Source organism: Micrococcus porci, from assembly GCF_020097155.1.
GTDB classification, from domain to species: Bacteria; Actinomycetota; Actinomycetes; order Actinomycetales; family Micrococcaceae; genus Micrococcus; species Micrococcus porci.
On record NZ_CP083691.1, the window covers coordinates 562,500 to 673,684 of the forward strand.

Annotated in this window: 106 protein-coding genes and 2 pseudogenes (2 of these 108 cut by a window edge); 59 read left to right on the forward strand and 49 right to left on the reverse strand. The window is 72.3% G+C overall.

From position 1 onward, the window contains the following. The 3 genes from KW076_RS02665 to KW076_RS02675 all read left to right on the forward strand — a co-directional run. On the forward strand, positions 1–379 hold the 3' portion of the coding sequence (locus KW076_RS02665) for a hypothetical protein (protein ID WP_224356121.1). 212 nt of this gene lie to the left of the window's left edge; only the last 379 of its 591 coding nucleotides appear in the window; the start codon falls outside the window, past its left edge; the stop codon is at positions 377–379. 107 nt (positions 380–486) lie between these two features. Continuing rightward, positions 487–894 (forward strand): hypothetical protein, encoded by a 408-nt coding sequence (locus KW076_RS02670; protein ID WP_224356122.1) that lies wholly within the window; start codon positions 487–489, stop codon positions 892–894. Between the two features lie 45 nt (positions 895–939). Beyond that, positions 940–2,595, forward strand: a complete 1,656-nt coding sequence (locus KW076_RS02675; protein WP_224356123.1) for a hypothetical protein — start codon at positions 940–942, stop codon at positions 2,593–2,595. A 12-nt stretch (positions 2,596–2,607) separates the two neighbouring features. Here KW076_RS02675 and KW076_RS02680 read toward each other — a convergent pair whose 3' ends face one another. The 3 genes from KW076_RS02680 to KW076_RS02690 all read right to left on the reverse strand — a co-directional run bounded on the left by KW076_RS02680 (position 2,608) and on the right by KW076_RS02690 (position 8,216). Next, positions 2,608–5,985 carry a beta-phosphoglucomutase family hydrolase gene (locus tag KW076_RS02680; RefSeq protein ID WP_224356124.1) on the reverse strand — a complete coding sequence of 1,126 codons (3,378 nt, stop codon included), beginning with the start codon at positions 5,983–5,985 and terminating at the stop codon, positions 2,608–2,610. Between the two features lie 399 nt (positions 5,986–6,384). Then, the gene (locus KW076_RS02685; protein WP_224356125.1) at positions 6,385–7,593 is read right to left on the reverse strand and encodes a methyltransferase domain-containing protein; all 1,209 of its coding nucleotides are present in this window, start codon (positions 7,591–7,593) and stop codon (positions 6,385–6,387) included. Between the two features lie 17 nt (positions 7,594–7,610). After that, positions 7,611–8,216 carry a HEAT repeat domain-containing protein gene (locus KW076_RS02690; RefSeq protein ID WP_224356126.1) on the reverse strand — a complete coding sequence of 202 codons (606 nt, stop codon included), beginning with the start codon at positions 8,214–8,216 and terminating at the stop codon, positions 7,611–7,613. A gap of 109 nt (positions 8,217–8,325) precedes the next feature. Here KW076_RS02690 and KW076_RS02695 point away from each other — a divergent pair, with 109 nt between their 5' ends. The 7 genes from KW076_RS02695 (at position 8,326) to KW076_RS02725 (ending at position 14,410) form a co-directional block, all read left to right on the forward strand. Beyond that, entirely contained in the window at positions 8,326–9,282 is a 957-nt protein-coding gene (locus tag KW076_RS02695) for an acyl-CoA thioesterase (protein WP_224356127.1), read from the forward strand. A gap of 68 nt (positions 9,283–9,350) precedes the next feature. Then, positions 9,351–10,625 carry a phospholipase D-like domain-containing protein gene (locus KW076_RS02700; RefSeq protein ID WP_224356128.1) on the forward strand — a complete coding sequence of 425 codons (1,275 nt, stop codon included), beginning with the start codon at positions 9,351–9,353 and terminating at the stop codon, positions 10,623–10,625. Between the two features lie 348 nt (positions 10,626–10,973). Next, positions 10,974–12,425, forward strand: coding sequence for an MBL fold metallo-hydrolase (locus tag KW076_RS02705; RefSeq protein WP_224356129.1), 1,452 nt, complete (start codon positions 10,974–10,976; stop codon positions 12,423–12,425). A gap of 37 nt (positions 12,426–12,462) precedes the next feature. Continuing rightward, positions 12,463–13,062: a rhodanese-like domain-containing protein gene (locus tag KW076_RS02710; protein WP_224356130.1), complete on the forward strand. Its 600-nt coding sequence runs from the start codon at positions 12,463–12,465 to the stop codon at positions 13,060–13,062. Further along, positions 13,062–13,826 carry a sulfite exporter TauE/SafE family protein gene (locus KW076_RS02715; RefSeq protein WP_224356131.1) on the forward strand — a complete coding sequence of 255 codons (765 nt, stop codon included), beginning with the start codon at positions 13,062–13,064 and terminating at the stop codon, positions 13,824–13,826. Before KW076_RS02710 ends, KW076_RS02715 begins: the two co-directional genes overlap by 1 nt. A gap of 58 nt (positions 13,827–13,884) precedes the next feature. After that, positions 13,885–14,160, forward strand: a complete 276-nt coding sequence (locus KW076_RS02720) for a metal-sensitive transcriptional regulator (RefSeq protein ID WP_224356132.1) — start codon at positions 13,885–13,887, stop codon at positions 14,158–14,160. Between the two features lie 55 nt (positions 14,161–14,215). Beyond that, positions 14,216–14,410 carry a DUF8730 family Cys-rich protein gene (locus KW076_RS02725; protein WP_224356133.1) on the forward strand — a complete coding sequence of 65 codons (195 nt, stop codon included), beginning with the start codon at positions 14,216–14,218 and terminating at the stop codon, positions 14,408–14,410. A gap of 93 nt (positions 14,411–14,503) precedes the next feature. On the opposite strand, the gene KW076_RS02730 is transcribed toward KW076_RS02725, so the two are convergent. Then, positions 14,504–15,598, reverse strand: a complete 1,095-nt coding sequence (locus tag KW076_RS02730) for an acyl-CoA thioesterase (protein WP_224356134.1) — start codon at positions 15,596–15,598, stop codon at positions 14,504–14,506. Positions 15,599–15,629: 31 nt separating this feature from the next. Further along, a complete protein-coding gene (locus KW076_RS02735; RefSeq protein ID WP_224356135.1) occupies positions 15,630–16,589 on the reverse strand; it encodes a cation diffusion facilitator family transporter in 960 nt (319 codons plus the stop codon). A 74-nt stretch (positions 16,590–16,663) separates the two neighbouring features. On the opposite strand from KW076_RS02735, the gene KW076_RS02740 reads away from it, so the two are divergent. From KW076_RS02740 to KW076_RS02785, 10 genes are all read left to right on the forward strand, one after another. Then, a complete protein-coding gene (locus tag KW076_RS02740) occupies positions 16,664–17,518 on the forward strand; it encodes a TrmH family RNA methyltransferase (protein ID WP_224356136.1) in 855 nt (284 codons plus the stop codon). 128 nt (positions 17,519–17,646) lie between these two features. Beyond that, the gene (locus tag KW076_RS02745) at positions 17,647–19,404 is read left to right on the forward strand and encodes an ABC transporter ATP-binding protein (RefSeq protein WP_224356137.1); all 1,758 of its coding nucleotides are present in this window, start codon (positions 17,647–17,649) and stop codon (positions 19,402–19,404) included. Continuing rightward, positions 19,401–21,410 carry an ABC transporter ATP-binding protein gene (locus KW076_RS02750; protein WP_224356138.1) on the forward strand — a complete coding sequence of 670 codons (2,010 nt, stop codon included), beginning with the start codon at positions 19,401–19,403 and terminating at the stop codon, positions 21,408–21,410. The genes KW076_RS02745 and KW076_RS02750 overlap by 4 nt, the downstream gene beginning before the upstream one ends. Positions 21,411–21,418: 8 nt before the next feature. Continuing rightward, on the forward strand, positions 21,419–22,030 hold the full coding sequence (locus tag KW076_RS02755) for a hypothetical protein (protein WP_224356139.1): 612 nt from the start codon (positions 21,419–21,421) through the stop codon (positions 22,028–22,030). A gap of 149 nt (positions 22,031–22,179) precedes the next feature. After that, positions 22,180–22,506 (forward strand): hypothetical protein, encoded by a 327-nt coding sequence (locus tag KW076_RS02760; protein ID WP_224356140.1) that lies wholly within the window; start codon positions 22,180–22,182, stop codon positions 22,504–22,506. Positions 22,507–22,519: 13 nt separating this feature from the next. Continuing rightward, on the forward strand, positions 22,520–23,266 hold the full coding sequence (locus KW076_RS02765) for a hypothetical protein (RefSeq protein ID WP_224356141.1): 747 nt from the start codon (positions 22,520–22,522) through the stop codon (positions 23,264–23,266). Next, the gene (locus tag KW076_RS02770) at positions 23,263–24,318 is read left to right on the forward strand and encodes a hypothetical protein (RefSeq protein WP_224356142.1); all 1,056 of its coding nucleotides are present in this window, start codon (positions 23,263–23,265) and stop codon (positions 24,316–24,318) included. Before KW076_RS02765 ends, KW076_RS02770 begins: the two co-directional genes overlap by 4 nt. Next, on the forward strand, positions 24,315–25,001 hold the full coding sequence (locus KW076_RS02775) for an ABC transporter ATP-binding protein (RefSeq protein WP_224356143.1): 687 nt from the start codon (positions 24,315–24,317) through the stop codon (positions 24,999–25,001). The genes KW076_RS02770 and KW076_RS02775 overlap by 4 nt, the downstream gene beginning before the upstream one ends. A gap of 16 nt (positions 25,002–25,017) precedes the next feature. Further along, positions 25,018–26,112: a permease gene (locus KW076_RS02780; RefSeq protein ID WP_224356866.1), complete on the forward strand. Its 1,095-nt coding sequence runs from the start codon at positions 25,018–25,020 to the stop codon at positions 26,110–26,112. Between the two features lie 63 nt (positions 26,113–26,175). Beyond that, entirely contained in the window at positions 26,176–27,690 is a 1,515-nt protein-coding gene (locus KW076_RS02785; protein ID WP_224356144.1) for a SulP family inorganic anion transporter, read from the forward strand. A 12-nt stretch (positions 27,691–27,702) separates the two neighbouring features. On the opposite strand, the gene KW076_RS02790 is transcribed toward KW076_RS02785, so the two are convergent. Both KW076_RS02790 and KW076_RS02795 read right to left on the reverse strand, forming a co-directional pair. Then, on the reverse strand, positions 27,703–28,257 hold the full coding sequence (locus KW076_RS02790; RefSeq protein WP_224356145.1) for a hypothetical protein: 555 nt from the start codon (positions 28,255–28,257) through the stop codon (positions 27,703–27,705). A gap of 131 nt (positions 28,258–28,388) precedes the next feature. Beyond that, entirely contained in the window at positions 28,389–28,802 is a 414-nt protein-coding gene (locus tag KW076_RS02795) for a VOC family protein (RefSeq protein WP_224356146.1), read from the reverse strand. Positions 28,803–28,890: 88 nt separating this feature from the next. Here KW076_RS02795 and KW076_RS02800 point away from each other — a divergent pair, with 88 nt between their 5' ends. The 4 genes from KW076_RS02800 to KW076_RS02815 all read left to right on the forward strand — a co-directional run bounded on the left by KW076_RS02800 (position 28,891) and on the right by KW076_RS02815 (position 32,330). Then, the gene (locus KW076_RS02800) at positions 28,891–29,865 is read left to right on the forward strand and encodes a CPBP family intramembrane glutamic endopeptidase (protein WP_224356147.1); all 975 of its coding nucleotides are present in this window, start codon (positions 28,891–28,893) and stop codon (positions 29,863–29,865) included. 1 nt (position 29,866) lies between these two features. Further along, complete coding sequence (locus KW076_RS02805; protein WP_224356148.1) at positions 29,867–31,234, forward strand: MATE family efflux transporter; 1,368 nt, start codon at positions 29,867–29,869, stop codon at positions 31,232–31,234. A gap of 32 nt (positions 31,235–31,266) precedes the next feature. Continuing rightward, positions 31,267–31,848: a hypothetical protein gene (locus tag KW076_RS02810; protein ID WP_224356149.1), complete on the forward strand. Its 582-nt coding sequence runs from the start codon at positions 31,267–31,269 to the stop codon at positions 31,846–31,848. An 86-nt stretch (positions 31,849–31,934) separates the two neighbouring features. Continuing rightward, a complete protein-coding gene (locus KW076_RS02815; RefSeq protein ID WP_224356150.1) occupies positions 31,935–32,330 on the forward strand; it encodes a hypothetical protein in 396 nt (131 codons plus the stop codon). Between the two features lie 189 nt (positions 32,331–32,519). On the opposite strand, the pseudogene KW076_RS12620 reads toward KW076_RS02815, so the two are convergent. The 3 genes and pseudogenes from KW076_RS12620 to KW076_RS02830 all read right to left on the reverse strand — a co-directional run. Further along, positions 32,520–32,837 (reverse strand): annotated as a pseudogene (locus KW076_RS12620) (L-lactate dehydrogenase); the annotation flags it as partial. A gap of 63 nt (positions 32,838–32,900) precedes the next feature. Then, positions 32,901–33,773: a CGNR zinc finger domain-containing protein gene (locus KW076_RS02825; RefSeq protein ID WP_224356151.1), complete on the reverse strand. Its 873-nt coding sequence runs from the start codon at positions 33,771–33,773 to the stop codon at positions 32,901–32,903. A gap of 359 nt (positions 33,774–34,132) precedes the next feature. Next, complete coding sequence (locus KW076_RS02830; RefSeq protein WP_224356867.1) at positions 34,133–34,330, reverse strand: hypothetical protein; 198 nt, start codon at positions 34,328–34,330, stop codon at positions 34,133–34,135. A gap of 152 nt (positions 34,331–34,482) precedes the next feature. Between KW076_RS02830 and KW076_RS02840 the strand changes: the two genes are divergently transcribed. Both KW076_RS02840 and KW076_RS02845 read left to right on the forward strand, forming a co-directional pair. After that, positions 34,483–35,388, forward strand: a complete 906-nt coding sequence (locus KW076_RS02840; protein WP_224356868.1) for a hypothetical protein — start codon at positions 34,483–34,485, stop codon at positions 35,386–35,388. 163 nt (positions 35,389–35,551) lie between these two features. Then, positions 35,552–37,210 carry a thiamine pyrophosphate-dependent enzyme gene (locus KW076_RS02845; RefSeq protein ID WP_224356152.1) on the forward strand — a complete coding sequence of 553 codons (1,659 nt, stop codon included), beginning with the start codon at positions 35,552–35,554 and terminating at the stop codon, positions 37,208–37,210. 37 nt (positions 37,211–37,247) lie between these two features. Here the strand turns inward: KW076_RS02845 and KW076_RS02850 are convergent, their stop codons facing one another. Continuing rightward, positions 37,248–37,808, reverse strand: coding sequence for a GNAT family N-acetyltransferase (locus tag KW076_RS02850; RefSeq protein WP_224356153.1), 561 nt, complete (start codon positions 37,806–37,808; stop codon positions 37,248–37,250). Between the two features lie 295 nt (positions 37,809–38,103). On the opposite strand from KW076_RS02850, the gene KW076_RS02855 reads away from it, so the two are divergent. The 4 genes from KW076_RS02855 to adhP all read left to right on the forward strand — a co-directional run bounded on the left by KW076_RS02855 (position 38,104) and on the right by adhP (position 42,737). Beyond that, positions 38,104–38,541 carry a DUF779 domain-containing protein gene (locus KW076_RS02855; RefSeq protein WP_224356154.1) on the forward strand — a complete coding sequence of 146 codons (438 nt, stop codon included), beginning with the start codon at positions 38,104–38,106 and terminating at the stop codon, positions 38,539–38,541. Beyond that, positions 38,538–40,007: a helix-turn-helix domain-containing protein gene (locus tag KW076_RS02860; RefSeq protein WP_224356155.1), complete on the forward strand. Its 1,470-nt coding sequence runs from the start codon at positions 38,538–38,540 to the stop codon at positions 40,005–40,007. The genes KW076_RS02855 and KW076_RS02860 overlap by 4 nt, the downstream gene beginning before the upstream one ends. A gap of 122 nt (positions 40,008–40,129) precedes the next feature. Further along, complete coding sequence (gene exaC / locus KW076_RS02865) at positions 40,130–41,653, forward strand: acetaldehyde dehydrogenase ExaC (RefSeq protein WP_224356156.1); 1,524 nt, start codon at positions 40,130–40,132, stop codon at positions 41,651–41,653. 52 nt (positions 41,654–41,705) lie between these two features. Further along, positions 41,706–42,737, forward strand: coding sequence for an alcohol dehydrogenase AdhP (adhP, locus tag KW076_RS02870; protein ID WP_224356157.1), 1,032 nt, complete (start codon positions 41,706–41,708; stop codon positions 42,735–42,737). A gap of 154 nt (positions 42,738–42,891) precedes the next feature. On the opposite strand, the gene KW076_RS02875 is transcribed toward adhP, so the two are convergent. Continuing rightward, the gene (locus KW076_RS02875; RefSeq protein ID WP_224356158.1) at positions 42,892–43,794 is read right to left on the reverse strand and encodes an alpha/beta hydrolase family protein; all 903 of its coding nucleotides are present in this window, start codon (positions 43,792–43,794) and stop codon (positions 42,892–42,894) included. A gap of 48 nt (positions 43,795–43,842) precedes the next feature. Between KW076_RS02875 and KW076_RS02880 the strand changes: the two genes are divergently transcribed. After that, positions 43,843–44,283, forward strand: coding sequence for a PaaI family thioesterase (locus KW076_RS02880; RefSeq protein WP_224356159.1), 441 nt, complete (start codon positions 43,843–43,845; stop codon positions 44,281–44,283). Between the two features lie 154 nt (positions 44,284–44,437). Next, positions 44,438–44,596, forward strand: a complete 159-nt coding sequence (locus KW076_RS02885) for a hypothetical protein (RefSeq protein ID WP_224356160.1) — start codon at positions 44,438–44,440, stop codon at positions 44,594–44,596. A gap of 145 nt (positions 44,597–44,741) precedes the next feature. Here the strand turns inward: KW076_RS02885 and KW076_RS02890 are convergent, their stop codons facing one another. After that, complete coding sequence (locus KW076_RS02890; protein ID WP_224356161.1) at positions 44,742–45,296, reverse strand: SRPBCC family protein; 555 nt, start codon at positions 45,294–45,296, stop codon at positions 44,742–44,744. A gap of 111 nt (positions 45,297–45,407) precedes the next feature. On the opposite strand from KW076_RS02890, the gene KW076_RS02895 reads away from it, so the two are divergent. Continuing rightward, positions 45,408–45,821, forward strand: coding sequence for a DUF4259 domain-containing protein (locus tag KW076_RS02895; protein WP_113914230.1), 414 nt, complete (start codon positions 45,408–45,410; stop codon positions 45,819–45,821). 51 nt (positions 45,822–45,872) lie between these two features. On the opposite strand, the gene KW076_RS02900 is transcribed toward KW076_RS02895, so the two are convergent. The 4 genes from KW076_RS02900 to KW076_RS02915 all read right to left on the reverse strand — a co-directional run bounded on the left by KW076_RS02900 (position 45,873) and on the right by KW076_RS02915 (position 49,787). Beyond that, positions 45,873–48,368 carry a heavy metal translocating P-type ATPase gene (locus KW076_RS02900; protein ID WP_224356162.1) on the reverse strand — a complete coding sequence of 832 codons (2,496 nt, stop codon included), beginning with the start codon at positions 48,366–48,368 and terminating at the stop codon, positions 45,873–45,875. A 5-nt stretch (positions 48,369–48,373) separates the two neighbouring features. Further along, positions 48,374–48,592, reverse strand: coding sequence for a heavy-metal-associated domain-containing protein (locus KW076_RS02905; protein ID WP_224356163.1), 219 nt, complete (start codon positions 48,590–48,592; stop codon positions 48,374–48,376). A 41-nt stretch (positions 48,593–48,633) separates the two neighbouring features. Next, positions 48,634–48,948, reverse strand: a complete 315-nt coding sequence (locus tag KW076_RS02910; RefSeq protein ID WP_224356164.1) for a metal-sensitive transcriptional regulator — start codon at positions 48,946–48,948, stop codon at positions 48,634–48,636. Positions 48,949–49,028: 80 nt separating this feature from the next. Beyond that, a complete protein-coding gene (locus tag KW076_RS02915; RefSeq protein ID WP_224356165.1) occupies positions 49,029–49,787 on the reverse strand; it encodes an arsenate-mycothiol transferase ArsC in 759 nt (252 codons plus the stop codon). Between the two features lie 124 nt (positions 49,788–49,911). Between KW076_RS02915 and KW076_RS02920 the strand changes: the two genes are divergently transcribed. Next, a complete protein-coding gene (locus KW076_RS02920) occupies positions 49,912–51,165 on the forward strand; it encodes an isochorismate synthase (protein WP_224356166.1) in 1,254 nt (417 codons plus the stop codon). A gap of 111 nt (positions 51,166–51,276) precedes the next feature. On the opposite strand, the gene KW076_RS02925 is transcribed toward KW076_RS02920, so the two are convergent. Next, a complete protein-coding gene (locus tag KW076_RS02925; RefSeq protein ID WP_224356167.1) occupies positions 51,277–51,567 on the reverse strand; it encodes a three-helix bundle dimerization domain-containing protein in 291 nt (96 codons plus the stop codon). A 651-nt stretch (positions 51,568–52,218) separates the two neighbouring features. Between KW076_RS02925 and rlmN the strand changes: the two genes are divergently transcribed. Next, the gene (rlmN, locus tag KW076_RS02930; protein WP_491562379.1) at positions 52,219–53,406 is read left to right on the forward strand and encodes a dual-specificity RNA methyltransferase RlmN; all 1,188 of its coding nucleotides are present in this window, start codon (positions 52,219–52,221) and stop codon (positions 53,404–53,406) included. A 177-nt stretch (positions 53,407–53,583) separates the two neighbouring features. On the opposite strand, the gene KW076_RS02935 is transcribed toward rlmN, so the two are convergent. Both KW076_RS02935 and aroQ read right to left on the reverse strand, forming a co-directional pair. Further along, on the reverse strand, positions 53,584–54,066 hold the full coding sequence (locus tag KW076_RS02935; protein ID WP_224356169.1) for a pyridoxamine 5'-phosphate oxidase family protein: 483 nt from the start codon (positions 54,064–54,066) through the stop codon (positions 53,584–53,586). A gap of 134 nt (positions 54,067–54,200) precedes the next feature. Next, positions 54,201–54,671 carry a type II 3-dehydroquinate dehydratase gene (gene aroQ / locus KW076_RS02940; RefSeq protein WP_224356170.1) on the reverse strand — a complete coding sequence of 157 codons (471 nt, stop codon included), beginning with the start codon at positions 54,669–54,671 and terminating at the stop codon, positions 54,201–54,203. A gap of 91 nt (positions 54,672–54,762) precedes the next feature. On the opposite strand from aroQ, the gene KW076_RS02945 reads away from it, so the two are divergent. Both KW076_RS02945 and trxA read left to right on the forward strand, forming a co-directional pair. Then, entirely contained in the window at positions 54,763–55,662 is a 900-nt protein-coding gene (locus tag KW076_RS02945) for an aldo/keto reductase (RefSeq protein ID WP_224356171.1), read from the forward strand. Between the two features lie 78 nt (positions 55,663–55,740). Beyond that, entirely contained in the window at positions 55,741–56,175 is a 435-nt protein-coding gene (gene trxA / locus KW076_RS02950) for a thioredoxin (RefSeq protein ID WP_224356172.1), read from the forward strand. 12 nt (positions 56,176–56,187) lie between these two features. On the opposite strand, the gene idi is transcribed toward trxA, so the two are convergent. Further along, positions 56,188–56,760, reverse strand: a complete 573-nt coding sequence (idi, locus tag KW076_RS02955) for an isopentenyl-diphosphate Delta-isomerase (protein ID WP_224356173.1) — start codon at positions 56,758–56,760, stop codon at positions 56,188–56,190. Between the two features lie 105 nt (positions 56,761–56,865). Here idi and KW076_RS02960 point away from each other — a divergent pair, with 105 nt between their 5' ends. The 7 genes from KW076_RS02960 to KW076_RS02990 are packed head-to-tail and all read left to right on the forward strand — an operon-like array spanning position 56,866 to position 62,933. Continuing rightward, positions 56,866–57,444 (forward strand): MarR family winged helix-turn-helix transcriptional regulator, encoded by a 579-nt coding sequence (locus tag KW076_RS02960; RefSeq protein ID WP_224356174.1) that lies wholly within the window; start codon positions 56,866–56,868, stop codon positions 57,442–57,444. Continuing rightward, complete coding sequence (locus KW076_RS02965) at positions 57,441–58,634, forward strand: polyprenyl synthetase family protein (protein ID WP_224356175.1); 1,194 nt, start codon at positions 57,441–57,443, stop codon at positions 58,632–58,634. The genes KW076_RS02960 and KW076_RS02965 overlap by 4 nt, the downstream gene beginning before the upstream one ends. 1 nt (position 58,635) lies before the next feature. After that, on the forward strand, positions 58,636–59,655 hold the full coding sequence (locus tag KW076_RS02970) for a phytoene/squalene synthase family protein (protein WP_224356176.1): 1,020 nt from the start codon (positions 58,636–58,638) through the stop codon (positions 59,653–59,655). After that, positions 59,652–61,412, forward strand: a complete 1,761-nt coding sequence (crtI, locus tag KW076_RS02975) for a phytoene desaturase family protein (protein ID WP_224356177.1) — start codon at positions 59,652–59,654, stop codon at positions 61,410–61,412. Before KW076_RS02970 ends, crtI begins: the two co-directional genes overlap by 4 nt. Continuing rightward, positions 61,412–61,762 (forward strand): lycopene cyclase domain-containing protein, encoded by a 351-nt coding sequence (locus KW076_RS02980; protein ID WP_224356178.1) that lies wholly within the window; start codon positions 61,412–61,414, stop codon positions 61,760–61,762. The genes crtI and KW076_RS02980 overlap by 1 nt, the downstream gene beginning before the upstream one ends. Then, positions 61,759–62,064, forward strand: a complete 306-nt coding sequence (locus KW076_RS02985) for a lycopene cyclase domain-containing protein (RefSeq protein ID WP_224356179.1) — start codon at positions 61,759–61,761, stop codon at positions 62,062–62,064. The genes KW076_RS02980 and KW076_RS02985 overlap by 4 nt, the downstream gene beginning before the upstream one ends. Then, a complete protein-coding gene (locus tag KW076_RS02990) occupies positions 62,061–62,933 on the forward strand; it encodes a prenyltransferase (protein WP_224356180.1) in 873 nt (290 codons plus the stop codon). The genes KW076_RS02985 and KW076_RS02990 overlap by 4 nt, the downstream gene beginning before the upstream one ends. A gap of 1 nt (position 62,934) precedes the next feature. Here KW076_RS02990 and KW076_RS02995 read toward each other — a convergent pair whose 3' ends face one another. Further along, positions 62,935–64,632: an SDR family oxidoreductase gene (locus KW076_RS02995; RefSeq protein ID WP_224356181.1), complete on the reverse strand. Its 1,698-nt coding sequence runs from the start codon at positions 64,630–64,632 to the stop codon at positions 62,935–62,937. Between the two features lie 68 nt (positions 64,633–64,700). Between KW076_RS02995 and KW076_RS12570 the strand changes: the two genes are divergently transcribed. Continuing rightward, on the forward strand, positions 64,701–68,141 hold the full coding sequence (locus tag KW076_RS12570) for a DEAD/DEAH box helicase (protein ID WP_286670229.1): 3,441 nt from the start codon (positions 64,701–64,703) through the stop codon (positions 68,139–68,141). Between the two features lie 277 nt (positions 68,142–68,418). Here the strand turns inward: KW076_RS12570 and KW076_RS03005 are convergent, their stop codons facing one another. Both KW076_RS03005 and KW076_RS12575 read right to left on the reverse strand, forming a co-directional pair. Next, positions 68,419–69,714, reverse strand: coding sequence for an acyl-CoA dehydrogenase family protein (locus KW076_RS03005; RefSeq protein ID WP_224356182.1), 1,296 nt, complete (start codon positions 69,712–69,714; stop codon positions 68,419–68,421). A gap of 1 nt (position 69,715) precedes the next feature. Next, positions 69,716–71,083 carry an acyl-CoA dehydrogenase family protein gene (locus KW076_RS12575; protein WP_286670230.1) on the reverse strand — a complete coding sequence of 456 codons (1,368 nt, stop codon included), beginning with the start codon at positions 71,081–71,083 and terminating at the stop codon, positions 69,716–69,718. 173 nt (positions 71,084–71,256) lie between these two features. On the opposite strand from KW076_RS12575, the gene KW076_RS03015 reads away from it, so the two are divergent. Further along, a complete protein-coding gene (locus KW076_RS03015; protein WP_434084367.1) occupies positions 71,257–72,621 on the forward strand; it encodes a hypothetical protein in 1,365 nt (454 codons plus the stop codon). On the opposite strand, the gene KW076_RS03020 is transcribed toward KW076_RS03015, so the two are convergent. The 6 genes from KW076_RS03020 to KW076_RS03050 form a co-directional block, all read right to left on the reverse strand. Next, positions 72,615–72,932: a DUF805 domain-containing protein gene (locus KW076_RS03020; protein WP_224356184.1), complete on the reverse strand. Its 318-nt coding sequence runs from the start codon at positions 72,930–72,932 to the stop codon at positions 72,615–72,617. The two genes, KW076_RS03015 and KW076_RS03020, sit on opposite strands and share 7 nt — an antisense overlap. A 136-nt stretch (positions 72,933–73,068) precedes the next feature. Continuing rightward, a complete protein-coding gene (locus tag KW076_RS03030; protein WP_224356186.1) occupies positions 73,069–73,230 on the reverse strand; it encodes a hypothetical protein in 162 nt (53 codons plus the stop codon). Positions 73,231–73,286: 56 nt separating this feature from the next. Next, positions 73,287–74,048 carry a class I SAM-dependent methyltransferase gene (locus KW076_RS03035; RefSeq protein ID WP_224356187.1) on the reverse strand — a complete coding sequence of 254 codons (762 nt, stop codon included), beginning with the start codon at positions 74,046–74,048 and terminating at the stop codon, positions 73,287–73,289. 211 nt (positions 74,049–74,259) lie between these two features. Then, a complete protein-coding gene (locus KW076_RS03040) occupies positions 74,260–74,772 on the reverse strand; it encodes a GNAT family N-acetyltransferase (RefSeq protein WP_224356188.1) in 513 nt (170 codons plus the stop codon). 82 nt (positions 74,773–74,854) lie between these two features. After that, positions 74,855–75,268, reverse strand: a complete 414-nt coding sequence (locus KW076_RS03045) for a VOC family protein (protein WP_224356189.1) — start codon at positions 75,266–75,268, stop codon at positions 74,855–74,857. Positions 75,269–75,313: 45 nt separating this feature from the next. Then, positions 75,314–75,703 carry an MFS transporter gene (locus KW076_RS03050; RefSeq protein ID WP_224356190.1) on the reverse strand — a complete coding sequence of 130 codons (390 nt, stop codon included), beginning with the start codon at positions 75,701–75,703 and terminating at the stop codon, positions 75,314–75,316. 410 nt (positions 75,704–76,113) lie between these two features. On the opposite strand from KW076_RS03050, the gene KW076_RS03055 reads away from it, so the two are divergent. The 7 genes from KW076_RS03055 (at position 76,114) to KW076_RS03085 (ending at position 82,557) form a co-directional block, all read left to right on the forward strand. Continuing rightward, the gene (locus KW076_RS03055) at positions 76,114–77,463 is read left to right on the forward strand and encodes an O-acetylhomoserine aminocarboxypropyltransferase/cysteine synthase family protein (protein WP_224356191.1); all 1,350 of its coding nucleotides are present in this window, start codon (positions 76,114–76,116) and stop codon (positions 77,461–77,463) included. 1 nt (position 77,464) lies between these two features. Continuing rightward, positions 77,465–78,775 (forward strand): cystathionine gamma-synthase, encoded by a 1,311-nt coding sequence (locus KW076_RS03060; protein WP_224356192.1) that lies wholly within the window; start codon positions 77,465–77,467, stop codon positions 78,773–78,775. Continuing rightward, the gene (locus tag KW076_RS03065) at positions 78,772–79,818 is read left to right on the forward strand and encodes a putative oxygenase MesX (protein ID WP_224356193.1); all 1,047 of its coding nucleotides are present in this window, start codon (positions 78,772–78,774) and stop codon (positions 79,816–79,818) included. Before KW076_RS03060 ends, KW076_RS03065 begins: the two co-directional genes overlap by 4 nt. Continuing rightward, a complete protein-coding gene (locus KW076_RS03070; protein ID WP_224356194.1) occupies positions 79,815–80,846 on the forward strand; it encodes a methionine synthase in 1,032 nt (343 codons plus the stop codon). The genes KW076_RS03065 and KW076_RS03070 overlap by 4 nt, the downstream gene beginning before the upstream one ends. A gap of 194 nt (positions 80,847–81,040) precedes the next feature. Further along, complete coding sequence (locus tag KW076_RS03075) at positions 81,041–81,382, forward strand: luciferase domain-containing protein (RefSeq protein ID WP_350354983.1); 342 nt, start codon at positions 81,041–81,043, stop codon at positions 81,380–81,382. 75 nt (positions 81,383–81,457) lie between these two features. Beyond that, entirely contained in the window at positions 81,458–81,970 is a 513-nt protein-coding gene (locus tag KW076_RS03080; protein WP_224356196.1) for a helix-turn-helix domain-containing protein, read from the forward strand. Next, positions 81,970–82,557, forward strand: a complete 588-nt coding sequence (locus KW076_RS03085; protein WP_224356197.1) for a PIN domain-containing protein — start codon at positions 81,970–81,972, stop codon at positions 82,555–82,557. Before KW076_RS03080 ends, KW076_RS03085 begins: the two co-directional genes overlap by 1 nt. A gap of 33 nt (positions 82,558–82,590) precedes the next feature. Here KW076_RS03085 and lysE read toward each other — a convergent pair whose 3' ends face one another. Next, a complete protein-coding gene (gene lysE, locus KW076_RS03090; protein WP_224356198.1) occupies positions 82,591–83,205 on the reverse strand; it encodes an L-lysine exporter in 615 nt (204 codons plus the stop codon). Positions 83,206–83,276: 71 nt separating this feature from the next. Here lysE and KW076_RS03095 point away from each other — a divergent pair, with 71 nt between their 5' ends. Then, positions 83,277–84,152, forward strand: a complete 876-nt coding sequence (locus tag KW076_RS03095; RefSeq protein WP_224356199.1) for an ArgP/LysG family DNA-binding transcriptional regulator — start codon at positions 83,277–83,279, stop codon at positions 84,150–84,152. Between the two features lie 23 nt (positions 84,153–84,175). Here KW076_RS03095 and KW076_RS03100 read toward each other — a convergent pair whose 3' ends face one another. The 7 genes and pseudogenes from KW076_RS03100 to KW076_RS03130 form a co-directional block, all read right to left on the reverse strand. Continuing rightward, positions 84,176–85,246, reverse strand: a complete 1,071-nt coding sequence (locus KW076_RS03100; protein ID WP_224356200.1) for a GNAT family N-acetyltransferase — start codon at positions 85,244–85,246, stop codon at positions 84,176–84,178. 174 nt (positions 85,247–85,420) lie between these two features. Further along, positions 85,421–86,257 carry a GNAT family N-acetyltransferase gene (locus tag KW076_RS03105; RefSeq protein WP_224356201.1) on the reverse strand — a complete coding sequence of 279 codons (837 nt, stop codon included), beginning with the start codon at positions 86,255–86,257 and terminating at the stop codon, positions 85,421–85,423. Between the two features lie 51 nt (positions 86,258–86,308). Next, positions 86,309–86,671: a histone-like nucleoid-structuring protein Lsr2 gene (locus KW076_RS03110; RefSeq protein WP_224356202.1), complete on the reverse strand. Its 363-nt coding sequence runs from the start codon at positions 86,669–86,671 to the stop codon at positions 86,309–86,311. Between the two features lie 179 nt (positions 86,672–86,850). Then, positions 86,851–87,915, reverse strand: coding sequence for an endonuclease/exonuclease/phosphatase family protein (locus tag KW076_RS03115; protein ID WP_224356203.1), 1,065 nt, complete (start codon positions 87,913–87,915; stop codon positions 86,851–86,853). Next, on the reverse strand, positions 87,912–88,988 hold the full coding sequence (locus KW076_RS03120) for a GNAT family N-acetyltransferase (RefSeq protein ID WP_224356204.1): 1,077 nt from the start codon (positions 88,986–88,988) through the stop codon (positions 87,912–87,914). Before KW076_RS03120 ends, KW076_RS03115 begins: the two co-directional genes overlap by 4 nt. Before the next feature lie 346 nt (positions 88,989–89,334). After that, positions 89,335–90,229, reverse strand: a pseudogene (locus tag KW076_RS03125) (IS5 family transposase). A 46-nt stretch (positions 90,230–90,275) separates the two neighbouring features. Next, positions 90,276–90,956, reverse strand: coding sequence for a hypothetical protein (locus KW076_RS03130; protein ID WP_224356205.1), 681 nt, complete (start codon positions 90,954–90,956; stop codon positions 90,276–90,278). Positions 90,957–91,118: 162 nt separating this feature from the next. Here KW076_RS03130 and KW076_RS03135 point away from each other — a divergent pair, with 162 nt between their 5' ends. Together KW076_RS03135 and KW076_RS03140 are read left to right on the forward strand one after the other, a co-directional pair. Then, positions 91,119–91,637, forward strand: a complete 519-nt coding sequence (locus KW076_RS03135; RefSeq protein WP_224356206.1) for an SLATT domain-containing protein — start codon at positions 91,119–91,121, stop codon at positions 91,635–91,637. After that, positions 91,634–92,479 (forward strand): nucleotidyltransferase domain-containing protein, encoded by an 846-nt coding sequence (locus tag KW076_RS03140; protein WP_224356207.1) that lies wholly within the window; start codon positions 91,634–91,636, stop codon positions 92,477–92,479. The genes KW076_RS03135 and KW076_RS03140 overlap by 4 nt, the downstream gene beginning before the upstream one ends. A 47-nt stretch (positions 92,480–92,526) precedes the next feature. Here KW076_RS03140 and KW076_RS03145 read toward each other — a convergent pair. Together KW076_RS03145 and KW076_RS03150 are read right to left on the reverse strand one after the other, a co-directional pair. Beyond that, positions 92,527–93,421, reverse strand: a protein-coding gene (locus KW076_RS03145) for an IS5 family transposase (RefSeq protein WP_224356208.1) whose coding sequence is annotated in 2 segments (ribosomal slippage) — positions 92,527–93,069 and positions 93,071–93,421 — 894 coding nt in all. Because the reading frame shifts where the segments join, the coding sequence is not laid out codon by codon here. 46 nt (positions 93,422–93,467) lie between these two features. Next, positions 93,468–94,463, reverse strand: coding sequence for an IS481 family transposase (locus KW076_RS03150; protein WP_224356209.1), 996 nt, complete (start codon positions 94,461–94,463; stop codon positions 93,468–93,470). 237 nt (positions 94,464–94,700) lie between these two features. On the opposite strand from KW076_RS03150, the gene KW076_RS03155 reads away from it, so the two are divergent. Further along, positions 94,701–95,570, forward strand: a complete 870-nt coding sequence (locus tag KW076_RS03155) for an abortive infection family protein (protein ID WP_224356210.1) — start codon at positions 94,701–94,703, stop codon at positions 95,568–95,570. Positions 95,571–95,893: 323 nt separating this feature from the next. On the opposite strand, the gene KW076_RS03160 is transcribed toward KW076_RS03155, so the two are convergent. The 3 genes from KW076_RS03160 to KW076_RS03170 all read right to left on the reverse strand — a co-directional run bounded on the left by KW076_RS03160 (position 95,894) and on the right by KW076_RS03170 (position 100,099). Next, the gene (locus tag KW076_RS03160) at positions 95,894–97,987 is read right to left on the reverse strand and encodes a zinc-ribbon domain-containing protein (protein WP_224356211.1); all 2,094 of its coding nucleotides are present in this window, start codon (positions 97,985–97,987) and stop codon (positions 95,894–95,896) included. Positions 97,988–98,164: 177 nt separating this feature from the next. Further along, the gene (locus KW076_RS03165; protein WP_224356212.1) at positions 98,165–98,638 is read right to left on the reverse strand and encodes a TIR domain-containing protein; all 474 of its coding nucleotides are present in this window, start codon (positions 98,636–98,638) and stop codon (positions 98,165–98,167) included. A 111-nt stretch (positions 98,639–98,749) separates the two neighbouring features. Further along, the gene (locus KW076_RS03170; protein WP_224356213.1) at positions 98,750–100,099 is read right to left on the reverse strand and encodes an ISL3 family transposase; all 1,350 of its coding nucleotides are present in this window, start codon (positions 100,097–100,099) and stop codon (positions 98,750–98,752) included. A gap of 533 nt (positions 100,100–100,632) precedes the next feature. Between KW076_RS03170 and KW076_RS03175 the strand changes: the two genes are divergently transcribed. Further along, positions 100,633–101,628 carry an IS481 family transposase gene (locus tag KW076_RS03175; protein WP_224355348.1) on the forward strand — a complete coding sequence of 332 codons (996 nt, stop codon included), beginning with the start codon at positions 100,633–100,635 and terminating at the stop codon, positions 101,626–101,628. 469 nt (positions 101,629–102,097) lie between these two features. Here KW076_RS03175 and KW076_RS03180 read toward each other — a convergent pair whose 3' ends face one another. The 6 genes from KW076_RS03180 to KW076_RS03205 form a co-directional block, all read right to left on the reverse strand. Then, entirely contained in the window at positions 102,098–102,658 is a 561-nt protein-coding gene (locus KW076_RS03180) for a hypothetical protein (RefSeq protein ID WP_158491804.1), read from the reverse strand. A 92-nt stretch (positions 102,659–102,750) separates the two neighbouring features. After that, positions 102,751–103,623 (reverse strand): TniQ family protein, encoded by an 873-nt coding sequence (locus KW076_RS03185; RefSeq protein ID WP_217565343.1) that lies wholly within the window; start codon positions 103,621–103,623, stop codon positions 102,751–102,753. Beyond that, positions 103,623–105,107, reverse strand: a complete 1,485-nt coding sequence (locus tag KW076_RS03190) for a TniQ family protein (protein WP_224356214.1) — start codon at positions 105,105–105,107, stop codon at positions 103,623–103,625. Before KW076_RS03190 ends, KW076_RS03185 begins: the two co-directional genes overlap by 1 nt. Further along, positions 105,104–106,177 (reverse strand): TniB family NTP-binding protein, encoded by a 1,074-nt coding sequence (locus KW076_RS03195; RefSeq protein WP_158491807.1) that lies wholly within the window; start codon positions 106,175–106,177, stop codon positions 105,104–105,106. Before KW076_RS03195 ends, KW076_RS03190 begins: the two co-directional genes overlap by 4 nt. Beyond that, entirely contained in the window at positions 106,177–108,366 is a 2,190-nt protein-coding gene (locus KW076_RS03200; protein WP_224356215.1) for a Mu transposase C-terminal domain-containing protein, read from the reverse strand. The genes KW076_RS03195 and KW076_RS03200 overlap by 1 nt, the downstream gene beginning before the upstream one ends. Then, entirely contained in the window at positions 108,363–109,097 is a 735-nt protein-coding gene (locus tag KW076_RS03205) for a TnsA-like heteromeric transposase endonuclease subunit (protein ID WP_224356766.1), read from the reverse strand. The genes KW076_RS03200 and KW076_RS03205 overlap by 4 nt, the downstream gene beginning before the upstream one ends. A 1,721-nt stretch (positions 109,098–110,818) precedes the next feature. Between KW076_RS03205 and KW076_RS03210 the strand changes: the two genes are divergently transcribed. After that, on the forward strand, positions 110,819–111,185 hold the 5' end (the start) of the coding sequence (locus KW076_RS03210; RefSeq protein WP_224356213.1) for an ISL3 family transposase. 983 nt of this gene lie beyond the right edge of the window; only the first 367 of its 1,350 coding nucleotides appear in the window; it begins with the start codon at positions 110,819–110,821; its stop codon lies off the right edge, out of view.

Here is a 111,185-nt window from a genome sequence, read left to right on the forward strand (position 1 = left end):
CGGGGCCGACGCCGGCGGCGGCTTCGTGGACCTGGCGCTCGGCGTCACCGGCGTGCTCGCGGTGGTGGCGTTCGTCATCGTGTTCGCCCTGTACGTGTCCACGGCCCGCCTCCTCGAGCGCCACACCCTGGCCCCCGCGCCGGGCTCGGTGGTCGGGGCGCACACCCTGGCGCTGGGCTGCACCCTGCTGTCCGTCCACGGGGCCGCCCTCCTCACGGGGACCCTGGCGCCGGTGCCCGTGCGCCTCGGGATCGCGGTGGCGGCCTCCGCGGCCGCGGTCGCCCTGCTGCGCGGCCAGCTCCCCACCGGATCGGCGCCCCGCCGGGTCGCCGCGGCCGCCACGGTGCTGCTGCTGTCCGCCCTGAGCGTCGCCTTCTGAGGCCGGCGGCCCCGGGATGCCCGAACGGGCGTAGTGACCGGCCGCGGCGCCCCCTAGATTCACAACACCACCCCCGCCGGAGGACCCGGCCCGTCTGAGAGGACACCATGCGTCTCACCACCACCCATCTGCGCATCGCCCTGGGCGCCGTCGGCCTGCTGGGCCTCGGCGTCCTGGCCACCCTCCTCTGGGGCGGCGTGCTGCCGGCCGCCCTGAGCTCCACCCAGCGGGGGATCGTCCTGACGGCGGCCGCGGTGGCGGCCGTGGCCCCGCTCCTGGGGGCCGTGCTGCCCGTCACCCGCATCGAGCGCCCGTCCAGCGCCGTGCTCCCCTCGTTGGGCCTGTTCGGCTTCGGCGTCCTGTTCACCGACGCCCTCGACGTGTTCCCGGTGCGGATCATCGTGATCCTCGGCGGCCTTCTGGCCCTGGCCGCCGTGGTCGCGGCCCTGTTCGGTGGACCCGAGCGCGCCGAGGCCGCCGAGGTGCCCGAGCGCACCGCCCATCGCTTCCACTGACCGCACCGACCCCGGGCCGTGCGCCCCCGGACGGAGGACCCGCCCATGAGCCCCACCCTCGCCGCCCCCGTCGGGACCGGCCATCACGCCGTCCCCCGGCCCGTCCCGGCCCCGGACGCGGGGTGGTCACGGGCCGCTCCCGCCCCGACTCCGCGCCGTCGCCTCAGCCTGCTGGCGGACCTGCGCTGCGCGGAGCTCCTCACCTCCCTGGGTCTGCGCATGTCCCTGCGCTCGGCGCGGCTGCTGCTCACGGTGGCGGCGGTCGCCGGGCCGGTGCTCCTGGTGCTCGCGGCGTTCGCCGGGGCACGGTTCACGGCCCTGGTGCTGCCCCCGGGGGGGACCCTGGAGGCGCTGTCCGTGACCGTCCTGCCGCTGCTGTGCGGGCTGTCCCTGGGAGGTGTGATCCTGGCGGAGGCCGTGGGGCGGCAGCGGGAGACCGTCTCCGGCCATCCGAACATCCCGTACTTCCGCGCCCTGGACGTCCCGGCCACCCTGGTGCACGCGGTCTACGCGCTGCCCCGACTGCTCACGGCGGGCACCGTGTGGACGTGCGTGGGGGCGGGCGTTCTCGTGGCCTGCCTCAGCACGACGTCGGACGCCTCACCGTGGTGGGCGGCCGGCACGGCGCTGCTGGTCCTGCTGCCCGTGGCCCTCACGGCCGTCGCGTCGGCGGTGTCCCTGGCCGTCGCCTCCCGCCCACCCCGCGCCGGGGGGCCCGGGGTCCTGGCCGTCGGCGTCGGTGCCGCGGCGCTCGGTGCGTTCGCGGGGGCGGGGCTCGGCCGTCTGGCTGCGGGAGCGGCCAGCCGACCCGGCCGGCGCCCGGGGGAGGTCTCACCGGTCACCGCGGTGCCGGGGCAGGAGCACGGAGTCGTGCTGCTGGCGGGCGGCGTCCTGCTCCTCGTCCTCGCCCTGGTCGGGGTGGCCGCCGGGCGCCGCCGCCTGCGTGCCCGCTCCTTCCCGCTCGCCGCGGCCGACCCCGTCCGCCTGCGCCGGCGGTCCGCGCCCGGCGGCGGTGCGCTCTCCTGGGCGTGGATGCTGTGGCGTCAGCGCCGAGGCTCCACCCGGTGGGCCGCGGAGCGTCGGGTGCTGTGGGGTCTGGCGCTCGTGGCCGGGGCCGCGGCCGGGGCCCGGGCCGTGGGCGTGGGCCGACTGGACGCCTCCCTGGCGGGGCTGCCGCACTCGCCGCTGCTGGAGGGCGACCCCGTGGGCGCCGTCCACACCGTGCTCGTGCTGGGCCTGACCATGGTGGGTGTGGCCCTCGGCGAGACCGCCCACGGCGACCTCGGGCGGCACCGCTTCGGCCGGCACCTGCGCCAGGCTGTGGAGCTCGGCGCCCCGCTCGGGGTCACCGTGCGGGGCTGGATGCTGGCGTTGCTGGGTCCGGCCCTGCTGGGCGGGGTGTGTGCGGGGGTCGCTGCCGTGCTGGTGTGGCCGCCGGTCGGGGTGCTCGCCCCGGCCCTGGTGCTCGGCGGGGTGGGGGCCACGGTCCTGGCGGACCACCTCCTGCCCCCGCCGCGTACCGCGGACGGCGGAGTCGGGGAGGGGATGCTGACGGCCTTGCTGGCCCTGGTGCTGGCCTCCGGTCCTGCCGCCCTGCTGCTGGCGGGCGCCGGCCCCCTGGCGACGGCGGCCGGCGTCGCCCTCCTCCTCGTGGGCGCGGCGGCCTGCCTGGCCCGGCGTCTGTGCGTGCTGACCCCCTGAGCGCGGGCTGGTTCAGCCCAGCGCCACCGTGACCTCACCGCCGGGCTCGAGCGTGTGCTCCCGGCCCGCGATGACCATCGGCACCTCGTGCCACATGCCCTCGCCGGCCGTCACCGTGACGTCCCGCTGGGTCATGTGGATGACCACGGGCTGCTGGTGGTACCGGATGGTGAACCGGGCGCCGGGCAGCTGGCGCGGCAGGCGCGGGTCCAGGCGGACGACGTCGTCGCGCGTCTCCAGCCCGGAGTAGCAGCGGATGACGGTGTCCACGGTGCCGGCCATCAGGCCCAGGTGGATGCCCTCGCGGGTGGTGCCGCCCTGGGTGTCGGACAGGTCGGACTCCAGCGCCTCGGTGAAGAGGTCCCAGGAGCGGTCCGGGTCCGTGCGGGCCGCCACCCAGGCGTGCACCAGGCGGGACAGGGTGGAGCCGTGGGTGGAGCGCGCCTCGTAGTACTCCACGGTGCGCTCCAGCGCCTCCTGGTGCAGCTCGTAGCCCATGCGGCCAAGGATCTGCTCCAGCTCCGCACCGGAGAACAGGTAGGGGAGCATCAGGGTGTCGGCCTGCTTGGAGAGCTTGTACCGGTTGGTGGCGTCGCCCTCGGACTGCAGGATCAGGTCCATGCGGCCGATGTTCCCGTACTTGGCTCGGTAGCCCTCCCAGTCGAACTCGAGCAGGTCCTGGTAGCCCTCGAACTGCGCCAGGATGCCGGCCTCGGGGCCCTCGGTGAAGAACGGCACGGTGAGCTTGGCGGCGATCTCCTCCCAGCGGGCGATCTCCTCCTCGGTGACCTCCATGACCTCCGGCAGGCCGTCGTCGAGGGTGTCCAGCCAGCGCAGCAGGCGGGCGGTCTCGGAGAGCACCCAGGAGGTGAGCACGTTGGTGTACGCGTTGTTGCGCAGGCCGGAGCCGGGGGTCTCCGGGTAGCCGTCATGGAACTCGTCCGGGCCCATGACGCCGTGGATCTCGTACCGGCCGGTCTCCGCGTTGTGCAGGGTCATGGACGTGAAGAACCGGGAGATCTCGACGAGCATCTCGGCGGCGTAGTCCGAGATGAAGGAGGCGTCCTTGGTGATCTCGATGTACCTCAGCACGGAGTACGCGATGTCCAGGGAGACGTGGCGCTGGTTGTGGGAGTTGTCCGGCATCCACATGTGGGAGCGCGGGTTCCACAGCTCGGCGGGGGTCTCCTCGCGGCCGTCCGAGCCGGACTGCCACGGGTACATGGCGCCGGCCCAGCCCTCGGCCTGCGCGTTGGCCCGGGCCTCGTTGAGGCGGCGGTAGCGGTACATGAGGATGCCGCGGGTGATCTCCGGGCGGCGCAGCGTGAGCATGGGGTAGACGAAGATCTCGTCCCAGAAGATGTGGCCGCGGTAGCCCTCGCCGTGCAGGCCGCGCGCCCCCACGGAGGCGTCCAGGTCGCGGCGCTTGCCGAACGCGGTCTGCAGCACGTGGTACGTGTGCAGGTTCAGGGCGAGCTGCTGGCGCAGGGAGGCGCCGTCCTTGCCCATCGTGGCGGCGGAGCCGACGGACGCGGAGCGCCCGGCCTCGAACACGGGCGCCTCGAACTCCTCGCCCTCGGCGAGCACGGCGGTGGAGCGGCGCTGGTTGCGGTGCTCCTCCGCGAGGTCGATCCGCACGGAGAAGCGGTCCCAGTTCATGCCCCAGCGCTGCTCGTGCAGGGTCAGCAGGTTGCGGAAGTTCTGGGCGCGCTGGACCTTCTTGATCGCCGACGCGTCGACGGAGGCGAGCGCGTGGTCGTGGGTGTTGGCCACGGCGGCGACCTTCTCCAGCACCAGCGGCACGTCCTGCTCGACGTGCAGGTGGATGTCCTGGCCCACCATGAGGTCCGAGCCCTCCACGGGGCGGCGGATCGGCTGGTGGTGGCCCTTGGGCGCCATCTGGCGGGTGCGCGCGGCGACGGCCACGTGCACGCGGGACTGGCTGGTGACGGTCTCCAGCAGGAGGGTCTCGCCGTCCACCTCGCGCGCCGCCACGGGCTCGAGGTGCTGGTTGGCGAGCGTGCGGTCGTCGGAGACGTTGAGGTTGGCCACGCGCCCGTCGACGAGCGTGCGCACCACCAGGTCGCCGGACCAGTTCTCCGCCTCCACGGTCAGCTCGATGGCGCCGAGGTGGCGGTCCGCGAGGGACTGGAACTGGCGGGTGTGCAGGGTGGTGATGCGGCCCTGGGCGTCCTCGAAGCGCATGGAGCGGGAGAGCACGCCGCGGCGCAGATCCATCTCCTGGTGGTAGTCCAGGAGCGTCTCCTCGCCCGGGATCAGCGGCCTGCCGCCCGCGGGGATGACCTGCAGCGGGGTCCAGTCCTGCATGTTCACCATGTGCTCGGTCTCCACCTGGCGCCCCTGCACCATGGAGGTCAGCCGGTTGAAGACGCCGGCCAGGTAGGTGCCGGGGTAGTGCACGTCGGAGATCCGGGTGCCGGGGATGGAGCCGCGGGTGCCCCAGTAGCCGTTGGCGAGCGTGCAGAGGACCTCGCGGGTGCCCTCGGTGGCGGGGTCGAAGTGGTCCCAGCGCAGCACCCAGGCGGCGTCGAACGGTGCGGTGGTGCGGTCGGCCAGGCGGAGGGTGCCGTAGTCCTTCACCACGATGTGCGCGCCGGCGTCCTTGAGGCGGGGCTTGCCGCCCTCGCCGTGCTCGCGGTCCACGCCGATCACGAGGCCGAACCGGCCGTCCGCGGCGGCCTTCACGCCGGAGACGGCGTCCTCGAGGACCATCGCGTCCGCGACGTCGACGCCGAGCTCGCGGGCGGCCTCCCAGAACATGGCGGGGTCGGGCTTGCCGGGCAGGCCGCGCTCGATCGCGGTGTGCCCGTCCACGATCACGGGGAAGTAGTCCAGGACGCCGCCGGCGGTGAGGACGGCGCGGGAGTTCTTGGAGGAGGTCACCAGGGCCACGGGCACGCCCTTGTCGCGCAGCTTCTCCAGCAGGTCGGTGGCCTCGGGGAACACGCGCACGCCGTCCCGCTCCAGGACCTTCTCGAAGAAGCCCTGCTTGCGCTCGGCCAGGGCGAGCACGGTCAGGTCGACGGGGGCGTCGGCGTCGTCGACCTCCGGCACGGTGAGCCCGCGGGAGGCGAAGAAGGCGCGCACGCCGTCCTCGCGGGGGCGCCCGTCCACGTGGTGCAGGTAGTCGGCCTCCGGGTCGAAGGGGCGCAGGACCCCCGGGTCGGCGGCGACGGCGGCCCGGTTGGCGTCCAGCGCGCCGACGGCGGGCAGGGCCTGGTCGAAGAGCTCCTTCCACGCCGCGGCGTGCACGCCGGCGGTGTCCGTGATGACGCCGTCCATGTCGAAGATCACCGCGCGGTAGCGGCGGAGGCGGTGGCGGCGGGCGTTGCGGTCCTGCTGGTCCACGGGGGTGAGGGTCTGCGTCACGCGAGGAAGGCCTTTGCTCTCGGAGGCGGGGTGTGCGGGCGCGTCGGACGCGCCGGAACGGCGGTTCCGGGGCGCCGTCGCCGGCCGGGAATGCTTGAGGCCCAGCCTACGGGCGGGGCGGCGCCCGCGGGGAAGGGGTCGGGGGCCGGTGGGGGTGAGTCCGGTCACGGGACCGGTGTGCAGGAATGACGACGCCGGCGGGACCGGGCGGCCGGATCTGCGTTGCCAGGGAATTGCCAGCCTTCACCCCGGGTCCCTCCATGTCCGGGTCGTACGGTGGAACCACTTCATCGAGGTGCGAGCGATGAAGGTGCGAGTGATGACAGATCGAGGGCCCCGGACGGCGAATCCGGGGCCCTCGGTCACTCCAGGCCTCCCGTGCCGGGCGCCGGTGCACCCTCAGCGCCGGGCCAGCAGCACCAGCGTCTCGGCGTGGCCGGTCTGTGGGAACATGTCGAACACCTGCGCCCGCGCCACCCGGTAGGACGGCATCGCCGTGAGGTCCGTGGCCAGCGTGGCCGCGTTGCAGCTGGAGTACAGCACGAACGGCACCCCCGACTCCTCGAACCGGCCCGCCAGCTCGGCTCCGATGCCGCGCCGCGGCGGGTTCACGACGACGGCGTCCGGCCGCGTCCCGCCCGGCGCCGCCAGCGCCGTCGTCGCGTCGCCGGCGGTGAAGCGCACGCGCTCGGCCACGCCGAGCTCGGCGGCCGCCTCCCGTGCGGCCTCGATCGCCTCCGCGCTCACCTCGAGCCCCCAGGCCTCGGCGACGCCCGCGCCGCCCTCGGCCACCGGCCGCGCCAGGTGGAACGCGAAGCCGCCCACGCCGCAGTACAGGTCCCAGGCCCGCTCCACGGGCGTCCCCCCCTCTGCCGCGGCCTCGGCCAGCCAGGCCGCCGCCGTCGCGTAGAGCCGCTGGGTGATGTCCGTGTTCGTCTGGAAGAACCCCTGCGGGCGCAGCCGCAGCCCGATCCCGTTGAGCTCCATGCGCAGCGTCGCGTCCCCGGCCAGGTGCACCTCCTCGGGCCCCTCGGGCAGGGCCACGTGCTCGGGGTGCAGGTTCGCCGTCACGACGGCGGCCGGCGTGCCGAGCGCCGCGAGGGCCTCCCGCAGTGCGGGGACCTCGGGGCGCAGTGCCTCCAGCCGGTCCGCCGAGCGCAGCACGAAGCGGACCATGAGCTCGCGGTCGGGGGAGCGGGTGACGATCACGTTCTTCAGCTCGCCGGTGCGCGCCGCCACGTCGTACGGCTCGAGCCCGGCCGCCGTCACCGCGCCCGCGATCGCGTGGAACGCCGCCTCCATGCCGTCCTCGTAGAGCCCGCAGTCGCGCAGGTCCACGCCTGTGCCGTCGTGGTGCCGCGGGTGTTGGCGCGGGTCCAGGATGCCCAGGCGCGGGGCCGCCGCCGTGCCGGTCACCACGAGCTTGGCCTTGTTGCGGAACCCGGACTCCGCCGACGCCGCGGGCGCCTCCCAGCGCGTGCGCGCGTCCGTGGCCTCGGCCAGCCGGGCGCGGACGGCCGCGTCCTTGTCCGCCAGCTGCGCGCCGTACGGCACGCCCATGAGGGCACAGGACCGGCACTCGCCGGCGTCGAAGTGGGGGCACTGCATCGGGTCCGGGCCTCCGCTCAGGCCTGCGGGGTCGGGTCGAGCTCCGGGCGGTCCAGGCGCGCCGCCAGGTGGGCCAGCGCCAACTCGGCCGCCGTGGCCAGCTCCGGATCCACGTCCATCACCAGGGCGCTCAGCACCGGCTCCACCGCGGAGAGGTCCTCCGCCCGGGCCAGGGCGCCCAGGGCCGACGCCGCGGCCTCCCGCACCTGCGGGTCCGCGTCCGACGCGCGGGCCGTCACCGCCTCCACGAGCGCCCGGCCCGCCTGGGCGTCCGCACGCAGCCGGTCGGCGCGGGCGGCCAGCACCAGCAGGGCCGCGGCGCGGACCTCGGGCTCGGGGGCGTCGAGCGCGGCCGCCAGGGCGCCGGCCGCGCCACGGTGCCAGACCACGCCGAGGGCCAGGGCGCCGGTCGCGCCGGGGGTGAGCTCGCCGTCGTCGCCGATCAGGTCCCGGGCCGCACCCGAGGTGACGTCCTCCGGCGTGGGGGCGCCCGTCAGCAGGCGCACCGCCAGGCCGGCGACGGCGGCCTCACCGCGCGCGGAGACCGCCGCCTCCACGCGCCGGGCCAGGCGCGTGTGCGGGGTCTGCGGCTCGACGGGCAGGGGGAGGTCGCGGGAAGTCATGTCCGCCATTCTCCCGCACCGCCGGGACGGTCGCAGGCCCGTCGTCCATCGGGCTCTCCGGCAGTGACCACCGTCACAGTGGAGGAGGCGGCGGTGATACGTTCGACTCATGATGCGTTCCGGTGCCCTGTCCCTCGACTTCCGGGCGGACAGCTTCGACCACCCCTCGGGTCTGGTGGACGCGGGCACCGCCATCGGCTGGATCGACAAGGTGGGCTACGCCGTCGCCGCGTCCTGGTCCGGGACCTACGTGCGCGCCCGCTACATGGGCACCATGCAGTTCCGCCACCCCGTCCCCGTGGACATGCGCGTCACCGTGCAGGGCCGGGTGGTCCGCACCCACGGCGCCGCGGTCCACGTCCAGCTCCGCCTGCTGCTGCCCGAGGTCCTCGACGACGACGGCCGCCCCGTCGTCTCCACCTCGACGCTCTCCGTGTACTACGCGGAGGAGGACGGCCAGATGCTCCAGGTGCCCGAGTGGACGCCCTCGACCCCCGACCAGATCGAGCGCGACGAGCGGGCGCGGGTGTCCAGCGTGGAGCGCCGCGGGATCGAGCAGGTCATGGCCCGGCTGCCGTTCCCCGAGCCCGGGCAGGAGCACGAGGAGATGACCACCCTCGCGTTCATCGCGCCCATGGCCGAGGCGTCCGTGGGCGGGACCGTGGCAGCCGGCGCCGTCATGCGCTGGCTGGACGAGGCGGCCGGCGTCTGCGCCGCCCGCTGGACCGGGCACGAGAACGTGGTGGCGGTGTTCGCCGGCGGCGTCCGGTTCGTCCGCCCCGTGAAGGTGGGCGACCTGGTGCGCGTGGACGCCCTGCTGGTCCACACCTCCGAGCGCTCCATGCACGTGGCGCTGCGCGTCCACGCCGGCCCCCGCCACCAGCGGGACCATCGGCTCGTCGCGCACTCGATCGCCGTGATGGTCGACGTCACACGTGAGGGCCGCGCGGAGTCCGTGCGCCCCTACGCCCCCGGGTCGCCGGCGGCCCACCGCCTGGAGGAGTCCGCCGTGGAGCTGGTGCGGCTGCGCTCCGAGGCCGGCGCGGTGTGGTCGGACCCGTCCTGACGGCGTCCCGGCCGGATCCCGGGCCCGTCCTGCTGTCCCCGCGGGGCGCGCGTTCGTAGACTGCGGGAATGGAGACCCCTCGCCCCGCCGCGCCCGCCCGTCAGGAGTCCGTGGTGGGGTACGCCCTGCGGCGGGCCGCCGTAGCCGGGACCACCGCGTTCGTGGGCGTCCCCCTGGCCACCGCGGTGGCCGTGTCCGCGTACGACGCCTTCAAGCACCGCGGTCGCAAGCTGCGCCCGGCCGAGCGCCCCGGCACGTTCCAGGCCCAGGTCGGCCCGGACGCCCTGACCATCTACACCGCCGGCGACGACGTCTACGACGCCATGATCCAGGCCATCGACGACGCGCGGGAGACCGTGAAGTTCGAGACGTTCATCTGGAAGGACGACGCCACCGGGCAGCGCTTCGTGGACGCCCTGAACCGGGCGGCGGCGCGCGGGGTGCAGGTGTGGGCCTCCTACGACGGGTTCGGGAACCTCCTGATCCCGCCGTCGTTCTACCGGCAGTTCGACCCGCGGGTGCGGGTGTTCCGCCTGCCCGCGTTCGCCCGCCCGCTGTGGCGGGGCGTGGTCCGCTACAGCGGGTTCAACCACTCGAAGATCCTCACCGTGGACGGGCGCGTGGGATTCGTGGGCGGCTACAACGTGGGCGACCTCTACGCGGCGCACTGGCGGGACACGCACCTGCGTGTGGAGGGCCCGGCCGTCTGGGGTCTGGAGCACTCCCTCTCCGTGCTGTGGAACGAGGGCTACACGGACATGGCGGAGATGCCGTGGACGCGCCCGGAGGAGTGGGAGGAGCGCACCGTGGTGGCGGCGAACCTGCCCACGCAGCTGGTGTATCCCATCCGCAACACGTACCTGAACGCGATCGCGCGGGCGCAGGACCACATCTACATCTCGACGCCGTACTTCGTGCCCGACCGCCAGGTGCTGGACGCCCTCAAGGAGGCGGCCCGCCGCGGCGTGGACGTGCAGGTGCTGGTGCCGAAGGACTCGAACCACGTGGTCGCGGACTGGGTCTCGCGGGGCTTCTACTCGGAGATGCTGGACGCAGGGATCACGATCCTGCTCTACGCGGCGGGCATGATCCACGCGAAGACCGCGACGATCGACGGGCGGTGGGCCACCGTGGGCACCGCGAACATCGACCGCCTGTCCCTGTCCTTCAACTACGAGACGAACGTGTCCGTGGTGGACCGCGACTTCGCCGCCCGCATGGAGGACGTGTTCCGCGCCGACGCCGCGCGGTCCGAGCGGATCCAGTCGCCGCGCTGGAAGGACCGCCACGGCCTGGCCCGCGTGGTCGAGAAGCTCCTGGTGCCGCTGCGCCCGCTCATGTGAGCTGAGCCGCCCCCGACCACCCCGCTTTCGTTCGCAAAACGGACGGCGCGCCCTCCGGTTTCGTGTGTGAAACGGACGACGCGCCGCCTGCTTTCGTGCGTGACGTCGACGCCGGGTCGCACCGTGCCACCAGGGTGCGGCCCGGCGTCGTGGTGTGTGGCGTCCCTGTCACGCACGACAGTGCGCGACACGCCGTCCGTTTCGCGCACGAAAACGCTGGGCGGGGAGGGTCCGTTGCATACCCCCTTGGGTATGTACTACCGTCGCGTGCACATACCCCAGGGGGTATCTACCGAAGCCGGCTGAACGCCGTCGCCCCCGCACCATCCACGTCCCAGGAGGACCGCCATGCTGCTCGAGCGCATCTACGACGAGGACCTGTCCCAGGCCAGCTACTTCATCGGCTGCCAGGCGAAGAACGAGGCGATCGTGGTCGACCCCCGCCGCGACGTGCAGGAGTACCTGGACCTCGCCGCCCACCACGGCATGACCATCACCCACGTCACCGAGACCCACATCCACGCGGACTTCCTCTCCGGCACCCGCGAGCTCGCCGCCCGCACCGGCGCCCAGATCCACCTCTCCGGCGAGGGCGGCGAGGACTGGACCTACGGCTTCGAGGGCCACCTCCTCCACGACGGCGACACCATCCAGCTCGGCAACATCACCGTCCAGGCCATGCACACCCCGGGCCACACCCCGGAGCACCTGAGCTACCTGGTCACCGACGGCGCGTTCGCCGCGGCTCCCGGCTACTACCTCACCGGCGACTTCGTGTTCTCCGGCGACCTCGGCCGCCCCGACCTGCTGGACGAGGCTGCCGGCCTCCAGGACACTCGCTTCGCCGGCGCCACACAGCTCTTCCAGTCCCTGAAGGAGAAGTTCGTCAACCTGCCGGGCCATGTGCAGGTCTTCCCGGGCCACGGCTCCGGCTCCGCCTGCGGCAAGGCCCTCGGTGCCCTGCCCTCCACCACCGTCGGCTACGAGTCCACCTACGCCTGGTGGGCCGAGTACGTGGAGAACGACGACGAGCAGGGCTTCGTCGGCGAGCTGCTCGACGGCCAGCCCGACGCCCACGCCTACTTCGCCCGCATGAAGAGGCAGAACAAGCAGGGCCCGGCCGTCCTCGGCGAGCTGACCCCGCTGGCCGAGCTGACCGGCGAGCAGGCCGTGGCGCGCGTGTCCGCCGGCGACGTCCTCGCGGACACCCGCCCCGTGGACCAGATCCACGCGGGCACCGTGCCCGGTGCCCTGGCCCTGCCGGCCAAGGACAAGACCGCCACCCACATCGGCTGGGCCTACGACCCGGAGTCCGACGACGCCGCGATCATCCTGCTGGCCGACGCCCAGGACGACGCCGAGCAGATCCGCGCCCACCTGATCCGCGTGGGCGTGGACGCCGCGGACGCGTTCGTCACCTCCCTGGACGCCTTCGACCTGCGGCCCACCGCCGTCATCTCCCCCGAGGAGCTGGAGCGGCGCATCCAGGACGGTGGGGTCGTCCCCGCCACCGCGGACGCCGCCCCCGCCGAGGACGGCCTGGCCCTGCTCGACGTGCGCAACCGCACCGAGCACGCGGACGGCACCGTGCCGGCGTCGGACGACGCCGAGGCCGCCCAGCTCAGCGCGGGCAAGGTGCTCTTCCACCAGGACCAGCTGCCGAAGGAGGCGACGATCGTGACCTTCTGCCAGTCCGGCCTCCGCAACGTGGTGGCCGCCCAGGCCCTGCGCCGTGCCGGTTTCGACGTGGTGGAGCTCGACGGCTCCCACCTCGGCTGGCTGGGCCGGTCGCAGGCCTGATCCCCACCTTCCCGACCTCCGACTCCCAAGGAGCACCATGACCGTCAACGTCACCCCGATCACCCCCGCCGATCTCCAGCGCGAGCTGGCCCAGCACCCCGACACCGTCGTGATCGACGTGCGCACCCCCGGCGAGTTCGAGGCCCAGCACATCGCCGGCTCGTACAACGTGCCGCTCGATCTCATCCAGGAGCACGCCGCCGAGGTGGCGGCCCGCCTGGACGGCAAGGCCGTGCTCGTCTGCCAGTCCGGCAGCCGCGCCGGCACCGCCCTGGACCGCCTGGCCGAGGCCGGCTTCACCCAGGCCCGCGTGCTGCGCGGCGGCATCGGCGCCTACGCCCAGGCCGGCGGCAGGGTGTCCGGCACCGGCTCCCGCTGGTCCATGGAGCGTCAGGTCCGCATGACGGCCGGCTCCCTCGCGCTGGCCGGGGCCGTGGCCTCCCAGCTCGGGCCGAAGCGGTTCGGCCTGGTGCCCGCCGCGATCGGTGCGGGCCTGTCCTGGTCCGCCGTATCCAACACGTGCGCCATGGCCTCGGTGCTCTCGACGATGCCGTGGAACCGCCCCACGGAGCAGCGCTCCGCGGACCAGGTCCTGGGTGCGCTGCCGGGTGCCGACGCGGACGGGGCGCGCGGCTGATGGTTCCCCTTGCCCTCTTGGTGGTGCTGGCCGCCGTCGTCGGCCTGCTGCTGGGGCTGATGGGCGGCGGCGGGTCCATCCTGACCGTGCCGCTGCTGACCCTGACGGCCGGGATGGACCCCCAGGAGGCCATCGCGGGCTCGCTCGTGATGGTCGGGGCCTCCTCCCTCGTGGCGGCGCTCGTCCACGCGACGCGCGGGGCGGTGGCCTGGCGCACGGGCCTCACCTTCGGGGCGGCCTCCATGGTGGGCGCCCTGGCCGGCGGGTTCGTCGGCCGGGACCTGCCGGGGCCGGTGCTGATGGTCGGTTTCGCAGTGATCATGCTGATCAGCGCGGTCAAGATGATCCGTCCCCGCCGGAAGGGCGCCGGGCACGACGACGCCGCGCCCGTCCCGCTGGGCCGCGTCCTGCTGCAGGGCGTGGGCGTCGGCCTCATCACGGGTGTGGTGGGCGCGGGCGGCGGCTTCCTGATCGTGCCGGCGCTCGTGCTGCTGGCCCGGCTGCCGATGCCGGTGGCCGTGGGCACCTCGCTGCTCGTGATCGCCATGAACTCCGCCATGGGCCTCGTCAGCCAACTGGGCGCCACGGCCCTGGACTGGGCCGTGCTGGGGCCGATGGCGGCCGCGGCGGCGGCGGCCGGCGTCGTGGGCGTGGTGCTGGCGCACCGGGTGCCGGCGGCGGCGCTCAAGCGCGGCTTCGGCTGGTTCGTGCTGGCGATGGGCGTGCTCATCCTGGCGCAGCAGGCGCTCGAACTGCTCCCTTGACACCCCCGGGGGTATCCTTCCCCTGATCCCCGACTTCATCCCCGTGAAAGGACCCGCCGTGCGCACCGCCGACGCCGAGACCCAGCGCAAGATCCTCAACCGCCTCAAGCGGGCCCGTGGCCAGCTCGACGCCGTCATCCGTGAGGTCGAGGGCGAGGGCTCGTGCCGCGACGTGGTCACCCAGCTCTCCGCCGTCTCCACGGCACTGGACCGCGCCGGCTTCGCGATCGTCTCCTCCGCCATGAAGAACTGCGTGGCGGACCCGGAGAAGGCCCGCGAGGACGAGGGCCTCACCGTGGAGGAGCTGGAGAAGCTCTTCCTCTCCTTGGCCTGACCCCCGCTCAGACATCCCCCTGACCACTCGTCTCCGTCCGAAAGGAACCCCCACCATGTGCCGTCCTGCGACCTGCGACGTCTGCGGCAAGACCACCTGGGCCGGCTGCGGCCAGCACGTCGACTCCGTGAAGGCCTCCGTCCCCGCCGGCCAGTGGTGCGACGGCCGGCACACCCCGGCCGAGCAGGCCGCCGCCCGGAAGGACGCGCCCGCCCGGGGCGGCCTCCTGGCCACGCTGTTCGGCCGCTGAGCCGCCCGGGCGGCACGCCCGCCCGACCCCGCATCCGACCACGACGACAGCGGGCCGCCTCCCCCGGGAGGGCGGCCCGCCGTCGTCGTCGGCTCAGTGCTCGCCGCGGTCCGGGCCCTCGCCGCGCTCCCGCAGCAGGTGGTCGGGCAGGCGGTTGCCCGGCGCCTTCGCGCGGATCTCCAGCAGGGTGCGGGCGTGGGCCCAGAGGGCGCGGTCCTCGTCGGTGACGGGCTTCCAGGCGGGCACGGGGACGGCGTCGCCGTGCTCGTCGCGGGCGACCATCACGGTGAGGCAGTTCGTGGTGAGCTGCAGGTCGTCGGTCTTGGGGTCCCCGGAGCGCACGTCCACGGCCACGTGCATGCCCTTGTTGCCCGTGTAGATCAGGCGGGCCTCCACCTCCACGAGGTCGCCGATATGCAGAGGCTTGAGGAAGCGGATGCCGCCGGAGAACACGGCCACCGTATCCCGCCCGGCCCAGCGCGAGGAGCACAGGTAGGCGGCGGTGTCGATCCACTCCATCACCGTGCCGCCGTGCACCTTGCCGCCCCAGTTGACGTCCGTGGGGGCGGCCAGGAAGCGCAGCACCACGCGCTCGGCGGTGCCGGCGTCGGTATGCCGCTGCGTCTTCATGGCGGCGGAGATCTCGTTGCGCACCGCGATCCGGGAGATCGCCCAGTCCCGCGCGAGCTCCTGCTCCAGGGAGCGCGGCACGAACTCGGGCACCGGCACGGGGCGCCCGTCCTCGCCCACGGCCACGAAGACGACGAGGCAACGCGCCGCCTCGGTGAGCTCGCCGGTCTTGGGGTCGCCGGAGCGGACGGTGGTGCTGATGTGCATGGACGAGGAGCCCGTGTGGAGGACGCTCGCGGTGACCTCCACCATCTGCCCGACCTCCACGGCCTGCCTGAAGTGGATGTTGCCCACGTAGACGGTCACGCAGTAGCGGCCCGCCCAGGCGGTGGCCGCGGCGAACGCCGCCTTGTCCACCCACTCCAGGACGCGGCCCGCGTCCACGGTGCCCGAGTGCCCCAGGTCGGTCGGGGCGGCCAGGAAGCGCAGGGTCACCTCGCGGCGGCGCTCGACGACGGGCGTGGCCGGCTCCGTCGGGGAGGCGGGGGCCGGCACGGGGCCGGGGGAGGGGCGCGCGGCGTCGGTCGAGGCGGGGGTGCGGGCGGCGTCGTCGGTCATGGGGCCATGATGCCCGCTCCCCCCGGTGGCGTCAGGGATGCGCCGTGTGATGGGCGTCGTCCGCGGCGATGGCGGCCGTCTCCAGCTGGAATGTGGAGTGCGGCACCGCCAGCGGGAAGTGCTCGCGGGTGCACTCGCGGAGCTGCTCGAGGATCTGCGCGGCGTGCCCATCGGTGAAGCAGCCGTCCTCCACCACCACATGGGCCGTGAGCACCGGGAGCCCGGTGGCGACCGTGGAGGCGTGCAGGTCGTGGACCTCCAGCACGTGCTCGACCTCCAGCAGGTGGGTGCGCACCTCGTCGAGGTCGAGGCCCTCCGGGGTGAACTCCAGCAGCACCCGCAGCGTCTGCCGCAGCAGGGACACCGCCCGGGGGACGATCAGCACCACGATCAGCAGGCCGGCCACGGCGTCCGCGCGGGTCCACCCGGTGACCGCGACGACGGCGGCCGCCGCGATCACGCCCAGCGAGCCCAGGGCGTCGTTGACCACCTCCAGGAACGCCGCCCGCATGCTCAGGTTGGCCCCGCGGGAGGAGGCGAGCACGGCCGCCGCCGCCAGGTTCGCGGCGAGGCCGAGCACGCCGAACAGGAGCATCCCGGTGCCGTCCACCGCCGGGGGCTCCACCAGCCGGCGCACCGCCTCGACGGCGGAGTAGGCGCCCACGAGCAGCAGCAGCGCCGCCTGGCCCAGGGCGGCCACGACCTCCAGGCGACGCAGCCCCCAGGTGCGCCGCGGCGTCGCCGGACGCGCCATGAGGATCGCGGCGACGAGGGCGACCGCCAGCCCGGAGGCGTCGGTGACGGCGTGGGCGGTGTCCGTGAGCAGGGCCAGCGAGCCGGTCAGGGCCGCGCCCACCGCCTGCGCGAGGACCACGGTCCCCGCCAGGGCCAGGGCGATCCACAGGCGCCGCCGCAGGGCCGGGTCCGCGGCGGCCTCCTCCGGCGAGGGGCCGTGCGCGTGGTCGTGGTGGTGCTCGTGAGGGGTGGACATCGGGCTCCTCCTCGGGGTCGTTCCGACCCTACTGCGGCCCTGTGCCGTCCGGGCCCCCGCCTAGGATAGCGGACATGTCCTCCGAGTCCCCCGCACAGCCCGCCTCCGCCGACCAGCCCGCCGAGGCTCCCGCCGGTGTCATCGTCGACCCGAAGGACGCCCGCCTCCGCAAGGTCCGCGAGCTGCTCAAGGGGAAGAACAAGGCCTCGCGCGCCATCATCGTGGACGACGAGGAGAACCTCCTTGCCGCCCTCGCCGCCGGCGTCGAGCTGTTCACCGTCTTCCACGGGGAGGACGCCGAGCTGCCCGCCGCGCTCGCGGCCGTCCTGCCCGCGGACCAGGACGTGCAGGTCGTCTCCACGCACGCCGCCAAGGAGCTGTTCGGCGTCGAGCGCCGCTCGCGGGTCTTCGCCCTGGCCCGCCGTCCCAAGCCGCTGACGGTGGCGGAGGTGCTGGAGCACCCCGGGGACGTGCTCGTGCTGGACGGGGTGAAGCTGATGGGCAACATCGGCGCGATCACGCGTTCGGCGCGCGCCCTGGGCGCCGCGGGCCTGGTCCTGGTGGACGCGGACCTCGCCTCCGTCACGGACCGCCGCCTCATCCGCGCCTCCCGCGGCATGGTGTTCTCCCTGCCGGTGGCGCTGGCCTCGGCGGACGACGTCGCCGCGCAGCTGGCCGAGGCCGGCGTCCCGCTGGTCTCGCTGGACCTGGGCTCGGAGAAGGCCCTAGACTCCGTGGCGGAGATCCCCGGGCGCGTGGCGCTGTTGCTCGGCTCGGAGAAGCACGGGCCCTCCGCCCGGCTCGCCGAGACGGCCGAGCACACCGTCAGCATCACGATCCACCCCGAGGTGGAGTCCCTGAACGTCTCCGTCTCCGCCGCGCTGGCGCTCTACGAGCGCCGCGCGTCGAACCCGCTCCCGCAGGCCTGACGCCCGGGTCACGGCCCGGCGTGCCGAGCGCCCCAGGCCGCCGGAGTGCTTCAGGCGTTCTCTCTTCCCAGGTGTGTGTCGCCTGACCGCACCCCGCCCGCCCCGTCCACGCCTCGCGAGGGAGTCCCATGCTCTGGACCCTGCTGCGCCGCCACCTGAACCCCTACGCGGGCGCCGTGACGGCGGTGATCGTGCTGCAGCTGGTCAGCACGCTCGCCATGCTCTACCTGCCCAGCCTCAACGCCAGGATCATCGACGAGGGCGTGGCCCGCGGGGACACCGCCCGGATCTGGGACCTGGGCCTCGTCATGCTCGGCGTGGCCGCGGTGCAGGTGGTCGCCGCGATCAGCGCGGTCTGGTTCGGCGCGAAGGCGTCCATGGGCGTGGGCCGCGACCTGCGCCGCGCCGTGTACACCCGGGTGGACGGGTTCTCCGCGGAGGAGCTGGGCCGGTTCGGCGCGGCCACCCTCATCACCCGCGGAACCAACGACGTCAACCAGGTGCAGATGCTCACCCTGATGGCCCTGAACTTCATGGTGGCGGTGCCCATCATGGCGGTCGGCGGCATCGTCATGGCCGTCCGCGAGGACGCCGGGCTCTCCTGGCTGGTGTGGGTGTCCGTGCCGCTGCTGCTGGTCATCGTCGGGTTCATCGTGTCCCGCCTGATGCCCCTGTTCCAACGCATGCAGGACGACATCGACGCCGTCAACGGCGTCATGCGCGAGCAGGTCATGGGCATCCGCGTGGTGCGGGCCTTCGTCCGGCAGGACCACGAGGCGGCCCGCTTCACGGACGCCAACCAGGCGTTGACGGACACCTCCGTGAGGATCGGCCGGCTGTTCGTGCTGCTGGGTCCGGTGATCACCATGGTGCTGCACCTGGCCACCGCGGCCGTGCTGTGGTTCGGCGGGCACCGGGTGGACCAGGGACTCGTGCAGATCGGCTCCCTGACGGCGTTCATGCAGTACCTCCTGCAGATCCTCATGGCCGTGATGATGGGCACCTTCATGATGATGATGCTCCCGCGCGCCGTGATCTCCGCCCGCCGCATCGGCGAGGTCCTGGACACCGCCCCCACCCTCGGCGAGCCGGTGCACCCGGTGACCCCCGAGCGTCGGGAGGGCCGCGTGGAGCTGCGGGACGTGACCTTCGCGTACCCGGGCGCCGAGGCGCCCGTCCTGGACGGGGTGTCCTTCACCGCGGAGCCCGGCACCACGACGGCGATCATCGGCGCCACCGGCTCCGGCAAGTCCACGCTGGTCAACCTCATCCCGCGCCTCTACGACGCCACGTCCGGGCAGGTGCTGGTGGACGGCGTGCCCGTCACCGACCTGGCCCGCGCCGAGCTGACCGACGCCGTGGCGATCGTCCCGCAGAAGCCGTACCTGTTCTCCGGGACGGTCCGGGACAACATGCGCTTCGGCGCCCCCGAGGCCACCGACGAGCAGATCTGGGCGGCGCTCGAGACCGCGCAGGCCGCGGACTTCGTGCGCGAGCGCACCACCGGCGAGGGGGAGACCGCCGCGTCCGGCCTGGACTCGAGCCTGTCCCAGGGCGGCACGGACGTCTCCGGCGGCCAGCGCCAGCGCCTGTCCATTGCCCGCGCCCTCGTCGCGGACCCCCGGATCCTCCTCTTCGACGACTCCTTCTCCGCGCTCGACGTCACCACCGACGCGACGCTGCGGGCCGCCCTGGACGCGAGCGCCGCGCAGACGACGCGCGTCGTCGTCGCCCAGCGGGTGGCCACCATCACCGACGCCGACCAGATCGTGGTGCTGGAGGCCGGCCGCGTGGTGGGGCGCGGCACCCACGCCGAGCTGCTGGCCGGCAACGAGACCTACCGGCAGATCGTGGACTCCCAGGTCCGTGAGGAGGAGCTGGCATGAGCGAGCAGCTGACCGACCAGGAGATCGTCGAGCTGCAGGAGTCCGGGGCCACCGACGAGTGGGGCGGCGGTCCCGGCCGCAAGGCCAAGGCGTTCTGGCCCTCCGCGAAGCGCCTGCTGGGCCTGTTCCGCACCGAGAAGGCCGGGCTCGCGCTCGTGGCCGCCATGGTGCTCGTGGCCGTGGTGTTCAACGTGTGGGCGCCGCACGTGCTCGGCCGCGCCATGGACGTGCTGTTCGGTGGCGTGATCTCCAAGGGGATGCCCGCCGGCGTGAGCCGGGAGCAGGTCATCGAGGGCCTGCGCGGGCAGGGTCAGGGCCAGGCCGCGGACATGCTCTCCGGCATGGACTTCACGCCCGGCCAGGGGATCGACTTCGACGCCCTCGCCCGGCTGATCCTCACCGTGCTCGGCATGTACGTGGTGGCCCAGGGCTTCATGTGGCTGCAGGGCCGCGTCCTCAACGACGTCGTCATGCGGATCGTCTTCCGCCTGCGCGAGCAGATCGAGGCCAAGCTGAACCGGCTGCCCCTGAGCCACTTCGACACCCGCCAGCGCGGCGACCTGCTCTCCCGCGCCACCAACGACGTCGACAACGTCCAGCAGGCCATGCAGCAGGCGTTCGCCACGCTCGTGTACTCGGTGCTGACCATCTTCGGCATCGTCGGGATGATGTTCTGGCTGTCCTGGGAGCTGGCCTTGATCGCCCTGATCGCGCTGCCCGTGGCCGGCGTCGTGGTCGGCGTGGTCGGCAAGAAGTCCCAGGCCCTGTTCACGGCGCAGTGGCGCGAGACCGGCCGGCTCAACGGGCACATCGAGGAGTCCTTCACCGGGCACGAGCTGGTCACCGTGTTCGGCCGGCAGCGGGACATGGCCGAGCGCTTCGACGAGCGCAACGACGCCATGTACGAGGCCTCCTTCAAGGCCCAGTTCTACTCCGGGATGATCATGCCGATCATGCAGTGGGTGAACTGGCTGGGCTACGTGGGCATCGCCGTCGTGGGCGGCCTGCGCGTGGCCAACGGCCAGATGACCCTGGGCGCCGTGACCGCGTTCATCCAGTACTCCCGCGAGTTCAACCAGCCGCTGGGCCAGGTGGCCGGCATGTCCAACATGCTGATCTCCGGCGTGGCCTCGGCCGAGCGCATCTTCGAGCTGCTCGACGAGCCGGAGGAGGAGCCGGACGACGTCGTCGCGGCCCGGGCGGACGACGACGTCGCCCACCTCCCGCAGCCCGTGGCGGGGCGCGTGGAGTTCGAGCACGTGCGCTTCTCCTACACGGAGGCGAAGCCGCTCATCACGGACCTGAACCTGGTGGCGGAGCCGGGGCAGACGATCGCGATCGTGGGCCCCACCGGCGCGGGCAAGACCACGCTGGTGAACCTCATCATGCGGTTCTACGAGGTGGACGGCGGTCGCATCCTGCTGGATGGCGTGGACACCCGCCGGGTGCCGCGCCAGGAGCTGCGCGCGGCCACGGGCATGGTGCTGCAGGACGCGGTACTGTTCGGCGGCACCATCCGGGAGAACATCCGGTACGGCCGGCTGGAGGCCACGGACGAGGAGGTCCTCGCGGCGGCGAAGGCCACCTACGTGGACCGCTTCGTCCACACGCTCCCGGACGGCTACGACACCGTGATCGAGCAGGATGCCTCGAACATCTCCGCGGGCGAGCGGCAGCTCATCACCATCGCCCGCGCGTTCCTCGCCCAGCCGTCCCTGCTCATCCTGGACGAGGCGACCTCCTCCGTGGACACCCGCACCGAGGTGCTCGTGCAGCAGGCCATGGCGGCGCTGCGCAACGACCGCACGTCCTTCGTGATCGCCCACCGCCTGAGCACCATCCGCGACGCGGACGTGATCCTGGTGATGGAGCACGGGGACATCGTGGAGCAGGGTTCGCACGAGGAGCTCCTGGCCGCCCGGGGCGCGTACCACCGGCTCTACACGAGCCAGTTCCGGGGCGGGGAGGACGAGCACCACGACGACGGCGCGCCCGCCTCGCGCTAGGGCGTCCGGTGACCCCGGTGCGGGGCGACGCCGGCACCCAGGCGTTGGCCGCCGTCGTCGCCGCGACGCGGGACCACCGCATGACGTTCCCCATCCAGGCGCGGGTGAGCCTCACGAGCCCGCACCAACCGGAGCCGGAGGTGTACGAGGTCCGGGCGCGCGGTGACGGCGGTTTCGCGGCCTGGTCTGCGCGGCACGATCTCTTCTACGACCCGCGCACGGGACAGGAGCGGCTGGTGGTCCACGCGTCACCAGGGCGGGAGGGCTTCACCCGGGAATGGGTGTGGCCGTGGTTGTCCCCGTCGCACCGGGTGCTGGCGATGTTCGCCCCCGCCGAGCTGGGGATCTGGGGCGGGAACCATGACCAGCACCGGGTGTGCGCGGCCCGCTGGCTGGGCGAGTGCGCCGTGCGGGTGGACCTGGTCCGCCGAGAGGAGCCGGCGGGGAGCGAGGCCACGGGGTATGCGGAGGTGGATCTCGGCAACGCCGTGGTCACGCGGATGCTCCTGGACGGCGAGGCCTACGTCCTGGAGGCGGCGCGCGTCGTCGACGACGGGGACGTGACCGGGCCGGTCGTCGGTCCGCACCTGCCGGGGTGGCCGCGCTCATTCGTCCCCTGAGATTGCGCATCCGTCACGCGCAGGACCCTCTTGACTCCCTGGTGGGGCACGTCTGTGGACCGACCGAGAATTCTCTGGACACAGGGCGAGCACCTTCATAGCGTGTGACATAGCTCACGACTGAGCGTGAACCATGAAGGAGGAGCGACATGGGTATGAAGCAGCGGATTTCTAAGGTCGGTGCCGACGTGGCCGTCGCTGGACTGTTGGCCGTCTCCGGTGCGGTGCCAGGGCAGGCGCTGACGGACTCCGGTCGGCAGGACTGCAGCGCAGGAGGTGGGTACGTGGGAGCACGAGGCGAACAGCAACGCTACGGGGACCGAATGTCATTCGATGTGGGTGGACGGACCACCAAGGTGGTGAACAGGTACACCTACGGCTTCGACTCAGGACTTCGCATGTCCCAGAACTGGCGGGTCAGCTCCGAATCGCTCCTCCTGTCGGGCACCTACGGCTACTGCTACTACCCGTACTGACTCGCCGGCACCGATGACTTCATTACGCATTCCTGCGACGGCCGCCCTGGTGGCGGCCGTCGCCCTGACCCTCACCGGCTGCGTCGGTCGGGAGTCTGCGGGCCTCGGCGGTTCATCCACGGTCGCCGCTCCCCCCACCGCGACGGCCGAGAAGACCTGGGACGCCTCGCAGTGGGTTCCCACCGAGAGGATCGAACCCCTCCTGACGACGGAAGCGGAGAAAGAGGCGGCCCAGCGAGAACAAGTGGAGCGCATGGCGCGGGAAGCTGGAACCCCGGAACTGCTTCAGGTGCGGCGTATGGATTGGTCGTCGACCACCCTGGAGTCGTCTCAGAAGATCGGCGAGTGCATGGCGGCCGCCGGATTTCCCGTGGAGGTCACCCCCACGGGTGGTCTTCGCTACCCGACTCCACCAGAATCGCAGAAGCGCGCGTGGAATCTCGCTGAGAACACCTGTGCGGTCAAGCACCCAGTGGACCCTGCCTATGCCCATGACTGGACGGAACCGCAGCTGCGCCTCGTCTACGACTACTGGGACCAGTACCTCATCCCTTGCCTCGAGGCCCAGGGCTTGCACGTGGACACGAGTTCCCGTCCATCCAAAGAATCCTTTGTGACCTCCTTCTTCACGCAGGACCGCCACGACTGGTGGCCCTTCAGTACCACCATGGTCGGAGTCTCGGAGGAACGGAAGGCCCATATCGCCCAGACCTGCCCGGAGCTGCCGCCACCGGACGTCTTCTGGGGAACGGCCCCATGACCCGCCCCGCCCGCTGGGCCGCCCTCGTCCTCGCGGTGGTGCTCGTCGCCGCCCTCGCCTTCTGGGCTGGCCGGGTCACGCTCACCCCGCCGGCCCAGGCCGAGCAGCGTCCATCCGAGGACGCCGTCGTCACCGTCGCCGAGCAAGAGCTCGGCCGTGTCATCACCCTCGGCGTGTCCGTGACCCGCGAGCAGGCGCCGGCCGCCGTGAACGCGCTGTCCGGCGTCGTCACCCGGGCCGGGCAGTCCGGTGAGGTGGCCGCCGGGGATGTGCTGTACGCCGTCGCGCAGAAGCCCGTGATCGCCGTGCAGGGTGAGCTGCCTCAGTGGCGGGCCCTCGGCGAGGGCGCCACCGGCAGCGATGTCACCGCGTTCCAGCGCATGCTCACCGCCACGGGGACGAAGGTGAAGGCCACCGGGACCTGGGACGAGGCCACCGCCACGGCCTGGAACGCCTGGCTCACCACACGGGGTTACCCGGCCGCGGACACCGTGGAGCTGGGCCAGCTCGTGGTGCTGGAGTCGCTCCCCACCGCGCTGAGCGTGGACGCGAAGGCCACGGCCGTCGGCGGGACGCTCGCCGGCGGCGAGACCATCGTCGCCCGCCCCGGTGATGAGCCCACGTTCGCCATCGAGGTCAACCAGGACCAGGCCGCCATGATCCCGGCCGGCACCGCGGTGACGGTGCCCCACGGCGAACACGAATGGAAGGCCGTCGCCGGCGAGTCCATCTCCGACGAGCAGGGCCTGATCCGCATCACCCTCACCGCCCCGGACGGCGGCGTGGTCTGCGGGGAGGACTGCGACACCCTGCCCGCCGACCCCACCACTTCCCTGCTCTCCCAGGTCAGCGTGGTCCCGCCCGTCTCCGGGCCCGTGGTCCCCGTGTCCGCCCTGCGCACCCAGCCAGACGGCGCCGCGACGGTCACGGTGGTCCGGGACGGCGCCGCGGAGGACCGCACCGTCACCGTCCTCGGCTCCGCCGACGGCCTCGCCGTCGTGGACGGCGTGGACGCCGGCGAGCAGGTGCGCGTGCTGAACGGCACCCGATGACGGGGCCCGCCACCCCGGGCACGCCCGCCGCCCCGGGCACGCCCGCCGCCCTCGCCGTCGAGGACCTGCGCTTCGCCTACACCCGCGCCGCCGAGGAGCTGTTCGACGGCCTCACCCACGCGTTCACGCCGGGCGGCGTCACCGCCCTCACCGGACCCTCCGGGCGCGGCAAGTCCACCCTCCTGTACGTGCTCGGGCTCATGCTCACGCCCACCTCCGGAGTGGTGCGCCTCGGTGACGTCGACGCCTCCACCCGCCCGGACCGGGAGCGCTCCCGCCTGCGCGCCACCTCCGTGGGATTCGTGTTCCAGGACTCGGAGCTGGACCCGTCCCGCCCCATCCTGGACTCCGTGGTGGAGCCCGGCCTCTACGCCGGGCTGGAGCGCCAGACGCTCGAGGACCGGGCACGGGCGCTGCTCGAGCGCTTCGGCCTCGCCCACCGCGCCGACCACCGGCCCGGGCAGGTCTCCGGCGGGCAGGCGCAGCGGGTGGCCGTGTGCCGCGCCCTCGTGAACGCGCCCGCCGTCGTCCTCGCGGACGAGCCCACGGGCAACCTCGACCCGGACAACGCCGGCCTCGTCATGGACGCCCTCGCCGATGCCGCCGCCGAGGGGCGCACCGTGGTGGTCGCCACCCACGACCCCGCCGTCGTCGCCCGCGCCGACGAGGTGGTGCGGCTGTGAACCGGGAGGACCGCCCATGAACCTGCGCACCCTGCTGCGTGAAGCCGTCACCGCCGCACGCACCTCTCCCGTGCCCTCCGCCCTCGTGCTGCTCGTGGTGGCCGCCATGTGCTTCGCCGCCGTGGCCACCGTGGGCAGGCAGGCCGCCACCGAGGCGGCCGTCGCCGCAGAGCTCTCCGGCCCCGGCGCCCGCGTGCTCACCGTCACCGACACCGGCGGCACCGGTTTCCTCACCGGCGCCACCGCGGCCACCCTCGCCGGACTCGACACCGCCGAGGCCGCCCTCGCCCGGGACTCGCCCATGGACGCCGTGAACACCTGGATCGGCCGGGGCGGCGCCCGCGTGGCCGTGACGAACGTGGTCGGCACCCTGGACCGTGGCATCGAGCTGACCCGCGGCCGCCTGCCCGCCCCCGGCGAGGTGGTGGTCCCCGAGGCCAAGCTCGCCGAGCTCGGCCTCGCCCAGCCCTCCGGAGCGATCGAGGCCACGGACGGCCGCCAGTGGGCCGTCGTCGGGGCGTTCCAGGCCCAGGACCCCTTCCAGGACCTCGACGGCTACGCCCTCACCGTCCCCGCCGCCCCGGACGCCCTCGTGATGCAGCAGGTCCGCGTCCTCGCCGCCGACACCGCCGGCACCCGCGCCATGCAGGAGGCCGCGCTCGCCGTGATCGACCCCGACCCGCGCGCCTCCTCCATCCAGACCGCCCGTGCCCTCTCCGCCGGCAACCAGGTGATCACCGGCGAGCTCGCCGGGCTCGGACGCTCCCTGTTGCTGCTGATCCTCGGAGCCGGCGCGTTCTTCGTGTCCATCGTGGTGCTCGCCGACGTCCTCATCCGCCGCCGCGACCTCGGCCGCCGCCGCACCCTCGGCATCGGCCGCGGAGACCTGATCCTGCTCGTGGCCGTGCGCACCGCCGTGCCTGCGCTGCTGGGCGCCGTGCTGGGCTCCGGAGCCGGGTACGCCGTCGTCGCCGGCCAGGGCGGGACGCTGGGGGTGGACTTCGTGGCGGCGGTGGCCGTGCTGGCCGCCCTCACCGCGCTGCTGGCCAGCCTCGCCCCGGCGGCGTTCGCCGCGTTCCGCGACCCCGTGCGGGTGATGCGGACGGCGTGAGGGGTGGCGGGCGGGCCCGCTCACCGGCGGGCACCCCGCCCGCGCACCGCTACCCTCGGGAGCATGCCCGCCTCACCCGCCGCGCCCCCGCCTGCCCTCACGCCGCTCCAGCGGCAGTCGGTGCTGCGCACCCTGCGCACCCCGCGGTGGCTGGGCACCGAGGTGCTGGCCGCAGTCGTGGTGGCGCTCGCCCTGATCCCGGAGGCCATCGCGTTCTCGATCATCGCGGGCGTGGATCCGCGCGTCGGGCTGTTCGCGTCCTTCACCATGGCCGTCACCACCGCGGTCGTGGGCGGTCGCCCCGCCATGATCTCCGCGGCCACGGGCGCCGTCGCCCTGGTGGTGGCCCCGCTGTCCCACGCGCACGGGCTGGACCACCTCATCGCGGCGATCATCCTCGGCGGGCTGATCCAGGTGGCGCTCGGGCTGCTCGGCGTGGCCCGACTCATACGGTTCATCCCGCGCTCGGTGATGGTGGGATTCGTGAACGCGCTGGCCATCCTCGTGTTCACCTCCCAGCTCCCGGAGCTGATCGGCGTCCCGTGGCTCGTGTACCCGCTCACCGCGCTCGCGCTGGGCATCGTGCTGCTGCTGCCGCGCCTGACCACGGCGGTGCCGTCCACGCTCGTGGCGATCGTCGTCGTGACGGCCCTCGTGATGGCCGCCGGCTGGTCCGTGCCGCGCGTGGGGGACCGGGGCGAGCTGCCGGACGCCCTGCCCGGCCTGTTCGTGCCGGACGTGCCGCTGACCTGGGAGACGCTGCGGCTGATCCTGCCGTTCAGCGTGGGCATGGCCGTGGTGGGGCTGCTCGAGTCCCTGCTCACGGCCAAGCTCGTGGACGACGTCACGGACACCCGCTCGGACAAGACCCGCGAGTCCTGGGGGCAGGGCGTGGCGAACATCGTCTCCGGCTTGTTCGGCGGCATGGGTGGCTGTGCAGTGGTGGGCCAGACCATGATGAACGTGAAGGCCAACGGCGCCCGCACCCGCATCTCCACGTTCCTGGCCGGCGTGCTCCTGCTGGTGCTCGTGGTGGCGCTCGGGGACCTCGTGGGGCAGATCCCCATGGCCGCGCTCGTGGGCGTGATGGTGTTCGTGGCCGGCGCCGCCTTCGACTGGCACTCCGTGCGCCCCGCCACCCTGCGCGCCATGCCCCGCTCCGAGACGGCCGTGATGCTCCTGACCGTGCTCGCCACCGTGGTCACCCACAACCTGGCGATCGGCGTGGGCGTCGGCGTGCTCACCGCGATGGTGCTGTTCGCGCAGCGGGTCTCGCGGCTCGCGCGCGTGGAGCGCGTGGTGACGGACGACAACGGCGGCACCGCCGTCTACCGCGTGCACGGCGAGCTGTTCTTCGCCTCCTCCAACGACCTCTACTCGCAGTTCGAGTACGCGCTGGACCCGCCGCGCGTCGTGATCGACCTGAGCGCGGCCCACGTGTGGGACGCCTCCACGGTGGCGGCGCTGGACGCCGTGGTGACGAAGTACGCGCAGCACGGGATCGCCGCCGAGGTGACGGGGCTGAACGAGGCCAGCGCCGCCATGCACGCCCGGCTCACCGGGCGCACGGGGGCCTGAGGGGCGGGCGCCTCAGGCGCCGCGCCGCGCGTCGACGGCGAGGAAGGCCAGCATGGCCGCGCCCGCCAGCACCGCCGCCACCGCGCCCGCCGGGGCCCCGACCACGGCCGCCGCGATCACCCCCGCCAGTCCGATCGCCGTCAGCGACCCGCCCAGCCACGCGAACACGCGCGCCCCGAACGCGGAGGCGAACGGGATGAAGTGCAGCCCCACCGCCATCACGACGACGGCGGGCTGGGCCGCCTCGATGCCCAGCGCCCGCACCAGGTGGGGCGAGGCGATGATCAGCGCGACCATGCCGAGCACGCTGAGCCCGTAGATGGGGCCGGCGTGGCGGGAGGGGGCGCCGACGTCGCGCAGGCGCCGCGGGGCGAGGAAGACCGCCCAGGCCGCCGCGGCGAGCAGCGCGATCCAGGCGACGAGCGTGACGGTCGGCCAGGGGAAGGGCAACTCGGGGCGGCTGAGCAGCATGAACAGGCTGCCGCCGACCATGCCGACGACCGCCCCGAGGACGGCCGGGTGCATCGGATGCGCGATGCCGCGTGCGTGTGTGGAGTCCCGTTCCATGCGGCCAGTATGCCGGGAGTGCGGGTGCGCGGGTACGGGTGTGAGCGGGGGCGCCTGGAGGCTCCCGTTTCCCGCACGAAAGTGCCCGGGGAGGCTCCCGTTTCCCGCACGAAAGTGCCGGGGGCCCGGCCTCAGGCGGCCATGAACTCCCACTGGTGGCCGTCCGGGTCGACCACCTGACGGGAGTGCACGCCGGTGGCGGTCATGTCCTCCTGCAGTTCGTCCGGGAGGGGCACCTCGGAGCCCCCGGCCTCGACGGCGGCGCGCACGAGCGCGTCCACGGCGCCCCGGTCCGGGGCGGTGAGCTGGAGGAGGACGGAGTTGGTGGTGAGGCAGTCGGCGATCTCACGGTCGCCGATGAAGTCGGTGTAGAAGCCGGGGCTGAGGTACATGGCGAAGGTGGACTCGGTGAGCTGCACGCACACCGAGTTCTCGTCCGAGAAGTCCTCGTCGATGTCCGCCCCCATGGACGTCCAGAACTCGCGGATGCGCTCCGTGTCCGTGGAGGGCAGGTTGATGTACACCGGCTGGGAGAACAGGGCCATGACCAGCACGGTAGACCAGCGGGTCCGCACGGGGCCAACCGCGCCGCCCGGCCGGTGGCGTGGCCGGGGCCGTTGGTAGCGTGGCGGCATGAGCGTTCCTCCTCCCGGCCCGCACGACGCCGGCGCCCTCCCCCCGCCCGGATCCACGGCCCCCACGTCGGCCGCCGGAGAGGCTCCCGAGGGCTGGCCGCCTGCCGGGTGGCCGGGCCGTGCGTCCGCCGGAGGGGCGCCGCAGGGCTGGCCGCCCTCGGGCTGGCCGGGACGCACCGCCTCCGCGCGGACCGCGCCCAGCTGGGAGCCGGGCCGCCTGCACTGGGGGGACGCCGCCGTCGTCGTCCTCTACGTGCTGATGATGGTGGTGGGCCTCGGATACCTGCTGGCGGTGCTGCTGGGCCTGGCGCCGCGCGACCCCGCCGCGATGGACGTGATGGACGGGTTCCGGGTGAACCTGGTCAGCTACGCGGTGCTGGTGGTGGCCGTGCTGGCGGTCTCGTGGCGGCCGCTGGTGGCCTCGCTGCGCGTGTTCGCCACGCACACCTGGCTGAAGATCCTGCTGCTGCCGGCCCTGTGGCTGGTCACCGTCCTGGTCAACGCGCTGCTGCTCTCCCTCATCGGGCAGGCGCAGACCAGCGCCAACCAGGCCGCGCTGGAGGAGATGACCACCCAGGCGCCCGCGCTGGGCATGGTGCTGATGACGGTGGTCGGCGCGCCGATCGTCGAGGAGTACCTCTTCCGTCACCTGCTGGTGGGCAAGCTCTCCCGCTGGATCAACGTGTGGGTGTGCGCCGCGATCTCCGTGGCCGCGTTCACGCTGCTGCACTTCCTGGGCACGGGCGGGGACTTCCAGTGGGTGGAGACCGTTCCGTACCTGACGCTCGCGGTGACCATCACCGTGACCTACGTGCTGATCGGCAGGTCCTTCGGGTACGCGGTGCTGCTGCACATGGTGAACAACGGCATCGCGATCGCCATGCTGTACCTGGTGGCCCCGCTGCTGCCCTCCGCCCCGGCGCCCGTGGGCCCGGGCGCGCTGCTCTCCCCGCTGCTGGCCCTGCTCGGCTGACGTGCCCTCCCGCCCCCCTCACGACGACGCCGCCCCGGCCCCGGAGGACCGCCGCGCCCTGGCCCGGCAGGTCCTCGGCCTGGCGGTGCCCGCGTTCGGGGCGCTGATCGCCGAGCCGCTGTTCCTGCTGGCGGACACGGCGATCGTCGGGCACCTCGGCACGGCCCAGCTGGCCGGCGTCGGCGTGGGGACCACGGTGCTGCACACCGTGACCGGGCTGCTGGTGTTCCTGGCCTACGCCACCACGCCCGCGGTGGCGCGCATGGTGGGCGCCGGGAACCCGGCCGGCGCCCTGGACCGCGGCCGGGACGGCATGTGGCTGGGGCTGATGCTGGGCTTCGTGCTGGGCGCGGCCGGTTGGCTGGCCGCCCCGTGGCTGACCGGTGCGCTCGGCGCCGCGGGGGAGGTTCATTCCCACGCCACGGAGTACCTGCGCTGGTCCATGCCGGGGCTGCCCGCGCTGCTGGCCGTGCTCGCCGCCACCGGCGTGCTGCGCGGCCTGCAGGACACGGTGACGCCGCTGGTGGTGGCCGGTGGCGGGTTCGCGGTGAACATCGGGCTGAACTGGGCGCTCGTCTACGGGGCCGGGCTGGGGGTGGCGGGCTCAGCGATCGGCACCGCGGCCGTGCAGTGGGCCATGCTCGCCGTGTACCTGGCGGTGCTGGCGCCACGGTTCCGGGCGGCCGGCACCCGGCCGGGACCTCGGGCGGACGGGCTGCGGGCCACCGCGCAGGTCGGCTCCTGGCTGATGCTGCGCACCGCGAGCCTGCGGGCGGCCATCCTCATCACCGTGGCCGCGGCGACCGGCCTGGGGGACGTCACCCTGGCCGCGCACCAGCTGGTGTTCACGCTGTACTCCACGCTCGCGTTCGCCCTCGACGCCCTCGCCATCGCCGCGCAGGCGCTCATCGGCGCGGAGCTCGGCGCGTCCCGCCCGCGCACGGCCCGGCGCCTGACGGACCTCATGGTGCGCTGGGGGCTGGGCTTCGGTGTCGTCACAGGGGCGGGCCTGGCCGCCGCCGCGTGGGCGCTGCCCCCGCTGTTCACCCCGGACCCGGGCGTGCACGCCGCCGCGACCGCAGGGCTGCTGGTCCTCGCGCTCAGCCAGCCGGTGGCCGGGTACGTGTTCGTGCTGGACGGGGTGCTGATCGGCGCCGGCGATGCGCGGTACCTGGCGCTGGCCGGCGTCGTGAACCTGGCCGTCTACGCGCCGGTGCTGTGGGGGCTGGCACGGCTCGCGGCAGGTGGGGCCGACGCCGGGGCGCAGGTCGCGCTGCTGTGGCTCGGGTTCGCCGGGGTGTACCTGGGGATGCGCGCGGCGACCCTCGGCCTGCGCGCCCGCCGGGACGCCTGGATGCGCCTGGGCTGAGCCCCGCCGGGGCCGCTCCGTAGACTGGGGCGGTGACTTCCCCGCAGACCCCCCTCGAGATCTCGTCCGAGGTGTTCAAGCCCGTCCTCATCCGCGCCGGCGTCGCGCTGATCTTCGGCCTGACCACCGTGTTCGTGCAGAACCCGGGGCTGACCTGGATGAAGGTGGCCTTCGCGCTGTACCTCGTGTTCTCCGGGTCCGCCCTCTGGGAGTACCTGCGCCGCGATCCGGTCCCCGTGGGCATGCGCTCCCCGCTGTCCCTGGCCGCCGCCGCGTGGATGCTCGGCACGGTGGTGCTGGTGATCATGGGGTCCCCGGCCGCCGTGGGGATCGTGGTGGGCCTGGCCCTGCTGGCCGGCGGCGCCGCCGAGCTCACGGCGTGGGCGCGGTTCCGCCGCGAGTTCATCCCCGCCCGAGACCAGCTGTGGACCGGCCTGGTCGGCGCGCTCTCCGGTCTCGGCGTCCTCGTCGGCGCGGTGCAGGGCTTCGGCCCGCACGCGCTGCTGGGCATCGCCGGCGGCGGGGCGATCATCGTGGGCGTTCTCATGCTGATCTCCGGCCTCGGTTTCCACCACGAGGTCCGCCGCGACCGGGGCACTGCCAAGGGCCTCTGAGCGTCGTGCGGCGTAGACTGGGTCCGCCCGACCGGCGGTCCGACCACCGCCTGCGTCCCCCGCCGTCCATCCGTAGGAGCCCCGCCGTGAGCGCTCAGTCCCCCCGTCCGTCCGACGACCGCACCCGTCCCGGTGCCGGCCGACCGGCTCGCGGCGGCCTGCGCACCACCGTGAAGGGCCCGCTGGTGTTCTCCGCGGTGCTCGGCCTCGTCGGCGGCGTCGTGGCCGCGCTGACCGCCTCCGGCGGCACCGCCAACCCCCTGCGCATCGACATCGGCCTGATCGCGTTCGGCGTGTTCTTCATGACCTCGCTGGTGGTGGTGGCCATGCTGCAGCTGGCCTCCCGCGAGAACCCGGACCACCTTTCCCGGGGCTCCGGCGTGAACCGCTCCTCCGAGGAGACCTTCCAGCGCCGGGCCGCCGAGCGCCGGGCCAAGGCCGCCGCCGAGCGCCGCGCCGCCCAGGGCGACGCCGGCCGCTGACCCGTCCGCGCCGCCGGTCGACGGGGCGCCCCGGCCCCGGGCCGTCAGCACCCGACCTTCGCGGCCACCTGGCGCAGCGCGCGGGCGGAGGCCTGCAGGCGGGCGATCTCCGAGGAGTCCAGCCCCGGGGGGCACCACCCGTTGCACTCCGGTCGGTCCCACCACGGAGGGCATCGAGAGCGCAACGTCCTCGAGCCCTCGCGTCCCCTGCATCACCGTCGAGACGGACAGGATGGCGTGCTGGTCCCGCAGCACGACCCCGAGCAGGCGCGTCGTGGCCACGCCCACGGCGTAGTTCGTGGAGCCCTTGCCCTGGATCACCTCGTAGGCGGCGTGCATGACCTGGTGGGCGATCGCGTCGAGCTGCTCCCGGGTGAACACGGGCTGGGCCGCCTCCGGCCAGGACAGCAGGGGCACGGAGCCGATCCGGGCGGAGCTCCACGCGGAAAGCCCGGTGATGCGCCGGGCGACGGGCGTGAGCACGTCCACGGGGTTGGTCACCGGCACGAGCAGCGCCTCGGGGCGGGTGTCAGCGGGCCCGGAGCCGCGGGGCGGGGACCCGTGCCGGGCTCAGTCCTTCGCGGCCTTCTTCTTGTGCTTCTCGGACTTCTTGGACTTCTCCCTCTTGCCCTTCTTCCCCTCGGCGGCGGCCTCCGACTCCTTCTCCGCCTTCTTCTTCGCGGCCCTCCTGGCCTTCTTCTCGGACTTGGACTTCTTGTCCTTGGTGGAGTCCTTCTTCACAGGCTCCTGCACTGCGGACTCGACACCCTCCGCGGCCTCGATCGCCTCGAGGTCCGTCGCGTCCTGGGGATCTGCCTCCGGGGCGACCTCCGGCAGGGGTGCGGCGTCGGCGGCCTCGACGTCGGCCTGGGTGTCCTCCGCCTCGGCGAGGCGGGCGCGGTAGCTGCGCACGTGGGTGCGGTTGGCGCAGTTGGCGGCGTCGCAGAAGCGCTTGGAGCGGTTGCGGCTGGCGTCGACGAGCGTGTTCTCGCAGTCCTCGCCGGCGCAGACCCGCAGGCGGGTGAGCTCGCCCTCGAGGGCGGCCTCGGTCAGGGCCAGGGCCGCCATGGCGGTGAGGCGCTCCACGGCGTCGGCGGGCACCTGGGCGGGGGCGAGGTCGGCGGATCCGTCGGACACCTCGAGGCGCAGGGGGCCGGTCTCGGCGAGCAGCTCGTTCACCGCGGCGACGGCGGCGGGCACGTCCTCGGCGTCCGCGGCGGCCCACAGCTCGGTCAGGCGGGCGCGCAGCTCGTGGGCGCGGGTGCGGGCCGCGGCGGCCACGCGCAGCCGGGACTCGCCCTCCTGCAGCTCGGGGACCAGCGCCGGCAGCTGCGTGCCGGCGGTGAGCCGCTCCTCCGCCTCCTGACCGCCGCGCACACCCGGCGCGGTGTTGAGGAACGCGGAGATCGAGGCCAGGCGGGCGAGGGTGTGGGGGGAGAGCATGGCCCCAGGGTACGGGGCGGCCCTGCCTCAGACCCGGGTATGAGGTCAGATGGACAAGAGTACTGACTTCATGCGTACCCCTTCACGTGGCACGCCCCCCGCACGATCATGGCGACCGCGAGCGGACACCTCCGATCGGGTCATCACCCACCCTCGCGCCGATCGGCGCCCTTCTCCCGAGGGAGAGCCATGTCCATGTCGAAGAGGATCTTCGCCGGTGACCTCATCGCCGGTGCCCTCGGCGCGGGTGCCGCACCTGCATCCGCTGCGCTCTCCGAGTGTCCGTCCGGCAAGGTGCGCCTCGTCACGGACGCCTATGACGGCGGCTCGTGCTACGCCATGAACTCGTGCACCGACAACTACGACGTCGGCGGCTGGTTCAACGACCGGGCCTCGTCCTGGCGCACCACCGGCGGCTGCTGGTCCGGCGTCGAGCCCATCCCCGCCTCGAACTCTGACAGAAGGACCGCCGTGCCCACCCCTGCCATCGACGCCCGTGGTGTCAGCCTGCGTTTCGTCAGCGGCCCCGAGGTGGTGACGGCGTTGGAGGGGGTCACGGTCCCCTTCCGGCACGGTGAGCTCGTGGCGGTCATGGGGGTCTCCGGCTCCGGCAAGACGTCCCTGCTGAACGTCGTCGCCGGGCTGGAGGCTCCCGACCAGGTCCCGCCACGGGGTCGGGGCCACTCCCACGGGCCTGCTGCGGTCGCGGTTGATCACCTCGGCGGGAGGCACCTGGCTGGCCCTGCTGCTGTGCGGGCTGCAGGCCGTCCTCACCACGGGAACTGTCACACTGGTGACCAGCGGTGTGCAGACATTCACTGCATCCCTCGTGTCTGCGGTGCCCGCAGACCAGGCCCAGCTGGCCGTGCTCAACATCGACGACGCCGGCGTGTCCACCAGGCTCGCCCAGGAGGTCCGGCGAGAGATCGACGCTCCGGAAGACTTCGGCTACCGCCAGGTGGAGGCACCGACCTCCGCCCAGGACGGGCCCGTCGTCGTCGTGGAGACACCGCGCCAAGCGGCGGACGTCCTGGGGTTGCGGAAGCTCGACCCCCAGGCCGAGGAGGGGCTGCGGCAGGGGGGTGCACTCCGCGCGCTTCAAGCGCCCGAGGGCGAGCTCTCCGTGGTGGACCCGCACGCGGCGGATCCGACGAGGGTTTCTGCGAGGCTGGCCACATTCCCGGTCATCGTCGTCGAAGGAGCGCAGGGTTCGCTGGCACAGGGCGGCGCCGTGATCCTCGCCTCGACCGCGGCGAGGCTGCCGGCCCCGGTGTCGCGTGAGGTCGCGCATGTGTTCCCACGTCTGACTCCTGAGCAGCAGGCGCTGGCCGCGCGGCTGCCCCAGGAGCTCCACGTCAATCCGGACTGGATGGACCTGCCGAAGCCGCCGGACACGATGCCGATCCCGCCCGCCGTCACGTGTGGTGCGGCGGTGCTGTCCGCCGTCGACAGCGCGCTGGGCGTGCTGACGGTGACGGCGCTGCAAGGGGTTCCCCTGGACCTTCACGTCCCCTGGACGCTGGTGGGCATCATGGCCGGCGGCACGGTCCTCGCCTTCGTCGGTGCCCTGTGGCTGGCCCTGCGGAACCTCTCGGTGCGCGAGCGCATGGAGTGAGGCATGCCCCGACCGAACCGCAGTCACTGACTGAGACAGTCTGCTGTGGCGTCGCTCACGTCGGCTAGCCTGACCGGGAATCCCGGGCGACCACCCCGTTGTCGGCGGGATGCAGCCAGAAGGGGCGCCGGTGCGCTCCCACACCCACAACCAGGAGTCCCCCATGTCGCAGAACTCCGAGGCGCCGGGCCGCCTCTCGGCAGGCCACCTCATCGTCAAGACGCTCGAGTCCCACGGTGTGCGGCGCGTGTACTCGGTGCCCGGTGAGTCCTACCTGGACGTCCTGGACGGGCTGCACGACTCCGCGCAGATCGAGAACGTCGTCTGCCGCCACGAGGGCGGCGCCACCTACATGGCCGAGGCCGACGGCAAGATGAACGAGGTCCCCGGCATCGCGATGGTGACCCGCGGCCCCGGCGCCGCGAACGCCCACGTGGGCCTGCACACCGCGTGGCAGGACTCCACCGCGATGGTCCTGTTCGTTGGCCTGATCCCGTTCGAGCACCGCGACCGCGAGGCCTTCCAGGAGTTCGACCCGCACGCGTGGTTCGACTCCGGCGCCAAGCGCGTGATGGTCCTGGACCACCCGGAGCGCGCCTCCGAGATCGTGGCCGAGGCCATGTTCGCCGCCGCGTCCGGCCGCCCGGGCCCCGTCGTCGTCGGCCTGCCGGAGGACATCATCCGCGTGGAGGTGGACGCGCACCTGCACCCGCAGATCCCCGTGGCCCCCGGCGGCATGACCGTGGAGGACTGGAAGTCCCTGCACGCCGCGCTCAAGGAGTCCCAGAAGCCCCTGTTCATCACCGGCGGCAACGACTGGACCGACGCCGGCGCCGAGGCGCTGACCTCCTGGCTCGAGGACCACAAGATCCCCGCCGCGGCCGAGTGGCGCTGCGAGGGCACCGTGCCGTTCTCCTCCCCGTCCTACGTGGGGCCCATCGGCTACGGCCGCCCCGACTTCACGCAGCACCTGCTGGAGGAGACGGACCTGATCGTGTTCGTCGGGACCGTGCCGGGCGACGTCGTCACCGACGGCTTCACCATCCGCCAGAACTGGGACAAGAAGAACTTCCTGGTCACCATCGACCCGTCCCTGCGCGGCCGCTCCGGCCCCGTCTCCCACCAGATCGTGGCGAAGCCGGACGTGTTCGTGCGCGACCTGGTCCGCATGGACCTCGCCGTGAAGCCGGAGTGGGAGGCGTGGACCTCCCGCCTGCGCGGCCAGCAGGAGGAGTTCGCGGCGCTGCCCGCCGCCGAACCGGGTGACGGCCAGGCGAAGATGGCCACCCTCATGGCCACCCTCATGCCGAAGCTGCCGAAGGACTCGATGATCTCCCTCGGCGCCGGCGAGCACACCAACTGGGCCCACCGCTACTTCCCCACCGAGGGCTACCGCGCCATGATCTCGGCCCGCAACGGCTCCATGGGCTACTCGGTGCCGGGCGCCGTGGCCGCGTCGCTGAACTTCCCGGACCGCACCGTGGTGACCATCGCCGGCGACGGCGAGTTCCTCATGAACGGCCAGGAGCTGGCGACCGCCGCGCAGTACGGCGCCACGCCCCTCGTGATCGTCATGGACAACCAGGAGTACGGCACCATCCGCACCCATCAGGAGCGCGAGTACCCCGAGCGCGTCTCCGGCACCCAGCTGAAGAACCCCGACTTCGCCGCCATGGCCGAGGCGTTCGGCGGCTTCGGGGTGCGCGTGGAGCAGGACGCGGACGTGCCGGCGGCCGTGGACGCGGCGCTCAAGGCCGTCCAGGAGGAGGGCCGGTTCGCGCTCATCCACCTGATCGTGGAGCAGCGCGTCAAGGCCTACTGAGGCCGGCGGCGCGGCGCGGTCCGCGCCGCCCCTCCGGTCAGGCCGCCGTCGTGGGGACGTCGAAGCGCAGCTTGGGCACCGGGAAGGGCGCACCGTCGAGGCCCGCCTCGACCCGGTCCCGCAGCACGCCCCCGCACGCACGGATCGTGGCCACGGAGGCCGTGTTCGTCTCGTCGCACGTGAGCAGGGCGGTGGACACCCCGTGCGCGGCCAGCAGCGTCAGCGCGCCGCGCAGCAGGCGGACGGCGTGCCCCCGCCGCCGGAACGCGGGGCGCACCGCGTAGCCCACGTGCCCGTTGACGTGCCGCAGCGCCTCGTTCAGCTCCCACCGCACGGACACCCGGCCCACCAGCTCGCCGTTCTCGTCCACGCCCACGTAGAAGGACGCGGGCACCCGGCCGGGTTCGACGTCGCCGCGCGCCTCGGCGGCGAACGCGCGGCGGATCGCGGGGAAGGAGCGGGTGCCGGCCATCAGGAAGTCGAACCCCTCCCGATGCAGCTCGGCGTCCGCTTCGCGCGCCGCGATCTCGTCCGCGGCGCGCAGTGGGCGCAACAGGAGGCCGTCCACGGTGACGGTGGGGCTGGGGTCCGGGAGCATGCGCCGAGTGTACGAGGGTGGACGCCGGGCGTGGCCGCGTGAGCCGCCCGCCGCCCCAGCCCTCCTCCCCTCCCCACCCCCGCGCCGTGAGCCAGACGTTTCGGTCGTGACCAGTCCCTGATTGCAGCCGAAACGTCTGGCTCGCGGCGACGTACGTAGCCCAGCGCGCGACCCAGCCCACGGCACAGCTCACGGTGCGCCCGCCAGGCCTCCCCCGACGCCAGCTGGGGTGACGTGGATCACGTTCGAGGCTAGGGTGTGGGGACCGACGATCGCCCATCCCCAGGAGGTCGCGATGACCGTGTCGTCCTCGTCGGCGGAGCACGCGCCCGCGCTCGAGGCTCGCCCCGAGCTGCCGGGCGAGACCGTGTCCCGCGTCGCCATGACGCCCGCGGCGCTCGCGCTGATCCGCCGACTCCTCCCGATCCATGGCCCGCTCATGTTCCACCAGTCCGGCGGCTGCTGCGACGGCTCCGCGCCCATGTGCTATCCCGCCGGCGACTTCACGACCGGCGCCGCCGACGTCCGGCTGGGCACCTTCGTGGTGCCGGCCGAGGGGGACCAGGCCGCCGTGGAGATCCCGTTCTGGATGTCCGCCGCCCAGTTCGAGTACTGGAAGCACACCCACCTCACCCTGGACGTGGTGGACGGGCGCGGCTCCGGCTTCTCCGTCGAGGCGCCCGAGGGCAAGCGGTTCCTGATCCGCTCGCGGTTGATGGCCGGCTCGGGATGAGCTCGACCCTCGCCACCGGCGCCTACCGGCGTGCCGTGGACCGGGCCCACGAGTCCCTTGCCGCGGTCCGCCTGTCGCTCGCACCGTCGTCGCCCACCGCTCCGACCGGCGCGGACCAGGGCCTGCGCGCCGCCCTCCAGGGGCTGCGCCGGGAGGTCCGCGAGTCCTGGCTGCGCTCCCTCGGCGTCCTCACCCCCGCGGGGTCGGCCCTCGACGCGGGGGCGTCCGCGACCGCGCCCGCGGTGCCCGGCCAGACCGACCCGGCCACCCTCTCCGACGACGACCTCGCCGCCGCCCGCCGCGAGCAGCGCCTCGCGGTGGCCCTGCCGGTGGTCCGCCGCATGCTCATCCAGCCCGCGGCCGAGGCCGGGATGCTCGCCGCGATCGGCAACGCGCGCGGCCACCTGCTGTGGGTCGAGGGCGACCGGACCGCGGTGCGCCACGCCGAGGCCTTGGGCTTCGTGGCCGGCGCCGACTGGTCCGAGGCGTCGATGGGCACCTCCGCCCCCGGCATCGTCCTCGCGACCGGCGCCCCCACGCAGGTCAGCCGCGGCGAGCACCTGAGCCCGCGCGTGCACCCGTGGAGCTGTTCGGCCGTCCCGCTCACGGACCCGGCCACCGGGCGGCTCGTCGGGGTCCTGGACCTCACGGGCGGCGAGGACGCCGTCAGCCACCTCGCCCTGCCGCTGCTCCAGACCACCGTGGACGCCGTGCACGCCGCCTGGCGGGACCTGCCCGCCCCGTCCCGGGGCCGTTCCCGCGGCACCGTCCCGACGCCGGGCCCCTCGGCCCCGCCGTCCGTCTCGCCGGGGCCGAGCCCCGCCGCTGCGCCGCACCGTCACGACGCCGCCGCGGGCCTGCTGCGCGTCACCGGCCACCTGCCGCCCACCCTGGACGGGGTCGAGCTCACCGGCCGGCACGCCGAGATCCTCACCCTCCTCGCGTGGCACGGCCCGGGCCTGACCGGCGCCGAGCTCGAGGTCGCGCTGTATCCGGAGGAGACGGTCGGGCCCCGGTCCGCGCCGGGCGACGCCCCCGCCCGCGCCATCTCGCTGCGCGCCGAGGTGCATCGGCTCCGCCGGGCGCTGCGGGACGTGGGGGCGCGGGTGGAGCTGCTGTCCCGGCCGTACCGGCTCGTGGGGGCGGTGCACGCGGACCTGCTGTGCGCGCGGGAGGCGCTGCGCGCCGGGGATCTGGACCGTGCGCTGCACGCGGCGGCCGGGCCGGTGCTGCCGCGGTCGGCGTCCCCCGGCGTCGCCTCGATCCGCGCGGAGCTGGGGGAGGCGCTGCGCGAGGCCGTCGCCCAGGACGCGGATGTCGAACAGCTCTGGGCCTACCTGGGCCGCCCCGAGGCCCGCGACGACGTCGAGCTCTGGGGCGCCGCCCTGCGTCTGCTGCCGGCGGACTCGCCGCGGCGCGCGCTCGCCGTGGCCACCCTCGAGCGGATCGAGCGGGACCTGACCTGACCCGGCCCGCCCCTCGCCGGCACTCGGCTGCAACCTTCGTGCAACCTCCTTGTGACTAGCGTCACATCCACGGCAGGGCGCCGCCCGGCGCCGAGGCAACCGCAGGCAAAGGAGCCAGCACCATGACCGTCTACGCATTCCCCGGGACTGAGGGAGCCAAGGTCGAGTTCAAGCCCCGCTACGAGCACTTCATCGGCGGAGAGTGGACGCCCCCGGTCAAGGGCCAGTACTTCGAGAACGTCACGCCCGTGACGGGCAAGGTGTTCTGCGAGGTCGCCCGCGGCACGGCCGAGGACATCGACGTCGCCCTCGACGCCGCCTGGAAGGCCGCCCCGGCCTGGGGCGCCACCTCGGCGGCCGAGCGGGCGCTCGTGCTGCACCGCATCGCGGACCGCATGGAGGAGAACCTCGAGATGCTGGCGGTCGCGGAGACCTGGGACAACGGCAAGGCCATCCGGGAGACCCTCAACGCGGACCTCCCGCTGGCCATCGACCACTTCCGGTACTTCGCCGGCGCGATCCGCGCGCAGGAGGGCGGCCTGTCCCAGGTGGACGAGGACACCGTCGCGTACCACTTCCACGAGCCGCTCGGCGTGGTCGGCCAGATCATCCCGTGGAACTTCCCGCTGCTGATGGGGGTGTGGAAGCTGGCGCCCGCGCTGGCCGCGGGCAACGCCGTCGTGATCAAGCCCGCCGAGCAGACCCCGGCCTCGATCATGGTGTTCATCGAGCTGATCGCGGACCTGCTGCCGGCCGGCGTCGTCAACGTGGTCAACGGCTTCGGCCTCGAGGCCGGCAAGCCGCTCGCGCAGTCGCCGCGCATCCGCAAGATCGCGTTCACGGGCGAGACGACGACGGGCCGGCTGATCATGCAGTACGCCTCGGAGAACATCATCCCGGTGACCCTGGAGCTGGGCGGCAAGTCGCCCAACGTCTTCTTCGAGGACGTCATGGCGAACGACGACGCCTACTGGGACAAGGCGCAGGAGGGCTTCACCCTGTTCGCGCTGAACCAGGGCGAGATCTGCACGTGCCCGTCGCGTGCGCTCGTGCAGGAGTCGATCGCGGAGAAGTTCCTCGACGCCGTCGTGGAGCGGACCTCGCGCATCGTCACCGGCAACCCCCTCGACACGGACGTGATGATGGGCGCCCAGGCCTCCAACGACCAGCTCGAGAAGATCACGTCCTACCTGGACATCGGCCGTCAGGAGGGCGCCGAGGTGCTGATCGGCGGCGCGCGCGCCGAGATGGAGGGCGAGCTGGCCGGCGGCTACTACGTGCAGCCCACGATCTTCCGCGGGGACAACTCGATGCGCATCTTCCAGGAGGAGATCTTCGGGCCGGTGGTCTCGACGACCACGTTCACCGACTTCGACGACGCCATGCGGATCGCCAACGACACGCTCTACGGGCTCGGCGCCGGCGTGTGGTCCCGGAACGGCAACACCGCCTACCGCGCGGGCCGGGCGATCCAGGCCGGCCGCGTGTGGGTGAACAACTACCACGCCTACCCGGCCCACGCCGCGTTCGGCGGGTACAAGTCCTCCGGCATCGGCCGTGAGAACCACCTGATGATGCTCGACCACTACCAGCAGACCAAGAACCTGCTCGTCTCCTACTCCGAGGACAAGCTCGGGTTCTTCTGAGCCGACGCCGGCACTGCACGCCCCCTCCCCACTCCACGAAAGGTGATCCACCATGACCACGATGAAAGCAGCCGTCGTCAGCCAGTTCGGCAAAGAGGCCGACGTCAAGGAGGTCGAGCGCCCGACGCCCGGCCAGCACCAAGCGCTCGTGAAGCTCATCTCCTCGGGCGTCTGTCACACGGACCTGCACGCGATGGAGGGCGACTGGCCGGTGAAGCCGACCCCGCCGTTCATCCCGGGCCACGAGGGCGTGGGCATCGTCGAGGAGGTCGGACCCGACGTCGAGAACCTCAAGGTCGGGGACATGGTCGGCAACGCGTGGCTGTGGGGAGCGTGCGGCCACTGCCAGTACTGCCGCACCGGGTGGGAGACCCTGTGCGAGGAGCAGATCAACGGCGGCTACTCCATGAACGGGTCCTTCGGCGAGTACATGCTCGTGGACGCCCGCTACGCGCCCGTGATCCCCGAGGGCGCGGACCCGATGGAGGTCGGCCCGATCCTGTGCGCCGGCGTCACGGTGTACAAGGGGCTGAAGCAGACCGAGGTGCGGCCCGGGCAGTGGGTCGTGATCTCCGGCATCGGCGGCCTGGGGCACATCGCGGTGCAGTACGCCGTGGCGATGGGCATGCGCGTGGTGGCCGTGGACGTCGCGGACGACAAGCTGGCGCTCGCCTCCCGGCACGGCGCGGAGCTGACCGTGAACGCGAACGTCGCGGACCCCTCCGTGGAGATCCAGGAGAAGATCGGCGGCGCCCACGGCGTGCTCGTCACGGCCGTGCACCCGCAGGCGTTCGGCCAGGCCATCGCGATGACCCGCCGCGGCGGCACCATCGTGTTCAACGGCCTGCCCCCGGGCGACTTCCCCGCGCCGATCTTCGACATCGTCCTCAAGGGCCTGACCATCCGCGGCTCGATCGTGGGCACCCGTCAGGACATGGTCGAGGCGCTCGAGTTCTATGCGGCCGGGAAGATCCACCCGACGTTCCACACCCGTCCGCTCACCGAGATCAACGACGTGTTCGAGGAGATGCGCCACGGCAAGATCGAGGGCCGCGTCGTCATCGACTACGCCATGCAGGACTGACGTGTCGCCTGGGCATCCGCTGGGCGCGGGGTAGTATCGATACATCACGCGCACCAGTGCGACGGCGGTCGTCCCGCCCGGAGATCCGGGTCGGGGCGGCCGCCGTCGTCGTCGCGGGGACGGGGCGGGCCGCGGCGATTCCGGTGCGCGAGCCTCAGCGGGCCCCGGCCGGGGCGACGCCGTCGCGCAGCCACTCCAGCGTGGCCGGCCAGAAGGTCGACGCGAACCGCGCGTGGAACAGTCCGAAGTGCCCGATCTCCCCGACACCGAGCTCCTCCGGCCGCACCCGCCAGCGCACCGTCCGCCGACCCGGCGAGTAGGAGTCCGCGCGGTCGAGGGCGGCGTCGGTGCCGAAGTCGTCGTCCACGGGCGCCACGATCAGCGCGTCCGCCGTGAACGCGGCCAGACGACGGCGCAGCTCGTCCCGGCCGGCGACGGTGCGGGCGCTCGCAGTGAAGTCGCGGCGACTGCGCGCCCAGTCCAGGGCGACCCCGCGCGGCAGGTCCTCGAGCCAGCCGAGCCGCCGCCCCGGGAAGTGACCGCGGGCCAGCGTGACCATCGGCATCAGTGCGTGCCAGCGCGCCCACATCCGCGCCCTCCCCGGCCGCGCCCGGTAGTCCCGCCAGTGGGCGTGCTGCCCGCCCACGGCCACGTGCCGGGCCACATGCCGCGCCTCGTCCGCGAGCCCGATGCCGAACCCGCCGTAGCTGTGACCCACCGTCAGGAGGGGGCCGGGCAGGTGCGTCCGGGCCCAGCCGAGCACGGCGTCCGCGTCGAGGGCGCCCCAGTCCGCCCACCGCGCCCGCCGGGCCACGGCGAACGGCGCGCGGGACTCCCCGACGCCCCGGTAGTCGAACGTGACCGCGTGGAACCCGTGGCCGGCGAGGAACTCGGCGTAGCGCCGGTAGTACGTGGCCTTCACCCCGGTCGCCGGGGCGATCACCACCGCGCCGGCGGGCCGGGCCGGGGGCGTCGTCGTGGGGGCGAAGTGGCGGGCCGCGAGCACGAAGCCGTCGCGGGCGCGGAGGCGCACGAGGGTGGAGGTGGTCTGCGTCACGCCGCCACCCTAGGCACGGGGCGGCGCGACCTGCGACACAATGGGCCCATGACTGACACCCCCCAGAGCTCGTCCGGCCAGAGCCGGGACGAGATCCTCGCCCGCCTCGAGGAGATCTACGCGAACGACCCCGCGGTGCGCGAGCACGACGTCACCCTCGGGGAGGTGGCCGAGGGCCGCGTGGTGCTGCACCGCGACGTCACCGCGGGCATGGTGAACTCCCACGAGATCTGCCACGGCGGCTTCCTGTTCCACCTCGCGGACTCGGCGCTGGCGTACTGCGTGGCGACCTTCGGCGCCGCCCCCGTCACCCGGCGCGCCGAGATCACCTACGTGGCGCCCGCCAAGCTCGGCGCGCACCTCGTGGCGACCGCCCGCCAGTCGGTGGAGTTCGGCCGCGACCGCATGATCGAGGTCGGCATCGAGGCGGACGGCCAGCTCGTCGCCTGGTTCACCGGCCACTCCACGAGCCCGCGGGTGCACGCATGAGCGCCGGGCAGGACGCGACGACGGCCGGGCCGGTCGTCGAGTCGGTGGAGCTGCACGTGGCCGCGGGAGCGGAGGCGGCGTTCGAGGCCGCCGTCGCCGAGGCCGAGCCGCTGTTCCGGGACGGGGCGCGACGTCCTTCGCACTGTCCCGACAGGTGGAGGACCCGGCGCGCTACCGGCTGCTGATCGGCTGGCGCACGCTCGAGGACCACACCGTGGGCTTCCGCGAGTCCGACGCGTTCCTCGCGTGGCGGGCGCTCGTCACCCCGCACCTGGCGCAGCCGCCGGCCGCGACCCACTGGTCCGCCGTCTGACCCCCGCACCCCCCGCTTTCGTTCGGGAAACGGCGGTCGTCAGCGCGTTTTCGTTCGGGAAACGGCGCGAGGGCTGACCGTTTCCCGAACGAAAGTCCTCGACACGCCGCCGTTTCCCGAACGAAAGTGCGGAGACGCGGTCGGCTCAGAGGTGGCGGCCCGCCAGCCGCGTGAGGCTCGACTGGATGCCACGCCCGTTGTCCGCCGGCACCCGCAGCAGCTCGTATGCGCGGCGCACGGCCGGCCGGGCCCACGAGTAGTCGAAGGTCTCGGTGACCTCGGTGGTGCCGTCCCCGTTGTCCTGGAAAGCCCAGCGCCACCGGTGTCCGCCCGGGTGGGCCCACTCCACGAGCTCGTCCTCGTCGACGGCGGTGGCGGTCAGCGTCATCGTGTACGGCACCCCGTACTTCCGCATGGCCACACGGAACCGGTCGCCCACGGCCAGCCTGTGCGGCCCACTCACCTTCGGCCGCACGGTCCCGGACCCGTCCGCCTCGTGATGGCGGTGCGGGTCCGCGAGCATCGCCCACAGCTCCTGCGCCGGCGCGGCCACGGTGGCCCGGTAGGACACCTGGTGCTCGCCGGTCTCCACGCGCTCGGGCCACGCCGCCTGCGGGGCGGACTGCGGCAGCCCGGACGAGGACGGCGCGGCGGGCTCGGTCTCGGGGGTGGCGGGAGAGGGGGTCGGCTCGGTGCTCATGCCGCCCAGTCTAAGAACTGCCGCGAACACCGGAAGCGGAGGCGACGGCACCCCTCGGCGGGACACCACAGGACTCTTGCCGGGGGCCCGCCCCGGGCCTAGGGTCAGGTCATGGGCGCATGGGGCAGAAACGTCTTCCAGAACGACACGGCGTTGGACATCGTGGACGAGGTCCTCGACGGCACCTTCGACCTGGACGAGTTCCGCAGGAACTTCCGTCGCGACGAGGACGAGGGCTACCTGACCGCGAGTCAGGGCGCGGCACTCCTCGCCCTCGGGGCGCTCGTGCGGATCGCCCGCAACGAGGACCACGCCGACCTCGAGGCCCTGCTCGAGCACGCGGAGACGGACGAGGTGGACCTGACCGCCTTCATCGACCAGTTCTCGGACGAGGACATCGAGACCCTGCGCGAGCTGATCGGCGTGGTCATCCGCGAGCCCTCCTGCTCCGAGCTCTACCAGCTCTGGGAGGAGTCCGGCGAGCTCGAGCAGTGGCTCGAGTACTCCCGCGAATGTCTGCCCTGACCGGCCAGCCGGGCCGGGGTGGACCCGGCCGGCGCTCGGCCCCGCCCCGGCTCACCGCGCGTAGCGGGTGAGCCGCAGCGAGTTCAGCACCACGAGCACGCTCGAGGCCGCCATCGCGCCGCCGGCGATCATCGGGTTGAGCAGGCCCAGGGCCGCGACCGGGATGCCGAGCACGTTGTAGAGGAACGCCCAGAACAGGTTCATCCGGATGATCCCCAGGGTGCGGCGGCTCAGGTCGAGCGCCTGGACCACCTGGTGCAGGTCATCGCCCATCACGGTGATCTGCGCGGCCTCGCGGGCCACGTCCGTCCCCGAACCCATGGCGATGCCCATGTCCGCCGCGGCGAGCGCCGGGGCGTCGTTGACGCCGTCGCCCACCATGGCCACCACGCGACCCTCAGACTGGAGCCGGCGGACCACGTCCACCTTGTCCTCGGGGCGCACGCCGGCCACCACGTCCTCGGCCGGGATCCCGACGGCGTCCGCCACCTGGGTGGCGACGGCGGCGTTGTCGCCGGTCACCAGCAGCGGGCGCAGGCCGAGCTCCTTGAGCCGGGCGATCGCGTCGGCGGAGGTGTCCTTCACGGTGTCCCGGACGGACAGGACGCCCGCCACGCGGCCGCCGACCGCGACCCACACGGCCGTGGCGCCAGCCTGCTCCGCGGCCTCGAACGCGGCCCGGTGCTCGGCGGGGATGCCGCCGTCGAGGGCGGTCTCGAGGACGGAGCCGCGGCCGACGGCCACGCGGACCGGGGCCGGGCCGGCGGCGCCGTGCGCGCCGGAGGCGAGGGCGCCGTCGTCGTGGGGGAGGGCGACCAGCCCGGACACGCCGCCGCCGGCCGTGGAGGCGAAGTCCGCCACGTCGGGCACGGTCAGGCCGCGCTCCTCGGCGCCGGTCACGATCGCGCGGGCAATCGGGTGCTCGGACCCGCGCTCGACGGCGGCCGCCAGGGTCAGCAGGAGGTCGGTGGCCCGGTCCGGCGCCGTTTCGGCCACGAAAGCGCTCCGGGGAGCGTCCGTTTCGGCCACGGAAGCGCTCCGGGAGGCGCCCGTGTCGGTGACGAAGGCGGGGTCGAGGACGAGCACGTCCGCCAGCGCCATGCGGCCTTCGGTCACGGTGCCGGTCTTGTCCAGCACGATCGTGTCCACGGTGCGCGAGTCCTCGAGCACCTCGGGGCCGCGGATGAGGATGCCCAGCTGCGAGGCGCGGCCGGTGCCGGCCAGGAGGCCGACCGGGGTCGCCAGGCCGAGGGCGCACGGGCACGCGATCACGAGCACGGCCACGCCGGCGCGCAGCGCGGACGGCAGGTCGCCGGTCACGAGCATCCACACCGCGAAGGTCAGCACGGCCAGCCCCAGGACCACCGGCACGAACACCGCGGAGATCCGGTCCGCCAGGCGGGCGACGCGCGCCTTGCCGGTCTGCGCGTCCGCCACGAGGCGGCCCATCTGGGCGAGCGTGGTGTCCGCGCCCACCCGGGTGGCGCGGGCGACCAGCCGGCCGGAGGTGTTCAGGGTGGCCCCGGTGACGGCGTCTCCGGGGCCGACCTCCACGGGCACGGACTCGCCCGTGAGCAGGGAGGCGTCCACGGCGGAGGTGCCCTCGAGCACCTCGGCGTCCGTGGGCACCTTCTCGCCGGGGCGGATCAGCACGACGTCGCCCGGCGCGAGGGACTCGGCGGGCACCGTGCGCTCGTCGTGGGTCTCGGGGTCGTAGAGGGTGGCCTGGGCCGCGCCCAGGTCCAGGAGGGCCCGCAGTGCGGCGCCGGCCTCACGCTTGGCGCGGGCCTCGAGCCAGCGGCCCAGCAGCAGGAACGTGGTGATGACCGCGGCCGCCTCGAAGTACAGGCTGTGGTGGGCCATCTCCGCCATGGTCCCGCCCACGTGGGCGGTCATGTCCGGCGCCAGGATCAGCTCCACGGCCGAGAAGGAGAAGGAGACGAGCACGCCCAGGGACACGAGGGTGTCCATCGTGGACGAGCCGTGCCGGGCCGCGCGGAACGCCGCCGAGTGGAACGGCCACGCCGCCCACAGCGCCACGGGCGCCGCCAGGGCGAACGCGACCCAGCCCCAGTGCGGGAACTGCAGCGCCGGGACCATGGAGATCAGCACGAGCGGCACCGTCAGCACCGCCGCGCCGATCAGGCGCGGCTTCAGCACGTCCTCACCCGGACCGTGGGCCATGTGGTCGTGGTGGTCCACGCCGTCATGGTCCGCGGCGTGCTCCTCGCCGTGGCCCTCGCCGTGCTCGGAGGTGTGCGCGTGCCCGGCGTGCCCGGCCGGCGGGGCGGGACGGCGCACGGTGGCGCCGTACCCGGCCTTCTCGACGGCGGCCACGAGCTCCTCGTCCGACACGTCGGCGGGCGCGGTGACGGTGGCCTGCTCGAGCGGCAGGTTCACGGACGCCGTGACGCCCTCGAGCTTGCCCAGCTTGCGCTCGACGCGGCCCACGCACGAGGCGCAGGTCATGCCGGTGACGTCCAGGTCGACGCGGCGGGTGGTCTCGGACTGCGGGCCGGCCGGTGCGGAGGAGGCGGGGTGGGTCATGGGGCTCAGCCCTCCACCAGCGTGTAGCCGGCCTCCTCGACGGCGGCGCGCGCGGCGGCGGGGCCGAGGGGGCCCTCGGAGGTGACGGTGGCGGTGGACACGCCCCCGGCGTTCAGGTCCACGTCCACGGCGGAGACGCCGGCGATCTCACCGAGCTCCTCTCGGACGGAGGCGACGCAGTGGCCGCAGGTCATGCCGGTGATCTTCAGGTCGGTGGTGGTCATCTCATGCTCCTCGTGCGGTGGTGGGTGGGCGACGGCGCCGGTCAGCGCAGCAGGCGGCCGAGGGCGGCCGTCGCCTCGGCGACCTTCTCGTCGATGAGCTCGGTGCGGCCTTCTGCCTCGGCCTGCACCGCGGCCTCCGCCACGCAGTGCCGCAGGTGGTCCTCCACCAGGCCCAGGCTCACAGCATGCAAAGCCTTGGTGGCGGCGGCCACCTGGGTGAGGACGTCGATGCAGTAGACGTCCTCCTCCACCATGCGGTGGATGCCGCGGACCTGGCCCTCGATGCGCTTGAGGCGCTTGAGGTACGCCTCGCGCTGGGGGGAGTAGCCGGGCCCGGCGTGCCGATCGTGCTCCATGCCTCGAAGATATACCCCTAGGGGGTATCCCGCAAGGAGAGCTCCCCCCACGGGGGAGAGGCTCCCCCAGGGGAGCGGGCTCAGGCGGCCGGGTCCGCCGCCCCGCCCTGCTCCTCACCCTCGAGGGCGGTCAGCTCGGCGATCAGGCCGCGGACCTGCAGGTCCAGGGCGTCGCGGACCCCGCGGACCTGCTCCAGGGCCAGGCCGCGGATCGAGGGCACGGACCAGTGCTGGACCTCCACGCCCGCGGGGACGTCCAGGAGGTCCTCCTCGGCGCCGTCGAACAGCACCACCAGCTGGGCCGCCTGCAGGATGTCCCGATCCACGCCCTTGGGGAACGCGTGGTGCAGGGGCAGGCCGATCTCGTTCATCACGTCCAGCGCCATCGGCAGCACGCTCCCCGCCGGGGAGGTGCCCGCCGAGCGGGAGGCCACCGTGCCGCCCGAGCGGTTCTCGAGCAGCGCGGCGGCCATCTGGGAGCGACCGGCGTTGCCGTGGCAGACGAAGAGCACGCGCGGGTGCCGGGACTCCACGGAGCCCTGCGCGATGGCGCGGGCGCGCAGCCGGGCGGCGGCGTAGTTGGCCGCGGTGACGGGCAGCATCTCCGGGTGGCGGGTGGTGCGGGCCAGGCGCGCGTAGGAGTCCTCCAGCAGGGCCCGGGCCATGGCCACGTCCCCGACCTCCGGGTAGCGGGCGTGCAGATGCTCCGCCTCGCGGTCCAGGACGTGGGAGGCCATCCCCTCGGGGGCCGGCGCCACCACGGGCAGCGCGCCCGTGGGGTCCAGGGGGACGTCCGCGGCGGGGAGGTCGGCGGCGGGGTCGGAGGGATGCGGGGCCACGCCTGCTCCTTCGGCTCGGGGGCGCGGGGGCCGCGCCGGGTCTGACAACGGTAACGGCCGCGGCGTCCGCCTGCGCGCGACGCCACGGGCACGACGGCATGGGCACGTGAGCCAGAATGGGGGCATGCCCCCCGTCCCGTCCGTCGCCGTCGCGGCGCTCGCCGCCCGCGCCCTCTCCCCGTCCGGGTCGGCCGCCGGGCGCGTGCCGGCGTTCGCCCGCGCCGTCGTGTGGGCGCGTGAGGACACCGTGCGGGTCGGCGTCGGCGGGCACACGGTCCTGCTCGACGGCCCCGACCGCCTGCGGCGGCTCTCCGCGCTCTGGCGCGCCGCCGTCGCCGCCCGCCCGGAGCCGGCCTCCCCCGCGCTGGCCTGGGTGTCCTCCGCGTTCGACGACGCCTCGCCCGTCCCCTCCGTGCTGCGCGTGCCCGCCCGCGTGCTCCAGGCCGGCCCCGACGGCGTCGTCGAGGTGCCGGTGGCCATGCCGCGGGAGGCGCTCGCGGCCGCGGTGGCCGCCTGCCCGGGGGCGCGCCTGACGGAGGCCGGCGAGGTCCCCCTCCCCGCCGACGACCCCGCCCTGGCCTGGGACGACGCCGGGTACGCGGCCGGCGTCGAGGAGGTCGTCGCGCGGATGGAGGCCTCGGCGGGCGCCCTGAGCAAGGTGGTGGTGAGCCGCACGGAGACCGTGCCGGCGGGCGAGGACAGGCTGTGGGCCGCCGTCGACGCCCTGCGCGCGGAGTATCCGCAGACGTGGACCTTCGCGGTCGGCGGGCTCGTGGGCGCCACCCCGGAGATGCTCGCCACCCGGCGGGACGGGGTGGTCGCCTCACGCGTGCTGGCCGGCTCCCTCCCCCGCGGCGTGGACGAGGGCGACGACGCCCGGCTGCGCGCCCGGCTGGCCGCCGACCCGCGTCTGCTCCGCGAGCACCACTGGGCGGCACGGTCCGTGCTCGACGCGCTGGCGCCCGTCGTGGAGCTGGAGGACGCGCATCCGGCGCCGTTCGTGCTGACCCTGCCCAACGTGCACCACCTGGCCACGGACGTGCGCGGGCGACTGCGCCCGGGAGAGGGGGCCGTCCTGGACGTGGTGGCGGCGCTGCACCCCACGGCGGCCGTCGGCGGCACCCCCACCGCGGAGGCCCTGGAGGTGATCCGCGCGGTGGAGCCGGTGGACCGGGGCCGCTACGCGGGGCCGGTGGGCTGGCTGGACCAGGACGGCGACGGCGAGATCGCCCTGGCCCTGCGGTGCGGCCAGCAGGTGCCCGGCGGCGTCCGGCTGCAGGCGGGCGGCGGGATCGTCCCCGGGGCCGCGGCCGAGGAGGAGGTCGTCGAGGTGGGGGTCAAGCTCCTGCCCATGCGCCGGGCCCTCGGCGTCGCCTGAGCGGGGTCGGTGCGGCGGGCGCAACGACCCGGACATGCGTCGACGGCGGCCGGTCAGTCTGGCTGAACCGGCCGCCGTCGGGCGGAGGAGTGCGTGTGGCGCGCGGGGCGCTCACGCGGCGTGGCGCGCGTGCGTGATGGTCATGTGGGCCGGAGCCGCGGCCATGGCCTCGAGGCGGTTCAGGGCCTCCCGCTCGGTGAGGGCCGGCAGGTAGGTGGTGAGGCGGGCCTCGGCCTCGAGCTCGGCGGTGACCTCGGCGACGGTGGTGCGCACGTCGGCGGCGGGCACGGAGCCGTCGAATCGACGGATCAGGGTGCCGGCGATGCGCTCGAGGACGCGCTGCTGCATGGTGGTGTCGGGGTGGACGGGCATGTGGTGCTGGGTGGTCAGGGTCGCGGTCATGGCGATCACCGTGTCCTTTCGGGGCGGGGCCCCTTCGATGCGTGCGGACGGGGACGTCCGCGGTGCGGTCGGTGGCGTCCGCCCTCCGTAAGTGAACGGAAGGTGAACAACTTGTTAACCACTCTAGATGAATTCTCGGTGAACGCAACCCTGTGGGGGCCGTCGGCGGACGGCCTCGGCCCGGATTCCGCGGATTCATGCGGATCGCCAGGTAAACGGAAGGTGAACTGGTCAGGGCCCTGGGCATGGCCGTGGGCGGGGCCAGGCCCTGAGCCCGCCCCGGAGCCCGCCCCGGGGCCCGGCCCCGGGCCCCCCGGGGATCTTGCGGGCGGGACACGCCGCTTCGGGGTCGGGCGAGGCGGCGTGTCCCGCCCGGAAAGTCCGGAGGTGGGCCCGCTGGACAGGGGTGGGATGATGGAGGGGATGTCTGACTACACGCCCCGCCGCCCCGGCTCCAAGCCCACCCCCGCCCGCCAGAAGGACCGCGCCGGCAAGCCCGCGCTCGGCCGCCCGCGACGCGGGATGATCGACGAGCCCGAGGCCCGGCAGCTCGCCGAGGACCGCGAGCGGATGCACCGCGCCGGCGTCGGGCACCAGCTCTCCGCCCCGCCGCGCCGCGCCGCCGAGGTGGACGCGGACCGTCCCCAGGTGATGCCCAAGACCGAGGGCTGGCAGCAGCCCATGGGCCCGGACGGGCGCCCGCAGCTGCAGTTCAAGCAGCCGCGCGTCTCCCAGCCGCCGCAGCACCTGGCGGACATGACACTGGCCGAGCGTCAGGCCAAGGCCAAGGAGATCGGCCTGCCGGCGTTCCGCGCCAAGCAGCTCTCCGTGCACTACTTCGAGCACTTCACCACGGACCCGGAGCAGATGACGGACCTGCCCAAGGGCAAGCGCGAGGAGATCGCGGAGGCGTTCTTCCCGCCGCTGCTCACCGAGGTCCGCCGCCTGACCACGGACCGCGGGGACACCGTGAAGTTCCTCTGGCGGCTGTTCGACGGCGCCCTCGTGGAGTCCGTGCTCATGCGCTACCCGGGGCGCGTCACCCTGTGCGTGTCCTCCCAGGCCGGCTGCGGCATGAACTGCCCGTTCTGCGCCACCGGCCAGGCAGGTCTGACGCGCAACATGTCCACGGCGGAGATCGTGGAGCAGATCGTCCGCGCCAACCAGGTGATCGCCGAGGGCGGCCTGGGGGGCACGCGCCGGGACGGCGGGCACGACGCCGACCGCGTCACCAACGTGGTGTTCATGGGCATGGGCGAGCCCCTGGCCAACTACAAGCGCGTGATGGCGGCCGTGCACCGCATGGTGGACCCGGCCCCCGAGGGCCTGGGCATGTCCGCCCGGCACGTCACCCTCTCCACGGTGGGCCTGGTCCCGGCCATCAAGAAGCTCGCCCAGGAGGGCGTGCCGCTAACGTTCGCGCTGTCCCTCCACGCGCCGGACGACGAGCTGCGTGACGAGCTGATCCCCGTGAACGCCCGGTGGAAGGCCGACGAGGCGATCGACGCCGCCTACGAGTACTTCCTGGCCACCGGCCGGCGCGTCTCCATCGAGTACGCGCTGATCAAGGACATGAACGACCACGCCTGGCGCGCGGACCTGCTGGCCAAGAAGCTCAACGCCCGCGGCAAGGGCTGGGTCCACGTGAACCCCATTCCGCTGAACCCGACGCCGGGCTCCATCTGGACGGCCTCGGAGAAGGACGTGACGCGGGAGTTCGTGGACCGGCTCAACGCGGCCGGCATCCCGGCCACGCTGCGCGACACCCGTGGCAAGGAGATCGACGGCGCCTGCGGCCAGCTCGCCGCCGACGACGAGGACGTCGCGGCCCGGGCCTGAGCCGGGCCGGCCGGCGTCGGGGTGGAGTGTGCGGAGCACAAGGGGTTCGTGCACTTATTCGCGGACGCCGCCGTGCTCGGCCGATCGGTCACGGGCAGGGCCGAGGCCCTGGGCGACGCCACGCCGACGGCACCCAGGGCCTCGTGAGTCGCCCCCGCGGGGCGGGATGTCGGGCGGTCAGAACTCGACGGTGTCGTGGTCGCCGGGGCGGGCCTCGCCGCCGGTGACCTTCGCCTTCACGATCTCCACGACGGAGGCCGCGCCGCCGCCGTCCCAGTACTCGGCGGAGTCGGCCTGCACGCGGACCAGCACGATCTGCGGGTCCTCGGGGCGCGCGCCCTCGCCGAAGAACGCCTCGGTGGCGGAGTTCCAGTACTCCGTCTTGCGGGCCTCGTCGCGGACGATCTCGCCGTGGCCGGCCACGGAGGCCCAGAAGCCCTTCTCCTGCACGGCCACGTTCACGGGGCGGCCGGCCGAGTCCTGCGCGGCGTCGCCCGTGGCGCGGGTGATGAACCACAGCACGCCCGGCTCCTGCTCCACCTCCTGCACCGCCATGGGGCGGGAGGCCAGGGTGCCGTCCTCCTCGGCGGTCGTGAGCATCACGACGCCGGCCTTCTCGATCTTCTCCAGCAGCGCGGTGCGGGGATCCTGCTCGGTCATGTCGTCCTCCTTGCGTCTCGCGCGCCCGCGCCGTCGGCGGGCGTCGTGGGGGCCACGCTAGGCGAGCCCCGGCGGCGGAGGCCAGGGCTCCGGGGCGCCGATGACGCGGTCGGCCGGAGCCCGGAGGCGTCGGTTCAGCGGGCGAGGCGCGCCGCGAGGACCTCCACACCGAGCGCGTAGCCCTGCGTGCCGGCGCCGGCGATCACCGTCGTCGCCACCGCAGAGACGACCGAGTGGTGCCGGAACTCCTCCCGGGCGTGGATGTTGGTGATGTGCACCTCCACGATCGGCACGGGCACCGCCGCCAGGGCGTCCCGGATGGCCACGGAGGTGTGGCTGTACGCCGCCGGGTTGATGAGGATCCCGGAGAAGCCCGTGCGGGCCTCCTGGATCCAGTCCACGAGCTCCCCCTCGTGGTTGGACTGCCGGAAGTCCACCTCCAGGCCGTGCTCGGCGGCGCGGGCCGCGGTGAGCGCCCGCACGTCCTCGAGGGTCTCGAACCCGTACTTCTCCGGCTCGCGGGTGCCCAACATGTTCAGGTTGGGCCCGTTGAGGACCAGCAGCGGCAGTCGGGCGGCGGTGGCGGCGGGCATGGAGTCGGTCATGGGGCCAGCGTAGGCCGGGGCGCCCCCGGAGGCATCGCCCCTGGTGGGGGGCGGGTGACGGCGGCACAATGGGGGAGAGGAGGCATCCGTCATGAGCACCGATAGCAGGCACACCGCCATCCCCGTGGACGAGACCCCCGTCCCCGAGACCCTGACGCTCACCGGGACGGGCGTGGACGGCGTCGAGATGCCGCGGATCGGCCTGGGCACCTGGCCGCTGCGGGGCGCGGAGGCGCGCGACGCCGTCGAGCAGGCCCTGCGGATCGGCTACCGCCATGTGGACACCGCCCAGAACTACGGGAACGAGGACGCCGTCGGCGAGGGGATCGCGGCCGCGATCCACGCCGGCGTGCTGGACCGCGACCAGCTGTTCGTCACCACCAAGGTCAACCGGGAGCACCACGGCGACGCGCGGACGGTGCGCGCCGCCGTCGAGTGCCGGCTGCGCGTGCTCGGCCTGGAGCACGTGGACCTGGTGCTCGTGCACTGGCCGAACCCGGACCAGGACCGCTACCTCGAGACCGCCTGGTCCCTGTCCGAGCTGGCCGAGGACGGCCGGATCCGCGCCTGGGGCGTCTCCAACTTCACCCCCGCGCACCTGGACCGGCTGGCCGGGGCCGGGCTGCGGGCGCCCGTGGACCAGATCGAGGTCGGGCCGCTCCGGCAGTCGCCGGCGTGGCAGGAGGGCGTGCGCGCCCACGGCGCCGCGATCACCGCGTACTCGCCGCTGGGCCGGGCCGACCAGGACCTGGGCGCCCTGGAGCCCGTGGCCGCCGCGGCCGCGCGCACGGGACGGACGCCCGCCCAGGTGGTGCTGCGCTGGCACCTGCAGTCCGGCCGGGCCGCCGTGCCCAAGTCCGTCGACCCCGCGCGCCAGGCGCAGAACCTGGACGTGTTCTCCTTCGCGCTGACCGCCGAGGAGATGGCCGCGATCGACGCCCTCGACACCGGCGAGGGGCCGCGCCGCCACCCCGACGAGTTCGGACACTGACCCTCGGCGGAATAGCCCCCTGACCGGCGTCGTTGGACCTGGGGAGACCGATCCCGCCCGATTCGAGAGGACCCCACCATGGCCACCACCGACCTCACCCTCGAGGCCTTCGGCACCACCGTCTCCGAGAACGACACCGTCCTGGTCGACTTCTGGGCGGAGTGGTGCGGCCCCTGCAAGATGTTCGGCCCCGTCTTCGAGACCGCCTCGGAGAAGCACCAGAACGTGGTGTTCGCCAAGGTGGACACCGAGGACCAGCAGCAGCTCGCCGCGATGGCCGGCATCACCTCCATCCCCACGCTCATGGCGTTCCGCGGCGGCGTCCTGGTGTTCTCCCAGGCCGGCGCGCTGCCCGGCCAGGCCCTCGACCAGCTGATCGACCAGGTCACGGCCCTGGACATCGCCGAGGTCCGCGCCATGGCGGAGCAGCAGGGCGCGCAGGACGCCGAGCCCTCCGAGGAGGAGGCCGTGCAGTCCGCCGCCGCGCAGCTCGACGACGTCAACGGCCGCTGAGCGTCCCCCCGCTCAGCGGGGGCCGAACGCCCCCTGCTCCCACTGCATCACCAGCCACGGGCTGAACACCCGGGGCACGGAGGCCAGCGCGGCCGTCAGGTCCGCGACCTCCACCCAGCACCACTCGGCGACCTCGTCCCGCTCCGGGACGGGGTCGCCGTCGCATTCCGCGCGGAACACGGGGCAGACCTCGTGCTCCTCGACGCCGCCGGCGTCCGCGGCCCGGTACCGGAAGCCCGGCAGCAGCGGGGTCACCTCCCGCACGCCGACCCCCAGCTCCTGCGGGGCGCGCCGCAGCACGGCCTCCGCCGGGGCCTCACCGGGGGCGGGATGCCCGCAGAACCCGTTGGTCCACACGCCGCCGAACGCCTTCTTGCCCAGGGCGCGGCGGGTGAGGAGGAACCGGCCGTCCGGCCCGTAGACGTGGCAGGAGAACGCCAGGTGCAGCGGCGTGCCGCCGTCCGCCGCGTTCCGGTGGACGCTGGCCTTCGCCTCCGTGCCGATCGGCGCGCCGTCGGCGCCGAGCAGCACCACGCGCTCCTCGACCTCCTCGACGGTGCGGGGGTCCGACGGTCCCTGCTGCATCTCACGTCCTCCCTGGCCTGGGCTCACGGGGTTGACAGCACCTGCGTGCCCCCGAGTATTGTCTAGATGGCAAGACTACTAGATTTTCTAGAGAAAGGGGTGGACGTGCCGGAGGCCATCCAGTCCCTCGACGCCGCCTCGACGGCTCTCCGGGAATCGCCGATGCTGAGCCCGATCTCCGAGCCCGCCCCCGCGATCCGACCCGTCTCGGGCGAGCTCAAGGGCGTGACGTCGGCCGCTCGCACCCTTCGCAGGATCATCCGGCTCAACGCGCAGATCCGCGTGCAGATGCGCCTGCTCATGGGCCTGAACGAGACCGACTACGCCGCGCTCTCCGTGCTCATGCGCGCCCCTACCGGGCCCACGGAGCTCGCCCGGAACCTGCACTTGACGACGGCGGCCACCACCGCCGTCGTCGACCGCCTGGTGTCCGGCGGCCACGCCGTCCGCGAGCCCCATCCCCAGGACCGCCGGCGCACGCTGGTGCGGGCGCTGCCGGAGTCCCGCAGCCAGGCCATGGCGGAGGTCCAGCCGATGGTGGACATGGTCGGGGACGCGATGTCCGGCATGACCGACCAGGACCGGGCCGCCGTGGAGCGGTTCCTGGACAGCGTGGCGGACCACATGGATGCCTGGCGCGACGACCTCACCGCCCGCGTCACCCAGCAGGCGGAGCAGCCGTGAACCCCCTCGCCGCCGGCATCGGCGGGGCCGCCCCGTGGTCGGCCTCGGCCGCGACCCCCGGCCTCGACGACGCCGGGCGCGCCCGAGCCGCCGTGCGGGCCGAGCTGGACCGCGTCTTCGCGGAGACCCCGCTCTGCGCGGACGCCCCGGACTCCTTCCACCTGCTGTGGGCGCGGCTCCGCGAGGCGGTCTCGGGCGGCAAGCTGGTGCGCCCCCGCCTGGTGGACCTGGGCTGGCGGACCGTGCGCCGGGCCCCGGCGTCCTCCGGTGTCCCCCGCGGCGGCACGGGGGAGGAGGAGGCCGCCGACCTGCGCGCGGTGGCGCGTGTGGGCGCCGCGTTCGAGCTGCTGCACGCCGCGCTGATCGTCCACGACGACGTGATCGACCGGGACGACCTGCGCCGCGGCCGGCCCACCGTGGCCGAGCAGTACCGCCGTGACGCGGTGCGCGACGGCGTCCCCGCCGGGGAGGCCGAGCACGTGGGCCGCTCCGCCGGGATCATCGCCGGGGACCTGCTGCTCACCGCAGCCTTCCGCCTGGCGGCGGCCTCCGGGGCCCGCGTCCGCGCCGCCGAGGCGGCCGAGAGCGTGTTCCGCGCCGCCTCCGCGGCGGCCGCCGGGGAGCTGGAGGACGTCCTCCTGGCCCTGCACCGCCACACCGGGCACCACCCCGAGGCCGGGCGGATCCTCACCATGGAGCGGCTCAAGACCGCCGGCTACTCGTTCGAGGAGCCGCTGCGGGCCGGGGCCCTCCTGGCCGGGGCGGACCCGGCCCACGCCGAGGCCCTCGCCGAGGCCGGGGCCCTGCTCGGCGTCGCCTACCAGGTGGTCGACGACGTCCTCGGCACCGCGGGGGACCCCGCCGTCACCGGCAAGCCCCACGACGCGGACCTGCGGGAGGGGAAGGCCACCCTGCTCACGGCGCACGGCCGCCGCGACCCCCGGGCGCGCGCCGCCCTGGACCGCGTGGCCCGCGCCGAACGGCACGGTGAGGACCTCGGCGAGCTGGCCGCCGCCGTCGCCGAGGCCCGCGCGGCCCTCGTGGATGCCGGCTCCGTGGAGCACGCGCTCGGCGTCGCCGAGGAGCTCGTGGACCAGGCGCGCGCCCTGCTGGACGCCCTGCCCATGGCCCCCGCCGAGCGGGCCGAGTTCGCCGCCACGTGCGGTCAGATCCTGCAGCGGGAGGCCTGAGATGACCGGGACGACGACGCCCCCCGCCCCGGCCGGGCCGGAGTGCGGCACGGTCCGCGCCCGCACGGGGGAGACGGACCTGGAGCTCTACACCGCCACCGCCCTGCGGGTGGCCGGGGAGGTGATCGGGCGGTATTCGACGTCGTTCTCCTGGGCCTGCCGGGTCCTGCCCCCGGACGCCCGCCGGGACATCGCCGCGATCTACGCCATGGTCCGCGTGGCCGACGAGGTGGTGGACGGCGCCGCCGAGGAGGCGGGGCTCCCCGTCGCGCGGGTGGCCGCCGGGCTCGACGCCTACGAGCGGGCCTGCGAGGACGCCATGGACACCGGGTTCTCCACGGACCTGGTGCTGCACGCCTTCGCGGACGTGTCCCGCCGGCACGGCATCACCGCCGAGCTGACCCGGCCGTTCTTCGTCTCCATGCGCGCGGACCTCACCGTGGCCGAGCACGGGGAGGACTCGCTGGCCGCGTACATCCACGGCTCCGCCGAGGTGGTGGGCCTGATGTGCCTTCAGGTGTTCCTCTCGATGGACGGCACGCGCGCGGACGGCCCCGCCGACCGGGCCGCCCTGCGCGCCGCGGCCTCCCGGCTGGGGGCCGCCTTCCAGAAGGTGAACTTCCTGCGGGACCTGGCCGCGGACCACGACGCCCTGGGCCGCACCTACTTCTCCGGGGCCGCCCCGGAGGCGCTCACCGAGGAGCGCAAGGCCGAGCTGCTCGCGGACCTCGACGCGGACCTGGACGCCTCCCTGCCCGGCATCCTCGCCCTCGACCCCCGCGCGGCCCGGGCCGTGCTGCTGGCCCACGGGCTGTTCGCCGAGCTCTCCCGGCGCCTGGCCGCCACCCCCGCCGCCGAGCTGGCCCGCCGCCGCGTGCGCGTGCCGGACCCGGTGAAGGCCCGGATCGCCGTCCGCGTGCTGGCCGCGTCCCCCGTGGGGATCGGCCGCCGCGGACGCCCCCTTCCGGCGGGGTGCGCCGAGGACCTCGCCGCTCACCAGGACGGAGACCGCCGACCATGACCCCCACCACGCCCGCCGCCCGCCCCGCCGCCGCCCCCTCCGGGTCCAGGCGCGTCGTGGTGATCGGCGGCGGATTCGCCGGCCTGGCCACCGCGGGCCTGCTCGCGCAGGACGGCCACCGGGTCACCCTGCTGGAGAAGAACCCCGTGCTCGGCGGCCGGTCCGGCCGCTGGTCTGCGGAGGGCTTCACCTTCGACACCGGCCCCTCCTGGTACCTCATGCCGGAGGTGATCGACCGCTGGTTCCGCCTCATGGGCACCTCCGCGGACGAGGCCCTGGACCTGCGCGCGCTCAGCCCCGCCTACCGCGTGTACTTCCAGGAGCACGCCGCCGACGACGCCGCCGCGCCCGGTGACGGGTCGACCCCCGGCGCCCGCGCGCCCCTGGACGTGGTGTCCGGGCGGGAGGAGTCCCTGGCCCTGGCCGAGGAGCTCGAGCCCGGCGCCGGCGGCCGGCTGGCGGCCTACCTGGACTCGGCGGAGCGGATCTACGCGCTGGCCAAGCGCCGGTTCCTCTACACCGACTTCCAGGACCTCACCGAGCTGCTCCGTCCGGACGTGCTGCGGGCCCTGCCCGCGCTGGCTCCGCAGCTGCTGGGGGACCTGCGCGGCTTCGTGGCCCGCCGGTTCGAGGACGGCCGCCTGCGCCGCGTGCTCGGCTACCCTGCCGTGTTCCTGGGGACGTCCCCGGGGAAGGCGCCGGCCATGTACCACCTGATGTCCCACCTGGACCTCGCCGACGGCGTCCAGTACCCGATCGGCGGGTTCGCCGCGCTCGTGGACGCCATGGCGGAGCTCGTGCGGGCCGCGGGCGTGGAGATCGTCACCGCTGCCGAGGTCACCGCCGTCGACGTGGTCTCCGACCCCCGTCCCCGCGGTCGCCTGCCCCGCCTCCTCGACGGGGCGCCCCGGCCCTGGGAGCCCCGCACCCCCGCCGGCGGCCGGCGTCGCTCCGGCCACGTGCGCGGGGTGTCCTGGCGCGACGCCGAGGGCGGGTCGCACCGCCTGGACGCGGACGCCGTCGTGGCCGCCGCGGACCTGCACCACGTGCAGACCGCGCTGCTCCCCGGGGACCAGCGCGTGGCCGAGCGCACCTGGGACCGCCGCGACCCCGGCCCGTCCGCGGTGCTGGTGTGCGTGGGCGTGCGCGGGCGGCTGCCCGAGCTGCTGCACCACACGCTCCTGTTCACGGAGGACTGGGACGAGAACTTCCGGCGCATCGACGAGGGCGAGGACCTGCAGGAGGAGACCTCCCTGTACGTGTCCATGACCTCGGCGACCGACCCCGGCGTGGCCCCGGAGGGGGACGAGTCCCTGTTCCTGCTGGTGCCCGCCCCCGCCGTGCCCGAGTGGGGCCGCGGCGGCGTGCGCACCCCGGAGGAGGACCGCGCCGGGGACGCGCAGGTGGAGACCGTGGCCGACCGCGCCCTGGCCCAGCTCGCCCGCTGGGCCGGCGTCCCGGACCTGGGTGAGCGGATCGTGGTGCGCCGCACCTGGGGCCCGGCGGACTTCACCGCGGACGTCCACGCCTGGCGCGGCTCCCTGCTGGGGCCGGGCCACGTGCTGCGCCAGTCCGCGCTGTTCCGCCCGCCGGTGCGGGATCCGCGCGTGGCAGGGCTCGTCTACGCCGGCTCCTCCGTGCGACCGGGGATCGGGGTGCCCATGTGCCTCATCTCCGCGGAGCTGGCCCGGGACGCCGTCTCCGGGGTCCGCCCGGGCGGAGCCGCGCCTGGGGCGCCGGCGATGGCGGGGCGCTGATGTACCTCGCCGCGCTGCTGCTGCTCTGCGGCTGCTACCTGGCCATCGACGCCCGCTGGCGGCTCGCGCTGTTCTCCGCGACCCCGGGGCGGGCGCTGGCCGTGCTGGCCGCCGGCCTGGCGTTCTTCCTGGCCTGGGACCTGACCGGGATCGCCGCGGACGTGTTCTGGCACGGCGCCGACGACGTCTCCGTGGGGCTGTTCCTGGCCCCCGAGCTGCCGGTGGAGGAGCTCGTGTTCCTGTGGTTCCTCTGCCACCAGACGCTCGTCTATGTGGAGGGCCTGCCGCGGCTGACGGCGTGGGCGCGCGCCCGCCGCGCGGGACGGGGCGAGGGGGCGACGGCGTCGTGACCTACCTGACCATCAGCCTGCCCTTCCTCGCGGTCGCCGCGGCGGTGCTGCTCGCCTCCGCGCTCACCGGTCGCCTGGACCGCCGCCGTCGCCTCGGCCTGGTCCTGGCCGTGGCCCTGCTCGTGGTGCTCACCGCGGTGTTCGACTCGGTGATCATCGGCCTCGGGATCGTGGACTACACGCAGGCCAACATCAACGGGGCCCGGATCGGCCTGGCCCCCGTGGAGGACTTCCTGTACCCGCTGGCGGGCGTCGCCCTGCTCGGGGGGCTCTGGACCCTGGTGCGAGGAGGCACCCGATGATCCGCACGCTCTTCTGGGCCTCGCGCCCCGTCAGCTGGGTGAACACCGCCTACCCGTTCCTGGCGGCCGTGCTGCTGACCGGCGGGCTGCCCTGGTGGCTCGTGGCCCTCGGCGGGTTCTTCTTCCTGGTGCCCTACAACCTGGCGATGTACGGCATCAACGACGTCTTCGACTTCGAGTCCGACCTGCGCAACCCGCGCAAGGGCGGCGTCGAGGGCTCGGTGCTCGCGGATCCGGCCGTCCGCCGCCGGGTGCTCGCCTGGTCCGCGCTGACGCCGGCGCCGTTTGCGGCCGTGCTCGCCGGCCGGTCCGTGCTGCGGGGGGAGTGGGCCGCCGTCGCCGTGCTGGCGGTGAGCCTGTTCGCCGTGGTGGCGTACTCCTGGGCGGGGCTGCGCTTCAAGGAGCGGCCCTTCCTGGACGCGGTGACCTCGTCCACGCACTTCGTCTCCCCGGCCGTGTACGGGCTGGTGCTCGCCGGGGCCGAGTTCACCCCGGCCCTGTGGTCCCTGCTGGGCGGGTTCTTCCTCTGGGGGATGGCCTCGCAGATGTTCGGCGCCGTGCAGGACGTGGTCCCGGACCGCGAGGGCGGGCTGGCCTCCGTGGCCACCGTGCTCGGCGCCCGGCCCACCGTCCTGGCCGCCGCCGCCCTCTACGCCGCGGCCGGGCTGCTCATGCTCCCCACCGACTGGCCCGGGCCCCTCGCCGCGCTGCTGGCTGCGCCCTACCTGCTGAGCACCCTGCGCTTCCGGCACGTCACGGACGCCACCTCCGGCGAGGCGCACCGCGGCTGGCGCACCTTCCTCTGGCTGAACTACCTCACCGGGTTCCTCGTCACCCTCCTGCTGATCTGGTGGGCGCTGGTCCGCTGAGTCAGCCGGCCCGGCGGTCCAGGGGGCTGCGGCGCAGGGGCAGGCGGTCGGCCAGCGCACGGACCAGCCCGCGGGTGCGGCGTCGCGCGCCGCCGGTGCGCCGGCGCTCCGCCTCGGCCAGGATGTTCGCGGCCATCTCCGGGAACACCACCGCGTGGAACGGGAGGATCGCCGTCCAGTAGGCGCGGCCCAGGAGGCCGTCGGGCATGAAGATCGCGCGCTGCCGGTACACGGAGCCGCCCTGCTCGCGGGGCTCCGTGGTCAGCTGCAGCCAGGCCCGGCCGCCGGCCTTCATCTCCGCGCGCAGGGTGAGCCGGTGCCCCGGATCCACCTCCTCCACGCGCCACCAGTCCACGGCGTCGCCGCGGCGCAGGTGGTCCTGGTCACGGCGACCGCGCATCAGGCCCGGGCCGCCGACCACCTTGTCCATGTACCCGCGGACCTTCCACAGCAGCGGCGTGGAGTACCAGCCGTTGCGCCCGCCGATCGACTCGATCACCGGCCACACGTCCTCCGGGGCCAGGTCCGACTCGCGCTCGCGGTCGTCCGTGTACACCGTGTGCCCGGCCCACTCGGGGTCGGAGGGCAGGGGGGCGGCGGGGTCGGAGGAGTCGTAGACGTCGGCCTCGAAGGTGACGTCCAGGGGCCCGTTCTTCTCCGCGGCCAGGGCGCGGCGCACGGCCTCCTTGTAGGAGGTGAGGCCGCCCTCCGGGGCGGGGATGACGTCGCGGATCGCATGGTCCTCGACGACGGCGTCCTCGGCGAGGGAGGCCGCCAGCGGCAGGGCCACCTTCACGGGGATGGGGGTGACGACGCCGACCCACAGCCCCGCCAGCCGGGACAGGGGCAGCGGCGTGGGGATCACGATGCGCTTCGAGAGCCCCGCGACCTCCGCATAGTCCACGAGCACGCTGGCGAAGGACTGCGGGCGGCCGTTGCCGATCTGCGCGTGCAGCTGCACCGGCTCCTCCAGGGCGCACGCCTGGACGAGGTAGTGGAGGACGTCGCGGACGGCGATCGGCTCCACGCGGTTCTTCAGCAGGGACGGGCCGGGCATGATCGGCAGGCGCTCGGAGAGGTGGCGGATCATCTCGAAGGACGCCGATCCGGAGCCGATCACGACGCCGGCCTCGAACGTGAGCGCGGGTGTGGCGGCCGCCTCGAGGCGCTCGGCCACGAGGGCGCGGGAGCGCATGTGGTCGGACAGCTCCTCCACGGGCTTGCCCGCCGGGTGGAGGCCGGAGAGGTACACGAGCTGGGTGATCCCGGCCTCGTCCGCGGCGGTGGCCACGATGTCCGCGATCTTCTGCTCCTGCTCCACGAAGTCGCCGCCGGCGCCCATGGAGTGCACCAGATAGAGGGCGGTGTGCACGTCCTGCATGGCGGCCTTCACGAGGTCCGGCTTCTCCAGGTCCAGCTCCACGACCTCCACGCGGTCCGACCACGGGCGGTCCTCGAGGTCGCGGGGGGTCCGTGCGCCCGCGCGGACGCGGAAGCCGGCGGCGAGCAGCTCGGGGATGAGGCGGCCGCCGACGTATCCGGTGGCGCCGGTGACGAGGACGCGGCGGTCGTGGCCGTCGGGGAGGGCGAGGCCGAGGGGGGAGAGGCTCGCGGTGGTGGCGCCGGTCCCGGCAGGGGTGTCACCGGAGGCGGCGGCGCTGGTCAGGCCGCTGCCCCGGGAGGTCGAGGGAGTGCTCATGCGCCCAGGGTAGGGACGGAGGGGCACGGCGCGGCAGGTCCTGGCGACGCCGTGAAAGACTGACCCCTATGGCACCTGGCGTCTCCGGCGATCCCCTCCCGCACCTGCGGACCGAGGCGATCCGCGCCCTCGTGGGCCCCACGAGCGCGGACCGCGGCTTCGACATCGCGGCCGAGGGCGGCGTGCTCCGGGTGACCTACGACGCCTCCCGCCTGCGCCTGACCTCCGCCGTGCGGGGGACCGCGCCGCAGCCGTACCGGCAGGCCGTGCGCCTGCAGCCCTCGGGGGAGACCGGCCCGGACGGCGAGCCCCTGCTGGAGCCCACCGCCGGCCGCTGCCAGTGTCCCGTGGGCGAGGACTGCAAGCACGTGGCCGCCGCCCTCTACGAGATCACCCGCCGCCACGCCGACGCCGCCCGCCACGCCGCCCGGGAGGAGCTCGCCTCCCGCGTCACCACGGCGGACCGCCTGCCCTCCCCGGAGCGGGCGGGCGCCGCCCCCGCCCGCCCGGACGCGCCGGCCCCGGAGGCCGGCCTGCCCTGGCGCGGGGTGCTGGAGTCCCTCGCCGGGCTCGACGGCGGCCCCCGCCGCCTGGCCCCGCCGCCGGACCTGGCGATCGGCGTCGAGCTGGTGGCGGAGTCCTCCCGGAACGCGTTCGCCCAGTGGGGCCCGGCTCCGGCCGGCGAGGAGCACCTGCGGGAGGCCCGCCTGCTGTACGTGATCGTCCGCCCGCTCAAGCGCGGGGCCAAGGGCACGTGGATCAAGGGCGGGCTCACCTGGAAGGCGTTCCAGTTCCCGCGCGCCGAGTACGACCCCGCCCAGGAGCGCGCCCTGCGCCTGATCTGGCGGCAGCTGCAGGCGGAGGACTCCTACCCCACGGAGGGCTGGTTCGGCCTGCACGCCTTCGACTCGCCGCGGATCTGGCAGCTGCTCGCGGAGGCGCAGGAGGCCGGCGTCGAGCTGGTGCCGCAGGGGATCCTCGCGGACGTGGTCCTGGACGCGCCGGTGGAGGTGGGCCTGGACGTCGCCTCGGCCCCGGACGGCGGCCTGGAGGTCGCCCCGTCCCTCGCCCCGGCCGGCGGCGCCGGGGAGGGCGCCCCCGCGGACGACGCCGCCGCGCGCCCGGACGCGGAGCGGCTGCGGGACACCCACGCGATCGGGTCGATCGGGTTCTACCGGGCGGACGAGGAGGAGGACGGGACCTGGACCCTGCACCTGCTGCCGGCCGTGCGTCGGGTGCCGGAGCCGGTCCAGGAGATGGTGCTGGCCGGGCGGCCCGTGCACGTGCCCACCGCGGACCGGGAGGAGTTCCTGGGCCGGATCTACCCGCGGCTGCGCGCCGCCCTGGACGTGGGCAGCGCGGACGCCTCCGTGGAGCTGCCCGAGTTCGAGCCACCCGTGCTGCGTCTGCAGGCGGACTTCCGCCCGGGCCACCGGCTGGTGCTGCGCTGGTCCTGGCTGTACTTCGACCCGCCCCGCGAGCTCGGCCTCGGCCACGACGGTCTGCGGGACCCTCGCCACGAGGAGGCCGTGCTGCGCGCGGCCGCCCAGGTGTGGCCGCGCGTCGGGCGGGCGGAGGAGCAGGAGCTCGAGGGCGTGGGCGCAGCCCGGTTCTCCGAGTCCGTCCTGCCGCAGCTGCAGCGGCTGGACCACGTCCGCGTGGACGTCACGGGCGAGCGCCCGGACTACCGGGAGCTGAAGGCCGCCCCGCGGATCGAGGTGTCCACGAAGGCCGCGCAGAACGACTGGTTCGACCTCGGCGTGCAGGTCTCCGTGGACGGGCACGTGCTGCCGTTCGTGGAGCTGTTCACGGCGCTCGTGCACGGCAAGACCACGCTCATGCTCCAGGACGGCACCTGGCTGGGTCTGGACCACCCGGCGTTCGACCGGCTGCGCGCCCTGCTCTCCGAGGCGGCCGCCCTGCAGGAGTGGACGCCCGAGCACACCACGCTCTCCCGCCACCAGGTGGGCTTCTGGGAGGACCTCAAGGAGCTCGCCGACGAGGCCGAGGAGGACCCCGAGTGGACGGCCGCCGTCGGGCGGCTGGCCGCCGTGGAGCGCCTGCCCGAGGCCCCCGCGGTGCCCGGGCTCAAGGCCGAGCTGCGGCCCTATCAGGAGGACGGCCTGCGATGGCTGCGCTTCCTCCACGACCAGGACCTCGGCGGGATCCTGGCCGACGACATGGGCCTCGGCAAGACCGTCCAGACCCTCGCGCTCATGGCCTACGCCCGGGCCGAGCACCCGGACCGGCCGCCCTTCCTGGTGGTGGCGCCGTCGTCGGTGCTGTCCGTGTGGGCGTCCGAGGCCGCGAAGTTCACCCCCGGCCTGGACGTGCGCGTCCTGGACACCACCACCCGCAAGCGGGGCACTTCGGTGACGGAGGCGGCGGAGGGCGCCGACGTCGTCGTCACCTCCTACACGCTGCTGCGGATCGACGCCGCCCAGCACGCGGACGCGTCCTGGGCCGGGATCGTCCTGGACGAGGCGCAGTTCCTGAAGAACCGCGCGTCCAAGGTGCACCAGGTGGCCCGGGACCTGCGGGCGCCGTTCCGACTGGCCATCACGGGCACCCCCATGGAGAACTCGCTCAGCGACCTGTGGGCGCTGCTGGAGGTCGTGGTCCCGGGCCTGTTCCCGAGCCACCGCCGGTTCCGCGAGACCTACGTGACCCCCATCGAGACCGGGGAGCACCCCGAGCGCATGGCCTCCCTGCGCCGACGGGTGCGCCCGTTCATGCTGCGCCGCTCCAAAGAGCTCGTGGCCAAGGACCTGCCGCCCAAGCAGGAGCAGGTGCTCCGCGTGGAGCTCGACGCCGCCCACCGCAAGGTCTACGACCGGGTGCTGGCCCGCGAGCGCCGCAAGGTCCTCGGCCTGCTCGGGGACATGGACGGCAACCGGTTCACGATCTTCAAGTCCCTGACGCTGCTGCGCATGCTGGCGCTGGCCCCGCAGATCGTGGACCGCGAGTACGCGGCCGTGCCCTCCTCCAAGCTGGAGCGGTTCCTGGACGACCTCGAGGAGGTGCTGGCCGAGGGGCACCGGGTGATCGTGTTCAGCCAGTTCACGTCCTTCCTGCGGGTGGTCGCCGAGGAGCTGGACGCGATGGAGGTGGAGCACGCCTACCTGGACGGCTCCACCCGGAACCGCGCCGAGGTGATCCAGGACTTCCGCGAGGGCGACGCCCCCGTGTTCCTGATCTCCCTGAAGGCGGGCGGGTTCGGCCTGACGCTGACGGAGGCGGACTACGTGTTCCTCATGGACCCGTGGTGGAACCCGGCGGCGGAGAACCAGGCCGTGGACCGGGCGCACCGCATCGGCCAGGAGCGGACCGTGATGGTCTACCGGATGGTCTCCGAGGGGACCATCGAGGAGAAGGTGCTGGAGCTGCAGCAGCGCAAGGCCGAGCTGTTCGGGGCGCTCATGGACGAGTCCGACGACTCCGGCGCCGGCGCCTTCACCGACTCCCTCACGGCGGACGACATCCGGGAGCTGCTCGGCGCCGAGGAGTGAGGGCCGCGGCGGGGCGGGCCGGACGTTTTCGTTCGGGGAACGGCCGCGTGTCGAGACGTTTTCGTTGATGAGACGGCGGCCCTCCCGCCCGTTTCGTCGACGAAAGTGGTCCCCGGGGCGCCGTTTCCCGAACGAAAGCGGGGGGTAGCCTCGGGCCATGCGTCGCCCGTCCCGTTCCAGCACCGCCGTCCACGAGGCGCTCGAGCGGATCGCCGCCTGGCATGCGGCGCGTGGCCTGGCCTGACAGGCTGCGCCGCGCGCCGCACTGGCCGGTGACTCAGCCGCCCAGCCGGTAGTGGCGCTCGAGCGGCGTGCCGTTGACGGCCCGGTCGCCGAGCAGTCGGGCGCGGTAGATCAGCGGGTTGTGGCTGGCGAGCACCCGCGCATTGCGCCAATGCCGGTCCAGCCCGCGCGTGCGCAGCGTCGCGGAGGCCCCGCCCACCTCGAACAGGCGGGTCGCCGCGTCGAGGGCAGCCCGGGCGATCACCTGCTGGGCGGCGTAGACGGCGGTGTACACCGCGTCCACCTCGGCCTCGGCCAGGGGCGCGCCCGCCGCCTCGGCCCGCAGCGCCCGGTCCAGGGGCCCGACGACGGCGTCGAGCGCCGCCTGCGCCCCGAACGCGGCGGCCTCCAGCTCGCCCACCACCTGCAGCACCTGCGGATCGTCACCGGGCCGCGGGGCCGCACCGTGGGAGAAGCCGCGCGTACGGCCGGCCACATAGGCCGCCGCGTCGCGCACGACGGCCCGGGCGATGCCCGTCAGGCCCACCAGGTGGACGAACTGGAAGATCGCCTGCGAGGCGAAGATCGACGAGCCGTCGTCCAGGGACTGGCCCACCGGCGTGAGCTCCTCCGGATCCACCACCACGTCCGTGAACTCCGTGGTCCCCGAGGCGGACAGCCGCTGACCGAATCCGTCCCAGTCGTCATGCAGGGTCACCCCCGGGGCGTCCGAGCGCACGGTCGCCGCGCGCTCGGCACCGTCCTCGTCCTCGACGACGACGATCGTCCAGTCCGCGTACAGCGTCCCGGTGGAATAGGCCTTGCGACCGTTGACCACCGCCGAGCCGTCCGGACGCGTCGTCAGGCGGGTCTCGTAGTGGCCGGTGCGGTTGCCGATCTCCGTGGTCGCGTTCGCGACCGTCTCACCCGTGGCGAAGCGGTGCAGCCACCGCTCGCGGCGCGGCCCGTCCGGCGAGCCGAGCACCGTCTCCACGTTCACCACGTGCACCCGCAGGGCCTGCAGCACGTTCGAGTCGGCCTCGGCGAGCTCCACGTACAGGCGCGCGGCCTCCGGGAACGTCAGGCCGGCCCCGCCCGCGTCCTCGGGCACGCGCAGCCCCGGGAAGCCGGCGGCGGCGAGGCGGTCCGTGGCCTCACGATCGGTCACGCGTTCACGGTCCCGCTCGGCGGCGGTCTCGGCGAGCCAGGCGAACACGGGGGCCAGCCGTGCGCGGGCGGCGAGGAACTGGGGCCGGTCGGCCGGGTGCGCGGTGGTCGGCACCCCCGAGTCGGCGGTCCCGACGTCGGCGGGACGGGAGATCGTGTCGGTGCGGTCGGTGGTCGTCGTCATCTCACTGCTCCTTCGTGGCGGCGGGGGTCGAGGGGGACGGGGAGACGCTGTCGCGGGACGGATCGGCGTCGGTGGACGATGCGGTCTCGACCGCGTCCGCGCTGTGCGGGGCGGGGGTGCCGTGCAGCAGGCACTCCCCGATCTGGCGGCGGCGGTGCGGCAGGGGCGTGTGACTGGCCAGCACCCGCGCGTTGCGCCAGTGCCGGTCCAGTCCCGGGCCCGCGACGACCGCCGACGCCCCGGCCGTCTCGAACAGGTCGGAGGTCAGCCGCAGCGTCAGGTCGGCCGCCACGGAGGACGCCGAGGCCGCGGCGACCCAGGCCTCCGTGTGGGCGGCCTCGAAGGCCTCCGCGGCGCCGTCGTCCGGGGACTCGGTCGCGGCCGCGCCGATCGCGGGAGCCGCACCGGCCGCGGCGGTGTACGCCGCCTCGAGGGCGGGGACCGCGCCGAGGACCACGGAGCGCAGCGCCCGGACCTGCGCCGCGGCGGCGCCGAGCTGGTGCTGCAGGACCGGGTCGTGGGCGGGGCTGGCGCTCGCGGCGTGCTGGTAGGAGCGGGAGCGGCGGCGGAGGATCTCGGCGAAGTCGTCGAGCGCGCGCTGGGCGATGCCCGCCTGGGTGGCCGCGAGGATGAGCCACAGGAACGGGTAGCCGGGGGCGGCGGCGGGGCGCTCCAGGTCGACGCGGCGCCAGGCGGGGGCGGGCGCGTCGGTGTAGACGGTGGTGCCGGAGGCCGTGCCGCGCTGGCCGATGCCGTCCCAGTCGTCGCGGGCCTCGACGCCCGGCCCGGCCACCTCGACGACGAGGGGCTGCAGGGCCCCGGCGTCGTCGTGGGCGGCGACCAGGGTCCAGTCCGCCAGCAGGGTGCCGGTGGAGTACTGCTTCGTGCCGGTCAGCAGGAACGCCTCCGGGTCGCGCGGGTCTCGGCGGGCCGTGACGCCCGGCAGGCCGGTCGCGGCCGGCGGGTCCACGAGTGCGTTGGCGAAGACCTTCCCGGCGGCCACCTCGTCCAACCACCAGTCGGTCAGACGCGGGTGGACGTCGCGGGCGACCTGCTCCGTGAACATGAAGTGCCCGTGGAGGGCCTGGGGGAGGTTCGCGTCGGCCGCGGCGAGGTCCACGAGCAGGTCGAGGAGCTGCGTGAGGGTCGCGTCGGAGCCGCCGCGCTCCCGCGGCAGCCGGAGGGCGGTGAAGCCGGTCTCGGCGAGGAGGCGCACGGCCGCATGGGGCGGGACGGCCGCGTCCCGCCGCCGGGCCTCGTTCGCGGCGATCCGGGCGAAGACGGGGGCGAAGCGGGCGCGGAGTTCTGCGGTGTCGGGGGCGTCGGCGGCGGAGGTCGGTGCGGGACGGTCGAGGACGGGAGTGGTCATGGGAGGTCCTTCCGTGGGCAGGTGGGCCGACCGTAGGCATCCGTGCCGGGCTCGCCCCAGCCCGCCGACGGGTGGCGTCACGCGCCGGTTCCCGCGACGGGGGCGCGCCGTCGGCGCCGCAGGGATGACGAGCCGCATCCGCCGCCTTCTCCGCCACCCTCGCCGCCGCGGCCATCGCCCTCACGGCGTGCGGCGGGGACGCCGTCCCGTCCGGCCCGACGTCGGCACCCGCCGCCGCCTCGGACGGCGCCGAGTCGCCGTCGGGTGAGGCGACGGCGGCCTCCTCCGTCTCCGAGGAGGACCGCGTCGACCCGACCCGGACCACCGAGGTCTCCGCGGTGACCCCGCGCATCCTGCTCTCGCACGAGGACGGGCTCACGCTGCTCGACGCCGAGTCCGGTGAGGTGGTGAAGGAGCAGGACGTCGCGGGCTTCACGCGGCTGAGCAACGCCGGCAACGGCAAGGACGTCCTGGTGACCACCGGGAACGGCTGGGAGGTGTTCTCCACCGGCATCCAGGCCAAGGCCCACGGCGATCACTTCCACAACTACGAGTCCGCGCCCGGCATGACCGGCGTGACGTTCCCGGGTGAGCACCCCGGCCACGTCGTCACCCACAACGGCAGGACCACCCTCTTCGCGGACGGCACGGGCGCGATCCGCACCTTCGACTCGGCCCACCTGGACAAGGCGACCCCGGACCTCATGCCCGTCATGACGGAGGCCGAGACCGAGGACCCGCACCACGGCGTGGCGCTCGAGCTCTCCGACGGCACCCTCTTCACCACGCAGGGCACCGAGGACTCCCGGAACACGCTCCAGGTGATCGACCCGACGGCCGGCGAGGTCAAGGCCGAGACCGACGACTGCCCCGGCAGCCATGGCGAGGCCGCGGCCCAGCCGACGGAGGCGGGCGACGTCGTCGTGATGGGCTGTGAGAACGGGCCCGTCGTGTACCGGGACGGCGAGTTCCACAAGGTGGACGTCGAGACCGAGTACCAGCGCTCCGGGAACCTGTTCGGGCTGCATGACTCGCCCATCGTCCTGGGGGACTACAAGGTCGAGGAGGAGCCGAAGGAGGCCGTCGAGCGGCCCACGGAGATCGCCCTCATCGACACCCGCACCGATGAGCTCACCACCGTGGACCTCGGCTCCTCCTACTGGTTCCGCTCGCTCGGCCGCGCCGAGGACGGCTCCGCGGTCGTGCTGACCTACGACGGCGAGGTCAACGTGATCGACGAGGAGACCGGTGAGGTCACCGCCGAGTACCCGGTGATCGAGCCGTGGAAGGAGAAGGACGAGTGGCAGGAGCCCGGCCCGATCCTGAAGGTGGCCGGGAACACCGCTCACGTCACCGACGCAGAAGCCCAGAAGCTCGTGGCCGTCGACCTGGAGACCGGTGAGACCGTCCTGGAGAAGGACCTGGAGTTCGCCCCGGTCGAGATGGCCGTGGTCACCGGCCAGCGGGAGTCCGTGAAGCCCGAGGAGGCCGCGGACGCCGAGTCCGGCCACGACGAGCACACCGACCACGATCACTGATCGGGCCGGACATGGCGGCGGGGGTCAGCGCCGCGCGGCCGTGGCCCCGCCGGAACCGGGTCCGACGCATCGGTGGGGTGTCCGAAGCGCGGGGCGGTCGGCTGGAGCGCGAACACGAGGAGTGTGAGCGGCCCGACCAACGGCACCAGCCCGACGAACAGCCACGCGTGGCTGAAGCCGGCGTCGTGGAGGCGCCGGGCGAGCAGGGCGAGCGATGGGAGTGCGTGCGTGATCCCCACCAGGAGGACGGCCACGTCCCGGAGGGACAGGTCCGGGGAGCCGAGGATGAACACGTCCAGGGCGGTGGACACGAAGTGAACGGCGGTCTGCAGGAGTCACACGCAGAGCGCCGCGAGCCAGAAGTCGGCGCGGGAGGCGCGCCCGCTGAACTGCGCGTAGCCGGCGTAGTAGCGGCGGATGGCCTGACGCATGGTCATGGTCCGGCCCTCAGTCTTGCCGAGGGGACGCCAGCAGCCCCTGTGCCGCCATTGCCCCGTCGATCAGCCCGCCCGACACCACCGGGTGCCGGAGGTGGCCGACCCCGCGGACGGGCGGGTCGTCGTCGTGGTGGGTCGGCCGCATGGGGCGGGCCGTGGTCGTGGCCGTCATGGTTCCCCCTCGCATCACGTGTGACATGCGTCATCCTGCCATGGCGGGTGGACGGGTCAGGCCCCCTGTGGACAGGCCTCGATGATCATCAACGGGTGCTCCGCCGCGTCGAACGGGCGGCCGCGCCAGTCGCTCCAGACGCGGTCCACCGCCAGCCCCGCCGCCGCAAGGTCCTGGGTCACCTGCTCCACGGAGCGGAACTGCAGGTGCTCCTCACCCTCGCTGACCACGCCCTCGTCCGGATACTCGGTGCGCCAGCGGTGCACGACGACACCGTCCGCGTCCGGCGCGCTCGTCGCCTCGGACTCGACGAGGCGACCGGCCGCCGTCGTCCGTTCCGTGGGCTCCTGCTGCCAGTCCTCCCAGGCGCGACGGACGGGGTTGCGGGTCTCGAACAGCAGCCGACCGCCGGGGACCAGGCCGGCGGCGATGCGCCGCAGGGCGCCGTGCCAGTCCTGGCCGATCAGGTGCATCGCCACGTTCCCGCTCATGATCACCAGGTCCGCCGACCCCGGCTCGATCAGCTCCGCGGTGCCCCGCCGCCACTCGACGCGGTCCCCGCCGGGGCGCGCCCGGGCGACGCGCAGCATGGCCTCGGCCGGGTCGATCCCGACGACGGCGCGGTCATCGCCGGTCAGCGTCACCGTGAGCGATCCGGTGCCGCAGCCGAGATCGACGATCCGCCGGGCGCCGGACTCCTCGGCCGCCCGGCGGACGTACGCGTGGTCCTCTCCGGGCGGGTTGTCGAGGTCATAGAGGGCGACGACGCGGTCGTCGTCGTAGGCGCGGCGGTTCGTCTCGGCCGGGTCCAGATGCATGGACGGCACCGTATCTTGAAGATGACTGCATGCACCGCCAGCTGGACCACGAGGAGTTCGACCAGCGGCTCGAGCGCTGAGCCGCCGCCGTCGCCGCTGAGCCGCGCCGCGGTCCGGCCGCCCACGCCACGAAGACGCAGAAGCGCCTGGCCGGCTGGGCGCAGGGCGTGTCTCCTCGATGGGCACGCACCCATGGCGGCAGTTCAGTGCGTCATGCCTCTTGGCCGTGGCTGCTGTAGACCACGATCGGCGCCCCACTGGGATCACGCGTGCTCTTCCACACGGTCATGCCGATTCGTTCGGCCACGCGACGGGAAGCCATGTTGTCGGGGTTGATGATCGCGGTGACCATCGTTGCGCAGAGGGTCTCGAACCCGTATCGCAGGCAGGCAGAGGCCCCCTCGGTTGCCAGTCCTTGTCCCTGGCGTTCTGGCAGGACGTGGTAGCCGACCTCGAGGACCTCCTGGCCGTCGACGTTCTGCCAGGTCAGGCCGCAGTCACCGATGAAGTCGCCGGTGGCCCGGTGTTCGATGACCCACAGGCCGAACCCATGCTCGGCGTAGTTGTCCTTCGACCAGTTGATCCACCGCTGCACCTCGTTGCGCGACTTGGCCCGCGGGTAGTAGCGCATGACCTCCGCGTCTCCGAGGAGCCTGCACATGTCGTCGAGGTCAGCGTCGGTCATGCACCGGAACGTGAGTCGATCTGTGGGTTGCGGGATCACCCGACGACCTTACCGACGGCACTGAACCGGCTTCTTGTCTTCGGCACGTGCGTGAACCCCCCCCCCCCGCGGTCCGCCGCGCTCACCCCACGAAGACGCAGAAGGGGTGGCCGGCCGGGTCCGCGAACACGTACAGGGGTTCCTCCTCGTCGTCGGAGCGGTCCAGGACGAGGCGCCCGCCCAGGCGCAGGGCGTGGTCGTGGGCCGCGTCGAGGGAATCGCGGTCCGGCACGGTGAAATCCAGGTGCAGCTGCATCGGCACCTCGGGTGACGGCCACGTGCTGGGCTTCAGTTCCTCGGTGCGCTGGAATGTCAGGACGCGGCGGCCGTCGTCGTCCAGCAGCACGAGCCAGTCCGCGCTGTCCGGCTCGCGACCGTCCGCGAGCTCGTCGCCCGTGCGGTAGTGGAGACCGAGGAGCTCGCGGTAGAAGTCCGCGACGGAACGGATGTCGACGGCGTCGATCACAGGCTGCTGGAGCACGGGGCGGCTGACCATGGCCACACCTTAAGCAACCTCGGTGTCCGCGTCAGCGTCTCGGCCTCAGTCGACGTCGTCGAGCCCCGCATCCACCCACCGCGAGGCCGGCACGACGGCGGCCAGCGAGACCACCGCCAGGACCTGCCACCCCGCGAGCGCCCAGCCGACCCCGAGCATCGCCCCGAGCGCACCTCCCGCGAGGGTCGCCAGCGGCACGGAGCCCCGGGTGAGGGTGCGGCGCATCGCGGTGACCCGCCCGAGCGTGCCCTCGGGGCAGGCACGGGCGGTCACGGCGGCCTGGGTGATGTTCCCGAGCAGGACCATGAACCCCCAGAGGGCGGCGCCGGCCAGCAGCCACGGCCCGGCATGAGCGAGGTCGGCGTAGGCCAGCAGGTGCAGCCCCACGGCCACGGCGCAGCCGACCGAGCCGAGGAGGATGCACCGGCAGGACATCCAGGGCGACGTCCGTGGCGGACCGGCCACCCGCGTCGAGGGCGTTGGAGGCGACCAGCCACCGCGCCCGTCCTTCCGGCGGCGGGGCCGGTCCGCCCGGTGTGCTCTGCGTCATGCCCGGGAGTCTGACACACCCCCCCTCCACGCCAGTCCGTCACACGGGTCTGCCTCGGCCCGCCGCGCGCCGGAGAGGCTCCGGCCGGTCCCGGATGGCGCGGCGGCGGCTCATATGACGCGCGAGCCGGCCGTCCGCTGGACTCGCGGCGGCCCGCCGCGTGGGATGGGTGCACCACCCATCCAGAGCGGCCGAGAGATCTGGCTCGACGACGCCGCAGCAACCCGCCCGCCGCACCCGGACCCCCGGGAACGGCAGGTCCGGTGCTACCGCCAGGACCGATGGAGGAGAGCAGATGCCCCGTCACGCCACACAACAAGTCCACGCCGGCTACGAGCCCGCCGCACCCCACCGGCCGGTCGTCCCGCCCATCCACCAGACCACGGCGTTCCGTTTCCCGGACCACGCCACGGCGGCATCGATGTTCCGGCTCGAGACCCCCGGCTTCACCTACAGCCGCACGGGCAACCCGACCGTCGCGGTGTTCGAGAACCGCCTCGCCGCACTGGAGGGCGGCATCGGCGCGATCGCCACGGCCACCGGCCAGGCCGCCGTCGCGCTGTCCCTGCTGGCGCTGCTGCAGGGCGGCAAGCACCTGGTCGCCTCCAGCCAGCTCTACGGGGGCACCGTCGACCTGCTGACGGACACGTTCGCGGACTTCGGCATCGAGGTCACCTTCGCGGACCCGGCGGACCCGCCCGCGTGGGCCGCCGCGGTCCGGCCCGACACCCGCGCGTTCTTCCTCGAGGCCATCACCAACCCGCTCGCCACCCTCCCGGACCTGCCCGCGCTCGCGGGCCTCGCCCACGCGGCCGGTGTGCCCGTGGTGGTGGACAGCACCCTCGCGACGCCGGCCCTCTACCGGCCACTGGAGCACGGCGCCGACGTCGTCGTGCACTCGGCTACCAAGTTCCTCGGCGGGCACGGCGCGGTGCTCGGCGGCGCGATCGTGGACGGCGGCACGTTCGACTACGGCGCGGCGCCGGACCGGTGGCCGCAGCTGGCCCGGCCCAAGGCCCGCTACGGCGGGCAGACGCTGGTCGAGCGGCACGGCCGCGGCGCCTACCTGACGCTGGCCCGCAGCAAGTTCCTGCACGACCTCGGCCCCACCCTCGCCCCCGCGAGCGCGGCGCAGTTCATCCAGGGGCTCGAGACGCTCGACCTGCGCGTGGCCCGCCACACCGCCACCGCCCTGGCCGTGGCCGAACACCTGGCCGGTCACCCCGCGGTCGCGCGGGTGCACCACCCCGGCGTGGCCGGGCATCCCAGCGCGGCGCTGGCCGCCCGCGACTTCCCGGACGGCGTCGGCTCGGTGTTCTCCTTCGACCTGGCCTGCGGCCCCGAGACCGTGGCCCCGTTCCTCGACGCGCTCGAGCTGTTCCAGCTGGTGGTCAACGTCGGCGACGCCCGGTCCCTCGTCTCCCACCCCGCGACCATGACGCACTGTCGCCTGACGCGGCAGCAGCGCGAGGCCGCCGGGATCGCCGAGACCACCGTCCGGCTCTCCATCGGGCTGGAGTGTCCCGACGACCTGATCGCGGACCTGGACCGTGCCTTGGCCGTGGTGTCCGCCGCCGGGCCGGCCGTCCCCGCCGCCACGCCCGCCGTCCCCGAGACCGCCGCCGTCACCCAGGAGGTGCGCTGAGATGACCGCCGTCCACCACCCCACCCGCTCCGTCTCCCGTCCCGCCGTCCGCGGCTTCACCACCACCGCCGTGCACGCCGGCCAGGAGCCCGACCCGCTGACCGGCGCCGTGGTGCCGCCGATCTACCAGACCAGCACCTTCGTGCAGGACGGCATCAACGTGCTGCGAGCCGGGCACGAGTACAGCCGCGGCTCCAACCCGACCCGGAACGGCTTCGAGACCCAGCTCGCCGCCCTCGAGCACGGCGACCGGGCGTTCGCGTTCGCCTCCGGGCTCGCCGCCGAGGACGCCCTCCTGCGGGCCGTGCTGCGCCCCGGCGACCACATCGTGCTGGGCGGCGACGGCTACGGCGGCACCCACCGCCTCATCACCACCGTCCTCGAGCCGTGGGGCGTGTCCAACACCCCCGTGGACATCACCGACACGACGGCGGTCGCCGCGGCCGTCCGCCCCGGCCGCACCGCGCTGCTGTGGGTGGAGACGCCGTCCAACCCGCTGCTCGGCATCGCGGACCTGGCCGCCTGGGCGCAGATCGCCCACGACGCCGGCGCACTGCTGGTCGTGGACAACACGTTCGCCTCGCCCTACCTCCAGCGGCCCCTCGACCTCGGCGCGGACGTCGTGGTGCACTCCACCACCAAGTACATCGGCGGGCACTCGGACGTGCTCGGCGGCGCCGTGGTGGTGGCCGACCGCGAGTTCCGCGGCCGGGCGCTGGCCGAGGCGGTGGCCTACCAGCAGTTCGCCGCCGGTGCGGTCGCCGGCCCGCAGGACTCCTACCTCGCCGCCCGCGGCCTCAAGACGCTCGGCCTGCGCATGGACCGGCACGGCGCCAACGCCGCCGCGCTCGCGGGCTGGCTGCAGGGCCGCCCTGAGGTCGCCCAGGTCTTCTACCCCGGGCTGCCCGACCACCCGGGCCATGACCTCGCCACGCGGCAGATGGACGGCTTCGGCGGCATCGTCTCCGTGCGGCTGGCCGGGGGAGAGGCCGCGGCCCGCGCGTTCGCCGAGGCCACCGAGCTGTTCGCGCTCTCGGTCAGCCTCGGCGGGGTCGAATCGCTGCTCTGCTACTCCTCCGAGATGACGCACGCCTCCGTGCGGGGCACGCCCCTGGCCGTCCCCACGGACCTGGTCCGGCTCTCCGTCGGCATCGAGGACGTGGCCGACCTGCAGGCGGACCTCGAGGCCGGCCTCGAGTGCGCCGCACGCGTCGCCGCCGGCCGCGGGACGCCGTCGTCGTCCGCAGTGCCCCGTCCCGCCCCCGCCCACCACCGCACCACCCGCGTCCGCACCCCGGAGAGGACCCGATGAGCCACGCCACCCTTGTCCCGAGCACCGTGCCCACCCGCGTGGACGACCTGACGTTCAGCATCCACACCACGCCGTTCGACGAGGACTACACGCCCGCCGCCAGCACGCGCGCCACCACGAACTTCGCCAACCTCGCCCGCGGCGCGGACCGGCGGGAGAACCTGCGCGCCGCCCTGGCCATGATCGACGGGCGCCTCAACGACCTCGCCCCCTGGGACAACCCGGAGCGGGACCGCTACACGGCGCGGATCGAGATCGTCTCGATCGACGTGCACTTCACCGCCGACGACGGCGCGGACGTCGACTTCCCGCTCATGGAGATGCTCGACGTGCGGGTGGTCGAGCGTGAGACGGGCGCCGTGCTCGGCCGCAGTGTGGGGAACAACTTCTCCTCCTACGTCCGTGACCACGACTTCTCCGTGGTGCTGCCCGCGCACGCGGCGACGTCGCCGGGGACCGAGGAGCCCGACGGCTTCGGCGACCTGCACGGGCGGCTGTTCCGGCACCTGCTCGACTCGCAGGCGTACCGGGAGCGGTTCCCGCAGCCGCCCGTGATCTGCATCAGCGTGTCCACGAGCCGCACCTACCGGCGGCTGACGAACGAGCACCCGGTGCTCGGGGTCGAGTACCGCCAGGACGAACCCTCCCGCACGGACCGTTACTTCGGCCGGATGGGCCTGGGGATCCGGTGCTTCCTGCCGCGCGGGGCCGTGGCGCCGCTGGCGTTCTACTCGCGGGGCGACCTGCTCAACGACCACGCGAACCTCTCCCTGGCCGGGCTGATCGCCACCATGGAGACCTTCCAGCGGATATACCGGCCGGAGATCTACAACGCGAACGCCGGGGCCGGCGAGGTCTACCGGCCGCGCCTGGACCACGGTGACTTCTCGCAGACCCGGATCGCCTACGACCGCGAGGAGCGGGCCCGCCTCGGCCGGGAGCAGGGGGAGTACACGCAGGAGCACTTCGTGGGCCCGCACCGCGACCTGCTGGAGCGCTGGGCCGCCGCCCACGCCGCACGAGACACCGAGGAGACCCGATGACCACCCTGATCCCCACCACCCTCGTCGGCAGCCTGCCGAAGCCCGGCTGGCTCGCTGAGGAGGAGACGCTCTGGTCGCCCTGGAAGCTCGAGGGGGAGCGGCTGCGCGAGGGAAAGCTCGACGCGCTCGCCCTCGCCGTGGCCGACCAGGAGCGCGCGGGCATCGACATCGTCTGCGACGGCGAGCAGACCCGCCAGCACTTCGTCACCACGTTCATCGAGCACCTCGGCGGCGTGGACTTCGACCGGCGTGAGACGGTGCGGATCCGTGACCGGTACGACGCGAGCGTGCCGACCGTCGTCGGGGAGGTGGGCCGGCCGGCGCCGGTGTTCGTGGACGACGCGAAGGCCCTGCGCGCGCGGACGGACCGGCCCATCAAGTGGACCCTGCCCGGGCCGATGACCATGATCGACACCCTCGCCGACCGCCACTACGGCAGCCGCGAGAAGCTCGCGTGGGAGTTCGCGCGCATCCTCAACGAGGAGGCGCGGGAGCTGGCGGCGGTGGGCGTCGACGTCGTGCAGTTCGACGAGCCCGCGTTCAACGTGTTCTTCGACGACGTCCGCGACTGGGGTGTGGCGACGCTCGAGCGTGCGGCCGAGGGCCTGACGTGTGAGACGGCCGTGCACATCTGTTACGGCTACGGGGTCAAGGCGAACAACGACTGGAAGGCCACGCTGGGCGAGGAGTGGCGCCAGTACGAGACGTCGTTCCCGCTGCTGCGCGAGTCCACGATCGACACGATCGCCCTGGAGCGGCATCACTCCCGGGTGCCGGCGGAGCTCATCGGCCTGCTGCGCGGCAAGAAGGTGATGGTCGGCGCGATCGACGTGGCGAGCGACGAGATCGAGACGCCCGAGGAGGTCGCGGCGACCCTCCGGGAGACCCTCGAGTTCGTGGACGCGGACAAGCTGATCGCGAGCACCAACTGCGGCATGGCGCCGCTGGCTCGCTCGGTGGCGCGGGACAAGACGGCGGCGCTCGTGGCCGGCGCGCGGATCCTCCGGGAGGAGCTGGGCGGAGAGTGAGGGGGCCGGTGGCCTTGCCCGGCCGGCGGGGCCCCGTCAGGATCGCCTGCATGGATCCTGATGCGAGCCCCCGTGCCCGGCTCACCGCTGATGATCCCCGGCCGGGCGGTCGGCCCGCGACGTCGACCGAGGGGCCCCACCGACAGCTTGATCAGCGATCATCGCCGGAGCTGTGGGGCCGTCTGGTCGCTGCGGTGTTCGCCCTCGACGGCGTCGAGGAGGGCCACAGCACCGTCTCGCCAGCAACGTCTCGCGCCGTCCACCTGACAGGCCGGCCGAAGGAGCGCACCCCGGAGGTCAACCTCTCACCAGGCCGGCGCTGGGAGCCGGTGCACCTGCATGGGGTGGACGACACGTCAGTGCACCTCGTCCTGCCGCCCGAGCGCGGCGTCCGTCTGGCCGAGCTCGGATGGCTCGAACCGCATGGCTACGCGGACTTCGGCACGGAGTGGATGCTCTACGGCCCGCGGGACGAGGCAGAGCTGGCCGTCGTCGTCGGGATCATCGAGGAGTCGCTCGCCTACGCGCGCGGCTGACGCAGCGCCCCGGAGCGGGGAAGCGGAGGTGGGAGGGGGCTGCGAATTTTTCGTTTTCGCGGGTAGTCTTGCTCCATGACTGCGACGGTGAATGACAAGCACACGGTGCTGCCGCCGACGGATCTCGAGGAGATGCTCGACGTCGGCAGGTTCCTCGACGGCCTGACGCAGCCGGCCGCCCTGGTCGGCCCTGATGGGCAGAAGGTTCCCCTGCCGCCAGAGGCTTTCAACGTCCTGCGGGACGTCGTCGAGGCGATGCGGGTGGGCAAGGCCATCACGGTGGCGCCCGTCGACCAGCTGCTCACGACGCAGGAGGCGGCGAACTTCCTCGGCATCAGTCGTCCCACGCTGGTGAGGCTGCTCGAGGAGGGCGCGTTGCCGTACGAGAGGACGACCGGTGGTCGGCACCGACGCATCCGGCTCCAAGACGTCGTGTCCTATCAGCAGCGGAAGCGCGGGGAGCGGCGTGCCGCGCTGAGCGACCTCGTAGCGGAGGCCTCGTCTGCGGAGCTCTACGACCAGAAGGCGGAGTCCTACCGCGAGGCGTTGCGTCAGGCTCGCGCCGACCTCCGGGGTGAGCGCGGGTAGTGGCTCGCTTCAGCGCGGTGCTCGACGCGTGCGTCCTCGTGCCCATCGCCCAAGCGGACACCTTGCTGCATCTGGCCGAGGCGGGCCTCTATCGGCCGGTATGGAGTGGGCGGATCCTCGACGAGACGGTGCGCACACTGGAGACGATGCATCCAGACATGCGTGCATCGGGGGCGGCGCGTCACCGTGCCGAGGTCATGGACGCCGCCTTCGACGACGCGCGGGTCGAGGGGTGGGAACAGCTCGTGCTCGGGATTGATCTTCCGGACCCCGATGATCGGCATGTGGTCGCCGCCGCGATCCAGGGTCGTGCTGACCTGATCGTCACGGCGAATCTGAAGGACTTCCCGCGTGAGGTCGTTGAGTCCTTCGACATCGAAGTGCAAAGTCCGGACGAGTTTTTCATGAACCAGCTCGACCTGGACCCGGCTCGAGTGATGACGGCTCTCGCAGCCCAAGCGGGAGCGACACGGAATCCTCCGTTGACCGTCAGTGACGTCCTGGAACGGCTGGTGCCGTGCGGTGCACCCCTGTTCGCGGAGGCCGCACGAGCCCAGCTCTGGCGGGTCGACGCTGAGCGACCTTGATTCAGCCCGACGCCAGAACCGGCGTCTGCCTGCTCACCCCCACACGCCGGAACCGGCGATGAGCCGGACCGCGAGCACCGCCATGACCACCGCGATCACCAGGTCCACCACGCGCCACGCCTTCGGGTCGGCGAGTACCCGGGCCAGCAGGCGCGCGCCGTAGCCGAGCGCGGTGAACCACAGGATCGAGGCGGCGACGGCGCCGGCGGCGAAGACCCACCGCGCGTCGGGACCGTGCTGGTTGGCGAGGCTGCCCAGCAGCACCACGGTGTCCAGGTAGACGTGCGGGTTGAGCCAGGTCAGCGCGAGTGTGGTGGCGATGACCGAACCCGCGGTGCGCGGCGCCTGCTCGGCCACGAGCCCCTGCGGGCGCAGCGCGGCACGCAGGGAGGAGACCGCGAACCAGAGCAGGTACAGGGCGCCGCCCCAGCGCAGCACCTCGAGCAGCCACGGCACGGCCTGCACGAGCGCGCCCACCCCGGCGGTGCCGGCCAGGATCAGCACGGCGTCCGAGGCCATGCACACCAGCACGACGGCGCCCACATGCTCCCGGCGCACGCCCTGGCGGAGCACGAAGGCGTTCTGCGCGCCGATGGCGACGATGAGCGCGAGTCCGGTGAGCAGGCCGGTGCCGGCGAGGGTCCACATGGATCAGGACGCTAGAGCCCGGCCGGGCCTGAGCCAAACGAAGAGAACTGCAGACGCCTAAGCTCTGCTTCATGAACCTGGATCAGCTGCAGGCGCTGCGCGCGATCGCGGACGAGGGCTCGTTCGAGGCGGCCGCGTACGAGCTCGGCGTCAGCGCCTCCGCGGTCAGCCAGCGCATCCGCGCCCTGGAGCGCGAGGTGGGCCAGGTGCTGCTCCGGCGCGGCACACCCTGCGAACCGACCGAGGCCGGCGTCGGCCTGGTGCGCGTGGCCCGGCACATGCGGGTGCTCGAACAGGAGGCGTGGGCCGGGCTGGGCCGCATGGCGGCCGGGCGCAGCGTCACCTCCCTGGCCGTGCCCGCCGACGTGCTGGGCACGTGGTTCGGGCCCGTCCTGGCGGAGGCCGCAGACTGGGACGACACGGTCCTCGACCTGCGCGTCGAGGACCAGGACCACAGCGCCCGGCTGCTGCGCCGCGGCGAGGTGCTGGCTGCCGTCACCACGGAGCCGCAGCCGGTGCAGGGGTGCGCGGCGGAGCCGCTGGGGAGCATGCGCTACGTCCCGCTCGCCTCGCCCGCCCTGCTCGCGCGGCACGCGGCGGGCGACGTCGTCGACCTCGGCGCGATGCCCATGATGCGCTACAACGCGAAGGACGACCTGCAGCGCCTCGCGCTGAGCGGCGCCGGGCTGGACGTCGCCCCGCCCACGCACCTGGCGCCGTCGTTCGACGGGTTCCACCGGTCCGTCCGGGCCGGCCTGGGGTGGGGGATGCTCGTGGACGCCCAGGCCGTCGAGGACGTGCGCGCCGGTCGGCTGGTCCGCGTGCCCGGGCTCGACGACGTCCTCGTGCCCCTGTACTGGCAGGCGACCACCCTGCCCGTGACGCGCCTGGCGCGGCTCACGCAGGCGGTGCGGGAGGCGGCCCAGCGGACGCTCGAACGGGGGTGAGGCGGCACCGAGGTCGCGGACCGTCAGCGACGTCGCAGGGGTGCCGGCGCCTCCATGGACGCCTCGACCAGCACGGGCCGGAAGCCCAGCGCCTCGTTGACGTCGAGCATGTGCCGGTTCTCCTCGGCGTTCCACGTGATGATCGCGCGGGCCTCGGGCAGTGCGTCGCGCACAGCGATGAGGTTCGCCGCCTTCACGCGCATGCCGAGGCGGTGGCCGCGGTGCTCGGGCAGCACGATGGTGTCCCACTGGTCGATGAGCCCGTCCGGGCGCGAGCGGGGCGCCACCAGCTCGCTCAGGGCGACGATCCGGCCGGTGGCACGGTGTCGCGCCACCGCGCGGAAGAGCCGGCCGGTCGTGAGGATCTGCTCGTCCATGCGACGCACGCGGGCCGCATCCCAGACCTGCTCCACCACGGTGCGTTCCCCGGAGGGCACGTCCGTGGCCATGCGGGCCTTGAGGACGGCGAGGTCGTCCTGCAGGGCCGCGTCGGCCGCGCCCTCCCAGGCATGGAGCTCGTAGTCCGACGAGACGCGTTCGGCCTCGGCCAGGGCGACGGCGGGGTCGATCCCCGGATCGGCGAAGTCGTACCGGCTCACCCGCTCGATCTGGACGAGCGCGAAGCCGTAGGACTGGGCGAGACGCACACCCGGATGCTCGGCGGGCACCACGCCGGCGCCGTTGGGCGGGGTGAGCGCCCGTTGCCCGGCCACCGGTCGCGGCGTCAGCGGCCAGGTCTCGAAACGGGTGAGGCCGGCGGTGTCCTGGACGAGCCGCTCGGCCAGTGCGCGGCCGTGGCCGCGTCCGCGGTGCCGCGGGTGGACGTAGACGTTGAGGGAGGCCGCGTCAGGGTCGTCGACGTGGTTGATCAGGACGCGGGCGTAGCCGACCGCCTCGCCGTCGACGTACGCCAGGTAGCGGCGCTGCGTGTAGTCGGTCTCGGCGGCGGCCTGGATGAGGGCGTCCGTGGGGGTCTCGTCCCACTCGGTCGTGCCGATCAGCTCGTGGTTGTACTCGTCTCCGAGCTGGCAGTAGGCCCGCCAGTGGGGGTCGTCCGACGAGGCGGGCAGGGGGAATTCGATGATGTCAGGCATGCGGTGACTGCTTTCTGCAGATAGGGGTGGGCGCAGAGGCACCCGTCGAGCCGTGCTCGAGACGGGCGCGCGGCGAGTGCGCGCCAGTGGGCGCGGTAGGCGGCGTCGCGGACGGCGTGGCTGGCGCGTCGGGGAAGCGGCGGCGGAGGTCCGGGATGTCCATGGGGGGCGAGCCTAGGACCACAGGCCGGGAGGTGCGGGGGAGCCCGCGGAGCCCGCCAGGTCCGCGTGCATGCGGGTGTTCGGCACGACGACGCCGCGCACCGTGTTCCCCGGGTCCTCCCCGTCCACGGTGAACCCGAGGGCCTCGAGCACGGGCCGCGCCGAGCGGCTGGCGCGGACGTCCACGCGGAGCAGGCCCCGGCGTCGGGCCTCCGCGAGGACGGCGCCGACCAGCAGGTGGGAGGCGCCGCGCCCGCCGGCCTCCGGGTGGACGAAGAGCATGTCCAGGACGCCGTCCGCGGTGAGGTCCGCGAACCCGAGCACCCGTCCGGCCCCGTCCACGGCGACCACGGTCCAGGCGGCGGCGCGCCGGGCGGCCCACGCGTCGGCGTCGACGTCCGCGGGGCACCAGGCGCGGATCTGCTCCGGCGTGTAGTGCGCGGCCGCGGTGCCCGTGACAGCGGCGCGGAATACGTCCAGGGTGGCGGCGGCGTCGTCGGGGGCGTAGGGGCGCAGGGTGAGCGAGGGGCGGAGCGGGCGCATCAGCGCGACCGGGATCGGCCCGCCGTAGACGTGCGGGAACAGCTCCGACTGCGGGTCGGCGGGATTCCCCGGCTCGCGGCGCACCTCGAGTCCGGCCGCGGCCAGGGCGTCCTCGTCCAGGGCGACCAGGAACGCGTCCGGGCGGTCCGCGTAGAACGCCGCGGCCACCGCGCCGGCCTGCCGCTCATCCTCCGAGGCGTGCAGGAATCCGACCTCGGCGATGCCCGCCCCGCGCGTCGACGCCGTGTAGACGCCGGCGGCGCGGGCCGCGGCCCAGTCCTCGGGAAGGGTGAGGTGGAGGATCATGCGTCCGACCTGGGGAATCGGGGCGGAAAGGGTTGTTCCGCCCTTTTTCGATCAGCCCTTCTTGGAGGCGTTGTAGGCCTCGAGGACGTCGGCGGAGATGCGGCCGCGGTCGGCCACCTTGTAGCCGTTCTCCTCGGCCCAGGAGCGCACGGCGCCGGCGTCGTAGGAGGCGCCGGAACGGGAGGAGGGGGACTTGGAGGACTTGCGGGCCGGGGCGGAGGACTTGCCCAGCGGGCGAGCCACGGCGGTGTACTTCGAGAGGCGCTCGGCGACCTCCTCCAGGACGTCCTCGAGCTCACGGCGGTGCTCCTCGTTGAGGTCGATCGCGTACTCCTTGCCGTTCACCGAGAAGTACGTGGTCTCGGCGGGGGTGGAGTTGTCGAAGTCGTCGGCGATGGTGGTGATGGTGGCCATGAGAGAAGTCCTTCCAGAGCGGTTCACCGGCGGATTCACTGGTGTGATTTCACAATGACGACTATACAGGCGTGAATTCGTTGCCGAGAAACCGCGGCGGATGTTTCATAGTGTCCGTTTCCCGACCGAAAGCGCGTGAAGCGCCGTGTGTTTCCTGGACGAAAGCGGGAGTGTCGGGGTCATGTCCCGGGCAGGCGCAGCTCCGCCGCATAGGCCAGGTGGTCGGACGCGCCGACCCGCAGAGTGGTGCAGGAGAGCACCTCCACATCGCCCGTCACCAGGACGTGGTCGATGGGCGACCGCAGCCGGCCGGGCGCGTCCGAGGGCCAGGTGCCTCCGACGTCGTCCGGGCAGCGGAGGGCCGTGTCCGCCAGGTGCACGCGGTCCGCGAGCGGACCGTGGCGCAGGGTCGCGTTGAGGTCCCCGGCCACGACCATCGGCCCCTGCGCAGCGGCATGGTCCACCGCGCTCAGGCGGTCCAGGTCGCCGCGCCAGTCGTCCATCAAGCGCGGCAGCGGCGGCCCCGTGTGGACGCCGACGACGACCGGGCCGTCCGCCCCGTCCGCAGGCTCCAGGCGTATGGCGCCGAACGTCGTCGGCGTGGGTGCGGTCTGGTGGTAGGCGCCCAGGCGGGGATGCATCGCGATCGTGGTTGGGGCGACACCGGCGGGACGGCCGCGGCTGAACCCGGAATCGGCGCCCTCATGGACCCCGCCTGCGAGGCCGGTCCCGGCCAGGGCCTCGCGCACCCGCGACGGAGCCGCCTCGGGAAGCACCAGCACGTCGGGGTCGGTCTCGTCGATGAGGCGCCGCGCGTCGGCCGCAGTGAGGGTGTCCAGGCTGTTGAACACCGTCACCCGCACGTGCCGCCCGGTGTTCCCCGTGGCGGTGGCGGGCCCGGCCGCCCAGGGCGGCGCATCGGGCCAGGCCAGCAGTCCCACGCCCAGGCCCAGGAGCATCGCCGCGACGCCGCCGACCGCCGTCCTCCGCCGGGTGCCCGCCCCTCGGTGGAGCGCCAGCACGCCGAGGCCGAGCAGGGTGAGACCGGCCCCCGCCGGCTCCGCGAACGCGAGGGCCTGAGCGAGGAACAGTCGGGTGGTCAGCCGCTGCCCGAGCTCGCTGTGCGGTGTGAACACCGCCACCGCGAGCACCGCGAGTGCCAGGAGGAGGGCGGCGGTCAGGATCCTGGCGAGGATGCGGAGCACCGGTGAGCGGGCGGACGTCGGGCGCCGCGCCTCCGTCACGGCACGACCCGGCGCAGCGGCCCGTGGGCCTGCATCTCCGCCTCCACGAGGATCGGCTGGAAGCCCAGGGCCTCGTTGACGTCGAGCATCGGCCGGTTCTCCTCGGCGTTCCAGGTGATGATCGCGCGGGCCTCGGTCAGGGCCCGGCGCAGGGCGACCAGGTTCGCCGCCTTCACCCGCATGCCCAGCCGGTGCCCGCGATGCTCGGGCGAGACGATGGTGTCCCACTGGTCGACCAGACCGCTCGTGCGGGAGCGCGGCGCCACCAGCTCGTTCACGCCGACGATCCGCCCGGTGTCGCGGTGGCGCACCGCGGCCCGGAAGAGCCGACCGGTGAGGAGGATCTGCTCCTCCTGGCGCCGCACCCGCCCCGCGTCCCAGGTCTGCTCGGCCACGGTCAGGTCGCCGGAGGGCACGTCCGTGGCCATGCGCTCCTTGAGGACGGCGAGGTCAGCCCGCACGGCCTCGTCGGCCGGACCCTCCCACGTCAGCACCTCATAGTCCGCGCCAGGGCGCTCCGCCTCGGCGAGGGCGTCCGCGGGGTCGACGGCGGGGGTCAGGACGTCATACCGGCTCACCCGTTCGACCTGCCCGAGGGCGAAGCCGTAGGAGAGGGCGAGCCGCACTCCGGGGTGATCGGCCGGGACGGCGCCGGCCCCGCTCGACGGGCGGAGCGCCCGCTCACCTTCGGCGGGGAGCGGCGTCATGGGCCACGTCTCGAACCGGGTGAAGCCGTCGGCCTCCCGGGCGATGCGCTCGGCCAGGGCCCGGCCGTGGCCGCGGCGCCGGTGGTCGGGGTGGATGAACACGCTGAGGGACGCGGCGTCCGGCTCGTCCACGTGGTTCACCAGGATGCGGCCGTTGCCGACGGGCGTGCCGTCGTCGAGGGCGAGGAAGCGGCGCAGCGTGTAGTCCGACTCGGCGGCGGCGTCGAGGAGGGCGTCGTCGGGGGACTCATCCCACTCGGTGGTGCCGAGGAGTTCGTGGTTGTGGTCGCGGTTGAGGCGGCAGTAGGCCTGCCAGTGCGCCTCGTCGGCGGTGGCGGGCAGGGGGAATTCGAGGATGTCCGGCATGGGGGTGCCTCTCGTCAGCGGGGTCGGGGGAGGGCCGCACGACGTCGGGCGTGGCTCACGACGGGCGTCGGCGGGGAGGGCTCGCGCGCGGGCGCGAGGCGTGGGGGTCACCGCTGGGACATCATGGTGTGAACCATGTCACGGATCGGGCAGAGGGGCAAGGCCGTCGGCCGGCGGCGACGACGGGCCGCCGGGTCTCGCACGACACCGGGGGACACGTGTCGAGACGTAGCGAAGATTTCGCACGACACGCGGCGAAGTTTTCACCGAGCGGGTCAGATCGAGCGGGCGCGAAAAGTACCGGACCTGCTGCCAAGCACTCAACCAACACCTCCGGTCGCTATACCTAGGGCATGTCTGACAATCGTTTTGACCATGCGAGCACAGCATTCAGGACCACAGCGGCCCTGTAGATGATCGCGTACTTGTCATACCGGGTCGCCAGACCCCGCCACTGCTTCAGGTGAGCGTACTGACGCTCGATGACGTTGCGGCCCTTGTAGGCGTCCGCGTCGAGGCCAACGGGGCGCCCGCCGCGGGCACCGCGCCGTCTGCGGTGGCCCTACTGGTCGGCCGGTTCGGAGATGACCGCTTTGATCCCACGGGCGCGTAGGTGGGTGCGGATCGCCCGGGAGGAGTACGCCTTGTCGCCCAGCACGGCCTCGGGGCGGGTCCGGGGCCGCCCTACTGGCCGGGTCACGCGCAGCTGCTCCAGAAGAGGAAGCAGCATCGGGGAGTCCCCTGCCTGGCCGGGGGTGATCAGGCTGACCAGCGGCAGCCCGGTCCCATCGACGAGCTGATGGATCTTCGTGCTCAGCCCGCCACGGGAGCGCCCGATGCCGTGATCGGCCGGCTCCTCACGCGGATTCTTGTAGTTCGATCCACCCCCCTGTGAGGCGGGTGATGTTCGTCGCGTGCTGGTGGGCGCGGGCGATCGTGGAGTCCACCGAGACCGACCAATCGATCAGGCCTTCGGCGTCAGCGGCGGCGGTCAGCGTGGCCAGCACCGTGTCCCAGGTGCCTTTTTCGGCCATGCGCCGATGCCAGGTCCATACGGTCTGCCAGGGCCCGTAGACCTCGGGCAGATCCCTCCAAGCGATTCCGCACCGGTACCGGTAGATGATCGCCTCCACCATGGCGCGGGCGTCGGCGAACGGCCTGCCGGCGCGGCCGGTCCGGGTCGGGAGCATCGGGGCGATCAACTCCCATTGGGCGTCGGAGAGCATCTGGAACCGGGACATGTCCCCAGGGTCTCAGCTGACTCGTGCATCTATTCTCAGACACGCCCTAGGAAGCCAACGTGGCGTCTGCTTCTGCGAGTACGGCTGCGATGTCGCTTTCGCTCAGTGTGTCCATGAAGAAGATTTTTCGCCCGATCTTGTACAGCGACGTGCCCATGATCACGCCGCGGCATCGGTCGGCGATCCAGAACCGATCGTGGAAGTCCTTGGACTCCACCACGCGGATGTCAGTGACGTCGCGTGCGGCAGCGAGCCGATCCAGCACTGCGTCGCGGACTTCGCGGTGCGACGCGTCCTTGTCCACGATGGCGATGAGCTTCGCGCTGTTGGCGAGGAGCGGTGCGATCAGGTCGGCCACGGACTGCGAGTAGGCCTCGATGTCTTTCCGCGCGCTGCTCGAGAAGAGGTACGGGTCAGTGATGAGGAGCTCGTCCTGCGGGGCTAAGCGATCCAGACGCTCGGCGACGTACTGGATAGCCTGCTTGGCTGGAGCCTTAGGGGAGACGTCCTCCTGTATTCGCTTGAGTCGGAGGAAGGCGCTCGGGCCGTCCTCTCGCAGTCGCTTCTGGACCTCCTCGAGGGTGTAGCCGAGGTCCCGGATCTTCGTGTCGTATCCAAGCGTCTTAGCGAAGCTCGCGATTCGCATCAAGTCGGAATACGTAAGGTTCGGTACGAATCCGTAGGCGTTGTGATCGTCCCGCACGTAAACCTCGTCGCCCGCATCCATGACTCCATCGTGCCCGGTCGGTCTGTCGCCAGGGGTGACCGACCCGGCCTTTGCATGACATAGCCGGCACGGCTTCGTGTGGTGCCTCATTGTTAGCATTGAGGCACGCGAGAGCGCCCTGTTGCCGGTGGCGCGCACCGGACCAACACCCAGGGGGTACAGATGGGCGACGGCGTGGAAGATCCTGAATCGCAGCGCGAGGCGATCCGCGCCGAAGCATCTCGCATCCACGAGAGCGCCGTCTTCTCGGCACAGGGACAGTTCGAGGCGGCGAAGCGGTGGCGTCTGGTCCATTGGGGCCTCGCGGTGCTCGCGGCCGGGCTCAGCTCGGGGACGGCCGTGTTCACGTTCGCCGACGGCGCGCAGGCATGGTCGGCCGTCCTCGCCGTGCTCGCGGCGATCTCTACGACGGTGCTGGCATCCGCCCGTCCCGACCGGCTGGCCGAGCGGGCGCAGGTCGCGGGGACCGGGTACACGACGCTGCGCAATGATGTGCGCCGGTTCCACGGCATCACTGTTCCGCAGGGTGATCCGCAGGACCTCGCCGGGGAGCTCGACGCGCTGGCCGATCGCGCCGCCGCGCTTGACCAGTCCGCGGACCCGGTCCCGCGGTGGGCTTACGAGCGCGCGAGGAAGAACATCGAGCACGATGGCGGGCAGGCCTTCGAGGCGGACGTATGAACACCGATCGCGATGCGTGTGCCTATCTGGAAGAGATCCTCCGTGAGGTGACGCCTGACGAGGAGGCACGGAAGAAGGCGGCGTCTCACCGCGCATCTCTCGAGGACTGGCTGAAGAAGGATCTGGACATCATCCGGATGCGCGAGACGGGATCGTGGCACCACGGGACCGCCATCAGCAGGCACAGCGACGTCGACTACTTCGTCACCATGCGCGGGTCGCGCCCCAGTGCCTCGTGGTCTGCTCTGGAAGAGCTCCGGTCGTCCTTGGCCCTCGGCGTGTCCAGCGCGATCGTGCGCACCGACCGGCCGGCCGTGAACCTCATGTACTTCGACTCCGGACCTTCCGTTGAGATCACCCCGGCCTACTTCCGCGATACGGATGACTACGACATCCCTGACCCGGGTGGCACCGGCTGGATCCAGAGCAACCCAGCCGTCCACCTCGACTACGTCAACGACGCACAGAAGAAGACGAGCAGCAGGGCGAAGAGTCTGATCCGCTTGGTTAAGACGTGGAAGGCTCGGAACTCCGTGCCGCTCTCGTCCTTCTATCTCGAGATGCGCGTGGCGAAGTATGCGCTTAGCAACCCGACAATCATTTACGACTGGGACCTTCGTTCCTTCTTCAAGAGCCTGGAGGGTGATGGGCTGCGAGAAATGAACGACCCGACCAATTACGGCCGCCGCATCTCGACCGGGGCGAGCAGCCTCGTGGACACCATTGCCGCGAAGTACGACATCGAGCAGGCCGTCCGGAGCTCATCGCTCGCGCTCAAGGCTGCCCAAGACGGCAATCCAAGTCTCGGCGTCGCGCACTGGCGGAGGCTGTTCGGAGGTTGAACGGCTACGTGTCTAGTCGCACGGGGTCAGCAGTCATCACGCCACGACTAGGGCATGTCTGACAATCGTTTTGACCATGCGAGCACAGCATTCAGGACCACAGCGGCCCTGTAGATGATCGCGTACTTGTCATACCGGGTCGCCAGACCCCGCCACTGCTTCAGGTGAGCGTACTGACGCTCGATGACGTTGCGGCCCTTGTAGGCGTCCGCGTCGAGGCCAACGGGGCGCCCGCCGCGGGCACCGCGCCGTCTGCGGTGGCCCTGCTGGTCGGCCGGTTCGGAGATGACCGCTTTGATCCCACGGGCGCGTAGGTGGGTGCGGATCGCCCGGGAGGAGTACGCCTTGTCGCCCAGCACGGCCTCGGGGCGGGTCCGGGGCCGCCCTACTGGCCGGGTCACGCGCAGCTGCTCCAGAAGAGGAAGCAGCATCGGGGAGTCCCCTGCCTGGCCGGGGGTGATCAGGCTGACCAGCGGCAGCCCGGTCCCATCGACGAGCTGATGGATCTTCGTGCTCAGCCCGCCACGGGAGCGCCCGATGCCGTGATCGGCCGGCTCCTCACGCGGATTCTTGTAGTTCGATCCACCCCCCTGTGAGGCGGGTGATGTTCGTCGCGTGCTGGTGGGCGCGGGCGATCGTGGAGTCCACCGAGACCGACCAATCGATCAGGCCTTCGGCGTCAGCGGCGGCGGTCAGCGTGGCCAGCACCGTGTCCCAGGTGCCTTTTTCGGCCATGCGCCGATGCCAGGTCCATACGGTCTGCCAGGGCCCGTAGACCTCGGGCAGATCCCTCCAAGCGATTCCGCACCGGTACCGGTAGATGATCGCCTCCACCATGGCGCGGGCGTCGGCGAACGGCCTGCCGGCGCGGCCGGTCCGGGTCGGGAGCATCGGGGCGATCAACTCCCATTGGGCGTCGGAGAGCATCTGGAACCGGGACATGTCCCCAGGGTCTCAGCTGACTCGTGCATCTATTCTCAGACACGCCCTAGGTGTGATGTCCAGGGAGGTTGTTGAGCCTGCTGGCAGGTGCGGCTCCGATCGCGGAGTGGACTCGGTGATGATTGTAGAAGTGCACCCACCCAGGCAACGCGGCCCTGCGTTCGGTCTCTGAGCCGTAGAACTTGGCGTAGGCCCACCCGTCAGCGAGCGTGCGATGGAACCGCTCGATCTTCCCGTTCGTCTGCGGTCGGTAGGGCCGAGTCCGCTTGGGCTTGATCCCGAGCTCGGTGCAAGCATCCCGCCAGGCATGCGAGCGGTAGGCCGAACCGTTGTCCGAGAGCACCCGCTCCACCTCCACGCCCAGCTGCGCGAAGTGAGCGACCGCGCGGCGCAGCACCGCGATGGCGGTCTGGCTGCGTTCGTCGGAGTGCATCTCGACATACGCGAAGCGGGAGTGGTCATCGATCACGGTGTGCAGGAAGCCCACCCCGAGCCGGGGCTGGTATCGGGCATCACGGGTTCCTTCTCGGTCCGAAGTCGCCGCGCGGTGCTTCATGCCCTGCTGACGCCCGACGAATCGGTGCCCGCCCCCGTCGGGGATGCGTCCGAACTTCGTGACGTCAACGTGGATCAGCGAGCCGGGGTGGGGGTGCTCATAGCGGCGGATCGGCTCGGCGGTGACCCGGTCCAGACGGGCGAGGCGGTTGATCCGGCAACGCACGAGCACGGCATGGACGGTGGATGCCGGCATCCCGAGTTCTGAGGCGATCTGCACGGGCCCCAGGCGCCGGCGCCATCGGGCGGCCACGATCTGTTTCACCACCGCAGGCGGTGTTCTGGTCGGCATCGTGGCCGGCCGGCTGGACCGGTCGACCATGCCTGCAGGTCCCTCGGCCCGGAAGCGTGTGGCCCATTTGCGGGCGGTGGGTGGGGAGACCATGAACATCTTGGCCGCGGTGGCGACCGGCCAGTGCTCCTCGACGATGAGCTTGGCCAGGCGTAGACGGGCGCGAGGGGTCAGGGCGGCGTTAGCGTGGGACATGAAGGCCTTCTGTTCGCGTGAGCGGTTTCTTGACAACTCCACTCTCGCAACAGGAGGCCTTCGCCTGTCAGCTGCTCACGCAACAACGTCCCTGGACATCACACCTAGGTGTACTGCCCGGAGACATTGGTCGAGCCAGCGGAGCGTGAGGGGGTGTCACCAGCGGCGCTATGCCGAGGGGCCATCCGGGCAATGAGCGTACTTCACCCTCGAGAGTGCTGGCTACGCTAGTCAGCCATGGCGATCAACTGGCGGCGCGCCCAATACCTCCTGGCTGAGGACCTCACTGATATTCCGGTGCGTTACATCGACGAATTGTTCGGTAGCAACGGCATCGCCTTGGGACCGGAGAACCCGCAGGACGTTGACACCTCGGTGAGACGCGCGCGGATGCGCCGCTACCTGACCACTCTCGACCTGGATACCAACCGGGCTGACCAGCAACGCTTCGCGGATGTCATGGCCGAGCGCTACCGGAAGATCGCGCTCGTGCATCAGCATGGGAACACCGACGAGACCCAGTGGAAGCTCGAGCGCTGGACGACCCTTCTGCGGGCCGCCGGATTTCAGGTGGATACCACGGCCCTCTCCGTGACGTGGCCTCCAGGCCCGCAAATGGGGACGCTCGCGCCTGACGTGCTGGCCCACCTGAACGACCCCTCCGCGATTGAGGATCACCTCGAACGGATCCACACCACCATCGACTCCGACCCCCGGTTGGCCGTCGCCACCGCCCGCTCCCTGATGGAGTCCACCGCCAAGATCGTACTGACAAGCAGGGACAAGACCTACACGGCTACCGAGTCACTCACCAAGCTCGTCTCGCGCGCCCAGGCCAGTCTGGGCATGTCACCGAAAGACCTCGGCGGTGAGCAGCCCGAGGTCCGCCGGCTCCTGCAGTCGCTGCAGGGCATCGCCGCCCCGATCAGTACCCTGCGCAATGACACCAACGTGCATCACGGCGCCGAGGTGGTGCCACAGTGGGTGCGTCCTCGTCACGCCCGCTTGGTCCTAGGCGCAGCGCAGCTATGGTGCCAAACGGTTCTCGAGACCCTGTCCGACCCCACCGCCCCGTGGCGTGTTACCGATGCCGCAGCACAGCGCTGACACTAACAACGTCCCCGACCAGTACATCTAGACCCGTCAGTGGGTGGGGCCAACGCTCGGGAAGCGCGGTGTCAGAGACCCCAGGCAGGGGTCTCTGACGGTGACCCTGGTGAAGGCGCGCGGGCGCAGCAGCACGTGGACAGTCAGTGGCCGGAGTTGATCCCGTGGAGGGCGTCGTCACCCTCGGGGTTGTAGAGATGCAGTCAAGATTTCACACGACACGCGGTGGACACTTCCGACATCCGGTGAGGAACCCTGAGGTGTGAAAAGTAAGTGCGCCCGTCTCCACCTCCAGAGTTTCCAAGGGTGGGCGGGCCGAGGTGTCACGCGGAGTCGGGGGAGTCCGGGCCTGCGTCGCCGTGAACCTCGGACGATGGGCGTTTGGATGTGCGGTTATAGACAGATGACTCCCACTCCTGCCCACCGGGACTTCTCCACCACACCCGCTTATGCGAACCGGGTCTGACGTCATGGGGCGTCAACGGCGCGTTTCGGGTCGGGTGCCACTGCGCGGCCAGGTCCGGGCGGAGGTCTGCCAATGACAGCCCAGGCTGGGGGCGGGATCGTGCTGCTCCGGCGCGCGCTTTCCCGCAGTCCGGGCAGCCAAGGGTCTGACGTCGAGTTCGCTGCCCGACGACAGCCTCCCATTCGGCACCGCAGAGACTGCAGAGCCACCACGCGGATGCGTTCCGCGCATTCGCCACGTCCGCCGGTGTCAGGCCGCCATTCTTTGATGGATGCCACTCAGCTGCGATGGCGGGGTTCAGCTCCGCCAGTGAGCGTCCGGGCTTCGGACGAGGCGGTGGGGCGAACGGATCCCTCTTCGGTCGATCCACGTGGTGGGCGCGGGTCTCCCGTTCTGCCTCCTCGACGGCTCGGGCGGTGCCGCCGTCGACGTAGGTCTCCAGACGCAATCTGAGTTCGTCGAGGTGGGCGTGAATCGGGTGATCGGTGGGAGCAGCTGCTGCTTCCTCGAGAAGGCTGGTCATCAAACGGACGGTCATGGGGTAGACGGCGGGGTCGCCGTTCTCGCAGGGGACATCGTGACGGCCGGTCAGCGGCAGCGGGTTCTGTCTGACGCGGACGGTGACCCATCCCGCTTCTACCAGCGCCTGCGTCTTGGCTAGGTCTCGCTCGAAGGTGTCCATGTGCCAGTGGTTGCCGTCGTACTCGACGGCGATCTTCAATTCGGGGCACAGCACATCGACCCGAAAGTCCTTGTCCGCAGTCTGCACGTGCCCGTCTCCGACCACGGCGGCGGGGAGCAAATGCGCGAGCTCGAACTGCAGGGCGATCTCCGGGCGGGAGCGTCGCCAGCCGGCCCCGCACTCCGGGCAGCCCGTGCCCAGTGCGACGCGGGATGCGACAGTTGTTCGCCATGAGTGGCCCTGGGTGCAGCTCCACCAGAAGCGACGCTGCACGCCCGTCGTCACATCGGCTGGTGTCAGGGATCCGTTGCGTTCGTGATCCCATTCGGCGGCCACCAGGGGTGCCTTCGTTGCGAGGTCGTTGCCGTAGCCGATCTTCTGACCTGAGCAATAGGGACACCCTCTGCCCAAGTAGGCGCGGTTGGCGATGCGGCTTTCGTACTCATGTCCAGCGGAGCAGATCCACCAGACAGTCGCTGATGTCCCGGGCTTCACATCTCTCGGGGTTCGCGGGGCGTTCTTGGTGGGGTGCCACTCTAATGTGAGGTCGGGGCGTTGGACTTCCAAAGAGGTCTCTGCAGTTGCCAGTCGACCGGAGCAGTAGGGGCAGCCGGCGCCGCCCTTGCTCAGCCGCCCGGCAGGGGAGATCTCCCATTCGTGGCCGGCAGGACATTGCCACCACCTCGGGACGTTGGAGAAGGCAGCGACCTCATCCGGTTGCAGAGTGCCGTTGCGTGTGGGGTGCCACGAGGCCGCGACATCTGGGGCGACCGCTGTCAGTTCACGGCCGGGCAGGGGGACAGACCGGGTCTTGGAAGACTTCTCTGCTGCGCACCGGGGGCACCCAGCCCGGAGAACCGTCCGGTTGCGGATGTTGGCCTGCCACGCGTGATCGGCCGCCCGACACCGCCACCAGACCTTCTTCTCCGAACCTGCCACGACGGCCGGCGGTCCCTCGTTGAGCTCCTGATCCCACTCTGCGGCCAGATCGGGAAACAGAACATCGAGACGGTTGGTTACGGAGGGCCGCTTGCCCGCACAGAAGGGGCAGCCGCCACGCTTGGACATGCGGATGCTGTTGGCCTGCGCCTCCCAGGTGTGGTCCGGGCCGGCCTTGCACGACCAGGTGAACTTCTTGTTCGAGCCAGCGGCGACTTCCTCCGGAGGCAGCGGGTTGCTCGCCGCGTAGCGCTCGCGCATATGAGGGACGTCCGCGATGGTCAGCCGCTTGCCGCCCCTGGGGGATGGAGGTGTCGTCGTGTGGGCCACGACTCAAAACCTACTTGCCGTCGGATCCGCGTTCTCGGCGGTCGAGTATCAGCTGGATGCGGTCCGGTGCTACTCGTACACAGCGGGGGGGCAGAAGGTTCGTTGCAGGAGGACAAGTCCGAAAAAATTCCGATCGCTGTTCATCGACGCTGAGAGTTTAGGATACTCTCGACGAATTTAGAGTGCTTTGTCGAGTAAAACATCAATTCCAGCTGCCTTAAGCTCTCGGGCTAGCTCGATCTGCCACCCCTCGCCCTCTATTGAAATATAGGCAACACTGGAGAAGTCGGTGGGGATCTCCACTGAAGGATGGTTGAGAGCGGCAACCCGGTCCCGTCCGAGAATTCCAATGAATAGCCCAAGTTCGAACACAACATTTTGCCGATCTCTGGCTCGATTATCCTCAGATTCTCGAGGTTTCCCCTCGTCATCGGGCGTCAGGAGCACAACGGCAAATGCTGCCTGTTGTGCGTGGGAAAGGAGTTTGCCGAGCAGGTCTTGGCCTCGGTTTGGCTGGTTTGCCAGAACTATGATGTCGCGGTCGGTGACGGTTGCCAGGAAGTGGCGAACGGTCTCACGCCGAGCGAGGTCATGGCCGTGCACCAAAAAGATGGGCGCATCTGCTGCCGGCTGCGACGGCGACGGGGTCATCGGGGTGTATTGATACACGTCTAGCCGATCTTCAATAGAGTCGAGAACTCGAATCTTCTCTTTGATGTCAGTTACTACTTCAGGTAGCCGATCCCAGGGAATGGTGGCTCTTCACCGTTGAGTGTGGTGTGTCATGTCTAACCCGCCGCCGATGAGGAGCATCCGGAGGCGGTAGTTGTCCCGGTTGCGGAAGCCTCGGGCGATGCGTCGGTGGAGTTCGATGAGTCCATTGATGGCTTCAGTGCCGCCGTTGCTGGCGCCGTTGGTGTCGAAGTAGCCGAGGAACTCGCGGCGCCATCTGTTCAGGGTCTTGCCCAGCCGTGCGACCTCGGGGATCGGACACGAGGTGAAGGTGGCGAGGATCTTCTCGGCGACTGCTCGCCCGGCGGCATGAGTGCCCTGACGGTAGGCGGAGCGAACCTTCTGGGCGCACAACCACGCGATTTCGACCTCGATGTGTTGCTCGTGAGCGGCCCAGGCCGTCTCGAGCCGATCGCGTTGCCGATCGGTGAGATTCTCCGCGCCGGCGCGCAGGACGTTGCGGACCCGGTACAGCGGATCGCTCTTGCGGCCGCGGTGGCCGTGGATCTGCTGCTGAACCCGCCGGCGGACATCATCGACGACAGTGGTGGCCAGCTTGACCACATGGAAGGCGTCCAGGACCGAGCGGGCGTCCTCGAGCTGGTCATCGATGGCGTTCTTGTACCCATGGAACGGGTCCAGGGTCGCCACCTCGATCCGGGCTCGGAAGGCGTCGCCGCGCTGGTCGAGCCAGTCCTTGTACACCCTGCCGGAACGGCCCGGCACCAGATCGAGCAACCGCGCCCTCGTGCGCCCGCCCTCGTCCCGGGTCAGGTCGACCATCCCGGTCAGCTCTTTGGGGCCGCGCCCGCCGTGATGGATGGGTTTGGTCGAGACGTGATGCCAGACATGCTCGTCAACCCCGAGGATCGCGACGCCCTCGAAGCGGGATGGGTCCTCGTCAGCGGCCTGCAGCAGGGGTTGGATCGAGTCCCACACCGTGCGCCATCCTGTCCCGAGCTGACGGCGGATCCCGTTGACGGAGGCGTGCTCTCGGCGGATCTGCTCGATCGCCCACCGGCACGCCCGGGTCGTCAGCACCGCTCGCGGTGCAGCGACCTTCTCGTCCTGCTCGATGAACGAGCCGACCTCGCAGGCTGGATCTGGGCACAGCCACCGGCGCTTGCGCCAGATGATCCGCACCGGTCGCCCGAACGCTGGCGCGTCGACCAGGCTGACCTCGATCCGACCGTGACCACGGGCGATCACCCCGCAGGAGCGGCATCCCATCGGCTCCGGCGCGGACTCGACCGTCACCACCAGCCGGTCGTGGTCATCCCGTTCGGCGGTGAGCACATGCAGCCCGGGCAATCCGACCAGCAGATCGCAACACGTGCAGTAGTCGCCGCGCGCACGGCAGTACAACGTAGGCTCAGGCATGGTCGAGGTCCTTGTGATCAGGAGAGGTCAGAGTCCTCTGATCATCGAGGGCCTCGGCGCTTTCGAGCCCTCACCCCAGGCCCCGGCGCGTCACACCCCCACACTCAACGGCGAAGAGCCGGAATGGTAGTAGATGCTACTTTGAGGTCCAGGAGTGCGGCAGCGGTGGCCGTGAACTCTCCCTTAGGGCTAGAGGTGAGAATGCCGGAGACTTTGAAGCCATTCTCGAGAACTGCAGATGTCTTGCTCTCCCAAGACAGATATCTGCTTCGAAACACCGCAAGCCCGCCACTTTCCTTGGGCGTGGCGTTCAATACTGCCTCACCGTCAGCCTTGGCGGCGGCAAGTTGAATGCGAAGCTCGCTAGCGGGGCGGGAGAGTTCTACGGATCCCATGGGTGATTCAACCCTCCTCAATTACCGCATCTAGCTGTGATGTCCAGGGACGTTGTTGCGTGAGCAGCTGACAGGCGAAGGCCTCCTGTTGCGAGAGTGGAGTTGTCAAGAAACCGCTCACGCGAACAGAAGGCCTTCATGTCCCACGCTAACGCCGCCCTGACCCCTCGCGCCCGCCTACGCCTGGCCAAGCTCATCGTCGAGGAGCACTGGCCGGTCGCCACCGCGGCCAAGATGTTCATGGTCTCCCCACCCACCGCCCGCAAATGGGCCACACGCTTCCGGGCCGAGGGACCTGCAGGCATGGTCGACCGGTCCAGCCGGCCGTCCACGATGCCGACCAGAACACCGCCTGCGGTGGTGAAACAGATCGTGGCCGCCCGATGGCGCCGGCGCCTGGGGCCCGTGCAGATCGCCTCAGAACTCGGGATGCCGGCATCCACCGTCCATGCCGTGCTCGTGCGTTGCCGGATCAACCGCCTCGCCCGTCTGGACCGGGTCACCGCCGAGCCGATCCGCCGCTATGAGCACCCCCACCCCGGCTCGCTGATCCACGTTGACGTCACGAAGTTCGGACGCATCCCCGACGGGGGCGGGCACCGATTCGTCGGGCGTCAGCAGGGCATGAAGCACCGCGCGGCGACTTCGGACCGAGAAGGAACCCGTGATGCCCGATACCAGCCCCGGCTCGGGGTGGGCTTCCTGCACACCGTGATCGATGACCACTCCCGCTTCGCGTATGTCGAGATGCACTCCGACGAACGCAGCCAGACCGCCATCGCGGTGCTGCGCCGCGCGGTCGCTCACTTCGCGCAGCTGGGCGTGGAGGTGGAGCGGGTGCTCTCGGACAACGGTTCGGCCTACCGCTCGCATGCCTGGCGGGATGCTTGCACCGAGCTCGGGATCAAGCCCAAGCGGACTCGGCCCTACCGACCGCAGACGAACGGGAAGATCGAGCGGTTCCATCGCACGCTCGCTGACGGGTGGGCCTACGCCAAGTTCTACGGCTCAGAGACCGAACGCAGGGCCGCGTTGCCTGGGTGGGTGCACTTCTACAATCATCACCGAGTCCACTCCGCGATCGGAGCCGCACCTGCCAGCAGGCTCAACAACCTCCCTGGACATCACATCTAGCCAGCCCTTGAAGGCGGCAAGATGAGCGTAGGCTTTGGCCCCGTCTCTGGCCGCCTCGATGACCGCATAAGCGCCAACGCCAGAGGCTTTTACCGGGGGTGCCAGGCGCTCCAACTCCGCCTTAAGACCCTCAGGGACGGAAGACGCAACCTCGTCCCGAAGCGCGTTGTAGGTGAGGGGCAATCCGTGCGCGGACTCCTCGGGGACTGCCGAGAGGGCACTGGATACGGCGCTTCTGAGGCGCTTCAACTTGGCGACGTCAACTTCAGTCATGACCACAGTCTCTACCAGATTTCGGGGCATGCGTCCTGCGGAGGGCGAGCCAGGTAAGGGGATGTCTTGCCCAGGAGTCTGTGCAGGGCCTGTTGTGTGTGCACAGACGACGAGGAGAACGCTCCGTCTGACGAAGTCCGCGTCGCGGACGTTGCTTCCACATTGGTAACCCCGCCTATCGTCTAGGTTTCGTTTCTCACGAGCCGCTGCCGGGACCTTCGAGGCTTGGGATGGTGGTGGCTCCTCGAACCGTTTTCAGGCTGCGGGGGGCGAAGCTGAATGTCACCAGCCCCCGCGCAGCCAGGTAGTGGATGAGCCGGTTCTGCTGGGTGCGGGACCAGTGGAAGTTCTCGGCGAGCTCCGACCACAGCGGTCCTTCACCGTGCTGGGCCCAGAAGTTGTCCACCCACTGGAGGATCTCTGTCTCTTGTTCAGGGGTGATGAAAGGGTCCCGGCCGGTACGGGATTCCAGTGCCTTGATCGAGTAGATGATCTGCTCGAGCTGCCCCCAAAGCAGCTTCAACACTGCTTCCTCGGTCGGTAGCTTGCCCTTCTTGAGCAACCGGCCTGCATAGAAGCCGAGGACGGACTTCTTTGGGTAGAGCGAGACGAGCGGAATCAGGCCCTCGACCAGCTCCGGATTCGGGGAGACGTTCAATGTCTTGAGCCACTGCCTCGCTCGCTTACGATCCGCCGTCTGGTCATGGGTGGTGTCTGAGGGGATGATTGCCGGTTCAGCAGGGGGCTGGTGGGTCATATCGCACTCCATTGCGTGGTGGATGTCGTGGTGGTCGTGTGGAGAGATGGATCAGTGAGGGGATCACTCGAAGAGATGGCGTGGGGTCTGTGTCATGGGGGAGCAAAGATCGTCCGGTCCCTTCGGACGTAAGCGGCGGCACGGATGTCTGCGGGGCGTGGAGCTGGCCGCGCCCGGCCCGACAAGGTCGAGATCTCAGCCGGGACTCCCTCTGAGTATTCAGGCTGTACCGCTGTGGTGGGTGCAGACAGACCCATTGCCGCCGAGGTGAGTGCTTGGAGCTGTCTGAGGTAGGTGGTGCCCTCGAGAGCGATGGCAGCCACCTCGACCTCAGCGCCGCGGAGGGCGCGCTCGACGCGTCGTTGCTGTTGCAATACCGGCGGGGGCGCGGAGAGCGGGGAGATCCGGCTCAGGTCGAAGGGGCACCGTTTGCCCTGTCCTTGGGGGCGGGGGTTGCCGCAGCGTGCCCCGGGGCCGGCGGGCCGGAGCGCGCCGTGATGTGTCGTACGCAGGGGCTTCTGGCAGCCGGGGCAGTCGGTCGCGAGGAGACGATCGTGGTCTAGGCACGCGGTGACCCAGGCCAGACGCCACGTGATCTTCCAGACTCCGGTCTCGGCCAGGCACCAGGGGCAGGCCTGGGAGCGGTTGAGCAGCACCCATCCGTGGGCTACCACGGACCGGGTTCCGTGACGGTTCTGGCTGTCGATGAACGGGATGACCGGGTATCGCGTCAACAGGCAGTCCTGCAGGAGTCCCCGGTCGGTGCCGGTCCAGGAGGCCAGCACGTCCAGGATCGGGGGCGGTGGGGCGATGTTCGTGAAGCGCAGGGGCGCCCGGGCTTCGGTGGTCAGCTGTCGAACGAAGCCGCTGGTGGTGACCCCGTTGGCAGTGGCCACGCGTTCGAGATAGGAGTCCAGAGCTTCCTCGGGGGCGGGTCTGGGGCGGATGGGCAGCAGCGTCGACATCAGGCGCTCCTCTGATGGGCGGAAGCAAAAGTGGGAAAGGAGCTGCCGGCCGCGGAGGCGATCGCGGCCCAATCCTCACCGCGGACATGGGTGTCGAAGGCCTCGAGCAGTCGCAGACGAGCTTCGGGGTCGAGGTCGGCGTGGAAGCGGTCCACGGACTCGAGGGAGAGATCGGGAGCGGGGCCGGAGTCTGGCAGGCCGCGGGCGTACTCCACCCATGCCCATGCCGGGACGAGGGTGCGGGCCGGCCAGAACGGGTGCCGGGGCAGATGTACGGCGGGGATGCGGGGCAGGGAGGGGACAGCCAGGAGGGTCCCGCGTCGGTAGGCGTAATCGACGAGCCCGTCGTCCACGAGAGCCTGCGCGCGGGCGAGCAGCCGGTCGCACTCGCCCGGGGTCAGGGTGCCCCGGGTGCGGACCCGGGTGAGCAGGTCGTGCTGGTTCACGACGGCCGGGATGCCGTGCGCGACGAACACGGCGCTGCCGGTGGCGTCCTCGCCCAGTGCCTCCAGGAGCAGGGTGTGCAGGGCGAGGGCTTCGAACGCCTGGTCTTCCAGGTCACGGAGCCGCGACCAGCGGGTTGACCGCCAGGGATCGACCACGGTGGGGATGTGCTGGGGCCGCAGACCGGTGGCTGCGCAGAGGTCCGTGAGCTGGCGCAGAAGGGCGCGTCGCCGGGCCCGGGCCAGGGCCAGGGCGGTCGGGCTTTCGGGCTGGAACGGTGCTGGGGCGACGACGAAGCTCGAGGGCAGCGAGTCCTGGTGCTGCAGCTGCTGCAGGTGCGCTCGGGCGCGGGATTCGTTCAGCAGCGCGGGGTCCAGCGTGGCCAGCTGCTTCATCACGATGCCTGGTTCGCCGGGCGGATGGGTTCCCCGCTGATTCCCTGCTGGCCTGGAAGTGCCCCCGAGGGGCGGTCGGGGCAGGACGTCGCCGTCAGGCTCGTGGGCATCACCGGCGGCACAGATGCGGCGCAAGACCGACAGGTGGGACCTGGAGGCCTTCGACCCCTGCAGGGCCCTCGTCGTCAGCTCGTCCAGGCGTCGGAGACGGGCCAGCTCCTCTGTGGTGGCGGCGCGGGTCGGCGTGAAGGTCCGCTCGTGGGTCAAGAGGGTGTGGCAGCGCAGGCAGACCGGGGCCAGGGCCAGGCGCCAGCGCAGTGCCCGGTAGCCGGTCAAGGGGGTGCAGCTTGGGCAGAGCCAGACGTCGTGCCGGTGCAGGGCCCATCCGCGGCGGTGGTGGAGGCCGCGTCCGCGGAGGATCAAGGGCCAGCCGGCCATGGTCATCCTCCTGATCTGGCCGGCGTCCAACCCGGTGCTCCGGTGGACCGCGTCCGTCAGGCCCGGAGGCAGATCGGCGTCGGCATAGCGGGGCGGCAGGGCCAGGGGAGGGGTCAGGCCGGTGGCGTTGAACCGGCGCACGTATCCGCTCAGAGACTCGCCGACGATCGGGGCGAGAGCGGACGGTGGATGCTCTTGGTCGGTCACCTCTTGGCCTTGCGGTTCTGCTCCCGGCGGGAGGTCAGGGTGGCTTCGCGGGCCAGGTCCGCTTCGGCGGCTTCGGCCCGCGCGGACAGGCGCACGCCCTGCAAGTGCTCACTGACCAGCGTGGTGTCGCCCTGGTCAAAAGCGTCGAGTAGGGCTGTGGTGATCAGCTGGTGAGTGTCCCCGAGGTGGCCCTGGGTACGGGCCCATATCTGTCCTGCCAGTTCTCGGGTGAGGGTTCCCTCGGTCGCCGAGTCCAGGTAGGGCATGAACTTCTTCTCGGCCCCGGCCAGCAGTTGCTGCCATGCCACGCGCTCGGTGGTGTCCTGCTGGACGGTGTAGGGCTGCAGAGCGAAGGCGTGCAACCGGGCGGCCACCTGGGGGTCCTGGTAGACGGGGCCGCCTTCCATGTTGGCGCCGACGAGCACGAGCGTGCCGTCGCGTTCGCCCATCATCGTGTTCAGGAACTTCACGTAGTCGAGGACGTCGCGGGCGCGTGCCTGTTTGGCTCGGAGCATGTGGGCATCGTCGAGGATGAGCAGCTTGACTCCGTGCCGGGCGACGGCGTGGACCAGCAGGGTGGTGTCCTTCGTGGTGCGCCCCATGATCGGGTAGCCCAGGTAGCTGAGGATCGCGGCATTGACATCGGGGACCTCGGAGGCAGCGCGCAGGGTGATGTACACCTGGGGGATCCAGTGTGAGGGGGAGCCGCCACTGTCGGTGCGGGAGGGGAGCTTGTCGACAGGCTGGTCGTGCATCATGCGCTGATAGCGGTCTTGCGCGTAAGACTTGATGAACGTGGACTTGCCCACCCCGTTGGGCGCGGACAGACCGATGATGGTCTTGGCCCCGGACCGGGCGTACTCGTTGCGTTGCAGGACCCGGTCCATGCCGCGCCGGATAGCCGCTGTGCGGTCGCAGTCGAGGGTGGAGGCGCACATCCACCGATGCATCCGCGTCCAGTACTCGTCCTGGTCTTGGGTGGAGAGCGTGGAGAACTCTCGCAGCAGCACGGGTTCAGGCGGGGCGGGTGCCGGGGTCAGGGCCTGGGTGTGCCAGAGCAGGGCGTCCATCAGATCTCCTGGGCATAGTCGGGCCAGGGTTCGAAGAGTCCGGCGAGCCCGTTGGTGGCGGTACGGTCCGGCATCGCATCCGGCGGGACGAGACGGAGGTGCCGTCCGCCGTGTTCAAGGTCGGTGGGGGCCTCCGGGGTGGTGAGGCGGTGGGCGAGGGCGGCTTCGTCGTGGTCGCGTCGGGCTTGGTCGAAGCGCATGCGGGAGGCGGCCATCGTGGTGGTCCACGTCTCGTCGGCTCGGGTGTGGGCCAGGTGCCCGATCTCTTCGATGAGCTGGCGGTCGATGAGCGCGCCGGTCAGAGCCTTGGGCCCGCCGCGGGCCCGGATGCGCCGGCGGGCCTCGTCTCGGACGACGTCGGTCAGGGGTGCGTGCAAGAGGTGACGGTTGCGCCAGGGGATCTCGTGGATACGGTCAGTGTCCGGGTGGCGGAACCAGAGCCGGGTGGCGTCCCTGGGGTCGTAGTGGAACGGGACCTTGGCGTCCTCGTCGCGGAACCGACCGGGGATCTTGCTTCGGAACTCATCCAGGACGGCCGCGTCGTAGGTCATGTTCTTGTACTCGACGCCGGCATGGCCGGGGGTGAGCCACCGGGTGGGCAGGAACTGGTAGATCAGATCCGGGTGCTGGGGGACGTGGATCCGGCCGGTGGTGGCCAGGATCCAGTCGAACATCTCCAGCGGGGAGATATTCACCTCGGGTGCCCCGGGCAGGGTCAGTCCGGTGTGGGGGCGGCGGTGGTAGTCCAGGGCGATGAACTGCCGCAGCCGCCGCTCGAGGTCGGCTGCGGTGAGCAGGGGTGCCTCGGCCACGACGCCGGTCCAGCTGCCACGTTCGGAGACGTTCCGGCCCTTGTAGCCGGGCAGCTGCTGGTAGAAGCGCTGCAGGGTCTCGTGGAAGCGTTCGATGTGCGGATTGTCCGTAGGGCGGGTGCCGCGAGAGTGGCTCAACGTGATCGACCAGTGCAGGGCGAGCCGGCGCAGCTGTTCGCTGCGGAAGATCGATCCGTTGTCCATGCGAAGGTGGGTGGGCGTCATCGCGGGGATCGCATGTTCACCCAACCCACTGGCGGGGTCATTGGCCAGTGGGGAAGCCTGCTCGGGCAGTTGGAGCGAGGTCGGGACCCCGCACCATCGCCAGTCACTGGCGCCGTCCTGATCGATGAGCATCGACTGCGGCCGCATCGCGTCGTAGAGCAGCAGGGCGACCTCGGTGGCGCTGACCGACTTGGGGAACACCCGGACGGCGACGATGACTCGTGCCGGGACGCTCATGATGGTGGCGATCTCCACGCTCATGGGCTTGCCGGTGAACTCGTCGTAGACGAGGTTGTCGGCGCGGGTGACGTCCGTGGCGCAGTGGCCCAGGTGGTGGAGGGCGGCACTGGCAGTGGAGGAGATCTTCCGGTGCCGGCGCGAGCGGTGCGCCCGGGTGGTCTTGCCCAGCTGCGCGAACCGGTGACTGAGGTAGTCGCTGACCAGCCGCTGGGGCAGGTGGGCGTCGGTGATGCCCTCCGCATGCATGCGGACCTGGATGCGCCGGTGGATCTCCTGCCGGTTGGTCGCGGAAGCGGACCCGTCGAACCGGGCGAACTCCTGCTCCGCGATCTTTAAGAACCTCGGGTCCAGGGCGCCGAAGCCTTGGGCGCTGCGCAGGGCGCGTCCGTCCACCAGGCCACGCAGCCCGGAAGCCTGCCACCGCCTTACCCAATGGTGCACGGCACGGGGCGTGACGCCGGGACTGTCGAGCTCACCGTCCTGGACCCGGCGCATCAACTCCCGGTCCGCGGACTTCTCGAAGCTGACCAGCCGAGCCATCGCCTCGCACTGAGCGCTCACACTGGCCTGGGAGAACGGGCCGAACGGTACGACTGGCTCATGGGGCTGCGCGAGCGAGGCCAGCCCGCTGCGGAACCCAGTGAGAATCTCCAGGACGCACTCCATCTTGAAAATGGCGTCCTGCTGCACCTTCTCCGGCAGCTGGTCCCACCACGGGTGCAGGGCCGCATCCACGGCCTGAGCCTGCCCGTCGATCGTGGGCCGGATGATCAGGTCGGTCCAGGGGACGAGCTTGGCCGGCTCGTTGATCGTCTCCAGCTCCACGCCCAGGGCCCACATCGATTTCACCCGGGCCGGGCCGGCGTCGGTGAGGACGCGGTCGCCGATGTTCAAGTCCACGGAGAAGTTCATCTCGGCTCCCATCGCACCGGCGTGCTGGTTTTCAGGGGCCGGGTGAGATCCAGCTGCAGACGTCCGTCCCACGCCCAGTGCCACATCGCTGAGATCAGCTCCCCGGAACCGTCATCGGCGCCGAGCAAGGTCCCGATGGTGGCGGAATTGGTGCAGGCGAGCCTCTCGAGCGTGTCCCGGAGGTCCGCATACCAGGGCATCGAGTGCCGGTAGCTGGAGAGCCAGCGCAGGTTGATGGCGTGTACCTCGGGCAGGCCGCCGAAGAGCTCGTAAGTCCACCCGTTGTGCTCGCACACCGCGCGGGTGCACCGCGCGGCCTCCCAGAACTTGGGGTCCCGACGACCTTCCGGGCGGACGTCCCAGACCGTGACGGCCCCCTCGTGAGTGAGAGTCAGCAGGTCAGGGGTGTGCCGCCGGGTCCCGCCGCTTTGTCTGGCCCACGTCACGGTCAGCGGCTGCCCAACCAGCCTGTCCTGGGCGGGATCTCGGTCCAGGACGAGGACGAGCTCCTGCTCCAGCCCGGACTCCACTGCGACGACGTCCGTGTTCGTGGCGCTGAATGTCTGCACGGGAACGTGTCGGCTCAGCGCGTGTGACCGCGGGGTCCGCACGGACATGATGGTGCCAAGGTCGGGCAGGGGGTCGGTGGGGTGGCAGAGGACAGGGCCCTCCGGAGTGGAGAACTCCAGATGGCTCCAGGGTGTGGCTGGTCCTCCGCCGGCGTCACCCATAAGCTGGGACACGGCGGTTCCTTCGATTCAGTTCGCGTTGTATCAGGGCCGCTACTTGGAGGGCGTGGCGGTTGCAGCCGTCGCGCCCTCCCGCGCATCTGTGATCAGAGTCAGCTCACGCAGGCGGCCTACGCAGACGGTAACCTGCACGAGCGCGAGGCGCAACAGGATAGGTCTCATGACGCTCCGTCGCCCGGGGCTGAACCCGGGTCAGCATTAGAGCTACATCTCTCGACCCGCCTGCCGACCATGTAGATCTCATCATCTCGCGCCCATCGACGAAGGTGACCCATGTGTATGGTTAGACACCCGAGGAACCGCTAAATTTCCCCTCGCCTTTGGGGGACTTGCGCGGATTTTTCATGAGTCATAACATGATTGCAGGTGTGCGATCACTTCCCCCGCGGATGAAACCAACTCGAAGGTGATGTAGTGCATATGTCTCATGAATGTGGTGGCGTGGGCGGGGCGAGGACCCCTTCGATCGTCCGGACTCTCGCTCGGGTGAAGCGGGGCAGCTGGGCCGAGATCGACGACGCGTTGGTGCGCGGGCTGCGACCCGCTGAACAGATGCGGTGTCTGCATCCGGACTGCACGAACATGTGCGCATGGCCGACCGACTCCAGTGCTGGCCGGCCGCAGACCTTCTGCAGCCGCAACTGCCGCCAGAACTTCGAACGCACGCGAATGCGCTTGCGGGATGAGATTGGTGTGCTCACCGAGTTGTGTAACCGAGGAGGCGCCCCGGTGGAGACGCGTCGGGCCATCGAGGTCGGTATAGCCCAACGTTCGTGGATGTTGCGTCGCTACCCCGACCTCAATCCAGAGCAGCGGCTAGGACCGGCACCCGACACGTCAGCAACGCGGCCGGGACAGCGCTGAGTAGCGAAGATGAGAAAGACGCGGTGAACATGAATGCATCCGGTCTGGTGGCCGACATGGGGGCATCCAAGGCGGTCCGGGCATGTGGGCTCTGCGGTGCCCAGGGAAAGATGAGCCGCACGCACGTGCCGCCGAGAGCGGCTGGCAACGACGATCGCGTGGAGCGTGCGCCAGACCGGTTTGTCGGGCAGCTCCGTGAGCCCGGCCGCTGGAACAGGGGTGGCATGTGGGTCCGCGGCCTCTGTAAGGCGTGCAACAGTCGTTGCGGTGGCGAATACGACAGGGCCTACGCCGACTTCTCCACGCAGGTGCAGCGGTTGACGACCTTGGGTGCGCGGCGTTTGGCCATCCATCCGGGGGCCGTGCCGGACGTGAGGTTCGCCCCGGGTGCCGTGATCCGTTGTGTGCTCTATGGCATGTTCGCTCTGAACAGCGGGCTGAGCACCCGGTACCCGAGCCTTGCGCAACAGTTGGCAACGGAGGACTACCACCGTGGTTCCAGCGTGGACTGGCCTGCTGATCTCAGTTTGAGGCTGGGCCTCTCAGACCCCCGTTTCCCACGAAGTGGGTTGTTGGCCAGCAGGGTCTGGGCCGTCCGGGTGCTCGAGCGCTCTCAGGCTCACACGTCGCTGGCTGACATCGTCTGGCCACCACTGGCATGGTCGCTGGTTTGGGCTGCCAACCCTCTGGGAGCCGTAACGGGAGAGCCGCAGATTACCGGCTCTTCGCCGTTGAGTGTGGGGGTGTGACGCGCCGGGGCCTGGGGTGAGGGCTCGAAAGCGCCGAGGCCCTCGATGATCAGAGGACTCTGACCTCTCCTGATCACAAGGACCTCGACCATGCCTGAGCCTACGTTGTACTGCCGTGCGCGCGGCGACTACTGCACGTGTTGCGATCTGCTGGTCGGATTGCCCGGGCTGCATGTGCTCACCGCCGAACGGGATGACCACGACCGGCTGGTGGTGACGGTCGAGTCCGCGCCGGAGCCGATGGGATGCCGCTCCTGCGGGGTGATCGCCCGTGGTCACGGTCGGATCGAGGTCAGCCTGGTCGACGCGCCAGCGTTCGGGCGACCGGTGCGGATCATCTGGCGCAAGCGCCGGTGGCTGTGCCCAGATCCAGCCTGCGAGGTCGGCTCGTTCATCGAGCAGGACGAGAAGGTCGCTGCACCGCGAGCGGTGCTGACGACCCGGGCGTGCCGGTGGG

What these genes read in the sequence shown, in the direction of transcription:
- KW076_RS03080 (WP_224356196.1), top strand. Translation starts at nt 81,458, where the DNA reads ATGACTGCGACGGTGAATGACAAGCACACGGTGCTGCCGCCGACGGAT.
- KW076_RS02675 (WP_224356123.1), top strand. Translation starts at nt 940, where the DNA reads ATGAGCCCCACCCTCGCCGCCCCCGTCGGGACCGGCCATCACGCCGTC.
- KW076_RS03120 (WP_224356204.1), bottom strand. Translation starts at nt 88,988, where the DNA reads ATGCCGGACATCCTCGAATTCCCCCTGCCCGCCACCGCCGACGAGGCG.
- KW076_RS12570 (WP_286670229.1), top strand. Translation starts at nt 64,701, where the DNA reads ATGGCACCTGGCGTCTCCGGCGATCCCCTCCCGCACCTGCGGACCGAG.
- KW076_RS02695 (WP_224356127.1), top strand. Translation starts at nt 8,326, where the DNA reads ATGATGCGTTCCGGTGCCCTGTCCCTCGACTTCCGGGCGGACAGCTTC.
- KW076_RS03060 (WP_224356192.1), top strand. Translation starts at nt 77,465, where the DNA reads ATGACCGCCGTCCACCACCCCACCCGCTCCGTCTCCCGTCCCGCCGTC.
- crtI (WP_224356177.1), top strand. Translation starts at nt 59,652, where the DNA reads ATGACCCCCACCACGCCCGCCGCCCGCCCCGCCGCCGCCCCCTCCGGG.
- KW076_RS02775 (WP_224356143.1), top strand. Translation starts at nt 24,315, where the DNA reads ATGACGGGGCCCGCCACCCCGGGCACGCCCGCCGCCCCGGGCACGCCC.
- KW076_RS02750 (WP_224356138.1), top strand. Translation starts at nt 19,401, where the DNA reads ATGAGCGAGCAGCTGACCGACCAGGAGATCGTCGAGCTGCAGGAGTCC.
- KW076_RS03065 (WP_224356193.1), top strand. Translation starts at nt 78,772, where the DNA reads ATGAGCCACGCCACCCTTGTCCCGAGCACCGTGCCCACCCGCGTGGAC.
- KW076_RS02760 (WP_224356140.1), top strand. Translation starts at nt 22,180, where the DNA reads ATGGGTATGAAGCAGCGGATTTCTAAGGTCGGTGCCGACGTGGCCGTC.
- KW076_RS03105 (WP_224356201.1), bottom strand. Translation starts at nt 86,257, where the DNA reads ATGATCCTCCACCTCACCCTTCCCGAGGACTGGGCCGCGGCCCGCGCC.
- KW076_RS03050 (WP_224356190.1), bottom strand. Translation starts at nt 75,703, where the DNA reads ATGTCCTGCCGGTGCATCCTCCTCGGCTCGGTCGGCTGCGCCGTGGCC.
- trxA (WP_224356172.1), top strand. Translation starts at nt 55,741, where the DNA reads ATGGCCACCACCGACCTCACCCTCGAGGCCTTCGGCACCACCGTCTCC.
- KW076_RS03095 (WP_224356199.1), top strand. Translation starts at nt 83,277, where the DNA reads ATGAACCTGGATCAGCTGCAGGCGCTGCGCGCGATCGCGGACGAGGGC.
- KW076_RS02735 (WP_224356135.1), bottom strand. Translation starts at nt 16,589, where the DNA reads ATGTCCACCCCTCACGAGCACCACCACGACCACGCGCACGGCCCCTCG.
- KW076_RS02670 (WP_224356122.1), top strand. Translation starts at nt 487, where the DNA reads ATGCGTCTCACCACCACCCATCTGCGCATCGCCCTGGGCGCCGTCGGC.
- KW076_RS02995 (WP_224356181.1), bottom strand. Translation starts at nt 64,632, where the DNA reads ATGAGCACTCCCTCGACCTCCCGGGGCAGCGGCCTGACCAGCGCCGCC.
- KW076_RS02850 (WP_224356153.1), bottom strand. Translation starts at nt 37,808, where the DNA reads ATGCTCCCGGACCCCAGCCCCACCGTCACCGTGGACGGCCTCCTGTTG.
- KW076_RS02730 (WP_224356134.1), bottom strand. Translation starts at nt 15,598, where the DNA reads ATGACCGACGACGCCGCCCGCACCCCCGCCTCGACCGACGCCGCGCGC.
- rlmN (WP_491562379.1), top strand. Translation starts at nt 52,219, where the DNA reads ATGCCCAAGACCGAGGGCTGGCAGCAGCCCATGGGCCCGGACGGGCGC.
- KW076_RS02880 (WP_224356159.1), top strand. Translation starts at nt 43,843, where the DNA reads ATGACTGACACCCCCCAGAGCTCGTCCGGCCAGAGCCGGGACGAGATC.
- KW076_RS02920 (WP_224356166.1), top strand. Translation starts at nt 49,912, where the DNA reads ATGCCCCCCGTCCCGTCCGTCGCCGTCGCGGCGCTCGCCGCCCGCGCC.
- KW076_RS02685 (WP_224356125.1), bottom strand. Translation starts at nt 7,593, where the DNA reads ATGCAGTGCCCCCACTTCGACGCCGGCGAGTGCCGGTCCTGTGCCCTC.
- KW076_RS02825 (WP_224356151.1), bottom strand. Translation starts at nt 33,773, where the DNA reads ATGCTCTCCCCCCACACCCTCGCCCGCCTGGCCTCGATCTCCGCGTTC.
- KW076_RS02860 (WP_224356155.1), top strand. Translation starts at nt 38,538, where the DNA reads ATGAGCTCGACCCTCGCCACCGGCGCCTACCGGCGTGCCGTGGACCGG.
- KW076_RS02895 (WP_113914230.1), top strand. Translation starts at nt 45,408, where the DNA reads ATGGGCGCATGGGGCAGAAACGTCTTCCAGAACGACACGGCGTTGGAC.
- KW076_RS03130 (WP_224356205.1), bottom strand. Translation starts at nt 90,956, where the DNA reads ATGGATGCGGGCGACGAGGTTTACGTGCGGGACGATCACAACGCCTAC.
- KW076_RS02855 (WP_224356154.1), top strand. Translation starts at nt 38,104, where the DNA reads ATGACCGTGTCGTCCTCGTCGGCGGAGCACGCGCCCGCGCTCGAGGCT.
- KW076_RS02765 (WP_224356141.1), top strand. Translation starts at nt 22,520, where the DNA reads ATGACTTCATTACGCATTCCTGCGACGGCCGCCCTGGTGGCGGCCGTC.
- KW076_RS02725 (WP_224356133.1), top strand. Translation starts at nt 14,216, where the DNA reads ATGTGCCGTCCTGCGACCTGCGACGTCTGCGGCAAGACCACCTGGGCC.
- KW076_RS03195 (WP_158491807.1), bottom strand. Translation starts at nt 106,177, where the DNA reads ATGGACGCCCTGCTCTGGCACACCCAGGCCCTGACCCCGGCACCCGCC.
- KW076_RS03155 (WP_224356210.1), top strand. Translation starts at nt 94,701, where the DNA reads ATGGCGATCAACTGGCGGCGCGCCCAATACCTCCTGGCTGAGGACCTC.
- KW076_RS03180 (WP_158491804.1), bottom strand. Translation starts at nt 102,658, where the DNA reads ATGACCCACCAGCCCCCTGCTGAACCGGCAATCATCCCCTCAGACACC.
- KW076_RS03030 (WP_224356186.1), bottom strand. Translation starts at nt 73,230, where the DNA reads ATGACGGCCACGACCACGGCCCGCCCCATGCGGCCGACCCACCACGAC.
- idi (WP_224356173.1), bottom strand. Translation starts at nt 56,760, where the DNA reads ATGCAGCAGGGACCGTCGGACCCCCGCACCGTCGAGGAGGTCGAGGAG.
- KW076_RS02845 (WP_224356152.1), top strand. Translation starts at nt 35,552, where the DNA reads ATGTCGCAGAACTCCGAGGCGCCGGGCCGCCTCTCGGCAGGCCACCTC.
- aroQ (WP_224356170.1), bottom strand. Translation starts at nt 54,671, where the DNA reads ATGACCGACTCCATGCCCGCCGCCACCGCCGCCCGACTGCCGCTGCTG.
- KW076_RS02910 (WP_224356164.1), bottom strand. Translation starts at nt 48,948, where the DNA reads ATGGAGCACGATCGGCACGCCGGGCCCGGCTACTCCCCCCAGCGCGAG.
- KW076_RS03100 (WP_224356200.1), bottom strand. Translation starts at nt 85,246, where the DNA reads ATGCCTGACATCATCGAATTCCCCCTGCCCGCCTCGTCGGACGACCCC.
- KW076_RS02740 (WP_224356136.1), top strand. Translation starts at nt 16,664, where the DNA reads ATGTCCTCCGAGTCCCCCGCACAGCCCGCCTCCGCCGACCAGCCCGCC.
- KW076_RS02935 (WP_224356169.1), bottom strand. Translation starts at nt 54,066, where the DNA reads ATGACCGAGCAGGATCCCCGCACCGCGCTGCTGGAGAAGATCGAGAAG.
- KW076_RS03175 (WP_224355348.1), top strand. Translation starts at nt 100,633, where the DNA reads ATGTCCCACGCTAACGCCGCCCTGACCCCTCGCGCCCGCCTACGCCTG.
- KW076_RS12575 (WP_286670230.1), bottom strand. Translation starts at nt 71,083, where the DNA reads ATGACCACTCCCGTCCTCGACCGTCCCGCACCGACCTCCGCCGCCGAC.
- KW076_RS02990 (WP_224356180.1), top strand. Translation starts at nt 62,061, where the DNA reads ATGATCCGCACGCTCTTCTGGGCCTCGCGCCCCGTCAGCTGGGTGAAC.
- KW076_RS03205 (WP_224356766.1), bottom strand. Translation starts at nt 109,097, where the DNA reads ATGGGTGACGCCGGCGGAGGACCAGCCACACCCTGGAGCCATCTGGAG.
- KW076_RS02795 (WP_224356146.1), bottom strand. Translation starts at nt 28,802, where the DNA reads ATGGCCCTGTTCTCCCAGCCGGTGTACATCAACCTGCCCTCCACGGAC.
- KW076_RS03005 (WP_224356182.1), bottom strand. Translation starts at nt 69,714, where the DNA reads ATGACGACGACCACCGACCGCACCGACACGATCTCCCGTCCCGCCGAC.
- KW076_RS03140 (WP_224356207.1), top strand. Translation starts at nt 91,634, where the DNA reads ATGAACACCGATCGCGATGCGTGTGCCTATCTGGAAGAGATCCTCCGT.
- KW076_RS02790 (WP_224356145.1), bottom strand. Translation starts at nt 28,257, where the DNA reads ATGGAACGGGACTCCACACACGCACGCGGCATCGCGCATCCGATGCAC.
- KW076_RS03045 (WP_224356189.1), bottom strand. Translation starts at nt 75,268, where the DNA reads ATGGTCAGCCGCCCCGTGCTCCAGCAGCCTGTGATCGACGCCGTCGAC.
- KW076_RS02705 (WP_224356129.1), top strand. Translation starts at nt 10,974, where the DNA reads ATGCTGCTCGAGCGCATCTACGACGAGGACCTGTCCCAGGCCAGCTAC.
- KW076_RS02710 (WP_224356130.1), top strand. Translation starts at nt 12,463, where the DNA reads ATGACCGTCAACGTCACCCCGATCACCCCCGCCGATCTCCAGCGCGAG.
- KW076_RS02780 (WP_224356866.1), top strand. Translation starts at nt 25,018, where the DNA reads ATGAACCTGCGCACCCTGCTGCGTGAAGCCGTCACCGCCGCACGCACC.
- KW076_RS02970 (WP_224356176.1), top strand. Translation starts at nt 58,636, where the DNA reads ATGACCGGGACGACGACGCCCCCCGCCCCGGCCGGGCCGGAGTGCGGC.
- KW076_RS03170 (WP_224356213.1), bottom strand. Translation starts at nt 100,099, where the DNA reads ATGCCTGAGCCTACGTTGTACTGCCGTGCGCGCGGCGACTACTGCACG.
- KW076_RS02770 (WP_224356142.1), top strand. Translation starts at nt 23,263, where the DNA reads ATGACCCGCCCCGCCCGCTGGGCCGCCCTCGTCCTCGCGGTGGTGCTC.
- lysE (WP_224356198.1), bottom strand. Translation starts at nt 83,205, where the DNA reads ATGTGGACCCTCGCCGGCACCGGCCTGCTCACCGGACTCGCGCTCATC.
- KW076_RS02890 (WP_224356161.1), bottom strand. Translation starts at nt 45,296, where the DNA reads ATGAGCACCGAGCCGACCCCCTCTCCCGCCACCCCCGAGACCGAGCCC.
- KW076_RS03165 (WP_224356212.1), bottom strand. Translation starts at nt 98,638, where the DNA reads ATGACCCCGTCGCCGTCGCAGCCGGCAGCAGATGCGCCCATCTTTTTG.
- KW076_RS02980 (WP_224356178.1), top strand. Translation starts at nt 61,412, where the DNA reads ATGTACCTCGCCGCGCTGCTGCTGCTCTGCGGCTGCTACCTGGCCATC.
- KW076_RS03055 (WP_224356191.1), top strand. Translation starts at nt 76,114, where the DNA reads ATGCCCCGTCACGCCACACAACAAGTCCACGCCGGCTACGAGCCCGCC.
- KW076_RS02785 (WP_224356144.1), top strand. Translation starts at nt 26,176, where the DNA reads ATGCCCGCCTCACCCGCCGCGCCCCCGCCTGCCCTCACGCCGCTCCAG.
- KW076_RS02690 (WP_224356126.1), bottom strand. Translation starts at nt 8,216, where the DNA reads ATGACTTCCCGCGACCTCCCCCTGCCCGTCGAGCCGCAGACCCCGCAC.
- KW076_RS03185 (WP_217565343.1), bottom strand. Translation starts at nt 103,623, where the DNA reads ATGTCGACGCTGCTGCCCATCCGCCCCAGACCCGCCCCCGAGGAAGCT.
- KW076_RS02800 (WP_224356147.1), top strand. Translation starts at nt 28,891, where the DNA reads ATGAGCGTTCCTCCTCCCGGCCCGCACGACGCCGGCGCCCTCCCCCCG.
- KW076_RS03150 (WP_224356209.1), bottom strand. Translation starts at nt 94,463, where the DNA reads ATGTCCCACGCTAACGCCGCCCTGACCCCTCGCGCCCGTCTACGCCTG.
- KW076_RS03135 (WP_224356206.1), top strand. Translation starts at nt 91,119, where the DNA reads ATGGGCGACGGCGTGGAAGATCCTGAATCGCAGCGCGAGGCGATCCGC.
- KW076_RS03200 (WP_224356215.1), bottom strand. Translation starts at nt 108,366, where the DNA reads ATGAACTTCTCCGTGGACTTGAACATCGGCGACCGCGTCCTCACCGAC.
- KW076_RS02925 (WP_224356167.1), bottom strand. Translation starts at nt 51,567, where the DNA reads ATGACCGCGACCCTGACCACCCAGCACCACATGCCCGTCCACCCCGAC.
- KW076_RS02945 (WP_224356171.1), top strand. Translation starts at nt 54,763, where the DNA reads ATGAGCACCGATAGCAGGCACACCGCCATCCCCGTGGACGAGACCCCC.
- KW076_RS03035 (WP_224356187.1), bottom strand. Translation starts at nt 74,048, where the DNA reads ATGCATCTGGACCCGGCCGAGACGAACCGCCGCGCCTACGACGACGAC.
- KW076_RS02715 (WP_224356131.1), top strand. Translation starts at nt 13,062, where the DNA reads ATGGTTCCCCTTGCCCTCTTGGTGGTGCTGGCCGCCGTCGTCGGCCTG.
- KW076_RS02745 (WP_224356137.1), top strand. Translation starts at nt 17,647, where the DNA reads ATGCTCTGGACCCTGCTGCGCCGCCACCTGAACCCCTACGCGGGCGCC.
- KW076_RS03110 (WP_224356202.1), bottom strand. Translation starts at nt 86,671, where the DNA reads ATGGCCACCATCACCACCATCGCCGACGACTTCGACAACTCCACCCCC.
- exaC (WP_224356156.1), top strand. Translation starts at nt 40,130, where the DNA reads ATGACCGTCTACGCATTCCCCGGGACTGAGGGAGCCAAGGTCGAGTTC.
- KW076_RS03070 (WP_224356194.1), top strand. Translation starts at nt 79,815, where the DNA reads ATGACCACCCTGATCCCCACCACCCTCGTCGGCAGCCTGCCGAAGCCC.
- KW076_RS02905 (WP_224356163.1), bottom strand. Translation starts at nt 48,592, where the DNA reads ATGACCACCACCGACCTGAAGATCACCGGCATGACCTGCGGCCACTGC.
- adhP (WP_224356157.1), top strand. Translation starts at nt 41,706, where the DNA reads ATGACCACGATGAAAGCAGCCGTCGTCAGCCAGTTCGGCAAAGAGGCC.
- KW076_RS02900 (WP_224356162.1), bottom strand. Translation starts at nt 48,368, where the DNA reads ATGACCCACCCCGCCTCCTCCGCACCGGCCGGCCCGCAGTCCGAGACC.
- KW076_RS02700 (WP_224356128.1), top strand. Translation starts at nt 9,351, where the DNA reads ATGGAGACCCCTCGCCCCGCCGCGCCCGCCCGTCAGGAGTCCGTGGTG.